118 protein-coding genes, 1 pseudogene and 1 riboswitch (2 of these 120 cut by a window edge) are annotated in these 115343 nt (G+C 41.6%); of the genes and pseudogenes, 111 read left to right on the top strand and 8 right to left on the bottom strand.

Annotation, left to right across the window (positions count from 1 at the left end; genetic code table 11):
* Positions 1 to 1509, top strand: partial view of a sucrose phosphorylase gene (gtfA, locus tag DWW43_RS01055; protein ID WP_119962486.1) — the 3' portion only. The gene continues 129 nt to the left of window position 1, outside the view; only the last 1509 of its 1638 coding nucleotides appear in the window; the start codon falls outside the window, past its left edge; it ends in the stop codon at positions 1507 to 1509.
* Positions 1510 to 2051: 542 nt separating this feature from the next.
* On the opposite strand, the gene DWW43_RS01050 is transcribed toward gtfA, so the two are convergent.
* Positions 2052 to 2510 (bottom strand): DUF2798 domain-containing protein, encoded by a 459-nt coding sequence (locus DWW43_RS01050; protein ID WP_119962485.1) that lies wholly within the window; start codon positions 2508 to 2510, stop codon positions 2052 to 2054.
* Positions 2511 to 2914: 404 nt separating this feature from the next.
* On the opposite strand from DWW43_RS01050, the gene DWW43_RS01045 reads away from it, so the two are divergent.
* The gene (locus DWW43_RS01045) at positions 2915 to 3514 is read left to right on the top strand and encodes a zinc-ribbon domain-containing protein (protein ID WP_021943325.1); all 600 of its coding nucleotides are present in this window, start codon (positions 2915 to 2917) and stop codon (positions 3512 to 3514) included.
* Between the two features lie 99 nt (positions 3515 to 3613).
* Here DWW43_RS01045 and hcp read toward each other — a convergent pair whose 3' ends face one another.
* On the bottom strand, positions 3614 to 5482 hold the full coding sequence (gene hcp, locus DWW43_RS01040) for a hydroxylamine reductase (RefSeq protein WP_243104362.1): 1869 nt from the start codon (positions 5480 to 5482) through the stop codon (positions 3614 to 3616).
* A gap of 822 nt (positions 5483 to 6304) precedes the next feature.
* Here hcp and DWW43_RS01030 point away from each other — a divergent pair.
* The 4 genes from DWW43_RS01030 (at position 6305) to DWW43_RS01015 (ending at position 10946) form a co-directional block, all read left to right on the top strand.
* Entirely contained in the window at positions 6305 to 7078 is a 774-nt protein-coding gene (locus DWW43_RS01030) for an ABC transporter ATP-binding protein (protein WP_119962483.1), read from the top strand.
* A complete protein-coding gene (locus DWW43_RS01025; protein WP_119962482.1) occupies positions 7068 to 9155 on the top strand; it encodes an ABC transporter permease in 2088 nt (695 codons plus the stop codon). Before DWW43_RS01030 ends, DWW43_RS01025 begins: the two co-directional genes overlap by 11 nt.
* Positions 9156 to 9219: 64 nt before the next feature.
* Entirely contained in the window at positions 9220 to 9900 is a 681-nt protein-coding gene (locus DWW43_RS01020) for a response regulator transcription factor (RefSeq protein WP_119962481.1), read from the top strand.
* A 2-nt stretch (positions 9901 to 9902) separates the two neighbouring features.
* Entirely contained in the window at positions 9903 to 10946 is a 1044-nt protein-coding gene (locus tag DWW43_RS01015) for a sensor histidine kinase (protein WP_119962480.1), read from the top strand.
* A gap of 15 nt (positions 10947 to 10961) precedes the next feature.
* Here DWW43_RS01015 and DWW43_RS01010 read toward each other — a convergent pair whose 3' ends face one another.
* On the bottom strand, positions 10962 to 11843 hold the full coding sequence (locus tag DWW43_RS01010) for an AraC family transcriptional regulator (RefSeq protein WP_008399804.1): 882 nt from the start codon (positions 11841 to 11843) through the stop codon (positions 10962 to 10964).
* 346 nt (positions 11844 to 12189) lie between these two features.
* On the opposite strand from DWW43_RS01010, the pseudogene malQ reads away from it, so the two are divergent.
* The 20 genes and pseudogenes from malQ to DWW43_RS00915 all read left to right on the top strand — a co-directional run.
* A pseudogene (gene malQ, locus DWW43_RS12220) lies at positions 12190 to 13659 on the top strand (4-alpha-glucanotransferase); the annotation flags it as partial.
* Between the two features lie 48 nt (positions 13660 to 13707).
* Positions 13708 to 15957, top strand: a complete 2250-nt coding sequence (locus DWW43_RS12215) for a glycogen/starch/alpha-glucan phosphorylase (protein WP_243104369.1) — start codon at positions 13708 to 13710, stop codon at positions 15955 to 15957.
* A gap of 51 nt (positions 15958 to 16008) precedes the next feature.
* Positions 16009 to 17526, top strand: coding sequence for a response regulator (locus DWW43_RS01000; protein ID WP_117785614.1), 1518 nt, complete (start codon positions 16009 to 16011; stop codon positions 17524 to 17526).
* Complete coding sequence (locus DWW43_RS00995) at positions 17519 to 19261, top strand: sensor histidine kinase (protein ID WP_119962478.1); 1743 nt, start codon at positions 17519 to 17521, stop codon at positions 19259 to 19261. The genes DWW43_RS01000 and DWW43_RS00995 overlap by 8 nt, the downstream gene beginning before the upstream one ends.
* A 137-nt stretch (positions 19262 to 19398) precedes the next feature.
* Complete coding sequence (locus tag DWW43_RS00990) at positions 19399 to 20706, top strand: extracellular solute-binding protein (RefSeq protein WP_119962477.1); 1308 nt, start codon at positions 19399 to 19401, stop codon at positions 20704 to 20706.
* Between the two features lie 112 nt (positions 20707 to 20818).
* Entirely contained in the window at positions 20819 to 22204 is a 1386-nt protein-coding gene (locus DWW43_RS00985) for a sugar ABC transporter permease (RefSeq protein ID WP_119962476.1), read from the top strand.
* Positions 22204 to 23079 carry a sugar ABC transporter permease gene (locus tag DWW43_RS00980; protein WP_008399798.1) on the top strand — a complete coding sequence of 292 codons (876 nt, stop codon included), beginning with the start codon at positions 22204 to 22206 and terminating at the stop codon, positions 23077 to 23079. Before DWW43_RS00985 ends, DWW43_RS00980 begins: the two co-directional genes overlap by 1 nt.
* A gap of 50 nt (positions 23080 to 23129) precedes the next feature.
* The gene (locus DWW43_RS00975) at positions 23130 to 24830 is read left to right on the top strand and encodes an extracellular solute-binding protein (RefSeq protein WP_243104361.1); all 1701 of its coding nucleotides are present in this window, start codon (positions 23130 to 23132) and stop codon (positions 24828 to 24830) included.
* A 36-nt stretch (positions 24831 to 24866) separates the two neighbouring features.
* Entirely contained in the window at positions 24867 to 25463 is a 597-nt protein-coding gene (locus DWW43_RS00970) for a sugar O-acetyltransferase (protein WP_119962474.1), read from the top strand.
* A 109-nt stretch (positions 25464 to 25572) separates the two neighbouring features.
* Positions 25573 to 26553, top strand: a complete 981-nt coding sequence (locus DWW43_RS00965; RefSeq protein ID WP_008399795.1) for a diaminopimelate dehydrogenase — start codon at positions 25573 to 25575, stop codon at positions 26551 to 26553.
* A 205-nt stretch (positions 26554 to 26758) separates the two neighbouring features.
* A complete protein-coding gene (locus tag DWW43_RS00960) occupies positions 26759 to 27286 on the top strand; it encodes a nitroreductase (protein WP_119962473.1) in 528 nt (175 codons plus the stop codon).
* Positions 27287 to 27442: 156 nt separating this feature from the next.
* Entirely contained in the window at positions 27443 to 28777 is a 1335-nt protein-coding gene (locus DWW43_RS00955) for an MATE family efflux transporter (protein WP_119962472.1), read from the top strand.
* 62 nt (positions 28778 to 28839) lie between these two features.
* Positions 28840 to 29253: an EamA family transporter gene (locus DWW43_RS00950; protein WP_117822326.1), complete on the top strand. Its 414-nt coding sequence runs from the start codon at positions 28840 to 28842 to the stop codon at positions 29251 to 29253.
* Between the two features lie 204 nt (positions 29254 to 29457).
* Positions 29458 to 30414: a hypothetical protein gene (locus DWW43_RS00945; protein ID WP_119962471.1), complete on the top strand. Its 957-nt coding sequence runs from the start codon at positions 29458 to 29460 to the stop codon at positions 30412 to 30414.
* A 258-nt stretch (positions 30415 to 30672) separates the two neighbouring features.
* Positions 30673 to 31896, top strand: coding sequence for a leucine-rich repeat domain-containing protein (locus DWW43_RS00940; protein WP_119962470.1), 1224 nt, complete (start codon positions 30673 to 30675; stop codon positions 31894 to 31896).
* A 38-nt stretch (positions 31897 to 31934) separates the two neighbouring features.
* On the top strand, positions 31935 to 33278 hold the full coding sequence (locus DWW43_RS00935) for a leucine-rich repeat domain-containing protein (RefSeq protein ID WP_119962469.1): 1344 nt from the start codon (positions 31935 to 31937) through the stop codon (positions 33276 to 33278).
* A gap of 126 nt (positions 33279 to 33404) precedes the next feature.
* Complete coding sequence (locus DWW43_RS00930; protein WP_119962468.1) at positions 33405 to 34259, top strand: hypothetical protein; 855 nt, start codon at positions 33405 to 33407, stop codon at positions 34257 to 34259.
* 300 nt (positions 34260 to 34559) lie between these two features.
* Entirely contained in the window at positions 34560 to 35366 is an 807-nt protein-coding gene (locus DWW43_RS00925) for a tRNA threonylcarbamoyladenosine dehydratase (protein ID WP_117785637.1), read from the top strand.
* Positions 35329 to 36486, top strand: a complete 1158-nt coding sequence (locus DWW43_RS00920; RefSeq protein WP_117807435.1) for an ATP-binding protein — start codon at positions 35329 to 35331, stop codon at positions 36484 to 36486. The genes DWW43_RS00925 and DWW43_RS00920 overlap by 38 nt, the downstream gene beginning before the upstream one ends.
* A gap of 43 nt (positions 36487 to 36529) precedes the next feature.
* Positions 36530 to 37462 (top strand): DMT family transporter, encoded by a 933-nt coding sequence (locus tag DWW43_RS00915; protein WP_119962467.1) that lies wholly within the window; start codon positions 36530 to 36532, stop codon positions 37460 to 37462.
* Between the two features lie 223 nt (positions 37463 to 37685).
* On the opposite strand, the gene DWW43_RS00910 is transcribed toward DWW43_RS00915, so the two are convergent.
* Positions 37686 to 38438 carry a putative ABC transporter permease gene (locus DWW43_RS00910; RefSeq protein WP_008402776.1) on the bottom strand — a complete coding sequence of 251 codons (753 nt, stop codon included), beginning with the start codon at positions 38436 to 38438 and terminating at the stop codon, positions 37686 to 37688.
* A 217-nt stretch (positions 38439 to 38655) separates the two neighbouring features.
* Here DWW43_RS00910 and nadA point away from each other — a divergent pair, with 217 nt between their 5' ends.
* From nadA to DWW43_RS00885, 5 genes are all read left to right on the top strand, one after another.
* Positions 38656 to 39570, top strand: coding sequence for a quinolinate synthase NadA (nadA, locus tag DWW43_RS00905; RefSeq protein WP_119962466.1), 915 nt, complete (start codon positions 38656 to 38658; stop codon positions 39568 to 39570).
* 455 nt (positions 39571 to 40025) lie between these two features.
* Complete coding sequence (gene pdxS / locus DWW43_RS00900) at positions 40026 to 40901, top strand: pyridoxal 5'-phosphate synthase lyase subunit PdxS (RefSeq protein WP_021944999.1); 876 nt, start codon at positions 40026 to 40028, stop codon at positions 40899 to 40901.
* A 75-nt stretch (positions 40902 to 40976) separates the two neighbouring features.
* Entirely contained in the window at positions 40977 to 41540 is a 564-nt protein-coding gene (pdxT, locus tag DWW43_RS00895) for a pyridoxal 5'-phosphate synthase glutaminase subunit PdxT (protein ID WP_119962465.1), read from the top strand.
* Positions 41541 to 42072: 532 nt separating this feature from the next.
* The gene (locus tag DWW43_RS00890) at positions 42073 to 43473 is read left to right on the top strand and encodes a PLP-dependent aminotransferase family protein (protein ID WP_119962464.1); all 1401 of its coding nucleotides are present in this window, start codon (positions 42073 to 42075) and stop codon (positions 43471 to 43473) included.
* 46 nt (positions 43474 to 43519) lie between these two features.
* Positions 43520 to 43855 (top strand): cupin domain-containing protein, encoded by a 336-nt coding sequence (locus DWW43_RS00885; protein ID WP_119962463.1) that lies wholly within the window; start codon positions 43520 to 43522, stop codon positions 43853 to 43855.
* Between the two features lie 402 nt (positions 43856 to 44257).
* Here the strand turns inward: DWW43_RS00885 and tsaA are convergent, their stop codons facing one another.
* The gene (gene tsaA / locus DWW43_RS00880; protein WP_243104360.1) at positions 44258 to 44932 is read right to left on the bottom strand and encodes a tRNA (N6-threonylcarbamoyladenosine(37)-N6)-methyltransferase TrmO; all 675 of its coding nucleotides are present in this window, start codon (positions 44930 to 44932) and stop codon (positions 44258 to 44260) included.
* Positions 44933 to 45237: 305 nt separating this feature from the next.
* Here tsaA and DWW43_RS00875 point away from each other — a divergent pair, with 305 nt between their 5' ends.
* The 12 genes from DWW43_RS00875 (at position 45238) to DWW43_RS00820 (ending at position 58231) form a co-directional block, all read left to right on the top strand.
* Positions 45238 to 46134: a substrate-binding domain-containing protein gene (locus DWW43_RS00875; protein WP_021944994.1), complete on the top strand. Its 897-nt coding sequence runs from the start codon at positions 45238 to 45240 to the stop codon at positions 46132 to 46134.
* Positions 46135 to 46149: 15 nt separating this feature from the next.
* The gene (gene pstC / locus DWW43_RS00870; RefSeq protein WP_117807155.1) at positions 46150 to 47001 is read left to right on the top strand and encodes a phosphate ABC transporter permease subunit PstC; all 852 of its coding nucleotides are present in this window, start codon (positions 46150 to 46152) and stop codon (positions 46999 to 47001) included.
* Positions 47002 to 47865, top strand: a complete 864-nt coding sequence (gene pstA, locus DWW43_RS00865; RefSeq protein WP_008402765.1) for a phosphate ABC transporter permease PstA — start codon at positions 47002 to 47004, stop codon at positions 47863 to 47865. It begins immediately after the preceding gene.
* Positions 47866 to 47892: 27 nt separating this feature from the next.
* Positions 47893 to 48648: a phosphate ABC transporter ATP-binding protein PstB gene (gene pstB, locus DWW43_RS00860; protein ID WP_118616343.1), complete on the top strand. Its 756-nt coding sequence runs from the start codon at positions 47893 to 47895 to the stop codon at positions 48646 to 48648.
* 14 nt (positions 48649 to 48662) lie between these two features.
* Complete coding sequence (gene phoU, locus DWW43_RS00855; protein ID WP_119962461.1) at positions 48663 to 49313, top strand: phosphate signaling complex protein PhoU; 651 nt, start codon at positions 48663 to 48665, stop codon at positions 49311 to 49313.
* A gap of 41 nt (positions 49314 to 49354) precedes the next feature.
* Positions 49355 to 49645 (top strand): hypothetical protein, encoded by a 291-nt coding sequence (locus tag DWW43_RS00850; protein WP_119962460.1) that lies wholly within the window; start codon positions 49355 to 49357, stop codon positions 49643 to 49645.
* A gap of 143 nt (positions 49646 to 49788) precedes the next feature.
* Positions 49789 to 51555: a Na/Pi cotransporter family protein gene (locus DWW43_RS00845; RefSeq protein ID WP_119962459.1), complete on the top strand. Its 1767-nt coding sequence runs from the start codon at positions 49789 to 49791 to the stop codon at positions 51553 to 51555.
* Between the two features lie 96 nt (positions 51556 to 51651).
* Positions 51652 to 52326, top strand: coding sequence for a response regulator transcription factor (locus tag DWW43_RS00840; RefSeq protein ID WP_021944989.1), 675 nt, complete (start codon positions 51652 to 51654; stop codon positions 52324 to 52326).
* A gap of 57 nt (positions 52327 to 52383) precedes the next feature.
* Entirely contained in the window at positions 52384 to 53766 is a 1383-nt protein-coding gene (locus DWW43_RS00835; RefSeq protein ID WP_119962458.1) for an ATP-binding protein, read from the top strand.
* Positions 53767 to 54114: 348 nt separating this feature from the next.
* The gene (locus tag DWW43_RS00830) at positions 54115 to 56061 is read left to right on the top strand and encodes a BMP family ABC transporter substrate-binding protein (RefSeq protein ID WP_119962457.1); all 1947 of its coding nucleotides are present in this window, start codon (positions 54115 to 54117) and stop codon (positions 56059 to 56061) included.
* Positions 56062 to 56176: 115 nt separating this feature from the next.
* Entirely contained in the window at positions 56177 to 56800 is a 624-nt protein-coding gene (locus DWW43_RS00825) for a metallophosphoesterase (protein ID WP_119962524.1), read from the top strand.
* Positions 56801 to 56872: 72 nt separating this feature from the next.
* The gene (locus tag DWW43_RS00820; protein WP_117822143.1) at positions 56873 to 58231 is read left to right on the top strand and encodes a citrate/2-methylcitrate synthase; all 1359 of its coding nucleotides are present in this window, start codon (positions 56873 to 56875) and stop codon (positions 58229 to 58231) included.
* 223 nt (positions 58232 to 58454) lie between these two features.
* Here DWW43_RS00820 and DWW43_RS00815 read toward each other — a convergent pair whose 3' ends face one another.
* Positions 58455 to 59318 carry a class I SAM-dependent methyltransferase gene (locus DWW43_RS00815; RefSeq protein ID WP_119962456.1) on the bottom strand — a complete coding sequence of 288 codons (864 nt, stop codon included), beginning with the start codon at positions 59316 to 59318 and terminating at the stop codon, positions 58455 to 58457.
* Positions 59319 to 59639: 321 nt separating this feature from the next.
* Here DWW43_RS00815 and DWW43_RS12365 point away from each other — a divergent pair, with 321 nt between their 5' ends.
* The 40 genes from DWW43_RS12365 to rpsI all read left to right on the top strand — a co-directional run bounded on the left by DWW43_RS12365 (position 59640) and on the right by rpsI (position 84526).
* The gene (locus DWW43_RS12365; RefSeq protein ID WP_279221056.1) at positions 59640 to 59771 is read left to right on the top strand and encodes a hypothetical protein; all 132 of its coding nucleotides are present in this window, start codon (positions 59640 to 59642) and stop codon (positions 59769 to 59771) included.
* Positions 59752 to 60792, top strand: coding sequence for an SAM-dependent methyltransferase (locus tag DWW43_RS00810; RefSeq protein WP_243104359.1), 1041 nt, complete (start codon positions 59752 to 59754; stop codon positions 60790 to 60792). The genes DWW43_RS12365 and DWW43_RS00810 overlap by 20 nt, the downstream gene beginning before the upstream one ends.
* On the top strand, positions 60789 to 61664 hold the full coding sequence (locus DWW43_RS00805; protein ID WP_119962455.1) for an OST-HTH/LOTUS domain-containing protein: 876 nt from the start codon (positions 60789 to 60791) through the stop codon (positions 61662 to 61664). The genes DWW43_RS00810 and DWW43_RS00805 overlap by 4 nt, the downstream gene beginning before the upstream one ends.
* Positions 61665 to 62088: 424 nt before the next feature.
* Complete coding sequence (rpsJ, locus tag DWW43_RS00800; protein ID WP_008402752.1) at positions 62089 to 62400, top strand: 30S ribosomal protein S10; 312 nt, start codon at positions 62089 to 62091, stop codon at positions 62398 to 62400.
* A 156-nt stretch (positions 62401 to 62556) separates the two neighbouring features.
* Positions 62557 to 63240, top strand: coding sequence for a 50S ribosomal protein L3 (gene rplC / locus DWW43_RS00795; protein ID WP_008402751.1), 684 nt, complete (start codon positions 62557 to 62559; stop codon positions 63238 to 63240).
* A 22-nt stretch (positions 63241 to 63262) separates the two neighbouring features.
* Positions 63263 to 63883, top strand: coding sequence for a 50S ribosomal protein L4 (gene rplD, locus DWW43_RS00790; RefSeq protein WP_119962454.1), 621 nt, complete (start codon positions 63263 to 63265; stop codon positions 63881 to 63883).
* Entirely contained in the window at positions 63883 to 64182 is a 300-nt protein-coding gene (gene rplW / locus DWW43_RS00785) for a 50S ribosomal protein L23 (RefSeq protein WP_021944979.1), read from the top strand. Before rplD ends, rplW begins: the two co-directional genes overlap by 1 nt.
* A 64-nt stretch (positions 64183 to 64246) precedes the next feature.
* Positions 64247 to 65092 carry a 50S ribosomal protein L2 gene (rplB, locus tag DWW43_RS00780; protein ID WP_044946097.1) on the top strand — a complete coding sequence of 282 codons (846 nt, stop codon included), beginning with the start codon at positions 64247 to 64249 and terminating at the stop codon, positions 65090 to 65092.
* Positions 65093 to 65111: 19 nt separating this feature from the next.
* Positions 65112 to 65390 (top strand): 30S ribosomal protein S19, encoded by a 279-nt coding sequence (gene rpsS, locus DWW43_RS00775; RefSeq protein WP_044946096.1) that lies wholly within the window; start codon positions 65112 to 65114, stop codon positions 65388 to 65390.
* A gap of 31 nt (positions 65391 to 65421) precedes the next feature.
* Positions 65422 to 65808, top strand: coding sequence for a 50S ribosomal protein L22 (rplV, locus tag DWW43_RS00770; RefSeq protein WP_008402744.1), 387 nt, complete (start codon positions 65422 to 65424; stop codon positions 65806 to 65808).
* Positions 65809 to 65818: 10 nt separating this feature from the next.
* Positions 65819 to 66484 carry a 30S ribosomal protein S3 gene (gene rpsC / locus DWW43_RS00765; protein ID WP_008402743.1) on the top strand — a complete coding sequence of 222 codons (666 nt, stop codon included), beginning with the start codon at positions 65819 to 65821 and terminating at the stop codon, positions 66482 to 66484.
* Positions 66484 to 66921 carry a 50S ribosomal protein L16 gene (gene rplP / locus DWW43_RS00760; RefSeq protein WP_008402742.1) on the top strand — a complete coding sequence of 146 codons (438 nt, stop codon included), beginning with the start codon at positions 66484 to 66486 and terminating at the stop codon, positions 66919 to 66921. The genes rpsC and rplP overlap by 1 nt, the downstream gene beginning before the upstream one ends.
* Positions 66911 to 67114, top strand: coding sequence for a 50S ribosomal protein L29 (gene rpmC / locus DWW43_RS00755; RefSeq protein ID WP_008402741.1), 204 nt, complete (start codon positions 66911 to 66913; stop codon positions 67112 to 67114). The genes rplP and rpmC overlap by 11 nt, the downstream gene beginning before the upstream one ends.
* Before the next feature lie 21 nt (positions 67115 to 67135).
* Positions 67136 to 67393 carry a 30S ribosomal protein S17 gene (gene rpsQ / locus DWW43_RS00750; protein ID WP_173783815.1) on the top strand — a complete coding sequence of 86 codons (258 nt, stop codon included), beginning with the start codon at positions 67136 to 67138 and terminating at the stop codon, positions 67391 to 67393.
* Between the two features lie 13 nt (positions 67394 to 67406).
* Entirely contained in the window at positions 67407 to 67775 is a 369-nt protein-coding gene (gene rplN / locus DWW43_RS00745; protein WP_008402739.1) for a 50S ribosomal protein L14, read from the top strand.
* A 13-nt stretch (positions 67776 to 67788) separates the two neighbouring features.
* Positions 67789 to 68106, top strand: a complete 318-nt coding sequence (gene rplX / locus DWW43_RS00740; RefSeq protein WP_008402738.1) for a 50S ribosomal protein L24 — start codon at positions 67789 to 67791, stop codon at positions 68104 to 68106.
* 20 nt (positions 68107 to 68126) lie between these two features.
* Positions 68127 to 68666: a 50S ribosomal protein L5 gene (rplE, locus tag DWW43_RS00735; RefSeq protein WP_008402736.1), complete on the top strand. Its 540-nt coding sequence runs from the start codon at positions 68127 to 68129 to the stop codon at positions 68664 to 68666.
* 20 nt (positions 68667 to 68686) lie between these two features.
* Positions 68687 to 68872: a type Z 30S ribosomal protein S14 gene (locus DWW43_RS00730; RefSeq protein ID WP_008402734.1), complete on the top strand. Its 186-nt coding sequence runs from the start codon at positions 68687 to 68689 to the stop codon at positions 68870 to 68872.
* Between the two features lie 24 nt (positions 68873 to 68896).
* On the top strand, positions 68897 to 69298 hold the full coding sequence (gene rpsH, locus DWW43_RS00725; protein ID WP_044946095.1) for a 30S ribosomal protein S8: 402 nt from the start codon (positions 68897 to 68899) through the stop codon (positions 69296 to 69298).
* 291 nt (positions 69299 to 69589) lie between these two features.
* On the top strand, positions 69590 to 70129 hold the full coding sequence (gene rplF, locus DWW43_RS00720) for a 50S ribosomal protein L6 (protein WP_044946090.1): 540 nt from the start codon (positions 69590 to 69592) through the stop codon (positions 70127 to 70129).
* Positions 70130 to 70146: 17 nt separating this feature from the next.
* Entirely contained in the window at positions 70147 to 70515 is a 369-nt protein-coding gene (gene rplR / locus DWW43_RS00715; protein WP_008402729.1) for a 50S ribosomal protein L18, read from the top strand.
* Between the two features lie 19 nt (positions 70516 to 70534).
* Positions 70535 to 71044 carry a 30S ribosomal protein S5 gene (rpsE, locus tag DWW43_RS00710; protein ID WP_008402728.1) on the top strand — a complete coding sequence of 170 codons (510 nt, stop codon included), beginning with the start codon at positions 70535 to 70537 and terminating at the stop codon, positions 71042 to 71044.
* A 14-nt stretch (positions 71045 to 71058) separates the two neighbouring features.
* Positions 71059 to 71241 (top strand): 50S ribosomal protein L30, encoded by a 183-nt coding sequence (rpmD, locus tag DWW43_RS00705; protein WP_008402727.1) that lies wholly within the window; start codon positions 71059 to 71061, stop codon positions 71239 to 71241.
* Between the two features lie 24 nt (positions 71242 to 71265).
* Complete coding sequence (gene rplO, locus DWW43_RS00700) at positions 71266 to 71706, top strand: 50S ribosomal protein L15 (RefSeq protein WP_021944970.1); 441 nt, start codon at positions 71266 to 71268, stop codon at positions 71704 to 71706.
* A 2-nt stretch (positions 71707 to 71708) separates the two neighbouring features.
* Positions 71709 to 73022 (top strand): preprotein translocase subunit SecY, encoded by a 1314-nt coding sequence (gene secY / locus DWW43_RS00695; protein WP_008402725.1) that lies wholly within the window; start codon positions 71709 to 71711, stop codon positions 73020 to 73022.
* A gap of 170 nt (positions 73023 to 73192) precedes the next feature.
* The gene (locus DWW43_RS00690) at positions 73193 to 73837 is read left to right on the top strand and encodes an adenylate kinase (protein WP_021944968.1); all 645 of its coding nucleotides are present in this window, start codon (positions 73193 to 73195) and stop codon (positions 73835 to 73837) included.
* 1 nt (position 73838) lies between these two features.
* Positions 73839 to 74606, top strand: a complete 768-nt coding sequence (gene map, locus DWW43_RS00685; protein ID WP_119962453.1) for a type I methionyl aminopeptidase — start codon at positions 73839 to 73841, stop codon at positions 74604 to 74606.
* A gap of 48 nt (positions 74607 to 74654) precedes the next feature.
* Positions 74655 to 74873 (top strand): translation initiation factor IF-1, encoded by a 219-nt coding sequence (infA, locus tag DWW43_RS00680; protein WP_008402721.1) that lies wholly within the window; start codon positions 74655 to 74657, stop codon positions 74871 to 74873.
* Positions 74874 to 75052: 179 nt separating this feature from the next.
* The gene (gene rpmJ, locus DWW43_RS00675; protein ID WP_044946087.1) at positions 75053 to 75166 is read left to right on the top strand and encodes a 50S ribosomal protein L36; all 114 of its coding nucleotides are present in this window, start codon (positions 75053 to 75055) and stop codon (positions 75164 to 75166) included.
* Positions 75167 to 75411: 245 nt separating this feature from the next.
* Positions 75412 to 75780, top strand: coding sequence for a 30S ribosomal protein S13 (gene rpsM, locus DWW43_RS00670; protein ID WP_008402720.1), 369 nt, complete (start codon positions 75412 to 75414; stop codon positions 75778 to 75780).
* A 112-nt stretch (positions 75781 to 75892) separates the two neighbouring features.
* Entirely contained in the window at positions 75893 to 76288 is a 396-nt protein-coding gene (rpsK, locus tag DWW43_RS00665; protein ID WP_008402719.1) for a 30S ribosomal protein S11, read from the top strand.
* Positions 76289 to 76307: 19 nt separating this feature from the next.
* A complete protein-coding gene (gene rpsD, locus DWW43_RS00660; RefSeq protein WP_008402717.1) occupies positions 76308 to 76901 on the top strand; it encodes a 30S ribosomal protein S4 in 594 nt (197 codons plus the stop codon).
* Positions 76902 to 77030: 129 nt separating this feature from the next.
* The gene (locus DWW43_RS00655; RefSeq protein WP_008402715.1) at positions 77031 to 77987 is read left to right on the top strand and encodes a DNA-directed RNA polymerase subunit alpha; all 957 of its coding nucleotides are present in this window, start codon (positions 77031 to 77033) and stop codon (positions 77985 to 77987) included.
* 72 nt (positions 77988 to 78059) lie between these two features.
* On the top strand, positions 78060 to 78596 hold the full coding sequence (locus DWW43_RS00650; RefSeq protein ID WP_008402714.1) for a bL17 family ribosomal protein: 537 nt from the start codon (positions 78060 to 78062) through the stop codon (positions 78594 to 78596).
* Between the two features lie 138 nt (positions 78597 to 78734).
* Entirely contained in the window at positions 78735 to 80663 is a 1929-nt protein-coding gene (locus DWW43_RS00645) for an energy-coupling factor transporter ATPase (protein ID WP_119962452.1), read from the top strand.
* Positions 80664 to 80771: 108 nt separating this feature from the next.
* Positions 80772 to 81572: an energy-coupling factor transporter transmembrane component T gene (locus tag DWW43_RS00640; protein WP_119962451.1), complete on the top strand. Its 801-nt coding sequence runs from the start codon at positions 80772 to 80774 to the stop codon at positions 81570 to 81572.
* Positions 81573 to 81587: 15 nt separating this feature from the next.
* Positions 81588 to 82325, top strand: coding sequence for a tRNA pseudouridine(38-40) synthase TruA (truA, locus tag DWW43_RS00635; RefSeq protein WP_119962450.1), 738 nt, complete (start codon positions 81588 to 81590; stop codon positions 82323 to 82325).
* Positions 82318 to 83463, top strand: a complete 1146-nt coding sequence (locus DWW43_RS00630) for a glycoside hydrolase family 3 N-terminal domain-containing protein (protein ID WP_119962449.1) — start codon at positions 82318 to 82320, stop codon at positions 83461 to 83463. Before truA ends, DWW43_RS00630 begins: the two co-directional genes overlap by 8 nt.
* A 212-nt stretch (positions 83464 to 83675) precedes the next feature.
* The gene (gene rplM / locus DWW43_RS00625; protein ID WP_008402709.1) at positions 83676 to 84110 is read left to right on the top strand and encodes a 50S ribosomal protein L13; all 435 of its coding nucleotides are present in this window, start codon (positions 83676 to 83678) and stop codon (positions 84108 to 84110) included.
* Between the two features lie 17 nt (positions 84111 to 84127).
* Positions 84128 to 84526 (top strand): 30S ribosomal protein S9, encoded by a 399-nt coding sequence (rpsI, locus tag DWW43_RS00620; RefSeq protein ID WP_008402708.1) that lies wholly within the window; start codon positions 84128 to 84130, stop codon positions 84524 to 84526.
* A 145-nt stretch (positions 84527 to 84671) separates the two neighbouring features.
* Here rpsI and DWW43_RS00615 read toward each other — a convergent pair whose 3' ends face one another.
* Together DWW43_RS00615 and DWW43_RS00610 are read right to left on the bottom strand one after the other, a co-directional pair.
* Entirely contained in the window at positions 84672 to 85019 is a 348-nt protein-coding gene (locus tag DWW43_RS00615; RefSeq protein ID WP_119962448.1) for a hypothetical protein, read from the bottom strand.
* A gap of 15 nt (positions 85020 to 85034) precedes the next feature.
* Complete coding sequence (locus DWW43_RS00610) at positions 85035 to 85268, bottom strand: tyrosine-type recombinase/integrase (protein WP_243104358.1); 234 nt, start codon at positions 85266 to 85268, stop codon at positions 85035 to 85037.
* Positions 85269 to 85282: 14 nt separating this feature from the next.
* Here DWW43_RS00610 and DWW43_RS12045 point away from each other — a divergent pair, with 14 nt between their 5' ends.
* From DWW43_RS12045 to DWW43_RS00470, 28 genes are all read left to right on the top strand, one after another.
* Positions 85283 to 85456 carry a hypothetical protein gene (locus DWW43_RS12045; protein ID WP_165852987.1) on the top strand — a complete coding sequence of 58 codons (174 nt, stop codon included), beginning with the start codon at positions 85283 to 85285 and terminating at the stop codon, positions 85454 to 85456.
* Between the two features lie 15 nt (positions 85457 to 85471).
* Positions 85472 to 85663: a hypothetical protein gene (locus DWW43_RS00605; RefSeq protein WP_119962447.1), complete on the top strand. Its 192-nt coding sequence runs from the start codon at positions 85472 to 85474 to the stop codon at positions 85661 to 85663.
* Positions 85609 to 85902, top strand: coding sequence for a recombinase RecT (locus DWW43_RS00600; RefSeq protein ID WP_119962446.1), 294 nt, complete (start codon positions 85609 to 85611; stop codon positions 85900 to 85902). The genes DWW43_RS00605 and DWW43_RS00600 overlap by 55 nt, the downstream gene beginning before the upstream one ends.
* Positions 85872 to 86057, top strand: a complete 186-nt coding sequence (locus DWW43_RS00595) for a hypothetical protein (RefSeq protein WP_243104357.1) — start codon at positions 85872 to 85874, stop codon at positions 86055 to 86057. The genes DWW43_RS00600 and DWW43_RS00595 overlap by 31 nt, the downstream gene beginning before the upstream one ends.
* Before the next feature lie 142 nt (positions 86058 to 86199).
* Complete coding sequence (locus DWW43_RS00590) at positions 86200 to 86394, top strand: hypothetical protein (RefSeq protein WP_119962444.1); 195 nt, start codon at positions 86200 to 86202, stop codon at positions 86392 to 86394.
* A 76-nt stretch (positions 86395 to 86470) separates the two neighbouring features.
* Positions 86471 to 86728: a hypothetical protein gene (locus DWW43_RS00585; protein WP_119962443.1), complete on the top strand. Its 258-nt coding sequence runs from the start codon at positions 86471 to 86473 to the stop codon at positions 86726 to 86728.
* On the top strand, positions 86701 to 87096 hold the full coding sequence (locus DWW43_RS00580) for a helix-turn-helix transcriptional regulator (protein ID WP_119962442.1): 396 nt from the start codon (positions 86701 to 86703) through the stop codon (positions 87094 to 87096). The genes DWW43_RS00585 and DWW43_RS00580 overlap by 28 nt, the downstream gene beginning before the upstream one ends.
* Positions 87097 to 87200: 104 nt before the next feature.
* Positions 87201 to 88451, top strand: coding sequence for a phosphoribosylformylglycinamidine cyclo-ligase (purM, locus tag DWW43_RS00575; RefSeq protein ID WP_118662533.1), 1251 nt, complete (start codon positions 87201 to 87203; stop codon positions 88449 to 88451).
* A 135-nt stretch (positions 88452 to 88586) separates the two neighbouring features.
* Positions 88587 to 89378 (top strand): transporter substrate-binding domain-containing protein, encoded by a 792-nt coding sequence (locus tag DWW43_RS00570; protein WP_207665976.1) that lies wholly within the window; start codon positions 88587 to 88589, stop codon positions 89376 to 89378.
* A gap of 52 nt (positions 89379 to 89430) precedes the next feature.
* The gene (locus tag DWW43_RS00565; RefSeq protein WP_008402705.1) at positions 89431 to 90117 is read left to right on the top strand and encodes an amino acid ABC transporter permease; all 687 of its coding nucleotides are present in this window, start codon (positions 89431 to 89433) and stop codon (positions 90115 to 90117) included.
* Positions 90118 to 90129: 12 nt separating this feature from the next.
* Positions 90130 to 90909, top strand: coding sequence for an amino acid ABC transporter ATP-binding protein (locus tag DWW43_RS00560; protein WP_119962440.1), 780 nt, complete (start codon positions 90130 to 90132; stop codon positions 90907 to 90909).
* Positions 90910 to 91078: 169 nt separating this feature from the next.
* On the top strand, positions 91079 to 91906 hold the full coding sequence (locus tag DWW43_RS00555) for a metallophosphoesterase (protein WP_119962439.1): 828 nt from the start codon (positions 91079 to 91081) through the stop codon (positions 91904 to 91906).
* A 19-nt stretch (positions 91907 to 91925) separates the two neighbouring features.
* Positions 91926 to 92405 (top strand): ATP-binding protein, encoded by a 480-nt coding sequence (locus DWW43_RS00550; protein WP_119962438.1) that lies wholly within the window; start codon positions 91926 to 91928, stop codon positions 92403 to 92405.
* A gap of 257 nt (positions 92406 to 92662) precedes the next feature.
* A complete protein-coding gene (locus DWW43_RS00545; RefSeq protein ID WP_119962437.1) occupies positions 92663 to 93751 on the top strand; it encodes an MFS transporter in 1089 nt (362 codons plus the stop codon).
* A gap of 194 nt (positions 93752 to 93945) precedes the next feature.
* Positions 93946 to 95652 (top strand): GGDEF domain-containing phosphodiesterase, encoded by a 1707-nt coding sequence (locus DWW43_RS00540; protein WP_119962436.1) that lies wholly within the window; start codon positions 93946 to 93948, stop codon positions 95650 to 95652.
* A gap of 107 nt (positions 95653 to 95759) precedes the next feature.
* Positions 95760 to 96560, top strand: a complete 801-nt coding sequence (locus DWW43_RS00535; RefSeq protein WP_119962435.1) for an SDR family NAD(P)-dependent oxidoreductase — start codon at positions 95760 to 95762, stop codon at positions 96558 to 96560.
* A 450-nt stretch (positions 96561 to 97010) separates the two neighbouring features.
* Positions 97011 to 98786 (top strand): threonine--tRNA ligase, encoded by a 1776-nt coding sequence (gene thrS, locus DWW43_RS00530; RefSeq protein WP_119962434.1) that lies wholly within the window; start codon positions 97011 to 97013, stop codon positions 98784 to 98786.
* A 153-nt stretch (positions 98787 to 98939) separates the two neighbouring features.
* A riboswitch (NiCo riboswitch) is annotated at positions 98940 to 99034 on the top strand.
* Positions 99035 to 99162: 128 nt separating this feature from the next.
* Positions 99163 to 100302, top strand: a complete 1140-nt coding sequence (locus DWW43_RS00520; protein WP_119962432.1) for a cation diffusion facilitator family transporter — start codon at positions 99163 to 99165, stop codon at positions 100300 to 100302.
* Positions 100303 to 100387: 85 nt separating this feature from the next.
* Positions 100388 to 101938, top strand: coding sequence for a LuxR C-terminal-related transcriptional regulator (locus DWW43_RS00515; protein WP_119962431.1), 1551 nt, complete (start codon positions 100388 to 100390; stop codon positions 101936 to 101938).
* 224 nt (positions 101939 to 102162) lie between these two features.
* Positions 102163 to 103992: a fibronectin type III domain-containing protein gene (locus DWW43_RS00510; protein WP_165852993.1), complete on the top strand. Its 1830-nt coding sequence runs from the start codon at positions 102163 to 102165 to the stop codon at positions 103990 to 103992.
* Positions 103993 to 104232: 240 nt separating this feature from the next.
* On the top strand, positions 104233 to 105063 hold the full coding sequence (locus DWW43_RS00505; protein ID WP_117785676.1) for a glycosyltransferase family 8 protein: 831 nt from the start codon (positions 104233 to 104235) through the stop codon (positions 105061 to 105063).
* Between the two features lie 16 nt (positions 105064 to 105079).
* On the top strand, positions 105080 to 106411 hold the full coding sequence (locus DWW43_RS00500; RefSeq protein WP_119962429.1) for an MATE family efflux transporter: 1332 nt from the start codon (positions 105080 to 105082) through the stop codon (positions 106409 to 106411).
* Positions 106412 to 106543: 132 nt separating this feature from the next.
* Entirely contained in the window at positions 106544 to 106867 is a 324-nt protein-coding gene (locus DWW43_RS00495) for a DUF6110 family protein (protein ID WP_119962428.1), read from the top strand.
* 29 nt (positions 106868 to 106896) lie between these two features.
* Entirely contained in the window at positions 106897 to 108978 is a 2082-nt protein-coding gene (locus DWW43_RS00490) for a heavy metal translocating P-type ATPase (protein WP_119962427.1), read from the top strand.
* Between the two features lie 97 nt (positions 108979 to 109075).
* On the top strand, positions 109076 to 109639 hold the full coding sequence (locus tag DWW43_RS00485; protein ID WP_044946079.1) for a TetR/AcrR family transcriptional regulator C-terminal domain-containing protein: 564 nt from the start codon (positions 109076 to 109078) through the stop codon (positions 109637 to 109639).
* A 238-nt stretch (positions 109640 to 109877) separates the two neighbouring features.
* On the top strand, positions 109878 to 112160 hold the full coding sequence (locus DWW43_RS00480) for an efflux RND transporter permease subunit (protein ID WP_119962426.1): 2283 nt from the start codon (positions 109878 to 109880) through the stop codon (positions 112158 to 112160).
* A 20-nt stretch (positions 112161 to 112180) separates the two neighbouring features.
* Positions 112181 to 114418 carry a hypothetical protein gene (locus DWW43_RS00475; RefSeq protein ID WP_008402681.1) on the top strand — a complete coding sequence of 746 codons (2238 nt, stop codon included), beginning with the start codon at positions 112181 to 112183 and terminating at the stop codon, positions 114416 to 114418.
* A 616-nt stretch (positions 114419 to 115034) separates the two neighbouring features.
* Positions 115035 to 115343 carry the 5' portion of a TetR/AcrR family transcriptional regulator gene (locus DWW43_RS00470; RefSeq protein WP_008402680.1) on the top strand. It continues 315 nt past the right edge of the window, so only the first 309 of its 624 coding nucleotides appear in the window; its start codon is at positions 115035 to 115037; its stop codon lies off the right edge, out of view.

Below are 115343 nucleotides of genomic sequence, written 5' to 3'. Positions count from 1 at the left end.
GATGGATTTGCAGATGCATTTTCCTCAATGTATATACTACCGAGTATTTACCATTCTGATCTGGATCGTGGTTTTTCTGTAATCGACTATGATCTTGAGGAGACATTTCATTCTGAAAAGGCACTATCACGGTTGGGCAGACAGAATATAGATCTAAAGCTGGATTTTGTGTTAAACCATGCGTCTGTACAGTCGCCACAGTTTCAGGATCTGTTGGAGAAGGGCAGTCGATCGGAATATCGTGACTTTTTTATTAACTGGAATACATTCTGGGAAAACTGTGGAGAAATGACGGAAGACGGCTATATACAACCGGAACAGAAGTATCTGGATCCAATGTTCTTCCGCAAACCGGGATTACCTCTGTTGATGGTGGAAATGGCAGATGGCAGTCGGATTCCATACTGGAATACGTTTTATCAGGAGATTCGGGATACTGAGGATTATCATACCAGATATTTGGGACAAATGGATCTCAATATTAAATCAGAAAAGGTCTGGGACTTTTACCGTGAAACCATAAAAAAACTGGCAGGTTACGGAGCAAAGATAATCCGTCTGGATGCATTTGCATATGCACCAAAAGCGCCGGGACGCGCCAATTTCTTAAATGAACCGGAGACATGGGAATTCCTTGAACAGATCCATAAGCTTGCAAAACCATATGGAATCCGCCTTCTTCCGGAGATTCATGCCGGATATAAAGAGAAAAAGTATAAGCTGATAGCAGAGAAGGGATATCTGACATATGACTTTTTCCTTCCGGGATTGATCCTGGATGCTCTTTACAGAGGCGATGGCTCTTACCTGGAGCAGTGGGCACAGGAACAGATAAAAGAGCATATTCATACTGTGAATATGCTTGGATGCCATGATGGAATACCGGTACTGGATCTTGCCGGACTGTTGCCGGACGACAGGATTGAAGATTTGATCCGGCTGCTTGTGGATCGTGGTGGTTTTGTAAAGGATCTTCACGGTAATAAAAAGATGTATTATCAGGTAAATACGACTTATTATAATGCACTTGGCGAAAATGAACAGGCATTGTTATTAGCCAGAGCATTACAGATATTTATGCCCGGAAAACCTCAGGTCTGGTATCTGGATCTGTTTGCCGGATCTAATGATTATGAGGCAGTGAAGCGTGCGGGTGCAGGTGGACATAAAGAGATCAACCGGACGAATCTTTCACAAAAGGATATAGAGGCAGGCCTTGAAAAGGAGGTCGTAAAAAAGCAGCTTGAAATGTTGAAATTCCGGAAAGAATTTCCGGCATTTGGATTTGATGCGGAAATGACAATCCGTACAAAGCCTGCAGCACAGATCTCTGACCAGGCAGAAAATGCTTTGCATTTTGCAGAACTACCGGCGGACCAGATGTATAACCGCATTTATATCACCTGGAAAAAGGATGGTTATCTTGCCCGTCTGTCCGCAGACCTCAAAGCCCATACCTACCGGATTCAGGCTCTTGATCCGTCCGGTAACCTGGTCTGGCAGATGTAATGTGTAAATCCCCTCCGACAGATGGTTATACATATGGGGCTTTATCTGTATTTCCTATCTGGCAGTCAGCCATTTTTTACTATGACTTGCTATGATTTCTGTTTGCTGCATATGCCTGATTCGTAAATACTCCTGTGCCAACTCGCTCTTTGAGCTCGAACAGGCACCCGTATTTACTGGCAATATGCAGCTCACAACGAAATCTTCGCAAATGTCATAGTTAGAAAACGTCTGATGACCATATAAGAAATACAGGTAAAACGTTACGCATATAACCATCTGTCGGAGGGGATTCTCTAATTTCATAATATAAATAATGGATTCGAGTGATCCGGAAGGCTGGCACTTCCTACATATGACATTAGCGTATTTTCGTTATGAGGTTTGCACTAACTATCAGCATCAAGCCCATGTCTGAGTCCGTAAGGACGAGTTTGGGCGACTGCTGATAAATAAGCGTGCGAACCGAATAGAAAATAAAGCGGATCATATGTAGGAAGTGCCAGCCTGCCGGATCACTCGAATCCATTGTTTATACAGGCTTATTTCGCTGGAAAAAGCTTGCGGAAGATCAGACGGATAAACGGACCGCAATAAAAAAGCTGCCAGAAGAAAGCTACCGGGAAGTTTAAGAAGGTGGTCTGGAGCCACACGGCTGCAAACTGACGACCGGCATGCTTGAATAAAATAGTGGCAACAAGGCTCATGCAAGGACACATAATGCAGATGATCATGGTAGAAATTGCAAGCGTGATGATGATCGGGCGGTCATCCGGCTTCACGAAGCGGAATGCAAGAGCATGTGCAGCCTTATCTACAAACAGGAATTCAAGAAAAAAGGCAACCGGCCACATGATGATAAGCTCATGAAAGGCGGCTAAGAAAACGGAGTTTGACATTCCACCCATGTTTAGGGAAATGTTGTAGCAGATCATGGCATAGACCATAAGAAAAGACATCATTAATGTGAAAACAATATTTTGAAATAAAGTTTTTGGCATAAAATAAATCTCCTTTTTGATAAATAATCTGAATAAATGCAGAACCAAAACTGCAAATATCTTAAAAATAAGCACAAAAAAGACACATGTGTTGTTCGTTATCAAGTGATATGCTCATCCGTCGGCAAACGAGGTGAAATATCAGGAGCACACTTGTGTCGTTTCCAATTTTATACCAAAGCTTTTTCTTCAATTTATACAACGTCGGTCATTATACTAAGCTTTTAGTAAAAATGCAAGTGAAAAATTCATATTCAAACTTATAAAATTTCATACGTAGGTATAAAGAATATCATAGGCGAAAACAGATAATTGTATACGCAATAATACATGGATTTGTTTGACTTATAAATGGGTAGATGCTAGTATCATAGTTATGATCATTATGTGGGAGGCAGATGGATATGAACAGTGCACAGAAGATATGTATGATTGTCGGGGTGGGTTTTGCAGGAATAGGGCTTTTTATGACATTGATCTTTTTATTTGCATTTGGTAAGCCCGGGGCATTTATATTAATTCCATTAATGTTTGTGGTACTTGGATTATGTTTTATCGTGACGATCCTTGTTATGCTCCATAACAAGAAAATGATCCGTGTACATGGTGAAAAGTATACAGCGAAGATTTATGGTTATGTAAAAAATACATCTTATATGGTAAATGGCAGATTTCCTTTAAATGTAAAGGTGCATTATTTTGATAATTATGGTATCGAGCGGGAAGTGATCCTGCCGACTTCGATCAGTGGAGGAGCGGATTCCATGTTCCCGATCGGAATGACGATCGATATCTATGAATACAATGGTAAGTACAGTTATGATCCTGCTTCTGTCCGTGGAGAACGGTTAAGAAGAGAAGAAGAGCTGATGGACAACAAGCCGATCGATCCGGAACAGCTTCACCTGATCGCAGTCCGATGTTCGAACTGCGGTGCTTCTTATAAGGCAGCAACCGGATATGCCAGCCGCTGCCCTTATTGTGGTGGTTACCAGAATGTGTGATAAAGCACTGATGTTTGCCGGAATGTGTGATGAAGCTCTGATGTTTGCTGGAACGTGTGATGAAGCTGTTGCCGGAATAGGATGATGCCGGCTGACTGTTTAGCCGCGCCCGAGGATCGCATCCATATCCTGCTCAGGAGCCGTGATCGGCTGCAGATTGTAGGTGTCAACCAGAAAACGGACAACGGTCTCTGTCATGAATGCCGGAAGGGTTGGACCGAGATAGATGTTTTTGACACCGAGGGCAAGCAGGGTTAAAAGGATGCAGACAGCCTTCTGTTCATACCATGAAAGAACGAGAGTCAGAGGAAGCTCGTTGATATCACAGCCGAAGGCTTCTGCCAGTGCAAGGGCAACCTTGATCGCACTGTAAGAATCGTTACACTGTCCCATATCTAAGATCCTAGGGATTCCATCGATCTCGCCAAGGTCAAGATCATTGAACCGGTATTTGCCACAGGCAAGTGTCAGAACGAGAGAATCCATAGGAGTCTGTTTTACAAATTCCGTATAATAATTTCTGCCCGGATGGGCACCGTCGCAGCCGCCAACCAAGAAGATGTGTTTGATATCACCATTCTTGATGGCGGCTGTAAGTTTATCTGCATGGGAGAGGACTGCGCCATGTGCAAATCCTGTTGTCAGGATATGTCCGCCATTGATACCGCTCATGCTGTGATCGTGTTCATAGCCGCCCAGCTTTAGGGCATGTTTGATGATCGGAGTAAAATCCTTTTTGCCATCCTTTGTTCCCTCGATATGCACCATTCCTTCATAGCCGACAACAGAGGTAGTGTAGATGCGATCCTCATAGCTGGGGCGTGGCGGCATCAGGCAGTTGGTTGTAAAGAGGACGGGTGCAGGGATATTTTCAAATTCCGTCTGTTGGCTCTGCCATGCAGTCCCGAAGTTACCGGCAAGATGCTTATAGGCGGCTAATTTTGGATAGCCGTGAGCCGGAAGCATTTCGCAATGTGTATATACATTGACACCGGTTCCTTCGGTCTGTTTTAAGAGCAGATCCAGATCGCGGAGATCATGACCGGATACAACGATGAAAGGCCCCTTTCGGATATCGGTGTGTACTTTAGTCGGCGTTGGTGTGCCGAAGGATTCGGTATTGGCCTTATCGAGCAGCTCCATGCACTGATAGTTCACTTTTCCAAATTCCATAATAAGCTCGATCCATTCTTCTACCGAGTGTTTGCGGTTCACTTCACACAAGCCCTTATAGAACCAGGTTGTTACATTATCATTTTGATAGCCGAGATTCATTGCATGATGCGCATACGCCGCCATTCCCTTTAAGCCGAACAATAACGTGGAGCGGAGTGACACGATATCGTCCGAACCATCCCACAGGCTGATTACCGGTATATCATGTGGATCTTTCGAGCCACAGGTTGGGGGATAGATGTTTGCTGTTGATGAATTCTTATCTGCATCTGAGAAGTTGCTGTTTGCAATTGGTGAATTCATAGTTGTATCTGAGAAATTCATATTTGGAATTGGTGAATTCATAGTTGTATCTGAGAAATTCAAATTTGCAGTTTGTGAACTCATATTTGTAGTCGGGAAGTTCTTATATGCGATATCTGATATGCTACATATGTCTGCAGGCATACAGCGCATGATATCCTTCTGGTTTTTCTGCACTTCTTTGATGTAATCTTTGATTGATTTATCATCAAAATTCACATTTGTAAGTGTCGTAAATAAGCCGTCGATCAGCAGACGGTCAGCGGATTTTCGGTTGTTCAGGTATCGGGACAGAAGTTTGGGATCTGTCTCTTTTTTCTGTTGCATGGATTTCTTTGTAAGCTCGGCTGCTTCGGCAAGTCGTATCAGTTCACAGATCAATTCGTCCTGCAGATTGGATGTCGAGGGCTGCTTACCGCAGACTCCGGTATTCACACAGGCTTTATTGCCAGCTGTCTGCTGGCACTGAAAACAAAACATATTTGACATGGGATAACCTCCTGATGGAATTTTATTGATGATTGCGGAAGGGCATATATACTGTGCTGGTAAGGCATGCTGTTCATGTATATGCACTGTATTAATACTGCAATTATCTTTTTAAACATATATATTATTGTCGTGTATTTCCGGAATTATACAGGCGAAACCTTTCATTCAGTGTAAGTGTTATTTGAGGAAGATATCTGATAGTATAAATACTGTCAGATGTGGTGGGTATGAAATTAAGAAATAAACCATGATACCCCCAGGAGCCGGGCGGCAGCGGGTATGAGAGCGAGAAAGCCAATGTCATACCCCCAGAAGTCGGACGGCAGCGGGTATGAGAGCAAGAAAAAGAATGCGATACCCGCAGAAGCAAACAGGCGAGGGTATGGGAGAGCGAAGGACACCATGATACCCCTAGGAGCCGGGCGGCAGCGGGTATGAGAGCGAGAAAGCCAATATCATACCCCCAGAAGACATACAGTAGTGGGTATGAGAGTAAGAAAAAGAATGCGATACCCGCAGAAGCAAACAGGCGAGGGTATGAGAGTGCGAAGGAAACCATGATACCCCCAGAAGTCAGACAACAGCGGGTATGAAAGCGAGAAAGCCAATGTCATACCCCAGAAGCCGGGCAGCAGCGGGTATGAAAGCGAGAAAGCCAATGTCATACCACCAGGAGCCAGGCAGCAGCGGGTATGAGAGCGAGAAAAAGAATGCGATACCCGCAGAAGCAAACAGGCGAGGGTATGAGAGAGCGAAGGAAACCATGATACCCCCAGAAGTCAGACAATAGCAATTAAGAAAGTACAAGGAGGCGGCAGCATGGATGCATTATTAGAGATAGAAGATCTGAAAAAATATTATGGCAAGGAACCGAACCAGACAAAGGCACTGAACGGAATCACATTTCAGGTGATGCCGGGCGAGTTTTTAGGAATTATGGGGAGTAGCGGTTCCGGCAAGTCAACATTATTAAACTGTATCGCAACAGTGATCCAGCCGGATAGCGGCAAGATCCGGATGAAAGGTACAGAGATCCAGAGGTTGAAGGGCAAGAAGCTGGCAGGATACCGTGGTAAGGAGATCGGATATCTGTTCCAGAATTTTGAACTGTTGGATAATCTGACCGGACGTGAGAACATCATGGTTCCGTTGTCGATTCATAACATATCGGAGGCAGAGGGCGGAAAACGTCTGGAGCAGTTAGCGGAATATCTGGAGATCACTGATGTACTGGATAAGTTTCCATCGCAGATGTCAGGTGGTCAGAAACAGAGACTGGCAGCAGCCAGAGCGCTGATCCTGAATCCGGGCATCATTCTGGCAGATGAACCAACCGGAGCACTTGATTCCAGAAATGCCAAAGCCTTAATGGAGAAATTAGCCGGTCTGAACCGGGATGAGAAGGCAACTGTTTTGATGGTAACGCACGATTCCAATGCAGCAAGCTATTGCAAGCGTATCCTGTTCATTCAGGATGGCGTGATCTTCCATGAATTAAGACGTGATCTGCTTGCTGAGACACAGCAGCAGTTCTATGAAAGAATCCTGCAGGTTATGGCACAGTTGGGAGGGGGCAGTGCAAATGTTCTTTAAACTGATCCGAAAAAACAGTAAACAAAGCAGAAAAGAAAACGGCTTGTTTTTCTCCTCGTTAGTAATATCCATCGTGGCATTCTATATTATCCTGTCACTTTCTTCACAGGATGTTATGGTATTTCTTAAGAAAATGGAGAGTGATGCGGTAGATCGTCTGTTCCAGATCATACCTGCATTTTTTGTAATGACACTGGTGATCTTATTCTTCCTGATCTACTATGCAAGCAAATTCCAACTGGAACGAAGAAAACACGAATTTGGCGTTTACCTGATGATGGGAATGCGGAGAAGCAAACTTTTCGGGATGCTTCTTGCAGAAGATATAGGAAGCAGTCTGGCAGCACTTATAACAGGACTTCCGATCGCTGTTTTATTATCCGAACTGATCAGTCTGATCACAGCCAAATGTGTAGGACTTGGTATCGTCGGACATCAGGTAACATTTTCCATTCAGGCAATCATAATAACTGCTGTTGGATTTTTTGTGATCAAGCTGGTTGCATTCCTGATCTTAAGCGGGAAGATCGCAGGACAGGAGATTGGTGCATTATTAGTTGATACACCGGAGGGAACAAAGAAGCAGTTCCCGGCTGGCGTCTATGCGGTAAGCTTCGTCCTCGGTATTATCTGCCTGGCTGTGGCATACAGCATGGCGATCGGAGGAATATCATGGACGACACTTTGTAAGATGTCTGAGACAGTATTGATCGGTTTTGTCGGTATGCTGCTTTTATTCTATGGCATGCGGTTTTTTATCGACCGTCTGGCAAGACACAGCCATGGGGGAGCTGCCCTTCGGGTATTTAATTTCCGTCAGGTGCAGGAAAATGTCATAAGAAAATCCAGTACCTTATCGATCAGTTCCGTTCTGATCCTTGCAGCCCTCTGCTGTTTTGGAGCAGGAATTGTGATCGCATTTTCCTATGGAAATGAAAAAGAAAATACCCATATCATGGATTATACATTTGAGAATTACGAAGAAGATCAGGAACAGGGTGTGGCAAATGTAAAAAAGCTTCTGACAGACAACGGACTGGAACAGGATTTCTCCGATCTGTTTGAGGTGCAGGTCGGTCATCTTATTCCGGGTGCAAATGATGATTACGATGTATTTGATCTGTCATCCGTTATGAGCCGGGTAGAACAACTGCCGGATTCAGAGGATAAAGATATTCTGCTTAACAATCTGGAATATGTGTCATATCCATATCTGATCTCTTTGAGCGGATATAATCATGTACTCGAACTTGCAGGAAAAGAACCGCTCACGCTGGCTGACGATGAGGCGGCAGTATTTAAAAGTCTGGAATTTACATCGGATAGTATGAATCAGAATATAAATGATATTCTGGCAGACCGCCCGGAGGTGGCATATCTGGATCATAAGATGTATCTGACCGGTAAGATACAGAACACACCGATTGTCACAGATCGGGCAATTACATTATCCTTTGCCCTGATCGTGCCGGATGAAGTATTTGACAAATATACATGGGACAGCACGATCTATCTGAATGGTGTGCTGGATCAGTCAAAGGTCAAGGGAGATAACCTGCTTCAGTCGGTCATGCAGATGAATGATAAACTTGCGCAGATTGATTTTGCATCGAAGAATATTACTTATGAAAGTTATCTGAAAAATATGGGACGCCGGATGTTCTATATCGTAGCAGCAAGTTATATCACAATCTATCTGGCGATCATTTTCCTGATCATTGCAAATACTGTGATCGGGGTACAGTTCCTGATGGGACAGCAGAAATCCAGTCGCAGATATAAGACACTGATCCGGCTTGGAGCAACCTATGAACTGCTCTGCCGTTCCGCAAGAAAGCAGATCAACTGGTACTTTGGTATGCCGGTTGTCGTTGCAGGCATCAGCAGTATCTTCGGTGTGCGCGCCGTCCTTACACTGGTTTCCGGTATGATCTCAAATAGTATCCGAGATGCCATGCTGCTTGCTGCGGCTATGATTTTGCTGCTCTGTGTGGTAGAATGCATCTATATGGCATTTGTAAAACGGTCAAGCAACCGGTATCTTCTTACCCTGATGGTACCGGAGCGAGAGGAATAGATTCAGAGCAGATGAAGATCAATGGCGATGGCGTGAAACCTTGACTGATAGATGAGGAGTAGATATGAAGCATATAGCAGTGGTAGAAGATGAAGATATGATGCGGGAAGAACTGGAAGCCATATTGCAGAAGGCAGGTTATCAGACCAGCGGCATTACGGATTTTGAGAATGCGGCAGCAGCCATCCTTGCGGCATCCCCGGATCTGGTGCTGCTCGATCTGAATCTGCCGGGTATGGGTGGATTCCAGATCTGCCGGGAACTGAAGCAGAAAAGCTCCATACCGGTTCTGGTTCTGACATCGAGGGATCAGCTTCAGGATGAACTGCATGCCTTAGATCTGGGTGCAGATGAATTCCTGACGAAGCCTTGCAGAAAAGAACGTCTGCTTGCCAGAGTATCCAATGTGTTGAAACGGTACGAGGGAAGAAATAACCTTTTGGAAGGAAATGGATTCCTCCTTGACCGCCAGACCTATACGTTATACATTCATAACCAGTCTGTTATCCTGGCGCAGAATCAGGGCAAGATCCTTGAGATATTCTTAGAGCATGGATCGGATATCGTGACGAAAGAGGAACTCTGTATCGCCTTATGGGGAACGGCAGAATTCATCGATGAAAATGCCCTGCAGGTGAATCTTACGAGACTGAAAAAGACAATGGCAAATCTTGATATGCCACAGCAGATCATTCCTGTGCGTGGCGTCGGATATCGTTTTGTCGGGCAGACGTTGGAGAGGTAAAAATGGAACATATATCCGTAAAGAAGATCGGACAGATCATAAAACAGAATAGATTCTGGCTGGGGATCATCGGACTGCTTGATCTGCTCAGTATCCTGCTGTTATGGCTGATCGATGCACAGGCATTTTATGTGATCGCAATATCGGTAATTCTGTTCAGCCTGCTGGTATTTGTAACGGCTGTTCTTTATCTGGTAAAGAAAGAGAGAAAACGGAAGAAAGCATTTGATGAATTCCTTGCAATGCCGGATCTCTATCATGAGGAACAACTGCTTCATGATGCGGAGGATCTGCAGGCGGAGATCAGAAGCTTCAGTCAGACATTACATGAACAGATGGATCAATGCGCACAGACGAAGTTACAGCTAAATGATTATGAGGAATATGTGGAAGCATGGGCGCATGAGGTAAAGACGCCGCTTGCCCTGTTGACATTTATGCTGGACAATCACAGAGACGAGCTGTCAGAAGATGTGGTATGCAAGCTTGACCGGATCAACTGTCAGATGCAGAGATATATCGACCAGATGTTATACTATGCCCGTTTAAAGGGGGCAAGAAAAGATTACAGATTCGAGTCGGTCGATACGGAAACCTGTGTAAAGGAAGTGTTGGAGGATTTCACTCCACTGTTAGAAGAACAGAAGATACAGGTTCGGCTTGATATAAAAGAGAACACAGTATTTACCGATAAACGTGGCTTTGCCTTTATGCTCGGACAGTTTATCAGTAATTCGATCAAATACAGCAAAGGAGAGAATAAACAGCTCCGGATCTCCTGTATCAGAGAACATGAGAAGATTATTTTATCTGTCCGGGATAATGGCGTGGGTATCAAAGCCTGCGATCTTCCGTATGTATTTGAGAAAGGCTTTACCGGAGATTCCGGTGACAGGCGGAAGAAAGCAACCGGTATGGGACTTTACCTTGCAAAAGAAATGGCGCATGATCTAAATGTGGAGCTGGATGTGTCCTCTGATGAAGCCACAGGCGGCTGTGAGATTCGGGTGTATTTTCCAGTGGTTACTGCTTCCGATACTCTATAGATGTTACCGGATCAGTTACCGTTTTCGATACCCTCCGGGTGTGACACCATATTTCTTCTTGAAGGTTCGGTTGAAATAGGACAGGTTAAAGAAACCGCAGCTTTCTGCGATGGACAGGATGCTGTCATCGGTTGTGACAAGAAGCCTTGCTGCGATATTTAACCGGAAGTCACACAGATAGGTGGTAAAGGATACACCCATAGTATTCTTAAAAAATCGCATAAAATGGGATTCTGAGAATCCACAGTAAGAAGCAATGTCTGCAATGGGTATTGCTTCTTTGTAGTTTCGATCGATATAAGATAAGATTGCTTTGGTACGATCCAGATTCTTTGCATGATTCTTCCGATCTGAGGTCTCTGCCTTTTGCTCTGCGTGTGCATACAGGGTATAGAAGAATTCAAAATAGCAGCTTTTCAGAGCAAGCCGGTATCCCTTTGGTGTCGATGCACAGAGGGCATCTACCCGGTTCAGGCACGAGGACAGGGAATTGTATAATGGATCGTCACGGTCATAGATACTCTTTATATTTAATTCACCGGAGAGCAGGGGCAGGAAGAATTCACTGTCTAAGGTATCATGATTTCTGGATCGGAATAGATCAACGGAGAAAATGATATTTTCATATTCCATCGAATAGGAGGAATACTGAGAGATGCCGTGGATCCTTCCCGGCAGTATCAGAATGATATCTCCTTCCTCTACATAGTGCGTAGTGAAATCCAGCGTTACATTTCCTTTTCCTTTTTTAATGTAAATGATCTCCATATATGGATGCCAGTGGAGCGGAACGGCATTGAAGTCGAGCGGTATCGAGCACAGATAAGTGTTGTAAGGGAAAAGCGGATCGGCGTGCGCCTTCGTTTCCATATAATTTTCATATTCAAGACTGTTCATATATGTACCTCCCTTTCCTAACTTTGAGGTATTCTATCCTTACCAAACAGGTGGACGCTTCCGCTCGTTTCGACCTGCAACGGTACTAAGATGCCGCTTGTGCGCCATCTAAGGACCGGCGGTCTCAAATGCCACCTGTTTGGTAAGATAGAATACCTCAAAGTTTTGAATGATAGAATAGTATCATAAAATGCTCTTATTATGCAAGAAATAGTATAAAAAGGATATTAGAATACAAATCAGAACAGACATTCCGGATATACGACCTTTACCTTACCTTTACCTTTATTAAATGCAGGCGAATGGATAGCTGTTCAATAGAAAATTTAATAAAGAGGTATCAGACATGAAGAAAGCGTTAGATCGTGGCGCAGGAATCCTCCTGCCAATCAGCAGCCTTCCATCCCCTTATGGAATCGGATCTCTGGGGAAAGAGGCATATGAATTTGTTGACAGGTTGAAGGAGGCGGGCCAGCGTTACTGGCAGGTGCTTCCGATCGGACCGACCAGCTTTGGTGATAGTCCGTATCAGTCATTTTCAGCATTTGCGGGTAATCCTTATTTTATCGATTTCGACATTCTGATTCATGAAGGTTTACTGACACAGGAGGAGGTAGATGCATACAGCTGGTACGATCAGCCGGATGACATCGATTACGCCCGCCTGTACAGACAAAGGTTTGAGGTATTGAGAAAAGCATATGGCAGATCAAAGCATGAGACATCAAAGCAGTATGCAGAATTTCTCACGGAAAATGAAAACTGGCTTCCGGATTACGCCCTTTATATGGCGGTCAAGGCAGACCATGAGAACAAAGAATGGTTAAGCTGGGAAGAACCGGTTTTAAAGAGAGAAGAAACAGCACTTCGTAAGTGCAGGGAACAGTTACACGACGAGATCGGATTCTATATGTTCCTTCAGTTCAAATTCGATGAGCAGTGGAAGACACTCAAATCTTACGCCAACCATCATGGTATCAGTCTGATCGGCGACATTCCAATCTATGTAGCACTGGACAGTGCAGATGTATGGGCAAATACAGAACAATTTCAGTTAGATCATGATCTACAGCCTGTGTGTGTAGCCGGTTGTCCACCGGATGCATTCTCCGATTACGGTCAGAAATGGGGCAATCCTTTATATGGCTGGGATCGTATGGAACAGGATGGGTTCTCGTGGTGGAAGAACCGAATTCGTAAATCGGCCAGTCTCTATGATGTGATCCGTATCGATCATTTCATCGGGGTTGTGCGGTATTACAACATTCCGGCAGACGGAGAGCCAAAGAACGGATTCTATCTGGAAGGTCCGGGAAAGAAGCTTGTAGATGCGATCGACAGTGCCAGAGGAAATGCAAAGGTGATCGCAGAAGATCTGGGAGTCGTTGTGCCGGAGGTACAGAAGCTGGTGAAGAAATCCGGCTATCCGGGAATGAAGATTTTACAGTTTGGATTTGACGGAAATGCGGAGAATGAACATGCACCGCATAATCACGAAAAGAATTACGTTGTCTATATCGGGACACACGATAATGACACATTAAAAGGATATATCGAGAATGCATCAAAGGACAATCTTACATTTATGATGAAATATCTGGGAGCGGCAAATGAGCAGGAGATCCCGGAGAAGATGATGCAGGTATTATATATGAGCCCTGCCGATACAGTTATCGTTCAGATGCAGGATCTGCTTGGAAAGGATAACGAAGCACGGATGAATCTTCCGTCTACGATCGGTACAAACTGGCGCTGGCGGATGAAGAAAGATGAATTTACAGACGAGATCAGAGACAGATTAAGGGAATTAACAAGAGTATATGGAAGAAATGCTGTGAAGCAGTATTTTTGTAAGGAGGATATAATGTTAACAGAGATTTGTAAGAAAAAATATAATAAAACGATCAAGGAATGCAGCAATGAGGAGATCTATTTTGCGCTGCTTGATATGACAAAGAAATTAGCAGAAGACAAGGTTACAGAGGATGGCAAGAAAAAGGTTTACTATATATCGGCAGAGTTCCTGATCGGTAAGCTGTTATCCAACAACCTGATCAATCTTGGAATCTTCGATGAAGTAAAACAGGTGCTGGCAGAAAACGGCAAGAGCATATATGACATCGAAGAAGTAGAGCCGGAACCATCCCTTGGAAATGGCGGACTTGGACGACTGGCAGCCTGCTTCCTTGATTCGATGGCAACACTCGGACTTCCGGGAGATGGTATCGGATTAAATTACCATATGGGTCTGTTCAAGCAGGTATTTGAGAATAACTACCAGAAGGAGACTGCAAATCCATGGATCGAGGCAGACAGTTGGCTGACAAAGACCGATGTAAGCAACACGATCCGGTTTGGAAACTGTACCGTACAGTCCAGAATGTATGACATCGATGTGACAGGTTATGAGAACCGCACAAATAAGCTGCATTTATTTGATATCGAGAGCGTGGATGAGAGCATCATGGAGCCGGCTGGCATTAGCTTTGATAAGACAGATATCAAGAAGAACCTGACACTCTGTCTCTATCCGGATGACAGTGACGAAGCCGGCAACTTACTTCGTATCTATCAGCAGTATTTCATGGTTGCAAATGGTGCAAAGCTGATCCTTGCAGAGGCAAAGGAGAAAGGTTCAAATCTTCATGATCTTGCAGATTATGCAGCCATTCAGATCAATGATACACATCCGTCTATGGTGATCCCTGAGTTGATCCGTCTGTTGATGGAAGAGGGTATCTCCTTTGATGAAGCAACAGAGATCGTAACCGATGTATGTGCTTATACCAATCATACGATCCTTGCAGAAGCATTGGAGAAATGGCCGGTTGCTTATCTGGAGAAGGTCGTTCCACAGCTTATGCCTGTGATCCGTATGCTGGATAAAAAGGTCAGAAACCGTTATAAGGATGAGCGTGTTTATATCATAGATGGAGATTCCCGTGTGCATATGGCACATATCGATATGCATTACAGCCACAGTGTAAATGGTGTTGCTTATCTTCATACCGAGATCCTGAAGAATTCAGAGCTACACCCATTTTATGAGATCTATCCTGAGAAATTCAACAATAAGACAAACGGTATCACATTCAGAAGATGGTTGTTACACTGCAATGAAAAGCTGTCAGCCTACATCACAGAGCTGATCGGACCGGATTACAAGAAGGATGCCGATAAGTTACAGGAGCTGGCTTCTTACTACAAGGATAAGAACGTATTAGAAGAGATCCTTGCGATCAAGCAGAGCAATAAGGCAGTCTTAAAGGACTACCTGAAAGAGACACAGGGAATCGAGATCAACGAGAATTCGATCTTTGATATCCAGGTCAAGAGACTGCATGAATACAAGCGTCAGCAGATGAATGCCCTCTGGGTGATCTACAAATATTTTGAGATTAAGAAAGGACATCTGCCTGAGACTCCGATCACAGTTATATTTGGAGCAAAGGCTGCACCTGCTTATACGATCGCAAAGGACATCATTCATCTGATCCTCTGTCTGCAGGAGCTGATCGACAATGATCCTGCGGTAAGTCCGTACTTGAAAGTTGTCATGATCGAGAATTATAATGTATCAAAAGCAGCAAAGATCATTCCGGCATGCGATATCTCAGAGCAGATCTCACTGGCATCCAAGGAAGCATCCGGAACAGGAAATATGAAGTTCATGTTAAACGGTGCGGTTACTCTTGGAACCCGTGACGGTGCAAATGTAGAGATCGGAGAACTGGTGGGCGAGGATAATATTTATTTCTTTGGTGAATCCAGTGAAGAAGTGATCGAGCACTATGCAAAGGCAGACTATGTGGCAAGAGAGTATTATGAGAAGCCGGAGATTAAGAAGCTGGTAGACTTTATCGTGAGTGATGAGCTGCTTGCGATCGGTCAGAAGGAATCACTTGCCAGACTTCATAACGAGCTGATCGTAAAAGATTGGTTTATGACACTTCTTGATGTCTGTGATTACATTCAGACAAAGGAACAGGTGCTTGCCGATTATGAAGATCGTATGGGCTGGGCTGAGAAGACTCTGGTAAATATCAGCAAGGCAGGCTTCTTCTCCTCCGATCGTACGATCGCAGAATATAATAAAGATATCTGGAAGCTGTAAAATGTGTTAAAATAAGATATATATTTCCACCATAGAAAGGCGTTGATAGATATGTACAAGATATTGATCGTAGATGATGAGAAGATAGAAAGAAACGGTATTCGGTTTCTTTTAAAAAAACTGAATCTGGAATTTGAGATTGCAGAGGCGGTAAATGGTGTGGATGCACTGGAGAAGCTGGAGAAAGAAGATTTTGATATCCTGCTTACAGATGTAAAGATGCCTTTCATGGATGGAATCCAACTGATCGATCATGTTGTGAAGGAAAAGAAAAAGCTGCGCACAGTCATATTCAGCGGATGCAATGAATTCGACTATGCAAAGAAAGCGATCCGGCTGGGAGTTGTTGATTATATCTTAAAACCGGTCGATCCAAATGAATTCAAGAATACCCTGAATAAGGTCGTAAATGAATTGGAAGAGGCAAAGGCTTCGGATGAGCTGAAGAATAAGAGCATGGAATTCTTATATGAGCATGCGCTCTATATGCTGTTGAACGGAACGGATGTTACGAAACTCAGACAGGAATACAGCGGATTATCGCTTGATCTAGGTAAATTCAAGAATATGCTTTTGATGGAATTCAATCATGATTTCTTCGGCAGACGTGGGGTGGATTTCAAAGAGAATGAGAACTTAAAGTCAATTGGAATCCTGCAATATCTGAACCTGAACCAGCAGCAGGAGATCTTATTCTTAGGGGATGAGATGAATATTCTCCGTAAGGCAAATGAGATCGTAAAGATCATCAAAGCCGATTATGATGCTGACTGTTACATAGCGATATCCTCTGATATCGGGGATCTGTCCGAAGTGGCAGATAAGATGGAAGAGCTCGAAGTGCTGATGGAGAACAAATTCTACCATCCGGAGATCCATGTATTTTATCCGAACATGGAGGGCGAGACTCCGGGTATTATCCAGTTCGATGATGATACCTTTATGAAGCAGATGAAACAGGATATCAAGATGAAGGATGTGGAAGCACTCCGGGAGCATTTCCAGAGATTCTGTGAGAAGTACAGACATAAGACAGAGTACTCCCAAATCTATATCAAGTTCCTGTTCTCGAATCTGATGAAGGATATCTACGGAAGCATCGATGAGACTGACGAAGCAGAGCTAAATAAAGACATTGAGAAATTATATATGGCGACAGATTTTCAGGTGTTAACGGAGCTTGTCGAAGAAGCAATCCGGAGACTGGAAACCTGTTTTGCAGGAAAGACACAGATGGCGCATCGGGAAGTAGAACTGGTGAAGCAGTATATTTACCGGAACTATGGAAGCGAGCTTGGAATCGATATGCTGGCGGATATGGTACATCTCGCACCGAGCTATCTAAGTACGGTATTTAAGAAAGAGACCGGACAGAATCTAAGCAAATTCATCAAGGCATACCGGATGGAACAGGCAAAGGATATGTTAGAGAACAGCATGACGAAGATCGTAGATATCAGTGTGGCGTGCGGATATCCGAATGTGTCTTACTTCTGTTCCAGCTTCCGTGAGTTCTTTGGCGTGAGTCCGCAGAAATTCAGAGAGAGCGGAGGACAGGCGGATGCATAAAGAACGAATAGATAAAAGGATAAAAAGAGGGTTCCAGAATCTGCGATTATCCGGCAAGCTGTTGGTCATTTATATACTTGCCGGGTTTCTTCCGATCATGATCACGCTGACGATCACCTACCATGAGATGAAGAAGATCCTGTGGGATCGTGAGACGATGATCCTGGAATCGTATCTGACACAGACGACAGATGCGCTTGATAATGAGTTAGAGATTTATAACAATCTTTCTAATTATATATCCTATAATCAGTCGATCGCGAAGATCTTAAGCTCAGATCAGAGTACATATCAGAATTATGAGCAGGTGGCAAGTGTTATAGATCCCCTGCTTTCTTCTATTATGTATTTTCATGATGATGTAAAGCAGGTAACGATCTACACGGATGCCTGTCAGGTGAAGCACGGCAGTACGATCGCCCCCATTACCACGATTGAAAATGAAGAGACGAACTATGGAATAGTTGACGATAACCAGATCCACTGGATCGTGAATGCGAAGGATAAGACTGCGTATTCGTTAAACCGCATGGCCATGCTGGAGCAGAAAAAGGCGAAGGGTCTGCTCTATGTAGGGGTGGATTATGACAGCGTATTCCAGCCGTTTAATAACGAAACGGTATTTGATAATTATGGCGTTGTGATAGAGGATGCAGAAGGTAACTGCATCTTTAAAAAGAGTGTATTTACAGAAGAAAAACAGCCGTATGAATTATCAGAGGAACAGTTCTTTGCAACAGTAGGGCAGAAGGATTCCGGTTATCAGTTTATTAAGCGGGAGTCGAAGGCATCCGGCTGGAAGATCTGGATCTATAAGCCGGATCGACTGATCATTTCTTCGATTCAGCCAATCTTAATAATTGCTGCAGCAGCAATTCTGGTCAGTCTGATCGCAGCAGTCGCATGTATCCGTATAATTTCCGAGTTCATAACGAAACGTATCAGTAAGCTTCAGAAGAAAATGCGTAATCTGGAAACCGGGAATCTTGGTATGGAGATTGAGAATGACAGCACGGATGAGATCGGTGATCTGATCAATGGTTATAACAGTATGACGAAGCGTCTGGATGCAACGATCAATGAAGTATACCGAAGCAAGATCAAAGAAAAGGAATATGAGATGCGGGCGTTGCAGGCGCAGATCAATCCGCATTTCCTGTATAATTCCCTGTCTATCATTAACTGGAAAGCATTAGAGGCAGACCAGGAGGATATCAGTCGTATCACGTTGTCGTTGTCCACCTTTTACCGGACAGCGTTAAATAAGGGAAAGAATATCCTGCTTGTCCGGGATGAGATCGCGAACATCAAAGCATATCTGGATATCCAGCTTACGATGCACGATGACAGTTTCGATGTTATCTATGATATCGATGATTCCATTTTAAAATATGAAACACTGAACCTGATCTTACAGCCGATCCTCGAGAATGCGATCCATCATGGCATAGATCTGAAACAGGATGGCAGAGGAGAGATCCGCATCAGTGGAAAAGAGGACGATAAAGATATTCGGTTTGCGGTATCCGATAATGGTGTCGGTATGACCCAAGAACAGGCGGAGCTGATACTGACTGCCGATTCGAAGGGCTATGGTGTGCGAAATGTCAATGAACGTATCAAACTGTATTATGGAGCGGAATATGCGGTTTGTATCGACAGTGAAGTTGGCAGGGGAACGACTGTCACGATCCATTTTCCAAAAGAACTGCATGCAGAAATCAAACATTCATAAAAAACCAACATGTTTCTGAAATTATTGATATATACGGTGAAACGGTTCCTTTTTATAATAATGTCATAAGGTAAAGGTACTGCAAAAGTATTAAAAAACAAACCAAAAAACATGATTTATTTAAAGGAGGAACGGTTATGAAGTTTAGAAAGTATGCAGCGATTGCACTGGCAGGAGCTATGTGCATGTCATTACTCGCAGGATGTGGAGATAAGAAGGATGATACATCTAAGGATTCCACAACAGCATCAAATGCAGAGGCAACATCAGGAGAGAGTACTGATGCATCTGCAGAAGAAGAAAACATTAAAGCAACAATTACAGTATGGGGACCTGCTGAGGATCAGTCACCGGATTATGGTGAATGGCTTCAGGGAAGATGTGAAGCATTTAATAAGGAACATCCAAATTGGGATCTTTCATTTGAATATGGTACATGCAGCGAGGCAGATGCAGGAAAGACCGTAACACAGGATGTATCCGCATCAGCAGATGTATATATGTTCGCAAACGACCAGTTACAGACACTGATCGATGCAAATGCAATCTCGGAGTTAGGCGGAAGCACAGCAGACTATGTAAAGTCAACAAACTCACAGGCAGTTGTGGATTCTATCACAGTAGATGGCGGAATCTATGGTGTTCCGTTTACAACAAATACATGGTTTTTATACTATAACAAGAAAGTATATTCAGACAGCGATGTAAAGAGCCTTGATACAATGCTTGAAAAAGGAAAAGTTGCTTTTCCTCTTACAAACAGTTGGTATGATGCAGCGTTCTATCTTGCAAACGGATGTACATTATTCGGTGATGGTACAGATAATGACGCAGGAATCAACTTTGGCGGAGATAATGGAAAGGCTGTTACAGATTACCTTGTAGATCTTGTAGCGAATAAGAATTTTGTAAATGATGAATCCGGTGTCGGTATTTCCGGTATGACAGATGGATCTATCGCAGCTATGTTCTCCGGTTCATGGGATTATAAGGCATTACATGATGCACTTGGTGACGATCTTGGAATCGCAGCTATGCCTACAGCCAAGATCGGCGGATCTGACAAGCAGTTACTTTCATTCGCCGGTTCAAAGGCAATCGGTGTAAATCCAAACTGTGAATATCCACAGGTAGCAGTAGCACTTGCCCTGTACCTTGGTAACGAAGAATCACAGCAGTCACATTATGAAGCAAGAAGCATTGTTCCTTGTAACACAAATCTTTTAGAGAGTGATACGGTAAAGAATGATGCATTAGTAACAGCTCAGAACGATACCTTCAACAATACATCTATGATCCAGCCATTTGTACCTAAGATGAGTAACTTCTGGACACCGGCAGAGAATTTTGGTAAGGCACTCTTAAACGGTGAAGTTACACATGATAATGCTGCTGAGCAGACAGAAGCATTCAATACATCATTGAACACAGATGTAGCAGAGTAAAAATAAACAGATCATAAGATAGAGTGTTCCATTTCCACAGGGGTGGTGGAACACTTTATTTTATGAAAGAGACGTAAAAACGCAACATTTACTTTGAGACGGAGGTGTCAGGATGGCTGAAGCGACAGTAAGCAAAAAGAAAAAAATAAGACGAAGTGATTATCAATATACTGTTTTCAAGGCCATGAGAAATGGTGATTGGATCACCAGATTATCGTTCCTGATCATGGGATTCGGAAACATTGTCAGAAAACAGTTTGTAAAAGGTTTATCATTTCTGGTACTTGAAAGCATATTTATTTATTTCATGATAAAAAACGGTGCATCTCTTCTGATCGATTTCTTCCATCTGGGAGGAGCAGAACAGGAGAAGGTGTGGAATGATGCAAAAGGCATATTTGAATATACACAGGGTGATAACTCCCTTTTGATGTTATTATATGGAGTAGCCACGGTATTTATCATATTTGCATTTGTATGCCTCTGGGTAGTCAGTGTCGAGAGTGCATATCGTGCACAGTGTCTGCATGATGCAGGGAAAAAAGTTCCGGGATTTACAGATGATATTAAGAGTTTATTTGATAAAAACCTTCATATGTTTCTGCTTCCACTTCCGGTACTCGGGATTGTTGTCTTTACGATCCTGCCGCTTGTATTCATGATCTGTATGGCATTTACAAATTACAGTAAGCTGGATTCCCATACGGTATTGTTTAACTGGGTAGGACTGAAAAACTTTGCCAAGATTTTGAATTTTAATGACGCAGTCGGAAGTACATTCTGGTCTGTTCTCGGATGGACACTGGTATGGGCGGTTGCTGCGACATTTACCAACTATATCTTCGGTATGATCCTTGCAATGGTCATCAATCGAAAGGGAACAAGATGTAAGGGTGTGTGGAGATCAATCTTCATGTTATCCGCAGCCGTTCCACAGTTTGTATCCCTGCTTTTGATGCGTACGATCTTCAGTCAGAATGGTATCGTAAATACCTTATTACTGAATCATCATATCATCGACAATGCAATTCCGTTTTGGAGCAACGCAACCATTGCCCGTATCATGGTTATCGTGATCAATATCTGGATCGGTATTCCGTTTACCATTATGCAGGTGACCGGTATCTTACAAAGTATACCGGAAGATATCTATGAGGCCGCAAAAGTAGATGGAGCCGGACCGGTGAAGATCTTCTTTAAGATCACACTTCCATATATGTTATTTGTAACAGCTCCATATCTGATCACGACCTTTGCAGGTAATATTAATAACTTTAATGTAATCTATCTTCTGTCAAACGGAGCACCGATTCCGGTTGGAAAGACAGCAGGAAAGACCGATCTTCTGGTTACCTGGCTCTACAAGCTGACAGTTGATAATCAGTATTATAATCTGGGTGCGGTTATCGGTATCATGACATTTATCGTTCTTGCGATCGTATCTCTGATCACCTATCATAATACAACATCTTATAAAGACGAGGAGGGATTCCAGTAATGACTAAAACAGGTAAGAAAATAAATGGAAAACAGAAGCTTACACCGTCGGATATCGTTGTTCATATTATACTGGTAATTCTTTCCGTGATCTGGGTGATCCCGATCCTGTGGATCGTTCTGATCAGCTTTCGTGGAGAAAAAGGACAGTATGTTTCTACTTTGTTGCCAAAGGCGTATACTCTTGGCAATTACACAAAGTTATTTACAGATACCGGTATCCTGAATTTTCCGAAGATGTTCATGAATACTTTGATTATTGCGATCTTCTCTTGTATAATATCTACAGTATTTGTATTGGCGATGTCATACTGTATGTCGAGAATGCGTTTCCGACTGAGACGCCCATTTATGAATGTAGCATTGATCCTTGGTATGTTCCCGGGATTCATGGCTATGATCGCAGTTTATTATATCTTAAAGGCGATCGGACTGTCAGAAGGATCCTTGATCCGTGTTGCACTTATCCTGGTTTATTCCGGTGGTGCAGGCTTACAGTTCTATATTGCAAAAGGCTTCTTTGATACGATTCCGAAGTCGATCGAGGAAGCAGCTTATCTGGACGGAGCAACCAGATGGCAGTCGTTTACTAAGATCATTATTCCGTTAAGCCGTCCGATCATTGTATATACGGTTCTGAATTCCTTTCTTGCTCCTTGGATTGATTTCGTATTTGCAAAGGTTATCTGCCGTGCAAATAAGGATTACTATACCGTATCTATCGGACTTTGGAATATGTTAGAGAAAGAATATGTGTATCCGTGGTTCAATTCCTTTGCAGCCGGTGCGGTGCTGATCTCAATTCCGATTATCATTCTGTTCATGTTTATGCAGAAGTGTTATCGTGAGAGCTTTTCCGGTGGTGTAAAAGGTTAAGGGATCATATGATTATTTGCTTATAGTTTGGTTGAAACAGAGGAATGTATATGATAACAGGTTCGTATTTAAAAAAGATTATTTTATGTGTGCTGATTATAAATTTATTGATCTTATGTGGATGCGGTGATTCCGGGGCTACCCCCTCCACCCGGGAGAATGCAGAGACAAAAGAAGAATATGAAGCTGCGTTATATACAGCCCGCACGACACCTTACGGAAAATATCCGGAACAGCTTACCTACACACTGGGTAAGCTGTCCGGAGCAAATAATTCCAATCTTCCGGATGGCGAAACGTATGAAAATAATGCTTATACAAGGCTGTTGAATGAAAGGCTAAATGTTCAAAATCAGGATGTGTTTGAGGCTATGGATGAGCAATATACGGATAATGTGACCATGGTGATCGCACAGAATGATCTGCCGGATGTGATGATCGTGGAGGATCTGGATGAGCTTCAGTATCTGGTGGATAATGATATGATCGCAGATCTGACAGACAGCTACAATAACTGTATGAGCGATACGATCAAGAACATATATGGAAGCTATGGTCGGGATATCCTTGATGTTGTAACCTTTGACGGGAAGATCATGGCGATACCGGAAACGAATATCTCAGACGGACCGAATCTGATCTGGCTTCGTAAGGATTGGATGGATGCACTTGGGCTGTCCGCACCGAGAACACTCTCGGATGTAGAAGAGATTATAAGACAATTTAAAGAAAAAGATCCCGGACATAATGGGGCAGGAAATACCGTAGGGCTTGTATGTGATACCAGTCTCTGCGGCGGTTGTGGTTATAGCAGCGAATACACATTAGATATTATATTTGCTGCATATGGTGCATTTCCGAAACAGTGGATTTATGATGAGGACGGCAATGTTGTCTATGGTTCGGTTCAGCCAGAGGCGAAAGAGGCACTTGCCCATATCCATGAGTTGTATAAAGAGGGAATTCTGGATCAGGATTTTCTGATGCGGACGAGCAGTAACCTGATCGAGCTGATCGTGGATGGTCAATGCGGTTCTTTCTTTGGTCCCTGGTGGGCACCGAATAACCCGCTGATGCAGGCAGTGGAACAGAATAAAGATGCTGAGTGGCAGCCTTATCTGATCGCAACAGAGAAATCCGGACTTACCAGTTATCATACACAGAATCCTTCCGGTAAGTATATTGTAGTGCGTAAGGGTTATGAATATCCGGAGATTGCATGTAAGATTGTTAGTGTATTATTTGACTATTTGCGGTATAATGACAGAGACAATCAGGAGATTGTCGATTATTATAAAGAAAATGTAGACCCTACCGCCAGACCGTTTGCGATCAATGTAGATTACAACAATGCTTTGCAGATCTGCTATGGAGAACTGAATCATGTATTTGCGGGGGACAAATCCGCAGATGATCTGAACGTACTGGAATATTCCTATTATGAGGCATGCGAATCATATCTGAAGGATGCGGAGAATGCCAGTGCGGAAGATTGGGCGGCGTATACTTCCCGTATCACAGCCTGTAAGATCTTAAACGATGGAAGAACGAACAAAGTAGAGTCGTTATATTTTGGAGAAACGGAAACGATGGTTACAGACTGGTGGAGCCTTGAGAATCTGGAAAGTGACACCTATCTGAAGATTGTAACCGGTGAGAGTTCACTCGATGAATTTGACCGTTTTGTCGAGAACTGGTATCAGAATGGCGGTGAAACGATCACAAAAGAGGTACGGGCTGAGATAGAATAAGAAGTTTCCGATGTTTTTATACGGAGGCATATTAAGATGACAGAAAGAGAAAAAATGATAGCAGGATCCGTTTATGATCCATCTGATGATGAATTAATACGATTAAGACAGAATGCGCATCGGTTGAGTAAAGAGTATAATGACTGCTTTGAGACAGATGAGAAACGCGAGAAGATCCTGGCAGAGCTGATTCCGAATAAGGGTAAGAATGTATATCTTCAGGGACCGGTTCAGTTCGATTATGGCTGCTTTACCGAGATAGGCGAGAACAGTTATGTGAACTTTAATTTTACCTGTCTGGACTGTGCACCTGTTAAGATCGGCTGCAATGTATTTATGGGACCGAATGTTTCTCTGCTGACACCGATGCATCCGTTTCGTTTTCAGGAGCGTAACATTTATAAGAGGGAAGACGGCGTGTATACAGACCGGGAATATGCGAAGCCAATCACGATCGGAGATAACTGTTGGCTGGCAGGAAATGTAACAGTATGTGGCGGTGTAACGATCGGCAGCGGTTCTGTGATCGGAGCCGGCAGCGTGGTTACGAGAGATATCCCATCGGGAGTATTGGCTGCCGGAAATCCATGCAGAGTCATTCGCGAGATCACGGAGGAAGACCGTTTAAAGTAGAATTATATTGTTGAGAAAATGAAATGGGAGTCTGTCAATGAAAAAGTTGACAGGCTCTTTTTGAATCATTAAACTGAAAGAAGAGTAATTTTGCAAAGGAGTATGAAACATGAAAATAGGTATTTTAGGATATGGTAATCTTGGACGGGGTGTTGAGTGTGCGATCAAGCAGAATCCGGATATGGAGCTAGCAGCGGTATTTACCAGACGTGCACCGGAGACAGTATCGATATTAACAGAGGGAGCAGCTGTTTGTTCTGTAAATGATGTGGAGCAGTGGAAGGATAAGATCGATGTCATGATCCTCTGCGGCGGAAGTGCTACCGATCTGCCGGAGCAGACACCAAAGTATGCAGAGATGTTCAATGTTATAGACAGCTTCGATACACATGCAAGAATTCCGGAGCATTTTGCAAATGTAGATGCTGCCGCAAAGAAGAATGGTCATGTCGGCATCATCTCAGTAGGCTGGGATCCGGGTATGTTCTCTTTAAATCGTATGTATGCAAATGCGATCTTACCGGAAGGTCGTGATTATACATTCTGGGGAAAAGGTGTCAGCCAGGGACATTCCGATGCAATCCGTCGTGTAGAGGGTGTTAAGGATGGCAAGCAGTACACGATCCCTGTAGAAGCAGCACTGGAAGCAGTCAGAAATGGTGAGAATCCAGAACTTACAACCAGACAAAAGCACACAAGAGAGTGCTTTGTTGTATTAGAGGACGGTGCCGATCCTGTAAAGGTTGAAGAAACGATCAAGAACATGCCAAATTATTTTGCCGATTATGATACGACGGTTCACTTTATCAGTGAAGAAGAATTAAAGGCAAACCACAGTGGAATTCCTCATGGTGGATTTGTGATCCGTTCCGGTAAGACCGGCTGGAATCTGGAAAATAATCATGTGATCGAATACAGCCTGAAGCTGGATTCCAATCCAGAATTCACATCCTGTGTCATCGTGGCTTATGCAAGAGCAGCATACCGTCTGTACAAAGAAGGACAGAGCGGATGTAAGACTGTATTCGATATAGCACCGGCGTACTTAAGCGCAAAAGACGGAGCAGAACTCCGCAAGAGCTTGTTGTAATTGCATAATTCATTAGATGGTGTCAAACATGTTGACTTTACCAATCAGGGAACGCTTCCGCTCGTTTCGTCCTGCAGCGGTACTAAGATGCCGCCTTTGCGCCATCAAGTACCGGCGGACTCAAATGTCCCTGTATTGGTAAATCAACATGCTTATACACCATCTAATGAATTGTGCCAGTACTTGTAATAAGGAGGATTTTAAGATGAGCGTTGTTTTGGATGAGATGAAGACGAGAAGAAGTATCCGGAAGTTCAAACCGGATATGGTTCCGGCGGATGTTCTGGATCAGATCATTGAAGCAGGAACATTTGCTGCAAATGGCAGAGGCTTGCAGTCTCCGATCATTATTGCGGTAACAAATAAAAAGATGCGGGATAAGATCATGGAGATGAACCGTATGATCGGCGGCTGGGAGGAAGGCTTTGATCCATTTTACGGAGCACCTGTTATATTGATCGTACTGGCAGATGCATCCTGTCCGACTGCTGTCTATGACGGAAGCCTGACGATGGGAAATCTGATGCTTGCCGCACATGATCTTGGAATCGGAAGCTGTTGGATCCATCGTGCAAAAGAAGAATTCGAAAGCGAAGAAGGAAAGCAGATCCTTGAAGGCCTTGGAATCACCGGCGACTATATCGGTGTCGGACATTGCGCACTTGGATTTACGGATGGAGCGTATCCTGATGTTATTCCAAGAAAGGATAACAGAGTATACTATATTCGCTAAGCAGTTATTGACATTCTGAAAAAATATGGTAGAATAGCCACGAAAACGAATGAAGTGGATTTTTCCGGATAATAAATAAGTCATCTTTTCGCCACACAGCTATAAGTGAAACCATTTATAACTGTGTGGCGTTTTTATGTAGAGAGGGAGAAATGTATGAACGAAGAATTTATGAAAGAACGACCGGTGCTGCCGCTGCTTTTGTCAATGGCACTTCCGATGATATTATCGATGTTGGTCAATTCTCTGTATAACATTGTGGACAGCTTTTTTGTAGCGAAGATCAGCGAGGATGCGATGACAGCTCTGTCGCTTGTCTTTCCAATCCAGAATTTTGTAAATGCGGTAGCCATCGGTTTTGGCGTGGGAATCAATGCGGTGATCGCGTTCTATCTCGGCGCAAAAGAACCGGACAAGGCAAATGCAGCAGCGTCAAAGGGTACGCTTCTTTCTGTTGTTCATGGTGTGATCATGATGGTAGTCTGTATTCGGATCATGCCGGGATTTCTGCGGATGTTCACATCGAATGAGATGGTTGTTCAGATGGGAATTCAGTACTCTGTGATCGTATTTGCATTTTCTGTTATTATTTCCATTGATCTGTCATTTGAGAAGATCTATCAGGCAGTTGGAAGAATGGTTGTTACGATGGTCGGACTTGGCGGTGGATGCCTGATGAACATTGTATTAGATCCCCTATTGATCTTCGGTATCGGACCATTCCCGAAAATGGGAATCCGGGGCGCGGCACTTGCAACCGGACTTGGACAGGTGTTTACCCTGTTGATCTATCTGTTTGTCTATGTGTTCCGTCCGATATCCGTAAAGATCGGCAGACGGTATCTGCATACGGAGGATTGTCTGACAGGGAAGCTGTATGCGATCGGTATTCCGGCTATTCTTAATATGGCACTTCCGTCCCTGCTTACAACTGCACTGAATGCGATATTAAGCACCTATTCACAGATCTATGTCGTGATCCTTGGAATCTATTATAAATTGCAGACATTTTTATACCTTCCTGCAAATGGCATGATCCAGGGTATGCGTCCGGTAATTAGCTATAATTACGGAGCGGGAGAGCATAAGCGTGTCCGCAGCATTTATAATATTACACTTACGATCATTGGTATGATCATGGTATTTGGAACAGTGATCTGTCTGATCTTTCCGGATAAATTGATCGGAATGTTCTCGGATAATCAGGCAACGATCACGGAGGGTGCGACGGCACTTCGGATCATCTGTGCCGGATTCATCGTTTCTTCGGTATCCGTGACTTCATCCGGTGCATTAGAGGGACTTGGTAAGGGTACGCCATCATTGATGATCTCCCTGCTTCGCTATGTGGTTGTCATCATTCCGGCAGCATTTGTACTCAGTCGTATCTTTGGTGTTGTCGGTGTCTGGAATGCGTTCTGGGTAGCAGAACTGATAACAGCAGTTGCCGCACTTTTCATTTACCGACAGGCAGTTAAGAGAAAAAGTTAAGATTTCATAGATTGCACAGTTGCATGAAAAAGAAGATAATAAAAGAAGAAAGAAGGATTTATATGTGGTTTGTATTTGCATTGTTGTCGTCTGTATTTGCGGCATTGACATCAATTCTTGCAAAGGTAGGTATTGACGGAGTAAATTCGAATCTTGCAACAGCGATCCGAACAGCAGTTGTGCTTGTGATGTCATGGGGCATGGTGTTCCTGACACATACACAGTCCGGAATCAGCGCGATCGGGAAGAAAAGCTGGTTGTTCCTGATTTTATCAGGACTTGCAACCGGAGCATCGTGGTTGTGTTATTATAAAGCACTTCAGATGGGAAATGCATCCAAGGTAGTACCAATCGATAAATTAAGTGTCGTTATTACATTGATTCTTGCATTTGTATTCCTGCACGAAGAATTCACGATGAAGTCGATCATTGGCTGTGTACTGATCGGACTGGGAACTTTGATGATGGTGTTATAAATAGATTAAGATAAGAGCGCAGACGGCACAGATAAGGTGTATATTTTAGTAGAAGTCCGGATATGGCAGAAATGCTGTATCCGGATTTTTTTATGGTTAAACTTGTTTTCCCCGCTGATATCCGTTACAATCAAACATGGAGAGACGGCGGCAATATATTAAGATATACATGTTATTCTGTTCTGTCAGGAAAGGAGATGGGACATGGATAACGAATTAATATATTCCGCTGATGCGACATATCAGAAAGCACAGTATGATGCCAGTGCCAAGCGCCTGCTAGGACAGAAGATCATATTGGCGCATATAATGATACGGGTAGTAGATGAATTTAAAGGCATGGATGCAGAGACGGTCGCTTCGCTGATCGAAGGCGAACCGTATATCAGCCAGGTTCCGGTAGAACCGGGACTAACAAACAAAGAAATGACAGATGCCGGAACCGGTGAACGGATTGTCGGGTTGAATACTGAGAATTCTGAGATTGATGAAGGAAAGGTATATTTTGACATCATTTTCTACGTACGGATGCGGGACGGACTGGCAAAAATGATCATCAATCTGGAAGCACAGAAGAATGAACCGACAAAGTATCACATTCTGAATCGGGCAATCTTTTATACCGCGAGGCTGGTGTCTTCCCAGAAAGAGCGGGAATTTACAGGTTCCGACTATAACGAGATCAAACAGGTGTATTCCATCTGGATCTGTATGAATATGAAAGAGAACAGCCTAAGCCATATCCATATGGTAAAAGATGATCTGCTTGGAGATCAGGACTGGAAAGGAAATCTGGATATTCCTAATATCGTGATGATCGGACTGGCGAAGGAGATTCCACCAAAGGAAGAAAGATATGAACTGCATCGATTACTTGGAACACTATTGTCGCAGACAATGACGGCAGAACAGAAATTGAAGCTTATGAAACAGGAGTATGACATACCGGTAGACAGACACAGTATAAGGGAAGAGGTGAAGATCATGTGCAATCTGAGTGAAGGCGTAGAAGAAATGGGATATGTAAAGGGCGAAGCCGCTGGTATAGCGAAAGGAAAAATTGATATTATCCTGAAAATGCATAAAAAAGGCTACAATTTAGAGCAGATCATGGATGTAACCGAAATGAGCGAAGCTGAAATTAAGGCAATCATAGGATAAAGACATAAGCAGAACAGGTAACATGTATATTTTAGTAGAAGTCCGGATATGGCAGAGATGCTGTATCCGGACTTTTTTATAGGTAAAATTCAACTATATAAACAAAAAATGAGAAAAATTCTGTGGACTATTGACAGCCGTTTTTTTTTTTTATAATGTTTATGCTTTTTTACAGGCATCGGGGAATTATGCATACAAATGAAGAAAAAGCAACGTAACTTATGGAAATTATAGTATAAGAGAAAAGGAGAGAGATGAATGAAAATGATGCAAAAGAAGTTAAGAAGCCTGATCTATGCAGGCGTGGGATTGATTTTATGTGTATTGCTGTGTGGCGGGATCGGTATGACTGCACAGGCGGCAAAGGAAAAAACATACAATGGCTTTACCTATGAAGATCATGGATATGGAATTGTAATTACCGGTTATAAAGGGAGTAAGACGGAGCTTGTGATTCCGGAAAAGATTGCCGGAAAAAAAGTAGTACAGATAGGATACAGAGCATTTGAAAATTGTGTTGATTTAGTCAGTATAACAATACCGGAGGGTGTAACAACGATAGATATGTATGCGTTTAGTTATTGTAAAAAACTGAGCAGAGTATCATTGCCGGAGAACTTGACAAATATAGAAACATGTGCATTTGAGGGATGCAAAAGCTTAACCGGTATAATATTACCGGAGAGCCTGACACATATAGGTATCTGGGCTTTTGCTTCTTGTTATAGCTTAACAAATATTACCATACCAAAGAATATACAGAGAATAGGTAATAATGCATTTTCGTATAGTGGTTTAAAGAGTGTTATTTTAGAAGAAGGTATAACAAAAATAGATGATCAGGCATTTGAGGGATGCAAAAATTTAGTCAGTATAACAATACCGGATAGTGTAACAAGTATAGGCTACAATAATTTCACTGATTCTGTTGGGAACATAAGTCTTGGAAGTATAATTTGCAACAAAGGTTCTTTTGCATACAAATATGCAAAAGAGCGTAATATAGCAATCAAATTAATGCCTGGACCTGCGAAGAAAGGCACAACATTAACTGTTTCATCTAAGAAGCTCAAAGTAAAGGTAACCTCATCTTCCAGGAAGAATCCGACCGTTACAGTTACGAAGTTTACCGATAATAAAGCCAAGAATCTTACAATTCCATCTACTGTAAAGGTGAATGGTGTAACCTATAAAGTAACTGCAATTTCGGATAAAGCATTCAAGGGTAATAAGAAGCTGACAACAGTTACAATCGGAAGCAATGTAACAAAGATCGGTAAAGAAGCATTCTCCGGCTGCAAGAACCTGAAGAAGATCACAGTTACAGCAGGAAAGCTTAAGACTATCGGTAAGAATGCATTTAAGGGAATTAATAAGAAAGCAACCATTACGGTGAAAGGCACAAAGAAAGCAAAGACAGCTTTAAAGAAACAGTTGAAAAAGAAATCCATCGGCTATGTAAAGACATGGAAAATTAAATAAAAAATCCTAAAAAGGACAAGCAGGAGGATGAAGGAGAAATGATACAAAAGAAGATAAGAAGCCTGATTTATACAGGCTTGGGCTTAGTTCTGTGCGTATTGCTGTGCAGTGGAATCGGTAAGACTGCACAGGCTGCAGAGTCGAAAACATATAATGGTTTCATGTATGAAGAAAAAGAAAGTGAAATTACTATTACCGGCTATGTGGGGGATAAGACGGAAGTTGTAATTCCGGGGGAGATTAATGGTAAGAAGGTAACAACTATAGGAGACAGGGCATTTGGGGAATGTACCAGTTTAACCGGTGTAACGATACCGGAGGGAGTAACGGGCATAGGAAATAGGGCATTTAATGATTGTACCAGTTTAACCAGTGTAACGATACCGGAGGGAGTAACAAGTATAGGAGATGATGCATTTTCGTTATGCGTAAATCTGACCAGTATATCGTTACCAAAGAGTTTAACAAGTATAGGTAGTTGGGGATTTTCTGCTACCGGGCTGACCAGTATTACGATACCCGAAAATGTAAGAAGTATAGGATGTGAGGCTTTTTATGCATGTAAATTAAAAAAAGTAGTATTGCCGGAGGGAATAACAAGAATTTCCAGTAGAACATTTGCTATGTGCAGCAATTTAACCGATATAACGATACCTGATAGCGTAACAAGTATCGATGAGGGAGCATTTTGTGGCTGCGATAAGTTAGATTCTATTGTTATACCGGACAGTGTAATTGAAATTGATGTAAGAAAAAAAGGCGAGCCTTTGAACGTAAATCGGTGGCCTGCTTTTAGCAGAGGTGTTACGATTATCTGTAGTAAAAATTCCGCAGCATATAAATACGCAAAGGACAATAATTTACCAATCAAATTATTGTCCGGGAAAGAGAATCCATCAGATGATTCAAAACAGAATAATATAACTCCGGCGAAGAAAGGTACAACCCTTACTATTTCATCGAAGAAGATCAAAATAAAGGTAACTTCATCTTCTAAGAAGAATCCGACTGTTACAATTACGAAGTTCACCGACAAGAAAGCTAAGAAGCTTACAATCCCTGCTACTGTAAAAGTAAAAGGCGTTACTTATAAGGTAACAGCCATTTCCGATAAAGCATTCAAGGGTAATAAGAAGCTGACAACAGTTACGATCGGAAGCAATGTAACAAAGATCGGTAAAGAAGCATTCTCCGGCTGCAAGAACCTGAAGAAGATCACTGTTACAGCAGGAAAGCTTAAGACCATCAGTAAGAATGCATTCAAAGGTATTAATAAGAAAGCAACCATTACTGTGAAAGGCACAAAGAAAGCAAAGACAGCTTTAAAGAAACAGTTGAAAAAGAAATCCATCGGATATGTAAAGACATGGAAGATTAAATAATAGTATATCAGTACAGGATTCGTAGAAGTCGCAGAGCGATTGTGATTTATTATATGAAGAAAGAGAGAAAGTGAAATATGAGATGATTTCACTTTCTCCTGACAAACGATAAGGAGATGAATTAATATGAAACAATTTTTTAAGGCACACGCCATTTGGATCGGGCTGCTTGCAGTTCTGTTAGGATGCATGCTTTGTCCGAGTCAGGCAGATGCAAAGACGAAGACTTATCAGACACAGGACAACTATTATGGAGGCGGAAGTTGTTCTGTAGTGATCAGTAAAAATAAGGTTTACTATTCCATAACGGAGACAGGTAAAATCTTTTGCTATGATATCAAAACAAAAAAGACAAAAACAATAGCGAAAACAAATGGAAAAGGATTCTACAGATTAAAGAAAAAAGGTAATTATCTGTATGCAATTTATGACAATCACAGTGGGTCTGACGGATCGGACAGATATATTGTACGCGTTTCCATTAAGAGTGGCAAAAAAACAACGCTTGCAAAAGGCGACAATTATGTATTAGCCGGAAAGAAAATTTACTATAATAAAACTAAGTTTATTAAGTCTGGATCTTACGGATACGAACAGTCGGCTGGTATATATTCAATGACACTCTCAGGAAAAAAGAAAAAGAGAGAAAAATCGGTTACTTTTAATAACTATCGTTATTCAAAAACGCCTATTAAGAATTCAAAAGGTTCTGTTGCAACCAGAGGATACAGTAAAAATGGTTATTATTTTTCAAAATCATTATGGTTTACTACATCCAAGGGAAAAGCAACAGAAATCTACAACATGTATAAGGATAAAAATGCATCCAATTATGGAAACATTGAGTATTTTACGTTGCAAGGTGATTACATTGTGTATAAAAAACATGACATATATAGCAATGCCAAGCTGGTTCTTGTAAAAACGAACGGAAAGGGTGAGAAAGTTATATATTCAGCACCTTCAGTAAGCGGCTGGTAAATCGGAGATTATCCTGAAAATGCATAAGAAAGGCTATTCCTTAGAGCAGATCATGGATGTAACCGATATGAGTGAAGATGAAATTAAGGCAATCATAGGATAAGAACATAAGCAGAACAGATAACATGTATATTTTAGTATTAAAGAATAGTTTTATAGTTAAGGCATAAGTAAGCAGGACCGGTATTATATGACGTGGTATAATACCGGTCCTTTTTGCCAGAAAATCATTGACAAAGAACCTTTTCAGGTCCTATAATTTTGCCTAGCATTTTAGTAGGTTATTTAGGAGAGATAGACATGTTAACACAGTTTTCCCGGACAGAATTATTGCTTGGTAAAGAAGCAATGGACAAATTGGCAAATTCAAAAGTAGCGGTATTCGGCGTTGGAGGCGTTGGCGGTTATGTGTGTGAAGCTCTGGCACGAAGCGGTGTCGGTTCCTTTGATCTGATCGACGATGATAAGGTATGCCTGACAAACCTGAACCGCCAGATTATTGCCACCAGAAAGTCTGTGGGGAAATATAAAACAGATGTTATGAAAGAACGGATTCTGGACATAAATCCGGATGCTAAGGTCGAGATGCACAAATGCTTTTTCCTGCCGGAAAATGCAGATGAATTTCCATTTGACTCCTATGATTATGTTGTAGATGCAGTAGATACGGTTACGGCTAAGATTGAGCTGGTGCTCCAGTCACAGAAAAAAGGAGTGCCGATCATCAGCAGTATGGGCGCAGGAAACAAGCTGGATGGCAGTATGTTTCAGGTAGCAGATATTTATAAGACAAAGGTATGTCCGCTTGCAAAGGTTATGCGCCGGGAACTTAAGAAGCGTGGCGTGAAAAAGTTAAAGGTTGTATATTCGGAAGAACAGCCGGTAAGACCACTTGAGGATATGTCGATCAGCTGCAGAACACAGTGTATCTGCCCTCCGGGAGCACAGCACAAATGTACAGAGCGGAGAGATATTCCGGGCAGTGTGGCGTTTGTACCATCTGTAGCAGGACTGATCATTGCAGGTGAAGTGGTAAAAGATTTGTGCAAAGAAGAAAGGCAGCGTGCATATGAGCATTACAATAGCGGAATTAAAGAATCGAGATAAAGACAGTTACCGGTTGATCGATATCCGGGATGCCATTGAGATCTCTCATGGGGCAGTGCCGGATGCGATTGCGGTTCCTGCGGAAGAAATAGAGACAAGCAGCGAGGTGGATAAGGACAAGCTGCTTGTTATTTTCTGTGCGAGAGGCGTAGTCAGCATCGACGTAGCGGAGCATTTGAAAGAAAAAGGATATCAGGCGGAGAGTCTGGAAGGCGGTTATGCTGCATGGCTGTTAGATGTTATGAGCAAGCCGGAGGAGCAGAACAAGGCGAAGGATGTTGAGCTGAGTCTGCGTAAGAAATTCAAGAAAAGCATTTGGTCGAAGTTCACCAAGGCGATCAACACATATGAGCTGGTGAAGCCGGGAGATAAGATTGCGGTCTGTATTTCCGGTGGTAAGGATTCTATGCTGATGGCTAAATGTTTTCAGGAATTGAAGCTGCATAACAAATTTGAATTTGAAGTTAAGTTTCTGGTTATGGATCCCGGTTACAGTGAGGCGAACCGGAAGGTTATAGAAGAAAATGCAAAAAGTCTGAATATCCCGATTACGATATTTGAATCGGATATATTTGAATCTGTGTTTACGGTTGAGAAGTCGCCATGTTATCTGTGTGCACGAATGAGACGAGGACATCTGTATCATTTTGCACAGGAGCTTGGCTGTAATAAGATTGCACTTGGTCATCACTATGATGATGTAATTGAAACCATATTGATGGGTATGCTGTATGGTGCACAGGTACAGACGATGATGCCGAAGCTTCACAGCACGAATTTTGAAGGAATGGAACTGATCCGACCGTTATATCTGGTGCGTGAGGATGATATCAAGGCATGGAGGGACTATAATGGTCTGCATTTTATCCAGTGTGCATGCAAATTCACGGACACCTGTACGACTTGTAATAACGAGAATCGTTCAAAACGTGTTGAGATCAAGGAACTGATTCAGACTTTGAAGCAGGTAAATCCTTATGTGGAAGGGAATATTTTCAAGAGTGTGGAAAATGTAAATCTGGACACGGTTGTTGCATGGAAGCAGCATGGAGAGAAGCATCATTTTCTGGATGCATATGACAGGAAAAATATCTGTACAGAAAATGATTCAAAGGAATAATGTAACTATTTGACAATAAACAAGATAGGAAGAGGGAATACAAATGAAAAGCAGACAAATCAGAAATTCACTCCTGTTAGTTCTTACGGCATTTATCTGGGGAACCGCCTTTGTGGCACAGAGTAAAGGCGGACAGGCACTGGGACCATTTTCTTTTAATTGTATACGAAGTCTGGTTGGAAGTGTAGTATTGCTTCCGGTGATCAGGTTACTTGATAAAATTAATCCAAGTAATAAGAAGCCGAAGACAGTCGCAGAACGGAGACTGTTATGGATCGGTGGTTTGTGCTGCGGAATGGCATTGTTCTTTGCAAGCTCGGCACAGCAGCTTGGTCTGTATTATGGCACTCCGGCAGGAAAGGCCGGTTTTCTGACGGCTTGCTATATTCTGCTGGTTCCGATCCTTGGTTTGTTTTTAAAGAAAAAATGTGGTTGGAATATCTGGCTTGGAATGGTGATCACGATTGTAGGACTTTATCTTTTATGTATGACAGCGGGGGCGCTATCATTTCAGAACAGTGATCTCTTTGTATTGCTCTGTGCATTTTTGTTTGCTATACATATTCTGGTGATCGATCATTTTTCACCATTGGTTGATGGTGTACGGATGTCCTGTATCCAGTTCCTGGTTGCCGGGGTACTCAGTGCATTCCCGATGTTCTTTTCAGAGATGGGACATTCGGCAACAGGAATAGTAGCATGGCTTTCACAGTTACAGTCATGGGATGCATGGGTTGCAATTCTGTATGCCGGTGTGATGTCGAGCGGTGTTGCTTATACCCTGCAGATTATTGCACAGAATGGACTGAATCCGACGCTGGCATCTATGATCATGAGTCTGGAATCTGTATTTTCAGTACTTGCCGGCTGGGTGATCCTCGGTGAGGTGTTGACCGCCCGCCAGCTCCTTGGCTGCCTGTTGATCTTTATTGCGATTATCTTCGCACAGATTCCTGTGGGGGAGAAGAAATCCTGACAATAAAAAAGAAACAGCCTGTACAGCATCTGGCTATGAGAAACACGCATGACTTCCTTCTTTTCGACTTATCTCCGATCTGCATGGAACGCCGGACACGATAAAATCGTTGTGCCCTCTGTTCCAGCATCGGAGCGTTGAAAATCAGTCGTCTATGCTATGGTTTCTTCATAGTCAGATGCTATACAGGCTGTTTCATTTTAATATGAAACTCGTTTGTACATTATTTCTTCTTCTTTTCTTTCAGAATCTTCTTAATGGAATATTTCTCTAACGAATCCTCAAATATCTCACGGAGTGGTCGAGCATTTTTCATAGCAAGGAAGAAATGTGATTTTTCCTTACGGAGCTCAGCTTCCTCTAACAGATGCTGTTTGAGTTCGTCAATCTTAACGACGATTTCATATTCGGCAGCCAGCTTACGTATCTTAACGATAAGGTTGAAGGAGTAAACGATATCAATCAGGAACACGCCGTAGAAGAATCCGATAAAGAATGAAAATGCGAGGTTTCTGGATAACCAGTCAAGTGCTGATAAAACATGTGGATGGATCAGCAGGTAGTAGGTCGCGCCGAGAACTGCCCAGAAGAATGAAAACAGTGGACAGATGATTCCCTGAATATTGCCCCATCGGTCTGTGTAGTCCCAGAGTTTTACATTCATTCCCTTAATGAAGATCAATCCGGTGATGTATTCGATCACGGTCATAGCGATCGCCATAAATACAAATAAAACAATCTTCTCAATGATTGGATGTTCATCCAGAAATGACAGGTTAATAGATGCTAGCATATACAAGACGCATAGTCCTGATCCATATAGCGGAAGGTAAGGACCGACCAGAAAGCCGGGATTTACCCATTTCTTTGTTGTTCGACCATTTGGAGAACAGAATCTGCGGAAGAACAATTCAATCACCCATCCGATCAGACTTCCGATAAAAAATAAAAACAATAATACAAGAGCTTTATTCATAATATTTCAACCTTTCTGATTTATATTTTTCCATAGAATTATGGCTCTTTTTTTCATTGATACAAATTGTGACATATCGCGGCCATAAAGTCAATAAATTAAATGTGCTCAGGCTTTTTGTACTGAAATAGATGGTAATCTTTCTCAATATGCGGTATACTTACTGTGCATTCTTTAACAAAAAATGAAAACATAACAGACAAAGGAGAAAATTGTCATGAATATAAAAGAGATGCAGGATGAAATAATGAGAATAAAGAAGGAAAAGGATATTTGTATTCTTGCACATGCCTACCAGAGCCATGATATCTGGGAAGTAGCTGACTATGTAGGAGATTCCTTTGGCCTTGCACAGAGAGCAGCGGAAGCACCTCAAAAGATTATGATCATGTGTGGTGTGCGTTTTATGGCAGAGACTGTAAAACTGTTATCACCGGAAAAGACAGTATACCTGCCGGAGCCGGATGCCGGATGCCCGATGGCAGACCAGATCGACTATGATCTGTTAGCTGCCCTTCGTGAGAAGAATCCGGATTATACAGTTGTAGCATATGTGAATACTACAACAGAAGTAAAGACGTTGAGTGATGTCTGTGTTACATCTTCTTCGGCAGTAAAGATCGTGAAGAATATGCCGGAAAAGGATATCTTATTTATTCCTGACTGTAATCTCGGTTCATGGGTAAAAAAGCAGGTACCGGAAAAGAATATTAAGCTGGTGTCGGGCGGCTGTCCGACACATGTCAGAGTAACCGTAAAAGATGTAGAGAAAGCAAAAGCAGCTCATCCAAATGCATTACTTCTGGTACATCCGGAATGTTTAAAGGAAGTAACGGAGCTTGCAGACTATGCCGGAAGTACAACCGGAATTATGGATTATGCAGCAAAGAGTGATGCAAAAGAATTCATTATCGGTACGGAGAACAGTATCGTGTCACACCTTCAGCTTGCACACCCGGAGAAGCGTTTCTATGCATTGTCTAAGGATTGTGTATGCCACAACATGAAGATGACGACACTTGGTGATGTCTATAACTGCGTGGTAAATGGTGAGGGCGAGAGCATTACCCTTACAGAGGAGACAATGCAGAAAGCCAGAAAGAGTATCGATGCGATGTTGCGCCTTGGCTAGGACTGACGAATAATATATAACTGAAAGCACGACCGTATCGTATGTAAAACACACGGAGCTACCCTTGTTTCGATTGATTTTTATATGCACGGGATTTCGGACACGATAAAATCGTTGTGTCCTCCATCCCGGCATAAAAACATCGAAACTCGGTCGCTTCCGTTATGGTTTTATCATACGATACGGTCGTGCTTTATTATATATTATTCTGGTGATCTGCCCGAGAGGTCAGTTTACATAATCTGATATCTGGTATTTGCATATGTGACATATTGATATGGTCAGTTTGGATATAAGAAAAAGTTTAAAATTGAATATTTTAATATGGTCAGATAATTTTATAATAAATCCTAGCAGGTTTGTAGTGAATCTGTTCGTGATTTTGAGTAGTGATATTCAAGGATGAATATGTTACAGATAAATACACACATCAAATGAAAAAAGGAGTTACGATTATGGCAAACAGACAGTATGAATTAAACAAAGAATTGGCACAGATGTTAAAGGGTGGCGTTATCATGGATGTAACAACACCGGAGCAGGCAAAGATCGCAGAGGCAGCAGGTGCTTGTGCAGTTATGGCACTGGAGCGTATTCCTGCTGACATCAGAGCAGCAGGTGGTGTATCAAGAATGAGTGATCCTAAGATGATCAAGGGCATTCAGGATGCAGTATCTATCCCTGTTATGGCAAAGTGTCGTATCGGACATTTTGTAGAAGCTCAGCTTCTTGAAGCAATCGAGATCGATTACATCGATGAGAGTGAAGTTCTTTCACCTGCTGATGATGTATATCATATTGACAAGACAAAGTTCAAAGTACCATTTGTATGTGGTGCTAAGGATCTCGGCGAGGCACTTCGTAGAATCAATGAAGGTGCATCCATGATCCGTACAAAGGGTGAACCCGGTACAGGTGATGTTGTTCAGGCTGTAAGACATATGAGAATGATGAACAGCGAGATCGCACGTATTTCTTCTATGCGTGAAGATGAATTATATGATGCAGCAAAGGTTCTTCAGGTTCCATATGACCTTGTATTATATGTACATGAGCACAAGCGCCTTCCGGTTGTAAACTTCGCAGCAGGCGGTGTTGCTACACCGGCAGACGCAGCTCTTATGATGCAGCTTGGTGCTGAAGGCGTATTCGTTGGATCCGGTATCTTCAAGTCAGGAAATCCGGAGAAGCGTGCAAATGCCATCGTTAAGGCTGTTACAAACTTCACAGATGCAAAACTGATCGCTGAATTATCAGAGGATCTTGGTGAAGCTATGGTTGGTATCAATGAGAGCGAGATCGAACTCCTTATGGCTGAGCGTGGTAAGTAAAATATCAGACAGACAAATAGATGCGGATATCGTAATGATGGATGATTGACATAAGCGAAAGGATGAACAGACACGATGAAGATAGCAGTATTAGCGGTTCAGGGCGCATTTATCGAACACGAGAAAATGTTAGAGAGCCTTGGAGCAGAAACAATAGAACTCAGACAGAAAAGTGATCTGGAACAGGACTTTGACGGTATCGTTTTGCCGGGTGGCGAAAGCACTGTTCAGGGTAAGCTGTTAAAAGAGCTTGATATGTATGATGCATTAAAGGAAAAGATCGAACAGGGCATGCCGGTTCTTGCAACCTGTGCAGGACTGATCCTTCTTGCAGAAGAACTGTCCAATGATGACAAACGTCATTTTGCGACACTTCCGGTCTGCGTAAAGAGAAATGCATATGGCAGACAGCTTGGAAGCTTTCATTATGATGGCGAGATCAAAGGTCTTGGAGTATATCCGATGGAATTTATCCGTGCACCATATATCGAGAGCGTAAAGCCGGGCGTTGAGATATTAGCCGAGGTAGATGGTCACATCGTAGCGGTAAAATATCAGAACCAGATCGCACTGGCATTCCATCCGGAGCTTTCCGATGATACCCGTATCCATCAGATGTTCTTAGACATGATCAAATAAAGACAATAAAAGTAAACAATAAGATAAACGGTATTTATTATTGAGCAGGTTGACTGTACGATAATAAATACCGTTTTTTATTGTTCATATATAAGAACTATGTGATATCCCGCCCTGGGCCTGTTCTTATAGAAATGCCATTGTGAGGATTTCGTTATGAACTGCACATTGTTGAATTCGAGTAAGCTACACTAACCTCAAACTACGCTCACGCTTGTTTTCGCTAAGTGTACTTACATGGCACGCACTAACCTCAGACTTCGCTTTAACGCTCGTCTTCACTAAGTGCTCCGCTCAGCCGAAGGCGAGTTAGCACAGGAGTATTTACGAATTCAACATGTGCAGTGAGTAGAAAACGCAGCACGGCATTTCTATAAGGACAGGCACAGGGCGGGATGCCATAGAGTTTTTGTCTGTCTACAGAGTGTAAAAAACTTGCATAATGTTTTCGTCCCACATATAATATTTTATAACTATGGTATCGCAAGGTGGCTTGGGATGCCGGCAGGAATAATGTGAAGGGCGGTTTGCTATGCTGACATATGCACTGGAAAATCGAGGAACAGATACGTTATATGAATATCTGTACAAGCAGATCAAAGCAGATATTTTGTCTAAGAAGCTTGTAGCGGGGGAACGTCTGCCATCGAAGCGTCTGCTTGCAAAAAACCTGAATGTCAGCACGATCACCGTGGAAAATGCATACAGTCAGTTGGTTGCCGAAGGATATATATATTCGATTCCGAAAAGCGGTTATTATGTTACGGACATTTCGGCAGATCTGATGGAGCCGTTGCCGGAGCGACCGACGAAGCAATTTGAGAAGCCGGAAGAAAAGAAAACATATTTTGCGGATTTTGCCAGTAACTCAACGGTAGAGGATGCGTTTCCATTCAGCATCTGGTCAAAGCTTTTAAAAGAAGTCATGGCAGAAAACAGCAAAGAGCTGATGTCCAGATCACCGTCCAAGGGCGTCTATGAGCTGCGAAGCGCGGTAGCAGGCTATCTGTATCAGTTTCGTGGTATGGATGTGAAGCCGGAGCAGGTCATCATAGGAGCCGGAACAGAATATCTCTATGGTCTTATCATTCAGCTGCTTGGCTATGACAAATGTTATGCGGTCGAAGATCCGGGGTATCAGAAGATATCAAGGATCTATCAGGCGCAGAATGTATGCTGCAAATTCGTAGCAATGGATGAAAATGGGATCAATATGGAGGCTCTGGAAGAATCCGGCGCAGATGTACTTCATATTTCGCCGGCGCATCATTTTCCGACCGGACTGGTAACACCTGTCAGCAGGAGATATGAATTGTTATCATGGGCATCCAGAAAGGACAACCGTTATATCATTGAAGATGAATATGACAGTGAATTTCGACTGGTTGGCAAGCCGGTACCTACACTTGAAAGTATCGATGTGGGCGAAAAGGTCATCTATATCAACACATTTTCCAAGAGCCTTTCCTCTACGATCCGTATCAGTTATATGGTTCTTCCGGAGAGCTTGATACGGCGATATGATGAGATGCTCAGCTTTTATGCATGTACGGTGTCAAATATCGAGCAGTATACACTTGCAAGATTTATCACCGACGGTTGTCTGGAAAAACACATCAACCGCATGCGTAATTATTACAGAGAACAGCGGGATCTGGTGCTTGCCTGCATTAAAAAATATATGAATCCGGATAAGATCCGTATACGCGAAGAGAATTCAGGGCTGCATTTCCTGTTGGAGATTGATACAAATTACAGTGATGAGCGGCTGCGGAATAATGCAGAAGCAAGAGATATCCATATTTCATTTCTCAGCCAGTATTACAGAAATACCGAAAATGCCAGATATCATACACTGGTCATTAATTATTCCGGTATTATGCCGGAGCACATAGAAGAAGCAGTCAGAAGATTGATCGAAAGTATTGAATAAAGAGTGTGTGGATGTTGATATAAGGAACCATATAAGGAGGAATCATATGAAGATATCATTTGATACAATCGCAGAATCAGCGATCGAGAATTTTAAAGGGGGAGAAGGAACATTCCATGTGCATATGTTTCAGGATATGAATAACAAGATCATGAAGGGCAGACTTGTGCCTGGTTCATCAATCGGAACACATACACATGAGACAAACAGTGAAATCATTTATGTACTTTCCGGTGTCGGAACGATGGAGTATGAGGACACCAAAGAGAAGCTGTATCCGGGCGACTGCCATTATTGTCCGCAGGGAGCGACCCACAGCCTGTCAAATGAAGGCAGCGAAGACCTCATATTCTTCGCCGTAGTACCTGAACACGAGCACTAGAGTCGTACGCTTCGCATAATCACTAATGCCTGTATATATATCTTTATTCCGCAGAACACTTTCGTTCTATCCTACTCTGTATAACTTCGAACTAACCTCGGCAAAGCCTCGCTAAGGTCTCAGTTATCACGTAGCGGTACTAAACTCCTCACCTTACGGTGATTCGTTAAGTACCGACGTTCCGGATAGGTCTGCTGCATAAAATATATATACAGGCATTTATGATTATACGAAGCTGTGTGTGGCTATCCAGTATCAATTTTCAGATGGGGCATACTATTATGAAGCAAGCCTGTCCGAATGTCAGTACTTAGGTAGCGTATTTTGCTACCTTATGTACTGCTACATGAGGATAGAACGAGAGTGTCTTGCGGAATAATAGGTATGCCCCATCTGAAAATGTCACTGTACAGCCACCACCTCACACACTGTGAGGACGTTGCCGTTGATGTGGAAGCGCACGTCGAAGCCTGCGAAGGCGACGCCATATCTGCGGTCAGGATCGTGCTGATAGCCGGGACGCGGATCTTCTGCAAGAATGCCGATCAAGGCAGGACGCTTGGCTTCCGGGATCATTGCAAGAAGCTCCGGCGGAAAGATGACATCCAGCTTTTCCGTATGAATGTGTTCGGTAAAACCACCGGTGGCATCCGGGTGGCAGTCTGTATATGGAATATAAGGTTTGATATCATATACAGGTGTACCGTTTAACAGATCGACACCGGAGATATGCAGGATTGTACCATGTTCATCGGTGTATTCAATTCCTGTCAGTTTAACAGAAGACAGACCTATATTATTTGGGCGGAACGGCGACCTGGTCGCGAATACGCCCATTCTTTTATTGCCGCCAAGTTTTGGCGGCTTTACTGTTGCACTCCAGTTCTCCCGTTTGGCTTTGTGAAATTCCCACAGGATCCAGATGTGAGAGAAATCCTCCAGCCCCCGGAAGGCTTCCGGCTGGCTGTATTCCGGCAGAAAAACGACCGTTCCGGTCAGTTCATCCACCAGACCGCTCTGTCTGGGAATCCCAAATTTTTCCTGAAAATCTGTATATACATGCCCAATGATATTCATATCGTTATTTTCTTTATCCTTTCGTAAAACGAAATTGTATCTGCAGTTCATAGTAACATGAAAATTTTTTATTTTCCACAGAAATCCATAAGATGACTTTTTTATGATTTTACATTTCTTCCGTTTACACAAAGTTTTTACTTTCACTTTACTTTGGGATGGTGATGTATTTTACATAGATGCCGTATGATAATCCTGCGATCCGGAAAAGGGCGCGCGATCCGGTTTCGCAATTTACATATTTTTGAATGGATCAGAAAGATGAACGATTCTGAGTCCAGAGAGTCAATTGGAGGAAAATTAAAATGAAAAAAGGAAATAAGATTTTAGCGTTAACATTAAGTGCAGCACTTGCGGCAGGATGCCTTGCAGGATGTGGAAGTAAAGGTGGTTCAGATTCCAAGAGCGGAAGTTTTGATACATCACAGGAGATCTCAGTTGTATCCAGAGAGGAAGGCTCAGGTACAAGAGGAGCATTTGTGGAACTGACCGGTGTAGAAGAAAAGGATGCAGATGGAAATAAAGTTGATAAGACAACTACGAGCGCGATTACAGCAAACAGTACAGAAGTAGTTCTCACAACCGTTGCAGGAGACGATTATTCGATCGGTTATATCTCACTCGGAGCATTAAATGATACAGTAAAGGCAGTTAAGATCGGCGGCGTTGAAGCAACGGCAGATAATATCAACAACGGTACATACACCTTATCAAGACCATTTAACATTGTGACAAAGGGTCAGGTAAGTGATGTAGCACAGGATTTTATCAACTATATTATGAGTGAAGACGGACAGAAGATCGTATCAAGTAATGGTTATATCGAGATTGCAAATTCAGGAGCATTTAAGTCTTCAGGAGCAACCGGTAAGATCGTAATTGCCGGATCATCATCTGTAACTCCTGTTATGGAGAAATTAACAGAGGCATATAAGGCAGTGAACAGTGGTGCGGATATCGAGCTTCAGGAATCTGATTCAACAACAGGTATTACAGCAGCGGCAGATGGTACATGTGATATCGGTATGGCATCCAGAGAACTGAAGGATAGCGAGACAGGTGAAGGACTTACAGCTACTGTAATCGCAATGGATGGTATCGCAGTTATTGTAAATAAGAATAACCCTGCAACTGATTTAACTACCGATCAGGTAAAATCAATCTTTACAGGAGAAGCAGCAACCTGGGCAGATGTCAAATAGTAAGGAGTGTCCTCTATGCAAAAGTTTAAAGAAATATTCATGCATATCGTATTCCTGTTAGCGGCATTTGTATCGATAGCAGCGGTTTTATTGATCTGTGTGTTCTTATTTGCAAGTGGTATTCCTGCCATGAAGGAAATCGGTCTGACTGATTTCCTCTTTGGCAAAGTCTGGAGGCCGACCAATGATTATTTTGGTATCCTTCCATTTATTCTTGGCAGTATCTACGTTACAGCCGGGGCAATTGTGATCGGCGTTCCGATCGGACTTCTGACAGCGATATTTTTATCAAAGTTCTGTCCGCCAAAAGCATATAAGATCATTAAACCATTTATCAATCTGATGGCAGGAATCCCATCGGTTGTATACGGATTTTTTGGAATGTGTGTTCTTGTTCCGGCAGTCAGACAGATTTTCGGAGTGAACGGAAATACAATGCTTACCGCATCTGTACTGCTTGGCATCATGATACTTCCGACGATCATCAGTGTATCTGAAACTTCGATCAGTGCTGTCCCGGATAAATATTATCAGGGTGCATTAGCACTTGGAGCGACACATGAAAGAAGTGTATTCCTTACTGTAGTGCCGGCTGCAAGATCCGGTATCATGGCAGCAATCATCTTGGGCGTTGGTCGTGCGATCGGTGAGACAATGGCTGTTATCATGGTGGCGGGAAATCAGGTTCATATGCCGAAAGGGTTGATGAAGGGCGTAAGAACCATGACTGCAAATATTGTAATGGAAATGGGCTATGCCCAGGATCTTCACAGAGAAGCCTTAATCGCAACAGGTGTTGTATTGTTTGTATTCATTCTGATCATTAACCTGCTGTTTTCGATTTTAAAAAGAAAGACGGTGAACTAAATGGGAAAAAGAAATTTACTTGCGGAATATAAAAGACGTCCCGGCTCACTGATCCTTCGGATACTTGTTTATCTGGCAGCAGCTTTGACGTTGGTTTGTATTGCTTTTATTTTGATCTATATTCTTGCAAAAGGAATTCCGAATCTGACACCGGATCTGTTCAAGCTGGAATATACATCGGATAATTGCTCGATGCTTCCGGCATTGGTTAATACGTTGTTTATGACATTACTGTCACTGCTGATTGCGGGACCGATCGGTATCTTCGCAGCTATTTATCTGGTGGAGTATGCAAAATCAGGAAATAAGCTGGTTGGAATTGTACGTATCACTGCAGAGACACTGACAGGTATTCCATCTATTGTATATGGTTTGTTCGGAATGATCTTATTTATGACAAAGCTTGGATGGGGATTGTCCCTGCTGTCCGGTGCGTTTACACTGGCGATCATGGTGCTTCCGGTTATCATGAGAACAACAGAAGAAGCCTTGCTGGCTGTTCCAAAGTCGTACAGAGAAGGAAGCTTTGGACTTGGTGCAGGAAAACTTCGTACAGTATTTAAGGTTGTTTTACCGAGTGCTGTTCCGGGTATTTTATCCGGTGTTATCCTTGCAACCGGGCGAATTGTCGGAGAGACAGCAGCGTTGATCTATACGGCAGGCAGTGTGCCGAGAATAGCGAAAAATTTATTTTCTTCCACACGAACCTTGTCCGTACATATGTATCTTCTTTCCAAAGAGGGACTTCATACGGATCAGGCATATGCAACAGCCGTTGTTCTTCTTGTATTCGTAGTATTGATTAATTTCGCATCCGATGCAATTGCAAAGAAAATGTCGGCGAAAACAGAAAAAGACAGATAACAGATAGATATAAACGGAGATAAATCGATGAGCAATATAAAATTTGATGTAAAAAATCTGAATCTTCACTATGGTAAATTCCATGCGTTGAAAGATGTAAATATGGAAATACCGGAAAAACAGATTACAGCATTTATCGGACCTTCCGGATGCGGTAAATCAACATTCTTAAAATGTTTAAACCGTATGAATGATCTGGTGGAAGGTTGTAGCATCACGGGTGATGTGAAGTTGGATGGTGAAGATATATTTGACGGAATGGATGTAAATCTGTTAAGAAAACGGGTTGGAATGGTGTTCCAGAATCCGAATCCTTTCCCAATGAGTGTATATGACAATATAGCATATGGTCCAAGAACCCATGGTATCCATAGTAAAGAAAAGCTGGACGAGATCGTAGAGCGGTCTCTCAAGCAGGCAGCAATATGGGATGAATTAAAAGACAGACTGAAGAAATCGGCACTGGGCCTTTCCGGTGGACAGCAGCAGAGACTTTGCATTGCCAGAGCACTTGCGGTTGAACCGGAGGTCTTACTGATGGATGAACCAACATCAGCGCTTGACCCGATTTCTACGTCAAAGATCGAAGATCTTGCTATGGAGCTGAAGCATGATTATACGATTATCATGGTTACACATAATATGCAGCAGGCAACTCGTATTGCAGACAAGACAGCATTCTTCTTACTGGGTCAGGTGATCGAATTTGATGATACCGAGAAGATGTTCTCGAAACCACAGGATAAGAGAACTGAGGATTATATCACAGGAAGATTTGGTTAAAAGGAGTAAAGATAATGAGGACAAATTATGACAGACAGTTGAAAAAACTCAATGATGAAATGGTTGAGATGGGATCCATGATCGAGGGTGTGATCGAAAAGGCGATCAAAGCACTTGTGAATCAGGATGTTGATCTGGCACAGGAGGTTATCCGCAGGGATGATCAGATCGATCAGCAGGAAAAGGATATTGAGAGTCTGTGCTTTAAACTTCTTTTAATGGAGCAGCCGGTTGCAACAGATCTTCGTCAGGTTTCATCTGCGTTGAAAATGGTAACGGATATGGAACGTATCGGTGATCATGCAGCAGATATTTCCGAACTGACGATCCAGATGGCAGGCAAACCTTATGTAAAAGAATTGGAACATATTAAGGCAATGGCAAAAGAAAGCATGGTCATGTTGGTTGACAGTATAGATGCATATGTGAATCTTGATCTTACAAAAGCAAGAAAAGTTATTGCCCAGGATGATGTAGTGGATGACCTGTTTATAAAAGTGAAGAGTGAATTGATCAATCTGATCCACAGGAATGCAGATGCAGGAGAACAGGAAACCGATCTTTTAATGGTTGCAAAATATCTGGAGCGGATTGGCGATCATGCAACGAATATTTCAGAATGGGTCATATATTATATAACAGGAGAACACATATCCGGAAATTAAGAGTCTTATGGGATACAATACAGGATCAGGAGGTGATTGTCATGAGATGTATATGGAATATGACAGCAGATGCCAGTAAAGGAAAAGGTAAACAGCACCTGATAAAAATGTTTTTGTTATTGAACAGTATCGTCTGGGGCGTGATTGCTGTGGTTGCGGCTGTCATGTTGAAAGGAATCGGGCTTATGTCATCATGGAGTATGGCAGAGAGCATTTTGGTATCGGCAGGATATGGTATTTGTCTGGTAGGACTGATTGGCGGTACCGTATGTATTTTACAAAACGACGGTCCTGACAGAACGTATCTTGAACAGAGACAGGAAGAACATTAAACGCATTCAGCGTGAAATGTAAAATAAATCTCAAAATTTTACACAGACTTTACGTAGGAATCCTTTCCTTTTTACATACCTGTTATACGATGATGTGCGAAGGTACAAATGTCTAATTTATGTAAAAAGGAAGGAATTTTTTTATGAGTATTTTTGATGTACTTGCACTGTTTGGCGGACTTGCATTGTTTTTATTTGGTATGAACGTAATGGGAGACGGTCTGACCCGTGCGGCGGGCGGTAAGATGGAACGCATCCTTGAAAAACTGACTTCGACGCCGATCAAAGGGGTACTGCTTGGAGCCGCTGTAACGGCGGTTATTCAGTCGTCATCGGCTACAACCGTTATGGTTGTTGGTTTTGTAAATTCCGGGATTATGAAACTGCGTCAGGCGGTCGGCATTATCATGGGTGCCAATATCGGTACGACAGTTACTTCCTGGATTTTAAGTTTGTCAGGAATTCAGGGGGACAGTATCTGGATCCAGATGTTAAAGCCATCCTCATTTTCTCCGATCCTAGCGGTTATCGGTATTGCATTTCTGATGTTTTCCAAGAATGAGAAAAAACATGATATTGGCATGATCTTTTTGGGATTTACGATCCTTATGTACGGAATGGATGCAATGAGCGGTGCGGTTGCTCCTCTTGCAGATGTTCCTGAATTTGCAAATGTGCTTTTAATGTTCTCAAATCCTATACTCGGAATGATCGTAGGAACATTATTTACAGCAATCATCCAGAGTTCATCGGCATCGGTTGGTATCTTACAGGCACTTTGCATGACTGGAGCAGTTACATATGGAACGGCACTTCCTATTATAATGGGACAGAATATCGGTACTTGCGTAACGGCATTATTATCCAGTATCGGAGCAAAGAAAAATGCGAAACGTGCAGCTTTTGTACATCTTTACTTTAATCTGATCGGAACCATTCTCTTTATGATTGTATTCTATTCGATCAATGCATTTGTAAATTTCGGTGTATTACAGGATATGGCAACCCCGGCTGGTATAGCAGTGATCCACAGTATATTTAATATTCTGACAACAATTGTATTGCTTCCGTTTGGAAAGGGTCTTGAGAAGCTGGCAACTCTTACGATCCGTGAGAAGGAAGAACCTGTTGAGGAGATTGCGGAGCTCGTACCGTTAAAGCATCTGGATGCAAGATTTCTGGAGCAGCCGGCGTTTGCCGTTACACAGAGCATGGATGTTATGAATCAGATGGCAGGGTATTCAGCTGAAGCGTTATACGATTCATTAGAGTTGCTAAAGGATTATTCGGATGAGAAATGGCAACGTGTTGAGGCTTTGGAAGATATCGTAGACAAATACGAAGATGAACTCGGAACATATCTGGCGAAAGTCAGCGGAAAAGAACTGGCGGAGGAAGACAGCAAACGTGTATCCAATGGGCTTCATTGTATCGGAGATCTGGAACGTATCTCCGACCATGCATTAGCAATCGCAGAAATTTATGCCAGGATGCACAAGGAAGAAATGGTGTTCTCAGATAAGGCAATGGCAGAATTAAATCTGTATTCAAATGCAGTTTATGAGATCATGAGCATGACCTGTAAAGCACTGAATGAAGATGATATGAAGATAGCAAAGCGGATTGAACCATTGGAGGAAGTAATTAATGGACTGAATGCTACGATCAAAAAGCAGCATATCAAACGTCTGCAGAAGGGAAAATGTACGATCGAGCTTGGTATCGCTCTTGAAAATCTTCTGAATAATTATGAACGTGTGGCAGATCACTGTTCAAATGTGGCTGCATCACTGCTTCAGGTTAAGACAGACAGCTTTGATATGCATGAGTATCTGAACCGGGTCAAACAGGAATCAAATGTAGAGTTTCAGGCGATGTACAGCATGTATAAGGAAAAGTACAGTTTATAGTAAAGTATACGATATCATAAAGTGTAAATTACTTTGACCATATATTAGAAATATATTATTATAGATAAGAAAGAACAGAGACAGGAGGAACGGCAGATGCAGGCATTGATTTATATTGTAGAAGATGATATGAACATTCAGGAAATAGAAATGTTTGCCTTAAAGAATACGGGATATGTAACAGAAGGATTTGCAAATGCAAAGAGCTTCTTTTCCAGGATGACAGAGAAGATTCCGGATCTGATCCTACTGGATATCATGTTACCGGATCAGGATGGACTGGAGATTGTCAGAAAATTAAGAGAACGTCCGGAGACTGTGCGTGTGCCGATCATTCTTGTGACGGCAAAGACAACAGAACTTGATAAGGTAAAGGGATTGGATATCGGAGCAGATGATTATCTGACAAAGCCATTCGGCGTAATGGAGCTTATATCCAGAGTTAAAGCATTGCTTCGCAGAAGCAAGAGTATTCAGGAGGATCAGATTCTTCGACTGAAGAACGTAACCCTTGATTCCGAGAAGCGTATCGTGCATGTGAATGATATTCCGTGTGAGTTGACCTTTAAGGAATTTGAATTGTTAAAGCTGTTAATGATCAACGCCGGAATTGTACTTCGGAGAGAAGTGATCATGATGGATGTGTGGGGAACGGATTACGAAGGTGAATCCAGGACTCTTGATATGCACATCAAGACTCTGCGCCAGAAACTGGGAGATGCAGGGAATATGATCAAGACAGTTCGTAATGTCGGATATAAGATGGAATAAGAAGAAGCAGGGAAATTTTATAACAGAAGAATCTTATAACAGAAAGAACAGGTTTTTATGGAAGAACAGAAAGATAAAAAGGATAAGAAGGTCAGAAAAGACAAACGATTATCCAGCAAGATCAACAGTCGCTTTATAGCATTGACGCTGATTGCGATATTGTGTACGATGATACTTTCGACAACGGTTTATTATGATCTGTTTAAAAAGGAGATCATGCGCGATTTGGAAAATTACACACAGACCTTGAAGAGTGCAGGATTATTTGATGATATCAGTGAGCTCCGCAATGTAAGGATTAAGAATACAGAATTGCGTATTACATTAGTTGCACCGGATGGAACGGTTAAGTATGATAACATGGCAGATCCGGAGACCATGGGAAAACACAACGACAGACCGGAGATTGAGGAGGCATTTGAGAAAGGAGAAGGCGAGGATACCCGTCTTTCCCAGACGCTCAATATGAGTACATTCTACTATGCGATCCGGCTTTCAAATGGTTGTGTACTTCGTGTATCAAAGGAGACAAACAGCATTGTCAGTGTTTTTTTGAAGGGACTTCCAAGTATGACGGTTATTATGCTGGTGCTTGTGACTATCGTGGTTCTGATATCCCGATATCTGACAAAGAGTATCGTCTGTCCGATCGGACAGATGGCAAAGGATCTGGATCATGTTGACGATATTAACGCCTATAAGGAGATTCGTCCATTGATCGATACAATCCTGGAACAGCATAATGATATTATGGAGAATGCACAGATGCGACAGGAATTTACGGCAAATGTATCTCATGAGTTAAAGACACCTCTGACAGCAATCTCCGGTTATTCTGAGCTGATTGAAAACGGAATGGCGGCAGATGGTGATGTCAGACGATTTGCTGCAGAGATCCATCGTAATTCAAATCGGTTGCTTACCCTCATCAATGACATCATTCGTCTGTCAGAACTTGATGTAACAGAGAATGCACCATCTATGGAACGGATCGATCTGTGTGCGGTTGCAAGATCGAATGTGGATATGCTGATGCTATCGGCAGAAAAACATAATGTTACATTGAAGTTCTCCGGTCAGCCAAGCTATATTATGGGTAATAAGATGATGATGGAAGAACTGGTATATAATCTGACCGATAATGCGATCCGATATAATAAACCGGATGGAACTGTAGAAGTAACTGTGTATTCTTATGAGAAAGATCATTCAGTTGTCATGAAGGTGAAGGATACCGGTATCGGAATACCTGAGGAGCATCTGGGGCTGGTGTTCCAGAGATTCTACCGGGTCGATAAGAGTCGGTCGAAGTCAACCGGAGGAACCGGTCTTGGACTTGCAATCGTAAAACACATCGTAGCGCAGCATGATGCGAAGCTTGATATAACAAGTGAACCGAATGTGGGAACAGAGATAACGATTACCTTTCAGAGCAGATAAAAAGACAAGGAAAAGGAGCCTGTAAGAAGTTAGGAAACAGGCTCCTTTGATTTATAAGTATTCACACACACCGATTTAAAATTCAAGATTGTATGTTATTTACTATTCTGATATTATATTAACACACGCTATTTTAAATTTCAAGGTAAAAATGTAAGAAATGCACAATTCATTTTATTAAAAATATACAAAACTTTACCGACATAAGAAATTTTAAGGCGTGAAAAAGATGAAAATACGATTTACCACTGGTAATTTTCGGTTTTTGTTGTATATATATAGTGAACGGAAAATGATGGGACAATGAGTTAAACAGGTTGATTTAGACACAGATAGGAGGTTTTTAACATGTCATTAAATGATTATGTAAAAGCGCAGAAGCTTGGTGAAAAGAGATATCAGGCTGCACTTTCCAAAAATGAATATCCATATCTGCCGGTACTGGATGAACTGATCACGAATTCCGATATTGCAGGCGAAGTAAATCTTGGTTTACAGCATATTTCTCTCGATCGGGTTGTAGGTACAGCGACAAAAGGCCGTACTACAGCATTTGCAAGTAACTTCATGCCTATATTAGATGCGAATTCTGAATTCGGAAATAAATGGTCATCTCTCTGTGACTCTCATATAGAAGAAGGAATTCATGATCCGATCAAAGTATATGAATATATGAATAAATTCTATGTCATAGAGGGAAATAAGCGTGTCAGCGTACTGAAATATTTCGGTGCGGATTCTGTCCCTGCGATGGTAACCAGAAAGCTGCCGAAGCGGACAGATGAGCTGGAAAACAAGATTTATTATGAATTTGTAGATTTCCATAAGCAGACAGGAATCAACTATATATGGTTCACACAGCTTGGCGGATATGACAAATTAAGAGAATATATAGGATTGGCACCGGATGGTGAATTTACGGATGATGATCGTATGAACCTGAATTCGGCACATCTGGCATTTGATACAGCATACAGGCAGAAAAACGGCAGTGACAGTCTTCCGATCACGGTAGATGATGCTATGCTTGTATTTTTAAATGTATATGGATACAAGGCATTACAGGATATGTCTTATGATGAGGTAAAGGAAAATCTGGAAAAGGTCTGGGACGAGATCGTATTAAGTGCACAGAAGAAGAACATGACGATCGTTCCGAAGCTGGAACCGGTAGAGTCAAAGAAGAAGCTGTTCAGTATCACGCCGGTACCGAAGAAGCTTAAGATTGCATTTGTTTATGATAAAGAGCCTGAGAATTCTGTATGGATCTACAGCCATGATCTTGGAAGAATGGGCGTAGAAGGTAAATTCAAGGATCGGGTTGAGACACATACTTTTTCGAATATGGATGATAATACGAAGCTTGCAGAATGCCTGGAGCAGATCGCACAGGACAAATTCGATGTTGTATTTACAACCGGCCCGGAGATGCTTCCGGAGTCATTAAAGGCTGCGATCAAATATCCGGAATTGAAGATATTAAACTGCTCGTTAAATGTATCGACCAGCCATGTCAGAACGTATTATGCGAGAATGTATGAGGCGAAGTTTATAACCGGTATTATCGCAGGTTCACTCTGTGAGGATGGCAGGATCGGCTATGTAGCTGATTATCCGATCTATGGAACGACGGCGAACATCAACGCATTTGCGATGGGAGCAAAGTTTGTGAATCCAAGAGCGAAAATCTATCTGGAGTGGTCAAAGGTCAAAGGCTCCGATCCGAAGAAACGGTTTAAGGAACTGGGCATCTCCTATGTATCCGATAAGGATATGATCACACCGCTTACGGCCTCCCGTGAATTCGGTCTATATTCCTGCGATGGGAACGAGATATCGAATCTTGCGATGCCATTTTACAACTGGCGCGTATTCTATGAGAAGATCGTTCAGTTGATTCTGGATGGTAACTGGAAGCTGGAAGAAAAGAACGAGAAAGTAAAGGTTCTGAATTACTGGTGGGGCATGTCTGCCGGAGTGATCGATGTGATCTGTTCGAACCATCTTCCGGTTGGAACGGCGAGACTGGTAAATCTGATGAAGCGCTTGATCAAGGATGGTACGGTAAGTCCATTCTACGGCAAGCTCTATTCACAGAATGGAGTGGTTCGTGATGATGAAGATGGTGAAATGAGCCCTGAGGAGATCATGAAGATGGATTGGTTGGCAGATATTGTTGTTGGTTCGATCCCGACTCTGGATGAGCTGGTAGAAGATGCCAGAGATGTTGTTGCTTTCCAGGGAGTTAATACGCCGGAAAATCTGGAATTGAAAAAAACTACAGACATAGTATAATAAGGCTATGCGGGTCTTGTGATCCAGAGTACGAATGTAGATGAGCGGGTTTTCTTTATGGAAACAGGCGGGGTACAGTTTCGTAGAAAAGAAAAGAAAACACGGAGATACGGATATGAAGATTCTTGTTCTTGCGGATGCAGAATCAAAATACCTATGGGATTATTTTGATAAGAAAAAATTAGAAGGAATTGACCTGATCATTTCCTGCGGCGACCTGGCACCGCAGTATCTGTCGTTCCTTGCGACATTTACACATGCCCCGGTTCTGTATGTATATGGGAACCACGATACCTGTTATGCAGACACACCACCGGATGGCTGTATCTGCATCGACGATCGAATCTATGTATATAAAGGAATACGGATTCTGGGCCTTGGAGGCTGTATGGAGTATCAGTACAATGGTGCACCGCATCAGTATACCGAGAAAGCAATGGAGAAGCGCGTTCGTAAGCTGGGTCGGCAGATAAGAAAACATCGTGGATTTGATATTATGATCACGCATGCCCCTGCGTATCGGATCAATGATTCTGAGGATCTTTGTCATACCGGTTTCAAGTGCTTCCGGACAATGATCGAAGACTATCATCCGCAGTATCTGGTACATGGTCATGTGCATAGTAATTATGGCAGGGATTTTGTACGGGAATCCAGATACCTAGATACCACGATCATAAATGCATTTGAAAAATATATTATAGAAATAGATGAGACTGCCTTACAGGCAGCGAAATAGTCTTGCAAGCCAGGCGAAAGTTTGATAAACTTAAGCTTGGCTTAAATACTATATTCGAAAGGAGATAGAGGTTTGGAAAAGGGAAGTGCAGAGTACGAGAAAATTTTAGATGAACTGGTTGGTTATTGTAATGATTCAGGTACGATCGATCAGAACCTCTATGTTACATATGATGTTAAGAGAGGCCTTCGTGATTCAAATGGGAAAGGTGTCTTAACAGGTCTGACAGAGATTTCAGATGTATCCGGTTTTGCAGTTCAGGATGGTGAGCTGGTGCCGGCAGATGGAAGACTCTATATTCAGGGATATAATATCGAAGATCTGGAACGTGGATTCCACGGAAGCAAGTTCGGCTTTGAGGAGACAATCTATCTGCTTTTATTCGGTGAACTGCCGACCAGAACTCAGTTTAATAAATTTAAGGAATTGATGGAGACGTTCCGGGAGCTCCCAAGAAAGTTTGCTCGTGATGTGATTTTAAAAGCACCAAGTAAGAATATGATGAATGTCTTACAGCGTTGTGTGCTTACTTTATATTCATATGATGACTGCCCGGATGACATCAGCATTCGAAATGTCCTTCGTCAAAGTATGGAACTGATTGCACAGTTTCCGCTGATCGCTGCATATGGCTATCAGGGCTATAAGCATTATTATCAGGATAAGAGTCTTATCATTCACAATCCGAAGCCGGGCCTTTCGACAGCAGAGAATTTCCTTCGCCTGATCCGTGCGGATAAGAAGTATACTGAGCTTGAAGCGCAGGTACTGGATATCTGTCTGGTGCTTCATTCAGAGCATGGTGGTGGTAACAACTCCACATTTACAACACATGTTATATCATCAACCGGAACTGATACCTATTCAACCGTTGCCGGTTCTCTTGGTTCTTTAAAAGGACCGAAGCATGGTGGTGCGAACCTGAAGGTTCAGCAGATGATGGATGACTTGAAGGCTCATGTAAAAGACTGGAGCGATGAAGCGGCGATCCGTGAATATCTTCAGGGACTGCTTGATAAGAAGGGCTTTGATCATAGCGGTCTGATCTATGGTATGGGACATGCTGTTTATACGGTGTCCGATCCAAGAGCCAAGATCCTGAAACGTTATGCCGGAAGACTTGCAGAAGAAAAAGGTATGCAGGAGGAATTCAAGCTGTACACAGATATTGAACGTATCTCCATGGAACTTCTTGCTAAGAAACGAAACTCCGTTATCTCGGCAAATGTCGATTTCTACAGCGGATTTGTATATCGTATGCTTGATATACCGATCGAACTGTTCACTCCGATCTTCGCAATCGCAAGAATTGCAGGCTGGAGTGCACATAGAATAGAAGAGCTGGTAAATGCCGGTAAGATCATCCGTCCGGCCTATAAATATGTCGGAACGCATAAGACATATCTGGATATGGACGAGAGAAACTGGTAAAGAATACAGCACCGGCGCTTAAGAGATGCTGTGTTGTTAAGAATATGAAATAAAAATGGAAGCCTGTATTACTATTATGAAGCAAGCCTAGCCGAATGTCGGTCCTTAGCGATCCGCCGTCAGACGGGAGCTTAGTACCGCTACATGAGGTTAGCGCGAAAGCATCTTGCGGAATAATAGGTAATACAGGCTTCCATTTTTTATTTCATATTCTATCCGGGGGTTATCGGCACCATCTTCCGGCAGCACCGCATGGCAGAACCAGACCGGAATCTGTAACCGGCAGTCCTACTTCGTCGGAGATGACATGACCGCCGAATTTAGACTGTACCTCAGTTGCTATCATATAGGTAAGAACGGCTGGTGCAAGCCCGGTCGTATAGGAATTGACCAGGAAGAAAAGCGGATCATCGCAGAGCAACTCGCTACACAGCTTGATAAACGGATGTATCTTTTCTTCAATCTTCCAGATCTCGCCCTTTGGGCCTCTGCCGTAAGATGGCGGATCCATGATGATCGCATCATAGTGATTGCCGCGGCGGATCTCACGTTCTACAAATTTTACGCAGTCATCAACGATCCAGCGGATCGGAGCATCGCCAAGTCCGGATGAGACTGCATTTTCCTTTGCCCATGTAACCATGCCCTTAGAAGCATCAACATGAGTAACTGCCGCACCTGCTTTCGCTGCCGCACAGGTTGCACCGCCGGTGTAAGCGAAAAGGTTTAATACCTTGATCTCTTTCTTTTTCGATGAGTGGATCAGGTCAGAGAACCAGTCCCAGTTGGCTGCCTGTTCCGGAAACAGACCGGTGTGTTTGAAACTGAAAGGTTTCAGGTTAAAGGTCAGATCTTTATAATGAATCGACCATTGCTGTGGAAGGTTAAAGAACTCCCATTCGCCGCCGCCCTTATTGCTGCGGTGGTAGTGACCATTTAACTGCTTCCAGCGTTTATCTGTTTTGGGAGTTGACCACAGAACCTGTGGGTCCGGACGAAGGAGAATATATTTGCCCCATCGTTCCAGTTTTTCTCCGTCTGAACAATCTATTACTTCATAATCCTGCCAGTGATCTGCTGTCCACATAATCGATATCCTCGTTTCGTTTGAAATGTTTATATAAAACTACTATATTATAAGGTGCGGTCATTTTCAAGTCAACGATGAAATCTACATGGAAAGAAAATGAAATTGGGATATAAGGAAAACGAATTGACCGATATCTGCCGGGGTGATAAAATCACAGCAGTAGAGCAAAACAAAAATATATAATTGCAATAGATAATTTTTGATATGATGAATACCAAATTATTTGCTTGCGAGAATGTTGATTTTGTGAAGAACATTGCATGAGCTGTGTTTCATAAAATGATAAGTAGATACAAGACAGAAAACATGGAGAAGCATATGGATATTATAAAAGAGATCGCGGAGACACATCCACATAAGGTCGTACTGAGCAATGGAAAGGGAGAATACAAGAAGATCGTATTTGCCCGGAAGGTATTAAAGGGCAGAAATGCATATATATCAGCTTGAGAAATATACACAGACGCAGGTCTTTCACGAGAATATCGAAGAAGGAAGGCTGGCAGAGCATATTGCGATGCATTTTCCGGCAGAGTTTAAGCAGATGAATGCATTTTCTTTGACGACAGATTATGATGTAAAAGCAGGCAAAAAAGGAAATCTGGCAGTCAGCCGCAGACAGGCGGAGAATAAGACGATATCGGTTGGCGGTAACAACCGCAAGAAGAAATATATTCTGGATGAGGGGATGGATATTCCTGCATTCCGGGAGCTTGGAATATTTACCAAAGAAGGAAAAGTGGTTTCTTCCATGTATGATAAGTTCCGCCAGATCAACCGCTTTATCGAGATGGTAGATGATGTACTGAAGTCTTATAAAGGTGATGAGATCAATATTATTGATTTTGGATGCGGCAAATCCTATCTGACTTTCTTCTTATACTATTATATAGTAGAGGTCCGTCATATGACGGCACATATCACCGGGCTTGATCTGAAAGAACAGGTAATAAAGAATTGTAATAAGCTGGCAGAAAAATGCGGATATACGGATCTGAAGTTTGAGATCGGTGATATCAATGGATACCGGACAGACCGTAAGGTTGATATGGTAGTGACCTTGCATGCCTGTGATACGGCAACTGACTATGCGCTCTACAATGCGATCTGCTGGAACACGACATACATCTTATCTGTTCCGTGCTGCCAGCATGAGTTAAATAAACAGATCCGGTCGGAGGAGTTGTCGGCACTGACCAAGTACGGAATCATCAAGGAACGGACAGCGGCATTGATGACTGATGCGATCCGTGGATGTGTGCTGGAATATTGCGGATATAAGACGGATTTGTTGGAATTTATTGATATTGAACACTCACCTAAAAATATTTTGATCCGGGCAGTGAAGAAACCGGTATCAGAGGAGAAACGGGAACGGGCAAAAGAAGAAGCGGACCGGTTGTGCCGGACCTTTGGCATTCGCCAGACCCTGATGCAGCTTGTGATGACGGAAGAAAGGAGCCATTCATGAAACGAATTTTGATGTATGATTGTAATACAGTGGATACCGTTTATGCACCGCTTGTATGCAGAGAGATCATGATGCAGGATGATCTGATCGACCGTCTGGCATGCGGCTATGTTTCAAAGACTTCGAAAGAAGAACTGCAGAAGCAGGGATTTCGCATGGTGGGATCAGAAGAACGAGGAAATCGTGCCAGCTGCACTTTTATAACAGAATTGGTCGCTTGTGCGTTTGATAGACAGATCGAAGGAATCGATATCGTGACCAATGATGATACGATCCTGGCGGCAGTTGTAAAGGCACAGGAGCAGGGCAAGGATATTCGGGTATTGGGCAGTGACGCACACAGCGAAGCATTTATCCGCAGATGTAATCGCTTCTGTTATATAGATATTTTGCAGGGGTATGAACCGGAGCGGTGTCTGACACCGTTATCGGAAATTATATCCGATGTCTATCGCATTATAATAGAAGAAAGAGCTTCGGGTATATGTACAGAGTTGTCAGGGCTGATACACAAGCTCACGAAGCTGCATACGGAATTTGATACCAGAAATTATGGTTATACCAGCATGGAAGAACTGATTCTGAAAAATGGAAAAGATATTCAGTTCTATAAAGATGGAGAGCGGTATTATCTGGAGATGATCGATGATCGGGAAAATGTAGAACACTTTATAACGGCGTATCTGTCAGAACGGAATAACAAGATAGATGATATGCAGGAGCTGTTTGATGCATTATCAGAAGAATTCGAACGGTTTGATACCAGAAATTATGGTTACGCATCGGATATCGCTTTCCTTTTAAGTTTCCCGAAGCTGGAAATTTATAATAACAAGGGCGTGAAGCTGAAGCAGAGCTTTAAGCTGAAATAAGAGATTGCTTTTCATTGTGTATTATAGAATGAAATAAGCGATAGCGGTTCTATTGTGCATTACATATAGAAGAAACAGATAAAATATAACAGTATGACGGATAAAAAATGCAGGGGAATATAATAAAAAATTTCTTGAAAAATATAGAAAAAATGCTTGCATTCCGCAAAAACGTGTTATATAATCAAACGTGCTGTGACATGATAGCGTTGAAACGGAGGTTGCTGTATCGCATAGATACAGGTTTTTCGTGGAGCGAATGTCAATAAAGAATTACTGACGACAAGTCACTGTACCAATAACTGTCTATCAAAAGGATAGAAACGACGTGTTGATTCTGATTTAATTCAGGATACACACGGGAGAGTGTACAGTCACCACTTGTTGTACTATTAAAAAGTGCGAAAAGGAGGCGGCTTTTTTTATGGCAAATCAGATTATGAGAATCACATTGAAGGCGTACGACCACAAACTTATCGATCAGGCTGCTGGACAGATCATCGATACTGTTAAAAAGACAGGAGCTAAAGTCAGCGGACCGGTTCCAATGCCTACAAAGGTTGAGAAGATCACAATCCTCAGAGCTGTTCATAAGTACAAAGATTCAAGAGAACAGTTCGAGCAGAGAACTCATAAGAGATTAATCGACGTAATTGCACCAACACAGAAGACAATTGATGCATTACAGAAGATCGATTTATCAGCTGGCGTATACATCGACGTAAAGATGAAATAATCAGCCACAAAAAAATTAGAAGTGAACTAATCAAATCACAAAAACAAACATAGCACGAAGCAGTGCATAAGCAGTAACCTAATGCATCCGAAGGATGTAATTTAGTATGATTGTTAAAACAATCCGCTGTGAATTAAATTAGGAGGAAAACTTAAAATGAAGAAAGCTATTTTAGCAACAAAAGTCGGAATGACTCAGATTTTCGACGAAAACGGCGTGTTAGTGCCGGTAACAGTTTTACAGGCTGGTCCATGTGTTGTAACCCAGGTGAAAACAGTTGAGAATGACGGTTATGATGCAATTCAGGTAGGATTCGGCGAAAAGAAAGAAAGAATCACAACAAAAGACGTATCAGGAAAGAAAGTAATCAGAAACCCACATGGTGCTGGTAAGGCAGAAGTTGGACATGCAAAGAAAGCAAACACAACACCTAAGACTTTCTACAGAGAGTTCAGACTTGATGACTGTGCTCAGTACGAACTTGGTGCAGAGATCAAAGCCGATGTATTTGCTGAAGGAGACAAGATCGACGTTACAGCAAAGACAAAAGGTAAGGGATATGCAGGTGGTCTTAAGAGACACGGCTTAAAGTCAGGTCCTTCAGGACATGGTTCCAAGTATCACAGACATGCAGGTTCAAACGGTTCAGCTACTACACCGGGTAGAGTATTCAAAGGTAAGAAGATGCCTGGACATATGGGTAGCGTAAGAGTTACAATCCAGAACCTTGAGGTAGTTAAGATAGATGTAGAAAATGATGTTATTTTGGTAAAGGGCGCAGTTCCGGGACCAAAGAAATCATTAGTAATGATTAAGGATACAGTAAAGACTGGCAAGTAGTCTTTAGGAAGGAGGAACGAAAATGGCATCAGTTAAGGTTTATGACATCGAAGGAAAAGAAGTTGAGACATTAGAACTCAATGATTCTGTATTCGGTGTAGAGATAAATGAACATTTAATGCATCTGGCTGTAGTTGGCCAGCAGGCAAATAGCCGTCAGGGTACACAGAGCGCAAAGACTCGTTCTGAAGTATCAGGTGGTGGAAGAAAGCCATGGAGACAGAAAGGAACAGGTCATGCAAGACAGGGTTCAACAAGATCTCCACAGTGGACAGGCGGCGGAGTTGTATTCGCACCAAAGCCAAGAGATTATTCAGTTAAGATGAATAAGAAAGAAAAGCAGCTTGCTATGAAGTCAGCACTTTCAGCAAAGCTTGCAGAAGATAAACTTGTTGTAGTTGACAAGATTGAATTAGAAGAGGTTAAGACAAGCGTATTCGCAAAGATCCTTGCAAATCTTAAAGCTCCTAAGTCATTAGTAGTAACAAAGGATAAGAACGACAAAGTTGTTCTTTCAGCAAACAACATTCCAACAGTTAAGACAACAGCTGCAAACTCACTGAGTGTATATGACATTCTTAAGTATGATAAGCTTGTTCTTACAAAGGATGCTGTAGCAGCAATTGAGGAGGTGTACGCATAATGGCAGACATCAAATATTATGACGTTATACTTAAGCCTGTAATTACAGAGAAAAGTATGAATGCAATGGCAGAGAAGAAGTACACATTTCTTGTACACCCGGAAGCAACAAAGTCTCAGATCAAAGAAGCTGTAGAGAAGATGTTCGAAGGAACAGAAGTTGCTAAGGTTAACACCATGAACAATGACGGTAAGGTTAAGAGACGTGGCGTAACACTTGGAAGAACAGACAAGTACAAGAAAGCAATCGTTAAACTTACAGAAGCAAGCAAAGAGATCGAAATTTTCGAAGGACTGTAAAATAACGAAACAGATTTATACGCAAAAAAGCGTGACAATAAATTGAACCGAAAGGAGAACAAAAATGGGAATTAAGACATATAACCCATATACACCTTCCAGAAGAAATATGACCGGTCTTGATTTTTCAGAGATCACAAAATCAACACCTGAGAAATCACTCGTTGTATCAATGAGCAAGACAGCTGGTCGTAATAATCAGGGAAAGATCACAGTTAGACATCACGGCGGTGGTGAGAAACGTAAATACAGAATTATAGATTTCAAGAGAAACGATAAGGATGGAATTCCAGCAACAGTTAATGCAATCGAATATGATCCAAACAGATCAGCAAACATTGCACTTCTGTTCTATGCTGATGGCGAGAAGAGATACATCCTTGCTCCTTATAAGTTAGCAGTAGGAGATGTTCTTATGAGTGGTGCTGAAGCAGAGATCAAAGTTGGTAACTGCCTCCCACTTCAGAATATTCCGGTTGGTACATTAGTACACAACATCGAGTTATACCCAGGTAAGGGCGGACAGCTTGTTCGTTCAGCAGGTAACTCAGCACAGCTTATGGCTAAGGAAGGAAAGTATGCAACATTAAGACTTCCTTCAGGCGAAATGAGAATGGTTCCAATCATCTGCCGTGCAACAATCGGTCAGGTAGGAAACATTGAGCATGGCCTTGTTAACATTGGTAAAGCCGGACGTAAACGTCACATGGGCGTTAGACCAACAGTTCGTGGTTCTGTTATGAACCCTAATGACCATCCACATGGTGGTGGTGAAGGTAGAGCACCAATCGGTCGTTCAGGCCCTTCAACTCCATGGGGTAAGCCAGCAATGGGATTAAAGACAAGAAAGAAGAACAAGCAGTCTAATAAGATGATCGTAAGAAGAAGAGACGGCAAGAGCATTAAATAGTTAATAAGGAGGTATGACAATGGCACGTTCATTAAAAAAAGGACCATTCGCAGATGAGCATTTACTCAAGAAGATAGATGCTATGAATGCAAGCAATAGCAAAGAAGTTGTTAAGACCTGGTCAAGACGTTCAACAATTTTCCCATCATTCGTAGGTCATACAATCGCAGTTCATGATGGAAGAAAGCATGTACCTGTATATGTTACAGAAGACATGGTTGGACATAAGCTTGGTGAGTTCGTAGTTACCAGAACCTACAGAGGCCATGGTAAAGACGAAAAGAAGGGTAGAAAATAATATTTGGAATATTTGAAAGGAGGACTAAATCATGGCTAAAGGACATAGATCCCATGATAAGAGACTCAGAAATGAGAATAAAGATACCAGACCATCAGCTAAGGTATCATATGCAAGAGTGTCAGTAACAAAGGCTTGTTTCGTATTAGATGCCATCAGAGGTAAGGATGTTCAGACTGCACTTGGTATTCTGGCATACAACCCAAGATATGGTTCAAGTGTTATAGAGAAGCTGTTAAAGTCAGCAATCGCAAATGCTGAAAACAACAATGGACTTAAGGCAGAGGACCTTTATGTAGCAGAGTGCTACGCTAACAAGGGACCTACAATGAAGAGAGTTCATCCAAGAGCCCAGGGTAGAGCATATAGAATCGAGAAGAGAACAAGTCACATCACAATCGTGCTTGACGAGAGATAGGAGGTAAATAATGGGACAGAAAGTTAATCCTCATGGTTTAAGAGTCGGCGTTATCAAAGATTGGGATTCAAGATGGTATGCTGACACAAAGAATGATGAATTTTCTAACAACCTTGTAGAAGATCATAAAATCAGAACTTATTTAAAGAAGACACTTTACAATGCAAACATCTCAAAAATTGAGATCGAGAGAGCTGCAGACAGAGTAAAGGTTGCATTATATACAGCTAAGCCTGGTGTTATCATCGGTAAGGGCGGAGCTGGAATCGAAAAGATCAAAGCAGATGCACAGAAGCTTACAGATAAGAAGCTGTTCATCGATGTAAAAGAAATCAAGAAGCCGGATGCAGACGCACAGTTAGTAGCTGAGAACATTGCAGCACAGCTTGAGAATCGTATCTCATTCAGAAAAGCAATGAAGTCATGCATGAGCAGAACAATGAAAACCGGAGCACTTGGTATCAAGGCTTCATGCTCAGGACGTCTTGGTGGTGCTGATATGGCTAGAACAGAGTTCTACAGCCAGGGAACAATTCCTCTTCAGACACTTCGTGCTGACATTGATTATGGTTTTGCTGAAGCAGACACAACATTTGGTAAAGTTGGTGTTAAGACATGGGTTTACCATGGTGAAGTACTTCCTGTAAAAGGAAATAAGGAAGGAGCGGATAAATAATGTTAATGCCTAAGAGAGTAAAGCGTCGTAAGCAGTTCAGAGGAACTATGGCTGGTAAGGCACTTAGAGGCAATAAGATTACAAACGGTCAGTATGGTTTAGTAGCACTTGAGCCTGCATGGATCAAGTCAAACCAGATCGAAGCAGCCCGTATTGCGATGACAAGATATATGAAGCGTAGTGGTAAAGTATTTATCAAGATCTTTCCTGATAAGCCAGTTACAGCTAAGCCGGCTGAAACTCGTATGGGTTCAGGTAAGGGAGCACTTGAGTACTGGGTAGCAGTTGTTAAGCCGGGCAGAGTTATGTTTGAGATTGCAGACGTACCTGAAGAAGTAGCAAAAGAAGCTTTAAGACTTGCTATGCACAAGCTTCCACTTAAGTGTAAGATCGTTTCAAAAGAAGAATTAGAGGAGGTAGCAGGCAGTGAAAACTAAGGACTATATGAACGAATTAAATGCTAAATCTGTTGATGAGCTTCAGAACGAATTAGTAGCTGCAAAGAAGGAATTATTTAACTTAAGATTCCAGAATGCTACAAATCAGTTAGAGAACACAAGCAGAATCAAAGATGTAAGAAAGAATATTGCAAGAATACAGACAGTTATAGCCCAGAAGGCTAATGCTTAATTATCTTAGAAGGAGGAATATATTGTGGAAAGAAATCTGAGAAAAACACGTGTAGGTATCGTTACAAGTGACAAGATGGACAAGACAATCGTTGTTTCTATCGTAGATAATGTTAAGCATCCTCTTTATGGAAAGATCGTAAAGAGAACTTACAAGTTAAAGGCTCATGATGAGAAGAATGAGTGCAATATTGGCGATAGAGTAAGAGTTATGGAAACAAGACCTTTATCAAAGGATAAGAGATGGAGACTTGTTGAGATTATAGAGAAGGCTAAATAAGGAGGCAAATAAAATGGTTCAGCAGGAAACAAGACTTAAAGTTGCTGATAATACTGGTGCCAAAGAGCTCCTTTGCATCAGAGTTTTAGGCGGCTCAGTAAGAAGATATGCAAATATCGGCGATATCATCGTTGCCTCTGTTAAAGACGCAACACCAGGCGGAGTTGTTAAAAAAGGTGATGTTGTTAAGGCCGTAGTAGTAAGATCAAAGAAGGGCGCTCGTCGTAAGGATGGTTCATACATCAAGTTTGATGAGAACGCAGCAGTTATTATAAAAGACGATTTAAATCCAAGAGGAACACGTATCTTTGGACCAGTTGCAAGAGAGTTAAGAGACAAGAAGTTCATGAAGATTGTCTCACTTGCACCTGAAGTATTATAAGGAGGTGTAGACCATGGCAACATTAAAGATTAAGAAAGATGATATGGTACAGGTTATTGCCGGCAAGGACAAAGGCAAAGAAGGCAAGGTCCTTCGTGTTGACAAGAAGAACGGTACTGTAGTCGTTGAAGGCGTAAATAAAGTATTTAAGCACAGCAAGCCAAGCATGGCTAACCAGGCAGGCGGAATTATCGAAATGGAAGCTCCAATGGACATCTCCAATGTAATGTATCTTTACAAAGGCAAGCCGGTAAGAGTTGGTTTTGAAGGAACAGGTAAAGATAAAGTCCGTGTTGCTAAAGTAGATGGCAAAACAGAGAAGATAGATTAATTGGAAGGAGGTCGTCTTAGTTGAGTAGACTTAGAGAAAAGTATGACGCTGAAATCAAAAGCGCCATGACTGAAAAATTTGGATATAAAAATGTAATGCAGATCCCAAAGCTTGATAAGATCGTTATTAACATGGGCGTTGGTGAAGCAAGAGAAAATGCTAAAGTTTTAGACGCAGCTATCAAGGATCTTGAAACAATCGCTGGTCAGAAGGCAGTTGTTACACGTGCGAGAAAGTCCGTTGCTAACTTCAAGTTAAGAGAAGGAATGCCTATCGGATGTAAAGTAACACTTCGTGGCGAGAAGATGTATGAGTTCTTAGATCGTCTTGTAAACCTTGCACTTCCTCGTGTACGTGACTTTAGAGGTGTTAATCCTAATGGTTTCGATGGCAGAGGTAACTATGCTTTAGGTATCAAGGAACAGCTTATTTTCCCGGAAATCGAGTACGATAAGATTGATAAAGTCAGAGGTATGGATATCATCTTTGTTACAACAGCAGAGACAGACGAAGAAGGTCGTGAACTGTTAACATTATTTGGTATGCCTTACAGCAAATAATTAAAGGAGGAAGATTCGTTATGGCTAAGACAGCAATGAAAGTTAAACAGCAGCGTAAACAGAAGTTCTCATCAAGAGAATATACACGTTGCAAGATTTGTGGACGTCCACACTCAGTATTAAAGAAATACGGAATCTGTAGAATCTGCTTCCGTGAATTAGCATACAAGGGACAGATCCCTGGCGTTAAGAAATCAAGCTGGTAAGAGATAGAAGGAGGAAGAAATATTATGTCAATGAGCGATCCAATAGCAGATATGCTTACAAGAATTCGTAATGCTAACACAGCAAAGCATGATACAGTAGAGATCCCTGCTTCAAAGATGAAAAAGGCTATTGCTGACATCCTTTTATCAGAAGGATATGTTCAGGCAGTAGACATTATCGAAGATGGTAAGTTTGAGACAATCAAAATTACATTGAAGTATGGTGTAGATAAGAACGAGAAGATCATCACAGGCCTTAAGAGAATCTCTAAGCCGGGTCTTCGTGTATATGCAAGTAAGGATGAGCTTCCAAGAGTACTTGGTGGACTCGGAACTGCAATTATTTCAACAAACAAAGGTGTACTTACTGACAAGGAAGCTAGAAAGCAGAATGTTGGTGGCGAAGTATTAGCATTTGTTTGGTAGGCATTGAGCACTTAGTGAGCACAAGCTGAAAGCGCCGTGCGAAGTTAGTGCGAAAGCCCATCCCGAGACTTAACGAATACGAGTCGAAGACGATGGATGAGTTTAGTTCGAGTGGATGTCATTAGAGCACTTAGTGAGCACAAGCTGAAAGCGCCGTGCGAAGTTAGTGCGAAAGCTGATAAAACATTCCTCCGGCATCATTTCCTGAAAAATACCGGAGGTTAAAGCCTGCATGGATACACTCCATGCAGCACAAATACAAATATTATAAATTTTAAGGAGGAAGGCGAAATGTCACGTATCGGAAGAATGCCTATCGCTGTACCTGCAGGAGTGACTGTAGATATCGCAGAAAATAATAAAGTGACTGTTAAAGGACCAAAGGGAACACTTGAGAGAGTTCTCCCGGCAGAAATGGATATTAAGTTAGAAGCTGATGTAATTACAGTTTCAAGACCTAATGATTTAAAGAAGATGAAGTCTTTACACGGACTTACCAGAACACTTATCCACAACATGATCGTTGGTGTTACAGAGGGTTATGTTAAGGATCTGGAAGTAAACGGTGTAGGTTATAGAGCTCAGAAGCAGGGCAATAAATTAGTTCTTGCTCTTGGTTATTCACATCCAGTTGAGATGGTTGACCCAGAAGGTATCGAAGTAAAGGTTGATGGTAACAAGATTTCAGTTGTTGGTATTGACAAGGAAAAAGTTGGTCAGTATGCAGCAGAGATCAGAGAAAAGAGAGCACCGGAACCTTACAAGGGCAAAGGTATCAAGTATGTTGACGAGACTATCAGACGTAAAGTTGGTAAGACTGGTAAGAAATAATAAAGGAGTGAGATAAGATGGTTAATAAAGAATCAAGAAGCGAAGTTCGTATTAAGAAGCATATGCGTGTTCGTAATCATTTAGCTGGAACAGCAGATAGACCACGTTTAGCAGTTTTCAGAAGTAATAATCATATGTACGCTCAGATTATTGATGATTCAGTTGGAAACACAATTGTAGCAGCATCAACAGTAGAGAAGTCAATCAAGGAAGCACTTGAGCAGACAGATAATGTAGATGCAGCAGCATACGTTGGTAAAGTCGTTGCTGAAAGAGCACTGGAAAAGGGAATCAAGACTGTTGTATTTGACAGAGGAGGATTCATCTACCAGGGTAAGGTTCAGGCATTAGCAGATGCAGCAAGAGAAGCTGGTCTAGAATTCTAAGAAGGAGGAAGAACAACATATGAAGCGTGAAATAATTGATGCTAGTAAATTAGAATTAGAAGATAAAGTAGTAGATATCAAACGTGTAACTAAGGTTGTTAAGGGCGGACGTAATTCTAGATTTGCATGTCTTGTAGTTGTTGGTGACAAAAACGGTCATGTAGGCGTAGGCGTTGGTAAGGCTGTAGAAATTCCAGAAGCTATCCGTAAGGGTAAGGAAGATGCAGCTAAGCACCTTGTTACAGTTCCTGTAAATGAAAACGGAAGTATCCCATATGATTGGAACGGAGAATTCGGTAGCGCAACAGTATTGCTTAAGTCAGCTCCAGAAGGTACCGGTATTATCGCCGGCGGTCCTGCCCGTAACGTACTTGAGCTTGCCGGATACAAGAATATCCGTACAAAATCCTTAGGATCAAACAACAAACAGAACGTAGTTCTTGCAACGATCAAAGGTCTTTCAGAGATCAAGACTCCGGAAGAAATCGCAAGACTTCGTGGAAAATCTGTTGATGAGATACTTAACTAAGGAGGTATTATAAGATGGCAGATAAGTTAAAAGTTACTTTAGTAAAATCACCAATCGGATGCGTACCAAAGCATAAGAGAACTGTAGAAGCATTAGGACTTAAGAAGGTAAACAAGTCAGTTGAACTTCCTAACAATGCTGCAACTCTTGGTATGGTTAAGCAGGTTAGTTATTTAGTAAAGGTAGAAGAGATTTAATTATATTTGAAGGAGGTGCAGGTCGTGAATTTATCAACATTAAAGCCAGCAGAAGGTTCTAAGCATAGTACTAATTTCAGAGTAGGCCGTGGTCATGGTTCAGGAAATGGTAAGACTGCAGGTAAGGGCCATAAGGGTCAGAAGGCACGTTCAGGATCACCTAGACCAGGATTTGAAGGCGGACAGATGCCTTTATATAGAAGAATCCCTAAGAGAGGATTTACATGTATCAATCACAAAGATATCGTTGCAATCAATGTTTCAGTTCTTGATCGTTTCGAGGATGGAGCAGAGGTTACAGTAGATACACTTGTTGAATGCGGTATCGTAAAGAATCCACGTGATGGAGTTAAGATTCTTGGAAATGGAGAGTTAACAAAGAAGCTTACAGTTAAGGCAAATGCTTTTTCAAAGTCAGCAGTCGAGAAGATTGAAGCTCTTGGCGGAAAAGCAGAGGTGATCTAATAATGTTTAAAACCTTTATCAATGCATTCAAAGTAAAGGAATTAAGACAGAAATTATTATACACATTCTTTGTTCTTATAGTAGTCAGGCTGGGAAGCCTGATTACTGTACCGGGAATCCGTGCTGATGCAATTAAAGAGTATCTGAGCAATGCACTTGGAGATTCTTTTAATCTGTTCAGCTCATTTACCGGAGGATCGTTCGATCAGATGTCAATATTTGCATTGAACGTAACACCATATATTACAGCTTCCATTATCATTCAGCTTCTTACCATAGCAATTCCTGCTCTGGAAGAGATGCAGAAAGATGGTGAAGACGGAAGAAAGAAAATTACAGCAATTACCCGTTTTTTAACGATCGGTCTCGCAATTCTGGAAAGTGCAGGTCTTGCGATCAATTTCGGAAGAAAAGGATTCATGGACAGCTACAATTTTTGGACAGTATTGACAATGATCGTTATTCTTACCGGTGGTAGTGCGTTTGTAATGTGGCTTGGCGAGCGTGTAACAGATCGTGGTGTGGGAAATGGTATTTCCATTATCCTGTTGATCAACATCGTATCAACCATGCCAAATGATTTCAAGAATATTTACACACAGTTCATCAAAGACAAAGATCCGGTCAGAATGTGTCTAATTGCACTTTTGGTTGTTGCAATTGTTGTATGTGTAACCATTCTTGTATGTATGCTTCAGGGAGCTGAAAGAAAGATTCCTGTACAGTATGCAAAGAAAGTTCAGGGTAGAAAGCAGATGGGAGGTCAGTCCTCCAACATTCCGCTTAAGGTAAATACAGCAGGCGTTATTCCTGTAATCTTCGCTTCTTCACTGATGGCGATTCCTTCTATTATAACAAGTTTATTTGGAAAGAGTCCATCCGGTGTCGGTGCTAAGATCCTTCAGGGAATGAGCCAGTCATACTGGTTTAATGCGAACTATCCTTGGGGATTCCTTGGATTGGCAGTATATATCTTACTTGTGTTCTTCTTCGCTTATTTCTATACAGCAATTACCTTCAATCCGATGGAGATTGCAAATAACATGAAGAAGAGCGGTGGTTTTGTACCGGGTATCCGACCGGGTAAGCCAACCCAGGACTATTTAAATAAAATACTGAACTATATTATATTTATCGGAGCAGTTGGTCTTTTGATCGTTGCGATGATTCCAATGTTCTTTAACGGATTTTTCAGTGTAAATGTTTCATTCGGTGGAACATCCATCATCATCGTAGTTGGTGTTGTAATTGAAACCATGAAGAGTCTGGAATCACAGATGTTAGTAAGACATTATCAGGGATTCTTATTAGATTAATTGTAAGATAAAGATATAAAAAACACGAAAAATGGGAGTGTACACTTGTGCACTTCCTATTCGTGTATTATAGTATAAGTATCTATGGCTTGTTCATTTGGAGGACGGCTGATAACAGGAGGGATTGCAATGAATGTATCCCGCAGGAAAATAAAAAATGGAGGTTATATATGAAGATAATTATGTTAGGTGCGCCAGGCGCAGGCAAAGGTACACAGGCTAAAATGATCGCTGAGAAGTACGGAGTACCTCATATCTCAACAGGAGATATTTTCAGAGCAAACATCAAGAACGGAACAGAACTCGGAGCAAAGGCAAAAGAATATATGGATAAGGGACTTCTTGTTCCGGATGAATTAGTTGTAGATCTTGTAATCGACAGATTCAAAGCAGACGACTGCGCAAAGGGATATATCCTTGATGGATTCCCAAGAACAATTCCACAGGCAGAGGCACTTGACAAAGCATTATCAGCAATCGGCGATTCTGTAGACTATGCTATCAATGTAGAAGTACCGGATGAGAACATCGTTCGCAGAATGTCCGGAAGACGTGCATGTGTTGGCTGTGGTGCAACATATCATATTGTATATAACCCTACAAAAGTAGAAGGCAAATGTGATGTATGTTCATCCGATCTTATCTTAAGAGATGATGATCAGCCGGAAACAGTATTAAACAGACTGAAAGTATATCATGAGCAGACACAGCCATTGATCGATTTCTATGCTAAGAAGGGTATCTTAAAAGAAGTTGACGGAACAATGGATATGAATGATGTATTTGCAGCAATCGTTAAGATTTTAGGTGAATAAAATGGCAATATCTATAAAATCTGAGAGAGAAATTGAATTGATGAAAGAAGCCGGCAGAATTCTTGCTCTCACACATGAGGAGCTGAAGAAGGCGATCAAACCGGGAATCACAACCTATGCGATCGATAAACTTGGTGAAGAAGTGATCAGAAGTTATGGCTGTATTCCTTCTTTTCTGAATTATAATGGTTATCCGGCATCTATCTGTGTATCAGTGAATGAAGAAGTTGTTCATGGTATACCATCAAAGACAAGATATCTGAAAGAGGGCGACATAGTAAGTCTTGATGCAGGAGTTATCTATAAAGGATATCACTCCGATGCAGCAAGAACTTACGGAGTAGGAAAGATTTCACCGGAAAATGAGCATCTGATTGCAGTAACTAAGCAGAGCTTTTTCGAAGCAATGAAGGTTGCTGTTCCGGGAAATCATATTCGAGATATCGGAAGGGCTGTAGAGCGGTATGTTTTAAAATTTGGATATGGAATCGTAGAAGACCTGGTTGGACATGGTGTTGGAGCAAATCTTCACGAGGATCCGGAAATACCGAATTTTGAAACAATCAAAAAAGGACCGAAGCTGAAACCGGGAATGACGATTGCGATCGAACCGATGATAACAGCAGGTGATTATGAAGTAGACTGGCTGGATGATGACTGGACGGTTGTAACCGTGGACGGGTCCAATGCAGCACACTATGAGAATACGATCCTTATTACAGAGGACAGACCGATCATCTTGTCGCAGGCAGAAGGATTGGAATTATAGAAATAAAAAATGGATTCAAAATCTCAAGGATTTTAAGGAGGATTAAAAATGTCAAAGGCAGACGTAATTGAAGTAGAAGGAACAGTAATCGAGAAGTTACCAAATGCAATGTTTCAAGTAGAGATCGAGAATGGTCATAAGGTTTTAGCACACATTAGTGGTAAGCTCAGAATGAATTATATCAAGATCCTTCCAGGTGATAAGGTAACAATTGAATTATCACCATACGACCTGACAAAGGGAAGAATTGTTTGGAGAGATAAATAAATTCTTCTATATAAAGAGGTATGTAATGAACATCCTGTAAAGATATTCCCTTTATGGGATGTGATTTATCATAATAAACCCATTAATATGAAAAAAACAGAAAATGGGACTTGCATTCTATTGTGAAAAATGATAGAATGCCTATTTGTAGCGGACTTTTTTTGAAAGGAGATTTTCTAATGAAGGTTAGAGCATCAGTAAAACCTATGTGCGATAAGTGCAAAGTTATCAAGAGAAAGGGAATCGTTAGAGTTATCTGCGAGAATCCAAAGCACAAACAGCGTCAGGGTTAATCAAAAAAAGAAACTGGGTATCCGGATGATAGCCCATCCATATGATATCTTGTTTTTTATGTATCAACACACACGGATGTGTTGTAAATTTTAAAAGCGGCTGTAGCATAATCATTATATGCTAGTAAAAATAAAAAAATAGGCAGCGAGATGGAAACATATGCATTTCACCTCAGCATTTTCATGTTGAGATATGTCGAGATCCGATATGCCGGACAGAAGAATTTTTACGGAGGTTAATTAGAATGGCTCGTATTTCAGGTGTTGATTTACCAAGAGACAAGCGTGTTGAGATTGGTCTTACTTATGTATATGGTATAGGTTTGGCATCTTCACAGCGTATCCTTAAGGAAGCAAATGTTAATCCTGACACACGTTGTAATGATTTGACTGATGATGAAGTAAGAAGAATCAGCGAAGTAATCAATGCAACACAGACTGTTGAAGGAGATTTACGTAGAGAAGTAGCGCTTAACATCAAGCGTTTACAGGAAATTGCATGCTACCGTGGTAAGCGTCATAGACAGGGACTTCCTGTTCGTGGACAGAAGACAAAGACAAACGCAAGAACACGTAAGGGACCTAAGAAGACAGTAGCAAACAAGAAGAAATAATACTGTTTTCATTTGTTCTTATATATAGTAGAAGATAAGAGATCTTCTGCACCGGGCAGAAGATAAAGTACATTTGTATAAATTTGGAAAACCATAGGAGGTTTAAGAGTTAATGGCTAAGCAAGTTACTAAAAAAGTGGCTAAGAAGCGTGTCAGAAAGAGTGTTCAGCACGGACAGGCTCATATTCAGTCATCTTTCAATAATACAATCGTTACATTAACAGACGCTGAAGGTAATGCACTTTCATGGGCAAGTGCTGGCGGTTTAGGATTCAAGGGTTCTAAGAAGTCAACACCATATGCTGCTCAGATGGCTGCTGAGACAGCTGCAAAGGCTGCTGCTCCTTACGGATTAAAGACTGTTGATGTTATGGTAAAAGGCCCAGGCTCAGGTAGAGAAGCAGCTATCCGTGCTCTCGCAGCTTGCGGTATCGATGTTGTAAGTATCAAAGACGTTACACCAGTTCCACATAATGGTTGTCGTCCACCAAAGAGAAGAAGAGTCTAATTAGGAGGTACAGAGTAAGATGGCAGTAGATAGAACCCCAGTTCTTAAGAGATGCAGATCTTTAGGCATGGAGCCAATGTATCTCGGAATTGACAAGAAATCAAATAGAAAATCAACAAGAGCAAACAGAAAAGTAAGTGAGTATGGTTTACAGCTTCGTGAAAAGCAGAAGGCTAAGTTCATTTACGGTGTATTAGAGAAGCCTTTCCGTAACCTTTACGCTAAGGCAGAGCAGCAGAAGGGCTTAACAGGTCCTAACCTTATGACATTACTTGAGTTAAGACTTGATAATGTTATCTTCAGATTAGGTTTTGCAAGAACAAGAAGAGAAGCAAGACAGATTGTAGATCACAAGCATGTACTTGTTAATGGAAAGAGTGTTAACATTCCTTCATACCAGGTAAAGGCCGGAGACAAGATCGAGATCAGAGAGAAGAGCAAATCCTTACAGAGATATAAGGATATCATTGCTGCAACAGAAGGACATTTAGTTCCAGGTTGGTTAACCGCTGACAGAGAAAACCTTTGTGGAGAAGTAGTTGAGAAGCCAAACAGAGAGCAGATCGATGTTCCTGTAAACGAGACCCTTATTGTCGAGTTATATTCCAAGTAATAAGAATAAATATGATCATCCGTACATCCATCCGGGATTTACCCGTGTGGATGTCTGGATGCAGAATATATTTATGATATTTGCAAAGTTGGAGTATACCAGTTAATTACCCATAAAGGAGGGGCTTAAATGTTTGAGTTTGAGAAACCAAAAATTGAGATAGTTGAGATTTCAGATGATAACAAGTATGGTAAGTTTGTAGTAGAGCCTTTAGAGAGAGGCTATGGTACAACCCTTGGTAATTCATTAAGAAGAATTATGCTTTCTTCATTACCTGGTACAGCAGTAACACACGTTAAGATTAAAGGTGTTTTACATGAGTTCAGTTCTATTCCCGGAGTAAAGGAAGATGTAACTGAGATCGTTATGAATATCAAGTCTTTAGTAATAAAGAACAATTCATTAACAAATGAGCCGAAGCAGGCTTATATCGATGTAGCTGGTGACTGTGTTGTCAGAGCATCTGATATTCATGTAGACGGCGATATCGAGATCATCAATCCTGATCTTGTAATTGCAAATCTTAGTGGCCCGGATGCAAGACTTGAGATGGAACTCACCATCGGCAACGGCAGAGGCTACGTTGGTTCTGATAAGAATAAAGAAGCAGATGCACCGATTGATGTCATCGCTATTGATTCTATATATACACCGGTTGAGAGAGTTAATCTTACAGTTCAGAATACTCGTGTTGGTCAGGTTACAGATTATGATAAGCTGACACTTGATGTATTTACAAATGGTGCTATCGCACCGGATGAGGCTGTCAGCCTCGCTGCAAGAGTCCTTGTAGAACATTTGAACCTGTTCGTTGATCTGTCTGAGAACGCAAAATCCGTTGATGTAATGGTTGAGAGCGTAACAGATGAGAAGGAAAAGGTTCTGGAAATGAATATTGATGAGCTTGAATTATCAGTTCGTTCATACAACTGCTTAAAGAGAGCCGGTATCAATACAGTTGAAGAATTGATCAATAAGACCCCGGAGGATATGATGAAAGTTCGTAACCTCGGTCGTAAGTCATTAGATGAAGTATTAGCTAAGCTGAAAGAATTAGGCTTATCACTGAATGACAGTGAGGAATAATACTTTTTACCACTCAAGCCGAATAATAGTAAGCACAGTGAAGACCCGCAAGGGTAAGGAGGATAAATAAAAATGGCAATGTATAGAAAACTTGGAAAAGCAAGCGCACAGAGAAATGCATTACTTCGTAACCAGGTAACACAGTTATTATACCATGGTAAGATCAGAACAACAGAAGCTAGAGCTAAGGAAGTTGTTAAGATTGCAGAGAAGCTTATCACATTAGCAGTTAAGGAAAAGGATAACTATGATGAAGTTACCGTTACCGCTAAGGTTGCTAAGAAAGATAAAGATGGTAAGAGAGTGAAGGAAGTTGTTGATGGTAAGAAAGTTACTGTATATGATGAAGTAGAAAAGACCATCAAGAAGGATCAGCCTTCAAGACTTCATGCAAGAAGAGAAATGCTTAAGGTATTATATCCGGTTGTTGAAGTTCCTACAGATGCTGCCGGAAAGAAAGCCGGTACAAAGAAAGTTGATTTAACAAGCAAGTTATTCGATGAGTACGGTACAAAGTACGCAGGACGTAAGGGTGGTTACACAAGAATCATCAAGATCGGTCAGCGTAAGGGCGATGCTGCAATGGAAGTTATTCTTGAGTTAGTATAATTATAAACATAAGGGCTGTCAGGTACATGTATGTGTATTTGGCAGCTTTTTTATTATACTAAGATGCAGACTTTATATTTGCAAAGATGTTGATTCGATGGAATTATCGTATTTGTTTAGAAACATAGGAGAGTGTACATGAGTTTTATTCAGGTGAAAAAGCTTGGACATAAATTTAATATCAAGGACAAGGATGGAAATGTTACAGGTGAAAAATGGGCTGTGAAGGATATGGATTTTGTTGCCCATAAGGGACAGATCATTGCCGTTCTTGGACGTAACGGTTCGGGAAAGTCAACATTTGCCAGACACCTGAATGGCTTATATGCACCAAATCAGGGAACGGTATGGATACAGGGAGATTCTGATGTATTAGATACGAGCCGGGAAGATGATCTGCTGGCCATCCGTCGTGCAGTCGGGATGATCTTTCAGAATCCGGACAACCAAATGGTAGGAAATACGGTTGCGGAAGATGTAGGATTTGGTTTGGAAAATCTGGGCTTTGAAGCAGAGAAGATATGGGAGCGAATCAACGAAGTACTTCGATTGACAGGGATGGAGGCATATCTGGAACGAAATGTATCACATCTAAGCGGTGGACAGAAGCAAAGACTGGCAATCGCATCTGTGATGGCCATGTCACCGGAATGTATCGTTATGGATGAAGCAACTGCCATGCTCGATCCTGTGGGAAGTAGACAGATACTTGATACCTTATATCATTTGAACCGGGAGTTTGGCATTGCGATCATTATGATCACACATCGGATGGAGGAAACGGTTCGGGCAGATCAGATCTATGTAATGGATGATGGAAATGTAGAGTTGATTGGCGCACCATATGAGATTTATCCACAGGTAGAGAAGTTAGAGCAGCTTGGTCTTGACAGTTTATTGCCATATAAGCTGTTGCATGAGTTGAAAGTAGATTATTCCGATGATAAGAAATTTGTCAAAAATTTGGATGAAGACGCAAAAAGTGCGTTGGTTGATAGAAAAGAGGGGATCTTGTCGGTAAAGGATGCTGCGGACAGGATAAAGGCATGTTTGCGTGATGAAAAATCTTTTGTAAACAGACAAGAAGCAGCAGAACATTTTAATTCGGCGCAGAAAGATATACCATCAAGTAAAAATGAGGATGGAATACATGAGGATATCCTTGATAATAGAAATAACATAGATAGAGAAGAACACAATGGTATGTTATTGGATGCCGGGATAAAAAAAGATATCTTGGTCGAGGCTGATAATCTGGAGTATTCTTATAAGGATGGTGCGGTACTGGTTCCTGCGGTAGAGCAGGTGTCATTTCAGATCAGAAAAGGAGAGATCCTTGCGGTGGCAGGACAGACCGGTTCCGGGAAAAGTACGCTGTTATATATGTTAAATGGTATTTATCGTCCGATGGGGGGAACGCTTAAGGTTGATGGAATTGATGTAGGAAAGACGAAGAATCTGAAAGAATTGCGGAAGAAGATTGGATTTGTGTTTCAGTATCCGGAGTATCAGTTATTTGAAAGTACGGTGTTAGCGGATGTAATGTATGGCGCATTGAACTTCGGGATGTCGAAAGCAGAAGCAGAACAGGCGGCAAGGGAAGCATTGGCACTTGTGAATATATCAGAGGAATATTTTGAATATTCTCCGTTTGACCTTTCAGGCGGACAGAAGAAGCGTGTAGCACTTGCAGGAATCCTTGCATATAAGCCGGAGATTCTTATTCTCGATGAGCCGGTTGCCGGCATGGATCCGAAATCCAAACGGGAATTATTTGCACTGATCCGCAGATTACATGAAGAACGGAATATAACTGTAATCTTTGTATCACACGACATGAAGGATGTGTATGAGATTGCAGATCGTATACTGGTTATGGGACAGGGAAAGCTGGTCTATGATGGAGCAGTAGAGCAGGCATTTGGAACGCCGGAGATTGTAGAAAAACTGGGCTTAGAGATGCCGGAAATGGCGATGTTCAGGGATGCATTACTGCCGGAGATAAGACTCACAGCAAGAAGCATGGCGGGCGTGATTGAGGAACTTAGTGGGCTAAAGAATATATAAGAAGAGATATAAAATTAATGAAGCTATAGAGATTGATGGTGACATTTCAAAAACATGAACACAGCATGAGAAAGTGGATAGTTATCAGATAATATAGAGGAAAGAAGCATGGTAAGAGACATTACGATCGGACAATATTATAATACCAGATCACCGATTCACGAGCTGGATGCCAGAACAAAACTGGTGCTCACGATCGTATATGCGGTTACGATCTTCTGGTGCAGGGATTTGTGGACTTTTCTTGCTGCAACCGCATTCCTTATTGTGTATGTAGCATTAAGCCGTGTCCCGTTATCTTTTATCTGCCGGGGACTTAAGGTTGTCTGGGCGTTTATATTATTTACAGCATTTTTCAGTCTGTTTAATGGTGATGGAAGGGTTCTGGTCAGCATCTGGAGATTTCATATCACGTCCGGCAGCTTAAAGACGACCGGAATTGTAGTATTTCGTTTCGTATATCTGATTATTGGCTCATCGATCATGACATATACAACACTTCCGCTGGCACTTACAGCAGGTTTGGAGAAGCTGTTTGGATTCCTGAAGATCTTCCGTGTTCCGGTATCAGATATGGCCTTGATGCTTTCAATTACGCTTCGTTTTATTCCGATTCTGATGGAAGAATTGGACAAAATTATGAAAGCGCAGCTTTCGCGTGGAGCAGATTTTGAAAATGGAAATGTTTTCAAACGTATACGAAGTTATACCCAGATATTTATTCCGTTATTTGCATCTGCGATCCGACGTGCAACCGATCTGGCATATGCGATGGACGCCAGATGTTATCACGGAAGTGAATGCCGTACCAGCATGAAACCATTGCGATATAGTAAAAAAGATGCATTTGCATATGGTCTGCTGGTGGTTTATGTGGTAGGATTAATCTTGATGAAGATATATTTATAACAGGGAACCGGGAAAATGAAACGAGTAAAATTGGTGGTAGCCTATGATGGTACAAATTATCATGGCTGGCAGGTACAGGACAATGGAATAACGATAGAGGAAGTGCTGAACCGGACGATCAGCGAACTGGTGCAGGAAGATATCAAGGTGATCGGAGCCAGCAGGACGGATGCAGGCGTACATGCCTGTGGAAATGTGGCAGTATTTGACACTGAATCCCGGATACCGGGGGATAAGTTTTCCTTTGCGTTAAATCAGCGGCTTCCGGACGATATCCGGATTCAGGAATCCTGCGAGGTGGATGCAGACTTTCATCCGAGATATGCAGATACAGTGAAAACTTATGAATATAATATATTGAACCGGCGGTTTGAGCTGCCATCAAAACGGTTATATGCGGCATTTTGCTATTATCCGATGGATATAGAGCGGATGAATCAGGCGGCTGCTTATCTGGTTGGTGAGCATGATTTTAAGAGCTTCTGTTCGGTAGGCGCACAAGTACAGACGACGGTTCGGACGATATATGCAGTAAATGTGACGAAAGAGGATGACATGGTTCATATCAGGATCACGGGAAATGGTTTCTTATATAATATGGTAAGGATCATTGCAGGAACTCTGATGCAGGTCGGAACCGGGCTGATGGAGCCTGAACAGGTGAAGGAGATCCTGGAAGCGAGAGACCGGAGCAAGGCAGGACCGACCGCAGTTGCGAAAGGCTTGACACTGGTGGAGATCCGATATGAATAAAAGAATTGTTTGTATATGTATGAGTGTGCTTTTATGTCTGACTATTATATGTACGGACACAGGCACAGATGTACATGCCAGATATTATGAAGATAATGACAAATATATAGAACAACGTGTAGCTGACAGGATGAAGAAAATGAGCTGGGAGGAGAAGATAGCCCAGATGATCCTTGTGAAGGCTCCTGCTAAAAATGCAGTTAATATCCAGAAGCAATATCAGTTTGGCGGATATGTTTTGTTTGGGGAAAATTTTGCAAACAGTACTCCTGATACATTACGAAACAGAATTTATGGAATTCAAAAGGCGTCAAAGATTCCGATGTTGATTGCAGTGGATGAAGAAGGCGGAACTGTTGTAAGGGCATCCAGATATCGCCAGTTCCGATCCACGTCATATGCATCACCGAGAGCGGTATTTTCCGCAGGTGGATGGAATGGCATTGTAAAAGACACGAAGAATAAAGCAAAATTTCTGAAAAAGCTTGGAATCAATACAAATCTTGCACCGGTTGCCGATGTTGCATATGATTCAAGTAACTTTATTTACAATAGAAGTTTTTCTACAAATGCAACGGATACTTCCAGATATATCAATCTTGTAGTGAATAACATGAGACAGGAGGATATGATCAGCTCGTTAAAACATTTTCCGGGCTATGGAAATAATGGAGATACGCATACGAATCTGATTCATGATTACCGAAGTTATAACAGTTTTAAAAAACGTGATCTGAAGCCATTTCAGGCGGGAATCCGGTCGGGATGTGATATGATTATGGTAAGCCATAATATTGTACATTGTTTTGATTCTAAAAATCCGGCATCTATATCACCGAAGGTAAACAAATACATTAGAAATACAATGGGATTTAAAGGTGTGATCGTTACGGATTCGTTGTCGATGGCAGGAGTACGGAGCTTTACCGGAAGTGAGAGTGAGAGTGCTGTCAGAGCAGTTCAGGCAGGAGACGATCTTCTCTGCACGGAGCATTATAAAGAAACATATCAGGCATTGCTTCGGGCTTACAAGACAAAGCGGATATCGAAAAAACGGATCAATGCATCTGTCAAAAGAATTCTCATGATGAAATACCGCCGTGGTCTGAACGGAAGATTTGCGGTCAGACGCAGATAGCATATTTGAATGCGAAATGGCAGATGAATGCTGAAAAATAAAGAAAAACGCCTGAAAAAATAAAGAAAGTTTATTGACACACACGGATGAGTATTGTATAATGTCCAAATGTGTGAAGTTTAAAGATACGGTGTGAACCAATGCCCCGGTAAACAACGTATTTGAGGATATACCATATTAATATTTTAGAAAATAATTTAGGAGGTACCACGATGAAGAGCTTTATGGCAAGCCCATCAACAATAGAAAGAAAGTGGTATGTAGTTGACGCTACAGGACATACTTTAGGACGCTTATCATCAGAGATAGCAAGCATTTTAAGAGGAAAGAATAAGCCAACATTTACACCACATATCGATACAGGTGATTATGTAATAGTAGTAAACGCAGACAAGATCAAGGTTACCGGTAAGAAGATGGATCAGAAGATCTACTACAACCATTCAGATTATGTAGGCGGAATGAAAGAGACTACATTAAAAGAGAAGATGGCTAAGAAGCCAGAGGATGTTATCCGTTTAGCAGTTAAGGGAATGCTTCCAAAGGGACCACTTGGAAGAGATATGATTACAAAGCTTTATGTATACGCTGGACCTGATCATAAGCAGCAGGCTCAGAAGCCAGAAGTTTTAGAGATTAAGTACTAAGAAGGAGGATATCATCAATGGCTAAAACAACTAAGTTCTATGGAACAGGAAGAAGAAAAAGCAGTATCGCCAGAGTTTATATCGCTCCAGGTACTGGTAAGATCACAATCAACAAGAAAGATATGGACGAGTACTTCGGACTTGATACACTGAAAGTTATCGTTAAGCAGCCATTAGTTGCTACAGGTACAGATGGTAAGTTCGACGTTATGGTTAACGTAAAGGGCGGCGGCTTCACAGGTCAGGCCGGTGCTATCAGACATGGTATTTCAAGAGCATTACTTGAGGCTGATTCAGAAGAATACAGACCAATCCTCAAGAAGGCCGGATACCTTACAAGAGATCCTCGTATGAAGGAAAGAAAGAAGTACGGCTTAAAGGCAGCTCGTCGTGCTCCACAGTTCTCAAAGAGATAAGGAACAATTATATTCAATATTTCAAGAACCCGCAGGAATCAAGTATTTCTGCGGGTTTTCTTTATTTTGCACAGGAGCAGAAACACCCCTGAAACATATCAAAAATTAGTTACTAGTAACATACTAGAAACACACTAGTAACACTCTACAAGGTGTCTTGTGCAAGACTTTTGTTGTCTTGTGCAAGACATTTTCTGATTTCCAGTTTTGTCCTGCAATGAACTGATCTTCCATCTTTGAAGATGACATCATATCCATCATGTGTGTTCCCTTTGATTGTCAGAATCTTTTCTCTGGATTTTTCTGCAAGCTGCATATTATCAAATATATCTTCCTGGTCTTTATTTACCAAAAACAGGAAATATTTATTCATGGACATTCCTTTGTCCGCTGCAAGGTCTTTGATGACCTGTTTCATTCCCTTTGGAACTGAAAAATTGATTCTTTCATAATGGTCTGCATTGAACTGGTTCTTGTATTTCGTTCTATTCATTCAGATCACCTTCGTTCATATCAAGTTGATTGCTTCCAGTTTAGATGGAAGGTCAATATGGGTATACACAATTTCTGTTACACCCTGTCCTTTGTGACCAACTATTTTTCTAATGATTCTTTCATCAACTCCGGCAGCGGTCAGAAGTGATACACATGTATGTCTTGCATCGTGTGGTCTATGACCCTCGTATACCGGTTCTTTTTTACCCTCTACAACAACGAATTTTCCCCATCCAAGCTGAATCATGAGAGGAATCCAGTATGACAGATGAAAATGGAGATCCTGCAATGGTAAAGACAACAAGACATTATAGGGTGAACCGGTCAGATGATGGAGTTGAGGAGGGCATACAGAGACTTGCCGAGGAAGAATACAGATTCTGGAAGATGATACAGGAAAGAAAGGAACCGCCGTTGATACTTCCAGAGATATAAAGGGGTGAGAGAACAATGTACTACAAAATTTGCAGTAACTGTGGAGCAAATCTTGATCCGGGAGAGCGATGCGACTGTGAAGAGGAGAGACAGAAACAGACAGACCGGATCATGAGCATGATGAAAATAAACAAAGATGGTCAGTATCTAATATCGTTGAATATGAATCAAATGGTACGAAGATTTCCCTTTCACCGGAAACCGTAAGAAATTATCTTGTCAGTGGTAACAAGGAAGCAGTAACAATTAATGAACTTGCAGTATTTATAAATCTGTGCAGATTCAATGGTTTGAATCCATGGCTTAAAGAAGCCTATTGTATCAAATATGGAAATGAACCAGCAACAATGGTTGTTGGTAAGGAAGCCTTGATATCGTTGAGAGGATTATCAACAGGTACAGCAATCCGGGTGATGTGGTATATGATCCGTTCGGCGGTCTTATGACTGTACCGATGATGGCGGTCAAGATGCACAGATTTGGCAAGGGATGTGAGCTCAATCCGGATTACTTCAGAGATGGTGTTGGATATTTACAGGCAGAGGAGAATGAGGTTGATTCACCGACGTTGTTTGACTTTATAGATGGAGGTATGAAATGAACGATTTAAAGATATCAAGTGCAAATATGTCGAAATTGATTAATGCATTAAATATGTAAATGGAATAGTAGCACATTGAAAATTGAATAATGATGGTTGGAGTGGTATAATTTTTTTATCAAATTGCGAAAGGAAGAAAATAATGAAAAGTAAAAAATTTTTGGTAACACCATATAGTTTTATTACGAAAAAACTAGAAAATTGGAAGTGCGAAAAATGCGGAAGTTTAGAGGAACCGACAATTTATGGTAAAAAAGACGATAATGGAGAAATCGTTGAGATGTATATTAAATGTAAAAATTGTGATAGATTAATTACGGTATCAAAATTTGAATAATAATATATAACTCTACCAACCATCATTATTCGATGGTTGGTATTTTTTTGCGCAAAAATAGAAAAGGAGAAACAACATGACAAATTTTGAGATAGAAATTACATACAACATGATCTGCCGACCGGGGCAGGTCGTGCGGATCCATACAAAAGAAACCACCAGTGGGCGGAATTTTATCATGACATGGAAGAAATGGACCATTGTGGAGGTTTACGATCATCACATAGTGATGAAGAGCGAATACGGCTACCGGGAGAGCTTCACCAGAATAGATATTGTTGAGATGATCAGGAGAGGAGAGATTCGATGGAAATCATTATTGGAAAACATATGAAAAAGATTAGAAAAGCTATGGGGCTGACACAAGCAGGATTTGCAAATTGGTTAAAGAACATGGGTGTTGTTAGCAATAGATCAGGGAAGGCATATGGTGAACGCACAATCGCATCATGGGAAACAGGGCGCAGAGCGGTGCCTGAAAAGGTGAAAAAAACGATTGTGGAAAATATAACCGTTCAGGGATGCCCAATAAACTATGAGTATTTGTATGAAAATAGCAACAACATGATTGACAAAAATACTTTTGCAACCGTTGTTTGGAATTATCAAAGAGATAATTCAAAACACGATTTTTGTCCCATGGATATTGGAAAAATCCAGTATCTGTGGGATTTTTTATTCCTCAGATCTATAAAATTGTAAGCATTTTCAACGCATGGTTGAATCCCTGCATGAAACTCACTTTTGTGGTTATTGTTTTGTACTTGCAAAGTAAACTATTATAAAATAAAAACGGAGGTATTTATATGCTTGACAGTATTAAAGTTGGAAATTTTATAATGGGAAAACGAAAGAGTCTTGGTATGACGCAACAGCAGTTGGCGGATAAGCTAAAGGTTTCTTTTCAGGCAATTTCAAAATGGGAAAATGGAACAACTTATCCCAATATTGAGATATTAAGAGATTTGGCAATTGTGTTGGATGTGTCTGTTGATGAAATCCTGGCAGGGAGTGAAAGAGATGCGGAAGGGTTATCTTACAGTAAGGCGGGAATTGATATAACCTATACTGATACCATTAAAAGAGAGATGGCAAAACATTTGGATACAAAGGATGACCGTGTTTTAAATGGTCTGGGACCATTTGCTTCTTTATATGATATAAAATTTCAGGAGATTGAAAATCCGGTTCTGGTATTAAAATCTGAAGAACCCGGATCAAAACAAAAACTCGCGATAGAGTATGGATATTCAGAATCTATTTGCCATGATATGGTCAATCACTTAGTAAATGATATTGTGGTTATGGGTGCAAAACCGTTGGCAGTACTTGACACGATTGTTTGTGGAAATGCGGAAGCGGATACAATAAAGACATTGGTTAAGGGTGTTTCAGATGCATGTAAAGAAAATGAATGTTCTCTGGTAGGTGGGGAAACTTCTATTCAGCCATTGGTTGTTGACCCGGGCGTATATGTACTTACTTCAAGTATTGCTGGAATTGTTGAACGATCAAAGGTAATCGATGGTTCCCAGATCAAAGAGGGTGATGCAGTTCTGGCAATTGCATCAAATGGCTTACATACAAATGGATATTCGTTAGTACGGTTATTGATGGACAAAATGCCGCAGATAAAACTGGATAAGATAGATGGTTTAACCTTTATAGAGCAGATTATGAAACCACATACACCATACTACAGATCAATCAAAGATTTATTTGATAAAGATGTTATACATGGCATGGCGCATATCACTGGCGGTGGTATAGAAGGAAATCTGTGCAGGATAATTCCGGAGGGACTGAGTGCAAAGATCGATCTGTCGAAAATAAAGATATTAGACATATTTAAGTATATCAGAAATAATGGGAATATCAGTGACGAAGAAATGCTGCGGACGTTTAATTGTGGTGTAGGCTTTAATATTGTGACGAATCAAAAAGATAAGGCAGCAGTAATGCATCATGTCAGTCGGTTTTATGATTGCTATGAGATAGGAGTTATAGAATCAGGAGACCGCAAAGTAAAATTTGAAAACAGGCTTAACTGGCTGTAGTTCTTGGAAAATACAAATTCATAAAAACCATAAGATTACGTTTGACTTTATTATGATAAACTGTTACTATGTTATCGTGTTGCGCCCGGAAGGGGCAGACATATATCTTTTAATTATATTCAGGAGGAAATAATCATGAAAAAGTTAGTAGCACTGGTTTTAGTAGCAGTAATGGGACTTTCTATGGTTGGCTGTGGAAAGAAAGATTCATCAAATGACTCAAAGAGTGATCTGGAATATGTAAAGGAAAAGGGAACTCTTGTTGTTGGTGTTACAGATTTCGCACCAATGGATTACAAAGACGACTCAGGTAACTGGATTGGATTTGATGCAGACATGGCATCCGCATTTGCTGAGAGCATCGGCGTGAAAGCAGAATTCGTAGAGATAGACTGGGACAACAAGATCATGGAGCTTGATGGTAAGACAATCGACTGTGTATGGAACGGTATGACACTTATAGACGAGGTTACAAGCTCAATGGCATGTTCTGATGCATACTGCAACAATGCACAGGTAGTAATCGTGCCACAGGACAAGGCAGATCAGTACCAGACAGTAGACAGCATTAAGGAACTTACATTTGCTGTAGAAGCAGGAAGTGCCGGAGAAGCTCAGGCAAAGGAACTTGGACTTAATTATACAGCAGTTAAGGCACAGTCAGATGCACTTATGGAAGTTGCAGCAGGAACATCTGATGCAGCAATTATCGATTCCCTTATGGCAGCAGCTATGGTAGGAGAAGGCACAGGCTATGCAAATCTTACATATACAGTAGGCCTTAACAGTGAGGAATATGGTGTAGGTTTCAGAAAAGATTCTGATCTTGCAGCAGAGCTTAACAAGTTTTTCAAAGACAGTAAGGCTGATGGATCTATGGAGAAATGTGCAGAGAAGTACAAGGTACAGGCAGCACTTACAGAGTAATTAACAGACTATAAGACGGTTATTTTGATTATTACTTAGAGAGAAAATTATTATGGATTTGTTTTTTGAACAGCTCCCAATTGTACTTGGGGCGCTTAATACAGGATTTATTCAAACTTTAAAATTGTTCTTTGTGACCTTGCTTGGTGCATTTCCATTGGGACTTTTGATAGCATTTGGCTCTATGTCAAAGTTTAAGCCACTTAGCTATCTTATGAAATTTATCGTGTGGATCGTTCGAGGCACACCTCTGATGATCCAGATGCTTATTATCTATTATTTTCCGGGACTTGTATTCCATAACCCGATTTGGGGTGGTGGCGAAGGCGGAAGATTTGTGGCAGCATCGGTATCGTTTATCGTGAATTATGCCTGCTATTTTTCAGAGATATATCGTGGAGGAATTCAGGGAATTCCTGTTGGACAGGAGGAAGCAGGTCTGGTGCTTGGTATGACTCCAAGACAGATATTCTTCAAGGTTAAGCTTCTTCAGATGATAAAGAAGATCGTACCTGCAATGTCCAACGAGATCATTACGCTGGTTAAGGATACATCACTTGCACGTATCATTGCGTTGCAGGAGATTATCTGGGCAGGACAGGCGTTCATGAAAGGTTCACAGGGAATCTCAGGTGCGATATGGCCATTGTTCTTCTGCGCATTCTATTATCTGATCTGGAATGGTGTACTTACTGTTTTACTTGGAAAATTAGAGAAGAAACTGGATTTCTTCAGATAGAGGAGGAGCTGTATGGCGATATTAGAGGTTGAACATATAAAAAAGAAGTTTGGTAAGACCGATGTACTTAAGGATATCAGCTTCTCATTGGAGCAGGGAGAGGTTCTGTCGATCATAGGATCATCAGGAAGCGGTAAGACTACATTGCTTCGCTGCCTGAATTTCCTTGAAATGCCGGATAACGGAATTATCCGTGTAAATAATGAGATCCTTCTCGATACGGATAAACCGGAGACACTTAAGGAGTCGGAGGTTCGGAAGAAACGGCTGCACTTTGGACTGGTATTTCAGTCATTTAATCTGTTCCCACAGTACACAGCACTTCAGAATGTTATGCTGGCAAGAGAGCTTCTGGCAAAGGAAAGATCGGACTATAAGGCAAATAAAAAGAACATACTGGATGAGATAAGAGTACAGGGCGAAGATCTTCTGCGTCAGATGGGACTGGGAGACCGGATGAACAATTATCCACATCAGTTATCAGGCGGTCAGTGTCAGCGAGTTGCGATCGCAAGAGCACTTGCGATGCAGCCGGATATCCTGTGTTTTGATGAACCGACATCAGCGCTTGATCCTGAGCTTACCGGCGAAGTGCTGAAGGTTCTCAGAAATCTTGCAGATAAAAAGACAACGATGATAATTGTCACTCATGAGATGGCATTTGCAAGAGACGTAGCCAGTCAGGTTATATTCATGGATGATGGATATATACTTGAGCAGGGCAGACCGGAAGAGGTATTTGACAATCCGGAACAGGAACGTACGAGGCAGTTTTTATCATCATATTCATAATTATAAAAGTGAAAAGGCATCGGAATTGATATTCACAATGAATACATTCCGGTGCCTTTCATTTTTCTGAGCGGAACTAGTGATATTTATTTGACGCATGACAAATAATTATATATCCTGTAAATAAGAATAAAAAGGTTTCGTTGTTTGTGCTTGAGGATAGAGAAAAATGAAAAAAATACCACACAAAAAGATCCTGATTCTGATGCTTATAATCATTATCCTGATTCCGTTTTGTCTGTATCAGAATAAGCATCTGGTGATCACTACATATACATATGAATCAGAAAAGCTTGGCGCAGATCTCGATGGATACCGGATCGTACAGATATCGGATCTGCACAACGCTGAATTTGGAAAAGAGAATAAGAAGCTGTTAGAAACCATACGAAGCTGTTCGCCGGATATCATTGTTATTACCGGGGATCTGGTGGATTCTAATCATACAAATGTGGAACGTGCGGTAGCATTTGTGAATGAAGCAGTGAAGATCGCACCGGTATATTATGTGACCGGCAACCATGAATATTGGCTTGATCCATCGGAAAATGAACAGATGATGCAAGGGATTCTTGCTGCCGGAGCATGTGATTTGGATGATGAAGCCGTCCGTATTGAGAAAGGGGATTCCTCTTTTATGTTGGCAGGGTTAGATGATCAGCACTTAAGTGATGAGACATTAAAGAATCTGCTTCAGGAGCAGAAAAATGAATTATTTATCGTACTTGCGCATGAGCCACAGTACCTTCAGAACTATGCAAATGCCGGAGCTGATCTTGTCTTGACCGGACATGCACATGGAGGACAGATCAGACTTCCATTTGTCGGGGGAATCGTTGCACCCGATCAGGGATTTTTACCGGAATACACATCTGGGAAATATAACAGCACAGATACAGAAATGATAGTCAGTAGGGGACTTGGCAACAGCATAATTCCGGTTCGGCTGTTCAACTATCCTGAGGTTGTGTGCGTGGAGCTTAGATGTAAAAACTAACGATTTATGGAGGAATAATATGCCAAAGCTACTTGTGATCGAAGATGACAGAGAGATCAACCATCTCATCTGTGAATATATGGCGGAAGCCGGACAGAGCTATTCCTATAAGAATCTGGTGCTCGACGATCAGGCGAAGATCGTCCGGGTAAATGGAAATAAACTCGATCTGACAGTGAAAGAATATGGAATCTTAAAACTGCTCCTTATATTTACAAATTTCTTTTCTAATGCCAGAAAATATGCGGATACCAGGATCAGCGTCTGCTTAGAACAGGATACGGACGGAGTATCCATTACATTTACGAATGATATAGAGGCTGACAATGAGATCGACATCGACCATGTATTTGATGCCTTCTACCGTGGCAATTCCCGCCGGAAGGAAGGCGCAGGACTTGGCTTATATGTTGTAAAATGCCTGGCAGATAAGCTGGGATATATAGTAGTGGCAGAGGTAAGGGATAAGCAGTTTTCGGTAATGCTACGAATAAAGTGAGTTTTTATACCCTTGCAAATGAAGGCAGGATATGCTATCCTAACCGTACAATTCTATGAGTTGATATTGAAAGGATTAAGATTATGTTCTGGAAAATGACAAATCTACAACTGAAAAAAGGTTATACATGTGTTCCTTACGGGGATAGTGCGCCTTTTTTTAGAACAAGTCATATATCAGAACAATGATATAAAACGTAATAAAAAAGTACACTATCTCCTTATCCATTTAAGAAAAATAGATAAGGAGATTTTTTTATGAACACAATTAGAAAACAAATAGGATATTTATACACATCATCCGTCCTTGGAAATTTATCTTTAACAGGGGCTTGGGTGGCAATATTGGCTGCCAGAGGATATAGTTTGGTCGAAATAGGTTTTGTGGAAACGGTCTTTCATGTAACCAGCATTATTTTTGAGATACCGTCAGGAATATTTGCGGATGTATTTGGAAGAAAAAATATGTTGATTGTGGGCAGCATTTTACGAATGATTGCAAATGTTGTTATGATCGCATCAGGGAATCTGTTTACGATATGTCTGTCTATTGCACTTCATGCGATGAGTTACAATTTTTCATCAGGATCGGGAGATGCTTTAGCATATGATTCTTTAAAAATCTATGGAGAAGAATCCTATTATGCAAAATATGAATCAGATCAGTTGAGTATATACCGTTTGTGTAATGGAATATCAACTTTGTGTGCAGGATTTGCGTTATACATTGGTTATAGAGCCGCATATGGAATGGATATTTTAATGTGTCTGGTTCAGATATTTGTTTTAGATAGAATATGGGAACATAGAGAACACAGGGATCATAAGGCAAATACAATTGTCCGTGCATTGGTTGACTGCTGGTGGGAAAGTATTCAGTTTCTAAAGGATGCAAGGAGAGCAATAGTTTTGATGTTGGTAAATTCGCTGGTAGGAGCAGGGGATATTTTACTGTTATTTTTCTTACAGGCTAAGCTGCCGGAGAGTGGAATCCCAAATGCCTTGCTTGGAATGGCACTCTTTATTATGGAACTTGGAGGAATCCTTGGAGCAAGGGTGATTCTGTTGTGTGATCGTTTACGGTACAGAACAGTATTTGTATTAACCGGATTCCTTGTTCTTCTTGGTATAGCAGTGGAACATTCTGGTAATTATGTGATTATGACATTAGGTGGATTTATTGCGGCATTTAGTGATGATGCATTACAGGTAAGAACAAATACGATACTTCAGAATATGTTCCCTTCGGAACAGAGGGCAACATTGATCTCTATGGAATCTTTTATATTTTCCATGATCATGATCGTGTTGTCACCGCTTACAGGTATTCTATTTTCATGGTGGTAATCGTAACACCTGTATATTTGTCATATAAGAAATAACGCCTGTCATGTGATTTCCAACCTGTTCAAAATCTATCAAAAAACTATCTTTTTTCCCATAAAAGTGAAAAGCATGTTATAATAAACACATGATTGTTTGTATGTAAAATAATAGTTTTGTGGTGTATAGAGTAGTAAAGATGAGAGGGAGGATCACCCATGACAGTGGATGATATCAGGGAGAGAATTAAGAAAAAAGATATAGAACTGTATGTGCAGGAATTACTACAGTTTGAGAATTCATTTGATGGATTCGAAAAGGCGATTGAACCTCTGGCTGAGCGGCTTAAGATCGGCAGGGTAGAGGGACATTTGCACATTGAGGCAGATATCAAATCTGTACAGGATGAAGATCGTCATGATGTATTCTATGCCGGGGATGGTTTGTATTCCGAGAAAGGCAAATATCAGAAGACATTTCCTGCGGTAGAAAACGGATATTGTGAGCTTACGGCATTCCCATATGAAAATGTAGAATGGAGCGAGAAAGAAAAAGAAGACATAGCTCTGCTCCTTGAGATTTTATATCTTCATGTGACGAGATCCAGACTGATCCGTAAGACAAGAGAATATTCGTATTGTAATCTGATCACGATGCTCCCTAACAGTGCAGGCTTTGTCAGGATCATACAGCAGCGTTGTCAGAATCAGACGATCTGTCAGTACAACGGCTTTTATTTTAACTTGAAAAGCTTTGGACTGCTCAGCTATAAGTATGGTGGTGCAGAAGGTGATCTGATAATCAAGCGTTATGCAGTCGCTGTCCGGAAATGGCTGGCAGAGGACGAGACACTGGCGCATCTGGGTGGAGATAATTTCATGGCGCTGGTCAAGAAAAGCAGAACGGCAGAGTTTCTTCATCTTTTGGAAAAGGTTGAGGTAACAGCAAAGTATATGGGACGGATCGTTCCGGTATATATAGCGGCAGCTGCAGGTGTCTATGAGATAACGGCAAAGGACAGAGATCCTAGAAATATTATGAACGGTTTGTCGATTGCAGTCAGTTATGCCAGACAGCACAAGCTTCCGTATGCGTTTTTAACGGACAAGATGCTGGAAGAAACAGTAGATGTTCAGCGGATGGAACAGATGCTTCCTGAGGCGTTGGAGAAACGGGAATTTCAGGTGTATTATCAGCCGAAGGTTGATATCCGGACAGGTCAGATCGTAGGTACAGAGGCGCTTGCAAGATGGATCCATAACGGAGAAGTGATACAACCATTTCGGTTTATTCCGACCATGGAGAGAAATGGATTTATCATTCATCTGGATCTGTATATTCTGAAGCGGGTATGTGAGGCTATAAATGGATGGATTGAGAAAGGGTATAAGCTTGTTCCGATATCTGTGAATATATCGAGAAATGATATTTCCGGGGTTGGACATGATCCGCGGATGTTGGCAGAACGCATTATAAGGATCATAAAAGAGTATGATATTGATCCAAAGTATATCATCATAGAAGTAACAGAGACGACAGAGGCAAGTGAACAGAAGGATCTGTATGACTTTATCAGGAATATTTCAGAAGCAGGTATTGCGACATCGATTGATGACTTTGGGACAGGCTGTTCGACCTTGAGTGTTCTTCGGGATTTCCCGGTAAATGAGATTAAGATCGATCGGTCATTTATCAATCATGAGGCATTTTCAACACAGGATCAGATCATTATTAAGAGTATCATTCAGATGGCAAGACAGTTGAATCTGAATGTCATAACCGAGGGAGTTGAGACGGAGGAGCAGGCAAGATTTCTTCTGGAACTTGGTTGTAACCATGCGCAGGGATATCTGTATGATAAACCATTAGAACAGAGTGCATTTGAAAGCAGGCTGTCAGTGGGAGGATATGACCGAAAGATATAGAAGATAACGAGCATTATATATGATACAAACGGACTGGGACATTTGTATAAGACAGGAAAGCAGTCTGAAGGTATCGGATTTCATATAATATAAGGAGAGAAAAGAAAATGGGATTTTTAACAGGTAAGACAGTTATTGTCACAGGTGGAGGACGTGCCGTATTAAGTGATGGCAGATGTGGTTCGATCGGTTACGGTATCGCCACAGCATATGCAAAAGAAGGCGCAAATGTCGTAATAACCGGACGGAATGTGAAGAAGTTGGAAGATGCAAAGGAAGAACTGGAACGCTTATATGGTATAAAAGTTCTGGCTGTTGCAGCAGATGTATCTGCCGGAGCGGATAATGAGGCTGTCGTTGCAAATGTTGTAAAGCAGACGATCGATACATTTGGCAGTATCGATGTATTGGTTAATAATGCACAGGCATCAGCATCCGGTGTTCCGCTTGCTGACCATACAACAGATCAGTTTAATCTGGCAATGTATTCCGGCTTGTATGCAACCTTCTATTATATGAAAGCGTGCTATCCATATCTGAAAGAGAGCAAGGGTTCCGTTATCAATTTTGCATCCGGCGCAGGTCTGTTTGGTAATTTTGGACAGTGCGCATATGCAGCAGCAAAAGAAGGAATCCGTGGACTTACAAGAGTTGCAGCAACAGAATGGGCAAAGGATGGCATCAATGTAAATATCATCTGCCCACTTGCATGGACAGCACAGTTAGAGCAGTTCAAGAATGCATATCCGGATGCATTTGACAAGAATGTTCATACACCTCCGATGGGTCATTTCGGTGATTCAGAGCTTGAAATCGGACGTGTATGTGTACAGCTTGCATCCCCTGATTTCAAATATATGACAGGAGAGACGATCACTCTGGAAGGCGGACTTGGACAGAGACCATAGTTTTAGGTATTAACGGAAAATCCATAGATCATTCAATAAGAAAAAATAGTAATAAAACCGGAAAAAGCTACTTGACAGTGCGGAACAGTTGAAATATACTTTGAATAACGTGTTGATGAGAACAGTACTGAACGAAGAATCTACAGAGAGAGATACATTTGGTGGAAGTATCTTAGAGGAGTCATTCAGGAAGACCAGCTCTGAGCGGCCCTAATCCGGTCCGGTGATTCCGTTATCATCATGAATGAGATATTTCCACAGGAAATAAAAAGGGTGGAACCGCGATATAAGAATTATAATCGCCCCTTGTATAGATGAAAAAACGTCTGTGCAGGGGCGCTTTTTGTGCAATAAACAAAATAGAATGAAATAGTACCTGTACAAATAATTCCTGGACATTTGCACCACTGGGCGGAATGTCAGTTCAGGTAAAAGAAAGGAAATAAGAAAATGGTAGATTTTAAAGCAGACGAGAGATTAAATACTCTCAATCATTCCTGCGCCCATGTTATGGCACAGGCCGTAAAGCATTTGTATCCACATGCAAAGTTCTGGGTTGGACCGGTTGTAAAAGAAGGTTTCTATTATGATATCGACCTTGGCGATGATGTTGTAAACGATGATGTGATCGCAGCTATTGAAAAAGAAATGAAGAAGATCTGTAAAGAGGGCAAGAAGATTTACAGACGTGAAGTTACAAAGGCAGAAGCACTTGAAATGTTCAAGGATGATTTCTACAAGCTGGATCTGATTGAAGGCTTAGAGGATGGAAATATTACAGTTTACGATCAGGGAGATTTCACAGATCTCTGTCGCGGACCACACGTTGATAACACAAAATTATGTAAGAACTTCAAGTTAGTAAAATATTCCGGTGTATACTGGAAGGGTGATGCCAAGAACCATGTAATGCAGAGAATCTATGGTGTATGCTTCCCTACAGCAGAAGAATTGGAAGAACATCTGAAGTTATTAGAGGAAGCAAAAGACCGTGACCACAGAAAAATCGGTAAAGAGATGAATCTGTTCATGTCAGATGATCTGGTTGGACGTGGACTTCCTATGTTCCTTCCAAAGGGTTATATCGTATGGCAGGAGCTTGAAAATTATATCAAGAACAAGGAAAGAAAGCTTGGTTACCGTCATGTTATGACTCCTTGTGTTGGTACGGTAAATCTTTATAAGACATCCGGTCACTGGGATCATTACAAAGACAATATGTTCCCTGCAATGGAAGTTGAGGGCGAATCTTTCGTTCTCCGTCCAATGAACTGCCCGCACCATATGATGATTTATGCAAATAAAATGCATTCCTATAAAGATCTTCCAATCCGTATCGGCGAGATCGCGCATGATTTCCGTTTCGAAGCCAGTGGTACTTTAAAGGGAATCGAGAGAGGCAGACATTTCTGTCAGAACGATGCCCATCTGTTTGTAACACCGGAGCAGATCGAATCTGAATTCAAGCAGGTTGTTGACCTGATCTTCGATACCTATAAGGATTTCAATATCACAGATTATCGTTGTGTTCTGTCCTTAAGAGATCCTGAGGATAAGGTGAAATATCATGATGACGATGAGATGTGGAATACAGCGGAGGACGCACTCCGTAAAGTGTTGGATGATATCGGTATCGAATACACAGAAGAGATCGGTGAAGCAGCATTCTATGGTCCAAAGCTTGATGTAAATGTTAAGCCGGCGATCGGAAATGAATATACATTATCTACATGCCAGCTTGACTTCTGTCTTCCTGCAAAATTCAACCTGACATATATTGATAAGGATGGTACAAAGAAGACTCCTGTCGTTCTTCACAGAGCAATCCTTGGTTCCTTAGATCGTTTCATGGCATACATTCTGGAGGAGACAAAGGGCAATCTGCCACTTTGGTTAGCACCGGTACAGGCCAGAATCCTTCCTGTAAAGAATGAAGATGAGGAATTAAATGCATATGCACATGAGCTGTATGATTTCTTAGATGACAACAACATCCGTGTCGAGATCGATGAACGTGCAGAGAAGCTTGGCTATCGTGTAAGAGCTGCTCAGGTTGAGAAGGTTCCGTATCTGATCATCCTTGGTAAGAATGAGGTAAATGATAAGACTGTCAGCTACAGACTTCATGGTGAGCAGAAGACAACAACTGTTCCTATGGATGAGTTCCTTGCAATGCTTCGGGATGAGATCAAGACCAAGAAGTTAAATCCTGCCGCATCCAAGTAATACAGAGTACAAATAAGGATAAGCCGCCGGAAGCAGATTTCCGGTGGCTTATCCTTCAAAATATCATCTTTCAAAATATCAGAAACCGGCACTTGATGTATGGGTAACCGCATGCTATAATGTATCAATACTTTTTGCACTGCATATCAATCTACAGTACAAACTGAGCAGGCGGTGGGATGACCACAGGGCCGGGCCACACAGGGTGGCAGCAGATAAAGAATGAATTTATGATCTGCGGGACAGTAGTTACTATTTGTTCCGCAGGTTTTTTATTATTCCGGCTACAGTCGGTCGGAGATAATTCTATAAATCTGATGGAAAGATTATTAATTGCGTTGCATAAAGTTATCTTATATATGCGGAGGTAACTATTATGGCACAAGAAAATCAGGATTCTAAGAAAAGAGCTGCGGTCGGTAAGATGACCGGTTTCATAGGGGTATTGTGTAACCTGCTATTGGCAGGCAGCAAGCTTGTGATCGGAAAGTTGGCCGCATCTACATCAATTACTGCAGATGGATTGAACAATCTGTCAGATGCAGCAAGCTCCATCGTAACATTACTCGGATTTAAGCTGGCAGAGAAGCCGGCAGACAAAGAACATCCATACGGACATGCGAGATTTGAATATCTGGCAAGTCTGGTTGTGGCTGCCATGATCCTTGTGATCGGATTTGAATTGGCAAAGACATCGGTACTCAAGCTGATCCATCCGGCATCAATCGAATTTTCCATGCTGATGATCCTTGTGCTGATCGGTTCGATCCTGGTAAAACTCTGGATGATGTTCTTTTATCGTAAGATGGGAGATAAGATTCAGTCAAATACCTTATTTGCTGCAGCCGCAGACAGCAGAAATGATGTGCTGACAACAGCTGCGGTTCTTGCCGCTACAGTTGTAGAACATATCAGCGGATGGAAAATAGATGGCCTTATGGGTGGGCTGGTATCTGTTTTTATCATTATAAGCGGAATTTCGCTTGCAAAGGATACAATCTCTCCGCTTCTTGGAGAAGGTGCAAATACCGGTTTGCGGGAACAGCTTATTGGATATATAAGCAGCTGTCCGTTGGTACTTGGCTGCCATGACCTGTTGGTACATGATTATGGTCCGGGCAGACAGTATGCAAGTATTCATGTAGAGATCGATAAGAAGATTGATCCAATGGTGTGTCATGATGAGATTGACCGCATTGAACGGGAATGTCTGAACCGATTTGGTGTGCATATGGTCATTCATTACGACCCGGTTATTACAGATGATGCAGAACTTGATCAGATACATCATCAGGTACTTGCTATCCTGCAGCAAATAGATGCAGAAATAACAATCCATGATTTCCGAGTACACACTCATGAGGGAAAGAAAGAACTTGTTTTTGACATGGTTGTTCCATCGGAATGGCAGGGACAGGAAAAGGATATCGTACGGGAACTGACGGAACGGTTGCAAAAAGAAAACAAAGAGACATATTTGACAAAAATTACGTTTGACCTTGAGGACAGGGCGTAGTACATTAACAGAATAGTTTACGCTGGGTGAATATTGGAAGATATGGAACATATGAGACAATTATAAAGATAATGGGGAAGTATATATGTCCGGGCAGGAGAATCATAAGGAAAAATACAGAAATTATATATTGGTTATAACAGGACTGGCAGTTTTTAATTTTTTGTTTCTGGGAACGGAATATTTCTTTGATGATCGGATGGCGGAACTGGTACCTGCCGATCGGGTTGTGTGGGCACAGAGCATCATTTTGACAGTCAGTGCAGCAGGATTTCTGGTCTATCCGATTCTGAAACGCTATCGAGGAAGCCGACAGGGAATGGTTATGCAGATTATTTCAGGAGTGATCTGTATGTTAAGTATTTGGATGATGACAGGTAACAGATCGGAACGGAGCTTGTTAATCTGGGGTTGTATGTTCTTTTTGTTTGCGGGTATGTTTGGCAGTAAGGTGCATGATCAGGCAGCGGATATCCTGAAAAACAGTAATCATATGGCATTGATGGTTGGAACTGCTTATGCGGCAGGTCTGTTGCTTCAGTTTGTAAATAATAATCTGATCACAGACAATCGGATTCAGGCATCTATGCTATTGATATTTGTTGTGATCTTTGTAATACTTGTGGATTGTTTTAAGATAGAGGATGAGGCGGAGGTGCAGAATAATGCCTCGATCCATCCGGGACTTACCTGTGGAGCACTGGTTTGTTGTGTCCTTTTAATGACATTCATATTTGCGGCTCTGGATAATATTGTTACTTACTATCATGCAAAGGGTGCGATCGATGTAGGTGAATGGCCGAGACTTCTGCTGGCTTTAAGTGGAATCCTTGCGGGAATTTTATTTGATCTGAAGAAACGCAGATATATGAGTCTGGTCATGTACTGTGTGACGGTCTTATCCGTGCTTTGTATCTTATTGATCGGTATAGGTGGCTCGATCCTTGCGGGACTGCTTGTGTTCTATCCGGCAGCAGGATTTTTCGTTGTGTTCTTCACAACCGGTTTTATGGAAGTATCTTATTATACGCGAGTCCCTGCATTATGGGCAGGATTCGGCAGAGCTATTAATAATATCGGAGCCGGTATCATCGGCTTTATCTCAACCATGTTGCCGTATACCATGTCGGTAAATGCAGATGGAAATGGAAACGGCGAGGGATTATCTCCGATGCTTCTTGCGAGTATCGTGATCCTTATTTTATTTGTGATGATCAGTATAGCGATGTTCATTTACAGTAGTCAGCTTCGCGTGAATATCATAGAGGAACGATTTGAACGTAAGGAAGATATGGATGGGCTTACGGTGGAAGTTGCATCTGCAACAACGGGTTCTGTATTTGATTCGGTTTCAGGAAAACACGACAATGAATCGGAAAATGTGATAAAAGAGTCGGACAGTACAGACGCTGTTGATTATTTTGCCCGATTTGCAGAGAAATATCGTCTGACAGACAGAGAGCAGGAAGTGTTAAGAGAACTTCTGGAATCGGATGAAAGTGTGCAGAATATTGCAGGAAAGCTGTATATTTCAAGGACTGCGCTCTATAAACATATCTCATCGCTGAATGAAAAGACAGATACAAGGTCAAGGATCGGCTTGATCCAGTTCTATTATGCGTGGAGAAACCGATAAAGGTATAAATAAATGAGATCATCCTATGAAATAGGATCAGATTCAAGCCTATATGATGATCAATCCTGGAAGATGTGAGTCCTGTTAATAAAAACTTACTTTTGAATGGATTTATGTGACGATATTGCACTAAAATATAAAAAAGAACAAATGTAAACTTATAAACCGCCGGTTTATCAGATATACTTCATGGCATAGTATAACCATGAAAGGAGGAAATGGGTATGAAACATTTCAAAAAGGTATCTCTGATGCTGGCGGTTTTGTGTATGTGGGTTGGATGTGTGCTGACCGTACAGGCAGCAAACGGACCAAATACAGGAGAGTATAGTGCAGCGTATATCAATATTTATGATCGGGGTGGAACGAATACAAATCATTTTGTATATGTTACAGGTTCACAAAAAGCAGAGACTGTAAAAGGGGCAGTTTATGATAAGAAGACGAATACTTTAACGCTTACGAATTATAAACACCCAACGATGTCAATCGAGGCAAATGAGATGGGGGATGACTTCAAGATCAAGCTGGTGGGTGATAACCAGATCAAGAGTCTTATTGTATGGGGCTATGGTTATGGCGGATCTGTTGAGATTCTTGGTGATGGTACTCTGACGATTAATAAGAATAAGGGAAAAAATTGTGGAATTACCATGCAGCCGGAAGGTACAAAAGCCGTTCTCAAGGTAAGCGGAAAAGCAGTTGTAGATGTCTACGCAGGCACAGATAAGATGCCGTTCTATGTAAACTCAATATCAGAGGAATATAAAAACTGTGTTGATGCAGACACAGACAAAACCTTAAAGACGGAGGCGGCATATACAGACCGGTATATTACACATCCCGTTGTATGGCTGAGTGATGAGCCTTCTGTATTTGAGGTGTACATGAAGGATGGAGATGCAAAATCCAAATATGCGATAGATATGTATGATACCAGCTATTATATCTATAAGCTGATCTATTGCAAATCCCTAAATCTTTATTATGCACATGAGATCGAACATGGATATTCGGCATTTAATCCGTTTAATATGGGATATTACAAAACCTTGGAGGAAATATCAGCATATACTTATAGAGGCAAATCCTCAGGTGAGCAGGAATACATCGAAGATAAGACCGGTAAGAAATGTATATTTGAGCTTGATATTAAGAATGGTGTGACATCTTATGTAAAATGTGACTTGATCAGCATAGGTTCGATCACTGATTCAACCGGAGAAGCAGCAGACTGGTATATCGGTCAGCCGTCTTCCGATAATGTCGTTCTTACCAAGGAGGAATGGTATAATCTCGATAAGGATGGAAGCGGATATACAGCATCCTATGTAAGAGAGCCGATCAAGGGATATGTGAACATATATGTATCAGGAACATCCTATCATCTGACAGCAAAGAAAACGACAGGATGCGAGCATAAGGAGCAGGTTCAGAGTGTAAAGAAGAAAGCAACCTTCAGTGCTGATGGAAAGCTTGTGACGAAATGCAAGTCCTGTGGCGAGACTTTATCTACAAAGAAGATCAATAAGATCAGCAATGTAAAGCTTAGCAAGAGCATTTATACATATGATAAGAAAGCGAAGAAGCCAACTGTCACGGTAAAGGATACCAAGGGCAAGAAGCTGAAAAAGGGTAAGGACTATACAGTGACTTATGCAAAAGGCAGAAAGGCTATCGGAAACTACAAAGTTACGATTCAGTTAAAGGGTAAGAAATATAATGGCAAGGAGACATTGACATTTCGGATTGCACCTGCAGGTACATCGATCAAATCGGCAAAGGCAGGAAAAACAAAGGTTACGGTAAATTGGAAGAAACAAACAAGGAATACAAGCGGCTATATTATTCAGTATTCTGCAAATAAGTCATTTAGAAATGTAAAACAGATTACGATTTCTTCAAATAAGGCAAAGAGTAAACAGATTACAAAGTTAAGTACAAAAAAACAGTACTATGTGCGGATCTGTACTTATAAGAATGTGAAGAAGAATGGAAAGACAACAAAAATCTGTTCAGACTGGAGCAATGCGGTGGCAGTAAAAACAAAATAAATTCATGAAGCGTAAATGCGGCATGGAAGGATTCCAAAGAAGTTTGAGGTTTGGGGATCTGAAATAGACGGCTGCCGGCAGATTTTTATCTGCCGGCAGTTTTGGTGTTCCTTAATCTGATTTTAAATAAAGGTACAGAATTATTGCACGCGATTCAGAAATTATGGATTGACCGGAGATATTCAGAGTAGTAAATTGTAAAAAGCCGGAAGTAAAATATCATGGGATGAGGTATATGAAATGAATTTATTATTTACGATTAATAAGGGCTTTATGGAACATCTGGATGATTGTGTACGATCAATTATCCGTTTCCCATCAGAAGGTGGGTATGATATATATGTGATTCATTCTGATCTTGATCTGAATGATCAGAAACAGTTGGAACGATATGACAAAGATATAGAGGGGAATTCCGTAACATTTCATTTCATCGATATGAAGTATCGTAAAGATATGAATTTTCCGGAGACAGACCGTTATCCGATGGAGATATATTACAGAATATATGCATCTGCATTATTACCGGAGACATTGGATCGGATCCTGTACCTTGATGCGGATATAATTGTCATTCGTTCATTGAAGGAACTGTATGAGATGGATTTTGAAGATAACTATTTTTTAGCTTGTACACATATCAGAAAGTTCTTAAATAAGATGAACCGGTTAAGACTGGGAATAGAGGAAAAGGTTCCATATATCAATACGGGCGTAATATTAATGAATCTGGATGTTTTGAGAAAAAAACAGGATTTTCACGAAGTGGGAAGATTTGTGGAAGAACACAGAAAGACATTGACTTTACCGGATCAGGATATCATTGCTGCACTGTACGGTACACATATCGGTTTGATCGATACCATGCGGTATAATTTAAGTGACAGAATGATAGCATTTTATAATATGGAACCGAACCATGAGAAGATAGATAGAACATGGGTACGCGAGAATGCAGTAATCCTGCATTACTGTGGCAAACAAAAGCCATGGAATAAAAATTATGTGGGTATATTGGATGCATTTTATCATGAATTAAAAGATGAAGAAAAATTACAGGTGAAGGAATAAATTCAGGGGAAACAAAATGGAAACAAACAGTAGTTTTTACGGCACAGAAAAGATTAATAAGATCTTTTTTAAGATCGCACCACCTGTCATGCTGGCACAGTTGATACAGGCTCTTTATAATATAGTAGACAGTTTATTTGTCGGGAAATACTCAGAGAGCGGTCTGACGGCGTTATCGATCATTTATCCTGTTCAGCTTCTGATGATCGCACTGGCAGTTGGAACAGGCGTTGGTATCAATACAAATATTGCACATTTTCTGGGAATAAAGAGGTATAAGAAGGCAGATGAGGTAGCAGGCATCGGCTTTAGTCTGGCGATCATTATGTGGATCTTATTTGCAGTAAGCTGTTATCTGCTGATGCCTGCATATGCACGGTTGCAGACAAACTCGGATACAGTAATTGCTGATGTAATTACATACGGAAGGATTGTGTGCGTAGGCAGTATTGGATTGTTTACAGAGAGCATATGGACAAAGGTACTTCAGGCAAACGGAGATATGAAGACACCGATGATCGCACAGATCACAGGAGCTATCACGAATATTGTGTTAGATCCGATTTTGATCTTTGGGCTTTTTGGTATACCAAAGCTTGGAATAGCAGGAGCTGCATTTGCAACGATCACAGGACAGGTTGTAGCGGCACTTCTTGTTATGAAGAAGGGATTTCACCGTTCTCCGTCTCTTTGCAAATATCCAGAGGATATCCGCAGGATCTATGCGCTTGGAATTCCGAATATCATCATGCAGGCAACGTATACATTTTACATATTTGGATTAAATATGATCCTTGCAGGATTTTCCGATGAGGCAGTGACAGCACTTGGATTGTATTACAAATGGCAGACATTTTTCTTTATACCACTGGGTGCTCTTCAGACCTGCATTGTACCCATCATTAGCTATAACTATGCGGCAAAGAGTATTGATCGTTGTAAACATACGATGACGGTTGCCTTTATATGGGGAATTGCATTGATGTTCATCGGAACGTTATGCTTTGAATTTATTCCGGAACCTATGCTTTCTGTGTTTACGAAGGACAGCGAAGTTATCCGTATCGGAGTGCAGGGATTCCGATTTATTGGGATCAGCTTTATACCGATGGTAGGTGCGCAGATTTATCCGGTCTTTTTGCAGGCAACCGGCGAAGCCTTTAAGAGTTCGTTTCTAACCATTATGAGAACAGTGTTCTTATTTGTACCGCTTGGATATCTGTTTTCCAGATTCGGATTTGTGTATTTCTGGCTGACTTTCCCGGTTACAGAGGTAATCACTACTATAGTAGGATTTCTGTTTTATCGAAGCTTTTACAGGCCACATAAGATGATAGTTCACGAGTAGAACAAGTGTACATGTTTGCGAATGATCAGATGTAAAAAATATGTGAATAAAATGATAATATACATGCAAAAAAAAGAAATGATGCTATAATGTGCATCAAAATATATTAATACAATCAGGAGGTAAATTATCATGGATATTAAGAAAGTTGGAATATTTGCAGCAGGTTTATTGTTTGGTACGGCAGGTATCAAGGTATTATCAAGCAAGGATGCAAAGAAGGTTTACACAAACTGTACAGCAGCGGCTCTTCGTGCAAAGAAGTGTGTTATGAACACAGCTACAACCATTCAGGAAAATGTAGATGACATTTACCAGGGCGCTAAGCAGATCAATGCAGATCGTGAAGCAGAAGAAGAGGTCGTTGTAGAAGATATTCCTGCAGAGACAGCAGGAGAAACTGCTGAGTGCGCATGTGAGGCTGCAGCAGAAAATACAGAAGCAGCAGAGGTATAAGAAAAATTTAGATAAGAGGATGAGCTGAATTGAAATTCATAATAAAAGATAAGATGAAGGGCAGACTGCGTGTACATATGTGTCAGAATCATATGTCATATGAAGAAGCTGATATTCTTTTATATTATCTGGAGTCTTTTGAACCGGTCAGCTCGGCAAAGGTGTATGACCGGACGGCGGATGCAGTGATCTGTTATACGGGAAATCCGGATATCATTATCGACAGACTTCGCAGATTTCATTATGAAGATGTAAAAGTCCCAAATGGTTATCTGGAACGAAGCGGCAGAGAGACGAATGCGATGTATCAGGAGAAGCTGATCGATAAGATCATCTTCCATTATGCAAGAAAGTGGCTTCTGCCATATCCGATATCAGCAGCTTATACAGGTCTGATGTCTGTTAAGTATATCTGGAAAGGCGTTAAGACTCTGACAAAGGGCAAGATCGAAGTTCCGGTGCTGGATGCAACATCCATTGGAGTATCTGTCTTACGAGGGGATATGAAGACTGCAGGTTCGATCATGTTCCTGCTCGGAATCGGTGAATTGCTTGAGGAGTGGACACATAAGAAGTCGGTCGATGACCTGGCACGTACGATGTCATTAAATGTCGGAAAAGTGTGGTTAAAGACAGAGAATGACGAGATATTGGTTGATTCTGATACGATTGCAAAAGGAGATCATGTCGTTGTCAATGTCGGAACGATCATTCCGTTTGACGGAACTGTCTGTGATGGTGAAGCAATGGTGAATCAGGCATCACTTACCGGAGAGTCCGTATCTGTCAGACGTACGGCAGGAAATGTCGTATATGCCGGAACAGTGGTAGAAGAAGGCTCGCTCATAATAGAAGTAAAAGAGGTATCCGGTTCCAGCCGATATGAGAAGATTGCGCAGATGATCGATGAGTCTGAGAAACTGAAATCCAATCTGGAGGGCAAGGCGGAGCATCTGGCAGACCGTTTGGTGCCGTACAGCTTAGGCGGTACGATACTTACCTATCTGCTTACAAGAAATGTAACAAAAGCCCTTGCGATCCTGATGGTTGATTATTCCTGTGCATTGAAGCTTGCTATGCCTGTATCGGTATTATCGGCGATCCGTGAGGCAGGAAACCGTAAGATTACAGTCAAAGGCGGAAAGTATCTGGAAGCGGTAGCAGAAGCGGATACGATCGTATTTGATAAGACCGGAACACTGACAAAGGCACAGCCTACAGTTGCGGGAGTCGTTTCCTTTAACGGAACAAGTGAAAACGAATTGCTTCGTATCGCTGCCTGTCTGGAAGAGCATTTTCCACATTCAATCGCAAAAGCCGTAGTGGATGCGGCAAAACGAAAAAATCTGGATCATGAAGAGATGCATTCAGAAGTAAAATATATCGTAGCGCATGGAATCTCGACAACAATTGGGGATTCCAAGGCGATCATCGGCAGTTATCATTTTGTATTTGAGGACGAAAAATGTACGATACCGGAGGGGATGGAAGAAGTATTTGAGAATCTTCCGGCGGAATATTCCCACCTCTATCTGGCAATCGATAACGAGCTTGCGGCAGCAATCCTGATCGAGGATCCGTTAAGGGAAGAATCTGCAGATATTGTAGAACGGTTAAAGTCGGTTGGAATCTCCAAGGTCGTTATGATGACCGGTGACTGTGAACGGACTGCAAAGGCGATCGCAGAGCATGTCGGTGTCGATGAATATTATTCAGAGGTACTGCCGGAGGATAAGGCTGCATTTGTAGATCGAGAGAAGGCAGCAGGCAGAAAGGTTATCATGATCGGTGATGGTATCAATGATTCGCCGGCACTTTCAGCAGCAGATGCAGGCATCGCGATCAGTGATGGTGCGGAGATTGCCAGAGAGGTCGCAGATATTACAATCGATGCGGACAGTCTGGATGAGATTGTGACATTGAAGATACTTGCAAATCTCCTTATGAAACGGATTCACAGAAATTATCGTTTTATCGTAGGGTTTAATACCGGGCTGATCGTGCTTGGAGTTGCGGGTGTGATCGCACCGACAACATCTGCACTTCTGCATAATACATCAACCTTGATGATCGGATTAAACAGCATGAAAGACATGTTGCCCGAGTTATAATAGATGTGCTATACTATCTCCATGTGTTTCAGGTGCGGAAGAAAATCTGCATTTTAGACATATGGGGATATTATTATATAGAAAGAGTTATACGAATATGCCGGAATCAAATCTTACAAAGAAAGCGATTGCATTAAGTGCAAAAGAACTGACAAAAGAGAAACCATATGACAAAATATCGATCAGTGATATCGCAGACCGATGTGGAATCAAGAGACAGACATTTTACTATCATTTTCAGGACAAATACGAACTGTTGGTCTGGATCTATTTTAATGAATTATTTGCTCCTAATATGGAGGGGATATCCTTAGAGAACTGGGATGAGAAATTAGGCGCGATCCTCACACAGATGCAGGAGGAGAAAAAGTTCTATATTAACACGATCAAACATGCAGAGGATTATATTATCCAGTATATGCTTGAGGTTGCAGAACAGACCTTTGAAGAGGCAATTGATAAGTTAGACGAGAAATCTCATCTGAAAAACGAGGAACGCGGCATATTTGCCCGGTTCTTTGCATATGGGATCTGTGGGATTATCGTTGAATGGGCAAAGGGTGGTATGAAGATGGCACCGGAGAAGCTGGCTGATTATATGAGGGAGATGCTTGAGAAGTGTAAGCAGGCAGTCTATATATCCGATCATGACAGACAGTAACAGAAGCCGGACAGACCTTGGTGAACAGACAGTACAGAAAATGATAGAATTTATCAGGTGTTCAGGCTTTTTTTATACTTATTTTAGAATGCGTTTTGACATTTCCGGATAAATGTCAAAAAAATTGTCAACCCTAAAATCTTGTATAATTACAAACAAACAAAATAATCATATTCTATGAACGGAAGCAAGAAAAAGGTTTCCGTTCATTTTTTGTATTAACGAAAGGATTGATTCTATGAACAAATTTGGAAAGGCGATCGTAAAGCTTCGTGTACCGATCTTAATTATCAGTATCCTGCTTTTGATCCCGGCAGCGATTGGTTTCTTGAAAACCAGAGTAAACTATGATGTACTTTCATATTTACCAAAGGATATCGAAACCATGAAAGGTCAGGACATTCTGGCGGATGATTTCGGAACGGGTGCTTTCTCCCTGTGCCTTGTAGAAGGGATGGACGATAAAGATGTCGTCAAATTAAAAAAACAAATGGAACAGGTAGACAATGTTGATTCTGTAATCTGGTATGACTCGATTATGGATATTGCTATTCCGGATGAGATTTTACCGAAAGATATCAGAGAGGCATATCGTAATGATGATTGCACGATGATGGCAATTATCTTTAAAACAACAATGTCTTCCGATGAGACAATGGAAGCGATCACTCAGATCAGAAAGCTTGCAAGTAAGCAGTGTTTCATCAGCGGAATGTCAGCTGTTGTAACGGATACCAAGGATCTGTGTGATAAAGAGGTTCCAATCTATGTAACCATAGCAGTTATCTTATCGCTGATCGTATTATCACTGACTATGGATTCCTTCCTCGTACCGATCTTTTTCTTATTAAGTATCGGTATGGCGATTGTATATAACTTGGGAACAAATGTATTTAAAGGAGAGATCTCCTACATAACACAGGCACTTACCGCAGTCCTGCAGTTGGGTGTAACAATGGACTACTCGATCTTCCTGTGGCACAGTTATCAGGAAGAGAAAAAAGTAAATGGCAAAGAGAATAAAGAAGCTATGGCAGATGCGATCGCTTCCACCTTCTCATCCGTTATCGGTAGCTCGATCACAACAGTAGCAGGTTTCGTTGCACTTTGCTTCATGACCTTTACCTTAGGCCTTGACCTTGGTATCGTTATGGCAAAGGGTGTCGTTATCGGTGTTATCTGTTGTGTAACCGTACTCCCATCCATGATCCTGATCTTTGATAAGCCGATTGAAAAGACCTGTCACAGATCTTTACTTCCTAAGTTTGATAAGCTTAGCAAATTTATCGTGAATAAGTACTGGATCTTCCATATCTTATTCCTGATCCTTCTGGTTCCTGCGTTATATGGTTATACACATACAGATGTTTACTATAACCTCGACAGCTCATTACCGGAAGATCTTCCAAGTATTCAGGCAAACCAGAAGCTGGAAGAAGAATTCAATATGAACTCTACACATATGATCCTGCTTGACAGCAATCTGGATGAAAAGAGTATTAATAAAGTTATTTCAGAAATTAAGAATGTCAAGGGTGTTAAGACTGTACTTGGTCTGGAATCTGTAGTTGGTCCTATGATTCCACAGAGTATGATTCCACAGGATTTGAAATCCAAGCTTGACAATGGCGAATGGAAGCTGATGTTAGTCATGTCAGAATACAAAGTAGCAAGTGATGAAGTAAATACACAGTGTGATGAGATCAATACGATTCTTCACAAATATGACAGTAAGGGTATGCTGATCGGTGAAGCTCCTTGTACAAAGGATCTGATCGAGATCACAGATAAGGATTTTAACACAGTAAGTACCGTATCCATCGGTGTTATCCTGCTGATCATCTTATTCGTATTCAAATCAGTATCGCTTCCGATCATTCTGGTATGTGTAATCGAATTTGCAATCTTTATCAATATGGGTATTCCTGCATTTACAAATACAACATTACCATTCATCGCATCCATTGTTATCGGTACGATCCAGCTTGGTTCTACCGTTGACTATGCGATCCTGATGACAACAAGATATAAGAGAGAGAGAAGTAATGGCCTTGCTAAGAAAGAAGCAGTTACAGTTGCACTTCAGACATCTATGATTTCCATTATCGTAAGTGCATTAAGCTTTTTTGCCGCAACCTTCGGTGTTGGCTGTTACTCCGAGATCGATATGATCAGTTCTTTATGTACGTTGATGGCAAGAGGAGCTATCATCAGTATGTTTGTCGTCATCTTCCTGCTTCCTGCAGCGTTGATGTTATTCGATAAGCTGATCATCCATACAACAATCGGATTCAAGGGTATTACCGGCAAACAGAAAGCAGCTTATGCCGGAGCGGGAAATGTTGATCCGGCTTCGGAACAGAAAACGGCAGATGATGATGATTTCCTGAATGAAGACAGACCATTTGCAGAGAAGAAATCCGGAAACTTTGATAACTATGATTTTGATGACAGTTACAGTGACGATGATAAATATATAGATGTAAATAATGATTCCAATGGTCCTGCTGACCGGCAGTAGTAAATTAGGAGGTAATTAGTATGAGTTATAAAAATATGAAAGCAAGAAAAAGATTTATGGCGATCGCTCTGAGTGGTGCAATGATGTTATCCGTTACAGGCTGTGGCAGTACAGCAACAGGAGATGTACAGACATTAGAGAACCCGGAGATCATGAGTAAGAGCGATGAAGAATTGTCAGATGTACTTGAGAATTCTATCGGACTTTCCGAGAATACAGACAGTGATAAAGATGAAACCGTTTACGTTATTGCTGATGCAGCAGGTAATAAGCAGGACGTTATCGTCAGTGAGTGGTTAAAGAACACAGATGGTGAGGCAACCATTAAGGATAGCAGTAACCTGACTGATATCGAGAATGTAAAAGGCGACGAGACATTTACAGAGAATAATGGAGAACTTGTATGGAAGGCAGATGGCAATTCCATTTATTATCAGGGCAAGTCAGAGGAGCAGGTTCCTGTAGAAGTTAAGGTTACTTATTATCTGGATGATCAGGAGATCACACCGGATCAGCTGGCAGGCAAGAGCGGCAAGGTAAAGATGAGATTTGAATATGTCAATAATTCAAAGAGTGGAGATGTATATACTCCTTTCCTGATGGCAACCGGTATGATCTTATCAAATGACAAATTCTCAAATATCAAGGTTGAGAATGGTCAGGTTGTAAATGATGGAAACAACAGTATCGTTGTTGGTATGGGTATGCCCGGCCTTCAGGACAGCCTGGATCTGCAGAAGTTAGATGTTGAGATTCCGGATTACTTTGAGGTTACAGCAGACTGTACAGATTTCTCTCTGGATATGACAATGACGGTTGCTTCTACCGGATTCTTATCCAAGGACAGCGATAACAAGGATCTGAAGGGTGCTGAATCTGATATCAACGAACTGGTCGACACATACAGTGAAGGTATGAATTCTCTGGTATCAGGAATCAAGGACTACACAGATGGTGTGTCTTCTATGTCAGATGGTATCTCACGGGTAAAGACCGGTGCAGATGATCTTTACAAGGGATCTCTTACATTGGCTCAGGGCGTTGACTCAGCTACAACAGGTGCAGGTACATTAAAGGCAGCATTTGAAGGTGATAATGGTGTTTTATCAGGATCAAAGCAGATCAGTGATGGATTGGCAAAGTTAAATAAGGCAGTAAAAGGAATCAACCTTCCAACCAAGACAGAATTAAGTGACAAAGAGAAATCAGCAATCAAGACAACGATCACAAATAATATTACAAATAACCTGACAGCAAACAAAGATAAGATTGCAGCAAGCGTTGACAAGGATGCAGTTTCTGCCGAGGCACAGAAGAATGGTCAGGCAGCAGCACCATCTAAGGATGCGGTTATAAAAGAGGCACAGGCAGCAGCGCCATCTGCTTCTACAGTGGCAGCTGAAGCACAGGCAGCAGCTCCTTCAACATCAACAGTGGCATCCGAAGCATCCGGTCAGTTTGCAACCTATTTCCAGAAATTTGTATCTGCATATGCACAGATGACAGGTTCTCAGCCGGATGATGCAACACTTGCTGCATTACAGGGAGCATTTGCAACTGCATATGGTGATGTATACGGAGCAGCTTATAAGTCAGGTTACGGTACAGCTTATGGTACAGCTTATACATCAGGTTATAGTACAGCATACGGCACAGCTTATACAAATGCATTCACAACCGGCTATGGTAGCGCATATGGTACAGCTTATCAGTCAGCATATGGTACAGCTTATGTAGAAGGTTATAAGTCAGGTTATGCGACAGCATATCAGGATGGTATCTCATATGGTGCAAATCTTGTACTTGGCAAGCTGAGCTCCTTCAGTTCACAGCTTACAACCTTAAAAACAAGTGTAGGAAAGCTTGCAACAGGAGCATCCACACTGAATTCCGGATTACAGAAGGTATATTCAGGAACAAAGGATCTGTATACCGGTATGGTTAAGTTAAATGGTGGTGCAGGAAGCTTGTCCAAGGGTGCAAATACTCTGAAAGAAGGAGCAGGCACATTAAAGGATGGCGCAACAAAGCTTACAGATGCAAGTGGCGATTTAAAGGATGGCAGCAAGCAGTTATCAGATGGTACAGATAAGATCGTTGATGCAGTAAATGATGCAGAAAATGATCTGGATTCTCTGTCAGAGAAGTGTGATAAGGTCATCAAGGCCGGTGAAACTTACGAGTCCTTCGGTGGAATCTCAGATGATATGAAGGGCAGCGTTAAGTTCATCATCAAGACAGATTCGATCAGCAAGTAATTAACAAATGAAAATCGTTTGCCCTATAAAAAGCATTGGTTGGATTTTGTTTACGATTTAAGACAAAAGGATACCTTGTTAGGACATCCGCAGTAGGAAAAAAGAATATAGTTTGACATAGGGGCTCCGGTTTCGCATGTTTTTCAATGAATCAATCCTTGAATATATGCCGGAGCCCTTTTAATGTGTACTAAGTGCATTTCCGGTTTTGTATTCTGAATATGCCGATTACTTCCTCCTGATAAAATCTCTACATGAGACGCACTTGTTTTTCTATTTGAAACACATGCCTGATGCGCACCTGCTCCGTGCTAACTCGATCTTCGATCTCAAACAAGCACCCGCAGATGCTGGCAATGTGTTTCACATTACGAAAAACTGCGTGAGTGTCGTCATGTAGAGGTTTTATTATACGGAAGCAACGGCAATTATGTTATATGAACCGGAAATGCCGGTTGCAACATGTAAAGGCGTCAAGCAGATTTAATGTTTAGCCGAAAATACAGCGGCTGTCATAAAAAAAGCTTGACATATATTTATATTAGATGTAACATAACGATGTTATGTGAATGGCTGTTCATGTGTTGAAATGGAATAGAACTGGTGGTGAGATGAGATGAAGGACGATCGGGAGACAAAAGAAAAGCTGCTTGCAAGCGCAGAGCATGAATTTATGGAGAAGGGCTATCAGGGCGCATCCCTCCGTAATATCTGTAAGAATGCAGGTGTGACGACCGGCGCATTATATTTCTTCTTTAAAGATAAAGATGATATATTTGCTTCACTGGTGGCACCGGTGCTTGGAAGTATCCGTACGATGATGGAAGCACATATGCAGCAGGAGTTGCAGGAGGTAAAAGGCGAGCTTCAGGAGGGGCAGGATGATTTCAGCGATGACGTCTATGCATCCCGGCGGATCATTCAT

The sequence above is a fragment of the Clostridium sp. AF15-41 genome, assembly GCF_003604095.1.
Lineage (GTDB): Bacteria > Bacillota > Clostridia > Lachnospirales > Lachnospiraceae > Coprococcus.
This window is presented reverse-complemented; position numbering and strand designations above follow the sequence as displayed.

Bases quoted from the DNA above. Each gene is read 5' to 3' on its own strand.
- DWW43_RS01050 (WP_119962485.1), bottom strand. From the start codon at position 2,510: ATGCCAAAAACTTTATTTCAAAATATTGTTTTCACATTAATGATGTCT.
- DWW43_RS01045 (WP_021943325.1), top strand. From the start codon at position 2,915: ATGAACAGTGCACAGAAGATATGTATGATTGTCGGGGTGGGTTTTGCA.
- hcp (WP_243104362.1), bottom strand. From the start codon at position 5,482: ATGTCAAATATGTTTTGTTTTCAGTGCCAGCAGACAGCTGGCAATAAA.
- DWW43_RS01030 (WP_119962483.1), top strand. From the start codon at position 6,305: ATGGATGCATTATTAGAGATAGAAGATCTGAAAAAATATTATGGCAAG.
- DWW43_RS01025 (WP_119962482.1), top strand. From the start codon at position 7,068: ATGTTCTTTAAACTGATCCGAAAAAACAGTAAACAAAGCAGAAAAGAA.
- DWW43_RS01020 (WP_119962481.1), top strand. From the start codon at position 9,220: ATGAAGCATATAGCAGTGGTAGAAGATGAAGATATGATGCGGGAAGAA.
- DWW43_RS01015 (WP_119962480.1), top strand. From the start codon at position 9,903: ATGGAACATATATCCGTAAAGAAGATCGGACAGATCATAAAACAGAAT.
- DWW43_RS01010 (WP_008399804.1), bottom strand. From the start codon at position 11,843: ATGAACAGTCTTGAATATGAAAATTATATGGAAACGAAGGCGCACGCC.
- DWW43_RS12215 (WP_243104369.1), top strand. From the start codon at position 13,708: ATGTTAACAGAGATTTGTAAGAAAAAATATAATAAAACGATCAAGGAA.
- DWW43_RS01000 (WP_117785614.1), top strand. From the start codon at position 16,009: ATGTACAAGATATTGATCGTAGATGATGAGAAGATAGAAAGAAACGGT.
- DWW43_RS00995 (WP_119962478.1), top strand. From the start codon at position 17,519: ATGCATAAAGAACGAATAGATAAAAGGATAAAAAGAGGGTTCCAGAAT.
- DWW43_RS00990 (WP_119962477.1), top strand. From the start codon at position 19,399: ATGAAGTTTAGAAAGTATGCAGCGATTGCACTGGCAGGAGCTATGTGC.
- DWW43_RS00985 (WP_119962476.1), top strand. From the start codon at position 20,819: ATGGCTGAAGCGACAGTAAGCAAAAAGAAAAAAATAAGACGAAGTGAT.
- DWW43_RS00980 (WP_008399798.1), top strand. From the start codon at position 22,204: ATGACTAAAACAGGTAAGAAAATAAATGGAAAACAGAAGCTTACACCG.
- DWW43_RS00975 (WP_243104361.1), top strand. From the start codon at position 23,130: ATGATAACAGGTTCGTATTTAAAAAAGATTATTTTATGTGTGCTGATT.
- DWW43_RS00970 (WP_119962474.1), top strand. From the start codon at position 24,867: ATGACAGAAAGAGAAAAAATGATAGCAGGATCCGTTTATGATCCATCT.
- DWW43_RS00965 (WP_008399795.1), top strand. From the start codon at position 25,573: ATGAAAATAGGTATTTTAGGATATGGTAATCTTGGACGGGGTGTTGAG.
- DWW43_RS00960 (WP_119962473.1), top strand. From the start codon at position 26,759: ATGAGCGTTGTTTTGGATGAGATGAAGACGAGAAGAAGTATCCGGAAG.
- DWW43_RS00955 (WP_119962472.1), top strand. From the start codon at position 27,443: ATGAACGAAGAATTTATGAAAGAACGACCGGTGCTGCCGCTGCTTTTG.
- DWW43_RS00950 (WP_117822326.1), top strand. From the start codon at position 28,840: ATGTGGTTTGTATTTGCATTGTTGTCGTCTGTATTTGCGGCATTGACA.
- DWW43_RS00945 (WP_119962471.1), top strand. From the start codon at position 29,458: ATGGATAACGAATTAATATATTCCGCTGATGCGACATATCAGAAAGCA.
- DWW43_RS00940 (WP_119962470.1), top strand. From the start codon at position 30,673: ATGAAAATGATGCAAAAGAAGTTAAGAAGCCTGATCTATGCAGGCGTG.
- DWW43_RS00935 (WP_119962469.1), top strand. From the start codon at position 31,935: ATGATACAAAAGAAGATAAGAAGCCTGATTTATACAGGCTTGGGCTTA.
- DWW43_RS00930 (WP_119962468.1), top strand. From the start codon at position 33,405: ATGAAACAATTTTTTAAGGCACACGCCATTTGGATCGGGCTGCTTGCA.
- DWW43_RS00925 (WP_117785637.1), top strand. From the start codon at position 34,560: ATGTTAACACAGTTTTCCCGGACAGAATTATTGCTTGGTAAAGAAGCA.
- DWW43_RS00920 (WP_117807435.1), top strand. From the start codon at position 35,329: ATGAGCATTACAATAGCGGAATTAAAGAATCGAGATAAAGACAGTTAC.
- DWW43_RS00915 (WP_119962467.1), top strand. From the start codon at position 36,530: ATGAAAAGCAGACAAATCAGAAATTCACTCCTGTTAGTTCTTACGGCA.
- DWW43_RS00910 (WP_008402776.1), bottom strand. From the start codon at position 38,438: ATGAATAAAGCTCTTGTATTATTGTTTTTATTTTTTATCGGAAGTCTG.
- nadA (WP_119962466.1), top strand. From the start codon at position 38,656: ATGAATATAAAAGAGATGCAGGATGAAATAATGAGAATAAAGAAGGAA.
- pdxS (WP_021944999.1), top strand. From the start codon at position 40,026: ATGGCAAACAGACAGTATGAATTAAACAAAGAATTGGCACAGATGTTA.
- pdxT (WP_119962465.1), top strand. From the start codon at position 40,977: ATGAAGATAGCAGTATTAGCGGTTCAGGGCGCATTTATCGAACACGAG.
- DWW43_RS00890 (WP_119962464.1), top strand. From the start codon at position 42,073: ATGCTGACATATGCACTGGAAAATCGAGGAACAGATACGTTATATGAA.
- DWW43_RS00885 (WP_119962463.1), top strand. From the start codon at position 43,520: ATGAAGATATCATTTGATACAATCGCAGAATCAGCGATCGAGAATTTT.
- tsaA (WP_243104360.1), bottom strand. From the start codon at position 44,932: ATGAATATCATTGGGCATGTATATACAGATTTTCAGGAAAAATTTGGG.
- DWW43_RS00875 (WP_021944994.1), top strand. From the start codon at position 45,238: ATGAAAAAAGGAAATAAGATTTTAGCGTTAACATTAAGTGCAGCACTT.
- pstC (WP_117807155.1), top strand. From the start codon at position 46,150: ATGCAAAAGTTTAAAGAAATATTCATGCATATCGTATTCCTGTTAGCG.
- pstA (WP_008402765.1), top strand. From the start codon at position 47,002: ATGGGAAAAAGAAATTTACTTGCGGAATATAAAAGACGTCCCGGCTCA.
- pstB (WP_118616343.1), top strand. From the start codon at position 47,893: ATGAGCAATATAAAATTTGATGTAAAAAATCTGAATCTTCACTATGGT.
- phoU (WP_119962461.1), top strand. From the start codon at position 48,663: ATGAGGACAAATTATGACAGACAGTTGAAAAAACTCAATGATGAAATG.
- DWW43_RS00850 (WP_119962460.1), top strand. From the start codon at position 49,355: ATGAGATGTATATGGAATATGACAGCAGATGCCAGTAAAGGAAAAGGT.
- DWW43_RS00845 (WP_119962459.1), top strand. From the start codon at position 49,789: ATGAGTATTTTTGATGTACTTGCACTGTTTGGCGGACTTGCATTGTTT.
- DWW43_RS00840 (WP_021944989.1), top strand. From the start codon at position 51,652: ATGCAGGCATTGATTTATATTGTAGAAGATGATATGAACATTCAGGAA.
- DWW43_RS00835 (WP_119962458.1), top strand. From the start codon at position 52,384: ATGGAAGAACAGAAAGATAAAAAGGATAAGAAGGTCAGAAAAGACAAA.
- DWW43_RS00830 (WP_119962457.1), top strand. From the start codon at position 54,115: ATGTCATTAAATGATTATGTAAAAGCGCAGAAGCTTGGTGAAAAGAGA.
- DWW43_RS00825 (WP_119962524.1), top strand. From the start codon at position 56,177: ATGAAGATTCTTGTTCTTGCGGATGCAGAATCAAAATACCTATGGGAT.
- DWW43_RS00815 (WP_119962456.1), bottom strand. From the start codon at position 59,318: ATGTGGACAGCAGATCACTGGCAGGATTATGAAGTAATAGATTGTTCA.
- DWW43_RS12365 (WP_279221056.1), top strand. From the start codon at position 59,640: ATGGATATTATAAAAGAGATCGCGGAGACACATCCACATAAGGTCGTA.
- DWW43_RS00810 (WP_243104359.1), top strand. From the start codon at position 59,752: ATGCATATATATCAGCTTGAGAAATATACACAGACGCAGGTCTTTCAC.
- DWW43_RS00805 (WP_119962455.1), top strand. From the start codon at position 60,789: ATGAAACGAATTTTGATGTATGATTGTAATACAGTGGATACCGTTTAT.
- rpsJ (WP_008402752.1), top strand. From the start codon at position 62,089: ATGGCAAATCAGATTATGAGAATCACATTGAAGGCGTACGACCACAAA.
- rplC (WP_008402751.1), top strand. From the start codon at position 62,557: ATGAAGAAAGCTATTTTAGCAACAAAAGTCGGAATGACTCAGATTTTC.
- rplD (WP_119962454.1), top strand. From the start codon at position 63,263: ATGGCATCAGTTAAGGTTTATGACATCGAAGGAAAAGAAGTTGAGACA.
- rplW (WP_021944979.1), top strand. From the start codon at position 63,883: ATGGCAGACATCAAATATTATGACGTTATACTTAAGCCTGTAATTACA.
- rplB (WP_044946097.1), top strand. From the start codon at position 64,247: ATGGGAATTAAGACATATAACCCATATACACCTTCCAGAAGAAATATG.
- rpsS (WP_044946096.1), top strand. From the start codon at position 65,112: ATGGCACGTTCATTAAAAAAAGGACCATTCGCAGATGAGCATTTACTC.
- rplV (WP_008402744.1), top strand. From the start codon at position 65,422: ATGGCTAAAGGACATAGATCCCATGATAAGAGACTCAGAAATGAGAAT.
- rpsC (WP_008402743.1), top strand. From the start codon at position 65,819: ATGGGACAGAAAGTTAATCCTCATGGTTTAAGAGTCGGCGTTATCAAA.
- rplP (WP_008402742.1), top strand. From the start codon at position 66,484: ATGTTAATGCCTAAGAGAGTAAAGCGTCGTAAGCAGTTCAGAGGAACT.
- rplN (WP_008402739.1), top strand. From the start codon at position 67,407: ATGGTTCAGCAGGAAACAAGACTTAAAGTTGCTGATAATACTGGTGCC.
- rplX (WP_008402738.1), top strand. From the start codon at position 67,789: ATGGCAACATTAAAGATTAAGAAAGATGATATGGTACAGGTTATTGCC.
- DWW43_RS00730 (WP_008402734.1), top strand. From the start codon at position 68,687: ATGGCTAAGACAGCAATGAAAGTTAAACAGCAGCGTAAACAGAAGTTC.
- rpsH (WP_044946095.1), top strand. From the start codon at position 68,897: ATGTCAATGAGCGATCCAATAGCAGATATGCTTACAAGAATTCGTAAT.
- rplF (WP_044946090.1), top strand. From the start codon at position 69,590: ATGTCACGTATCGGAAGAATGCCTATCGCTGTACCTGCAGGAGTGACT.
- rplR (WP_008402729.1), top strand. From the start codon at position 70,147: ATGGTTAATAAAGAATCAAGAAGCGAAGTTCGTATTAAGAAGCATATG.
- rpsE (WP_008402728.1), top strand. From the start codon at position 70,535: ATGAAGCGTGAAATAATTGATGCTAGTAAATTAGAATTAGAAGATAAA.
- rpmD (WP_008402727.1), top strand. From the start codon at position 71,059: ATGGCAGATAAGTTAAAAGTTACTTTAGTAAAATCACCAATCGGATGC.
- secY (WP_008402725.1), top strand. From the start codon at position 71,709: ATGTTTAAAACCTTTATCAATGCATTCAAAGTAAAGGAATTAAGACAG.
- DWW43_RS00690 (WP_021944968.1), top strand. From the start codon at position 73,193: ATGAAGATAATTATGTTAGGTGCGCCAGGCGCAGGCAAAGGTACACAG.
- map (WP_119962453.1), top strand. From the start codon at position 73,839: ATGGCAATATCTATAAAATCTGAGAGAGAAATTGAATTGATGAAAGAA.
- infA (WP_008402721.1), top strand. From the start codon at position 74,655: ATGTCAAAGGCAGACGTAATTGAAGTAGAAGGAACAGTAATCGAGAAG.
- rpmJ (WP_044946087.1), top strand. From the start codon at position 75,053: ATGAAGGTTAGAGCATCAGTAAAACCTATGTGCGATAAGTGCAAAGTT.
- rpsM (WP_008402720.1), top strand. From the start codon at position 75,412: ATGGCTCGTATTTCAGGTGTTGATTTACCAAGAGACAAGCGTGTTGAG.
- rpsK (WP_008402719.1), top strand. From the start codon at position 75,893: ATGGCTAAGCAAGTTACTAAAAAAGTGGCTAAGAAGCGTGTCAGAAAG.
- rpsD (WP_008402717.1), top strand. From the start codon at position 76,308: ATGGCAGTAGATAGAACCCCAGTTCTTAAGAGATGCAGATCTTTAGGC.
- DWW43_RS00655 (WP_008402715.1), top strand. From the start codon at position 77,031: ATGTTTGAGTTTGAGAAACCAAAAATTGAGATAGTTGAGATTTCAGAT.
- DWW43_RS00650 (WP_008402714.1), top strand. From the start codon at position 78,060: ATGGCAATGTATAGAAAACTTGGAAAAGCAAGCGCACAGAGAAATGCA.
- DWW43_RS00645 (WP_119962452.1), top strand. From the start codon at position 78,735: ATGAGTTTTATTCAGGTGAAAAAGCTTGGACATAAATTTAATATCAAG.
- DWW43_RS00640 (WP_119962451.1), top strand. From the start codon at position 80,772: ATGGTAAGAGACATTACGATCGGACAATATTATAATACCAGATCACCG.
- truA (WP_119962450.1), top strand. From the start codon at position 81,588: ATGAAACGAGTAAAATTGGTGGTAGCCTATGATGGTACAAATTATCAT.
- DWW43_RS00630 (WP_119962449.1), top strand. From the start codon at position 82,318: ATGAATAAAAGAATTGTTTGTATATGTATGAGTGTGCTTTTATGTCTG.
- rplM (WP_008402709.1), top strand. From the start codon at position 83,676: ATGAAGAGCTTTATGGCAAGCCCATCAACAATAGAAAGAAAGTGGTAT.
- rpsI (WP_008402708.1), top strand. From the start codon at position 84,128: ATGGCTAAAACAACTAAGTTCTATGGAACAGGAAGAAGAAAAAGCAGT.
- DWW43_RS00615 (WP_119962448.1), bottom strand. From the start codon at position 85,019: ATGAATAGAACGAAATACAAGAACCAGTTCAATGCAGACCATTATGAA.
- DWW43_RS00610 (WP_243104358.1), bottom strand. From the start codon at position 85,268: ATGATTCAGCTTGGATGGGGAAAATTCGTTGTTGTAGAGGGTAAAAAA.
- DWW43_RS12045 (WP_165852987.1), top strand. From the start codon at position 85,283: ATGACAGATGAAAATGGAGATCCTGCAATGGTAAAGACAACAAGACAT.
- DWW43_RS00605 (WP_119962447.1), top strand. From the start codon at position 85,472: ATGTACTACAAAATTTGCAGTAACTGTGGAGCAAATCTTGATCCGGGA.
- DWW43_RS00590 (WP_119962444.1), top strand. From the start codon at position 86,200: ATGAAAAGTAAAAAATTTTTGGTAACACCATATAGTTTTATTACGAAA.
- DWW43_RS00585 (WP_119962443.1), top strand. From the start codon at position 86,471: ATGACAAATTTTGAGATAGAAATTACATACAACATGATCTGCCGACCG.
- DWW43_RS00580 (WP_119962442.1), top strand. From the start codon at position 86,701: ATGGAAATCATTATTGGAAAACATATGAAAAAGATTAGAAAAGCTATG.
- purM (WP_118662533.1), top strand. From the start codon at position 87,201: ATGCTTGACAGTATTAAAGTTGGAAATTTTATAATGGGAAAACGAAAG.
- DWW43_RS00570 (WP_207665976.1), top strand. From the start codon at position 88,587: ATGAAAAAGTTAGTAGCACTGGTTTTAGTAGCAGTAATGGGACTTTCT.
- DWW43_RS00565 (WP_008402705.1), top strand. From the start codon at position 89,431: ATGGATTTGTTTTTTGAACAGCTCCCAATTGTACTTGGGGCGCTTAAT.
- DWW43_RS00560 (WP_119962440.1), top strand. From the start codon at position 90,130: ATGGCGATATTAGAGGTTGAACATATAAAAAAGAAGTTTGGTAAGACC.
- DWW43_RS00555 (WP_119962439.1), top strand. From the start codon at position 91,079: ATGAAAAAAATACCACACAAAAAGATCCTGATTCTGATGCTTATAATC.
- DWW43_RS00550 (WP_119962438.1), top strand. From the start codon at position 91,926: ATGCCAAAGCTACTTGTGATCGAAGATGACAGAGAGATCAACCATCTC.
- DWW43_RS00545 (WP_119962437.1), top strand. From the start codon at position 92,663: ATGAACACAATTAGAAAACAAATAGGATATTTATACACATCATCCGTC.
- DWW43_RS00540 (WP_119962436.1), top strand. From the start codon at position 93,946: ATGACAGTGGATGATATCAGGGAGAGAATTAAGAAAAAAGATATAGAA.
- DWW43_RS00535 (WP_119962435.1), top strand. From the start codon at position 95,760: ATGGGATTTTTAACAGGTAAGACAGTTATTGTCACAGGTGGAGGACGT.
- thrS (WP_119962434.1), top strand. From the start codon at position 97,011: ATGGTAGATTTTAAAGCAGACGAGAGATTAAATACTCTCAATCATTCC.
- DWW43_RS00520 (WP_119962432.1), top strand. From the start codon at position 99,163: ATGGCACAAGAAAATCAGGATTCTAAGAAAAGAGCTGCGGTCGGTAAG.
- DWW43_RS00515 (WP_119962431.1), top strand. From the start codon at position 100,388: ATGTCCGGGCAGGAGAATCATAAGGAAAAATACAGAAATTATATATTG.
- DWW43_RS00510 (WP_165852993.1), top strand. From the start codon at position 102,163: ATGAAACATTTCAAAAAGGTATCTCTGATGCTGGCGGTTTTGTGTATG.
- DWW43_RS00505 (WP_117785676.1), top strand. From the start codon at position 104,233: ATGAATTTATTATTTACGATTAATAAGGGCTTTATGGAACATCTGGAT.
- DWW43_RS00500 (WP_119962429.1), top strand. From the start codon at position 105,080: ATGGAAACAAACAGTAGTTTTTACGGCACAGAAAAGATTAATAAGATC.
- DWW43_RS00495 (WP_119962428.1), top strand. From the start codon at position 106,544: ATGGATATTAAGAAAGTTGGAATATTTGCAGCAGGTTTATTGTTTGGT.
- DWW43_RS00485 (WP_044946079.1), top strand. From the start codon at position 109,076: ATGCCGGAATCAAATCTTACAAAGAAAGCGATTGCATTAAGTGCAAAA.
- DWW43_RS00480 (WP_119962426.1), top strand. From the start codon at position 109,878: ATGAACAAATTTGGAAAGGCGATCGTAAAGCTTCGTGTACCGATCTTA.
- DWW43_RS00475 (WP_008402681.1), top strand. From the start codon at position 112,181: ATGAGTTATAAAAATATGAAAGCAAGAAAAAGATTTATGGCGATCGCT.